The sequence below is a fragment of the Pseudomonas cerasi genome (assembly GCF_900074915.1).
Taxonomy (GTDB): Bacteria; Pseudomonadota; Gammaproteobacteria; order Pseudomonadales; family Pseudomonadaceae; genus Aquipseudomonas; species Aquipseudomonas cerasi.
Map to the genome: position 1 here is coordinate 3,010,873 of NZ_LT222319.1, position 115,343 is coordinate 3,126,215.

The 115,343-nt window shown below is 59.2% G+C and carries 87 protein-coding genes and 2 pseudogenes (2 of these 89 only partly in view); 41 read left to right on the plus strand and 48 right to left on the minus strand.

The genetic code is table 11. The features are described from left to right. Positions 1 to 636 carry the 3' portion of an ABC transporter ATP-binding protein gene (locus PCPL58_RS15895; protein ID WP_065349879.1) on the plus strand. The gene continues 78 nt to the left of window position 1, outside the view, so 636 of the gene's 714 nt are visible here — the last part of the coding sequence; the start codon falls outside the window, past its left edge; it ends in the stop codon at positions 634 to 636. 6 nt (positions 637 to 642) lie between these two features. Here PCPL58_RS15895 and PCPL58_RS15900 read toward each other — a convergent pair whose 3' ends face one another. Continuing rightward, positions 643 to 1,722 (minus strand): polyamine ABC transporter substrate-binding protein, encoded by a 1,080-nt coding sequence (locus tag PCPL58_RS15900; protein WP_065349880.1) that lies wholly within the window; start codon positions 1,720 to 1,722, stop codon positions 643 to 645. Between the two features lie 389 nt (positions 1,723 to 2,111). Between PCPL58_RS15900 and PCPL58_RS15905 the strand changes: the two genes are divergently transcribed. Next, positions 2,112 to 2,378 carry a DUF1652 domain-containing protein gene (locus PCPL58_RS15905; RefSeq protein WP_003420677.1) on the plus strand — a complete coding sequence of 89 codons (267 nt, stop codon included), beginning with the start codon at positions 2,112 to 2,114 and terminating at the stop codon, positions 2,376 to 2,378. A gap of 10 nt (positions 2,379 to 2,388) precedes the next feature. Here PCPL58_RS15905 and PCPL58_RS15910 read toward each other — a convergent pair whose 3' ends face one another. The 15 genes from PCPL58_RS15910 to PCPL58_RS15980 form a co-directional block, all read right to left on the minus strand. After that, positions 2,389 to 4,881 (minus strand): UvrD-helicase domain-containing protein, encoded by a 2,493-nt coding sequence (locus PCPL58_RS15910; protein ID WP_065349881.1) that lies wholly within the window; start codon positions 4,879 to 4,881, stop codon positions 2,389 to 2,391. Between the two features lie 129 nt (positions 4,882 to 5,010). Beyond that, positions 5,011 to 5,934: a 2-dehydro-3-deoxygluconokinase gene (gene kdgK / locus PCPL58_RS15915; protein WP_054081459.1), complete on the minus strand. Its 924-nt coding sequence runs from the start codon at positions 5,932 to 5,934 to the stop codon at positions 5,011 to 5,013. Between the two features lie 27 nt (positions 5,935 to 5,961). After that, a complete protein-coding gene (locus PCPL58_RS15920) occupies positions 5,962 to 7,164 on the minus strand; it encodes an amino acid deaminase (protein ID WP_065349882.1) in 1,203 nt (400 codons plus the stop codon). 16 nt (positions 7,165 to 7,180) lie between these two features. Next, positions 7,181 to 7,945 (minus strand): IclR family transcriptional regulator, encoded by a 765-nt coding sequence (locus PCPL58_RS15925; RefSeq protein ID WP_044308177.1) that lies wholly within the window; start codon positions 7,943 to 7,945, stop codon positions 7,181 to 7,183. Between the two features lie 82 nt (positions 7,946 to 8,027). Beyond that, positions 8,028 to 8,414 (minus strand): RidA family protein, encoded by a 387-nt coding sequence (locus tag PCPL58_RS15930; RefSeq protein WP_003369497.1) that lies wholly within the window; start codon positions 8,412 to 8,414, stop codon positions 8,028 to 8,030. Between the two features lie 40 nt (positions 8,415 to 8,454). After that, positions 8,455 to 9,240, minus strand: a complete 786-nt coding sequence (locus tag PCPL58_RS15935) for an amino acid ABC transporter ATP-binding protein (RefSeq protein ID WP_003345505.1) — start codon at positions 9,238 to 9,240, stop codon at positions 8,455 to 8,457. Beyond that, positions 9,237 to 9,899 (minus strand): amino acid ABC transporter permease, encoded by a 663-nt coding sequence (locus tag PCPL58_RS15940; protein WP_003434088.1) that lies wholly within the window; start codon positions 9,897 to 9,899, stop codon positions 9,237 to 9,239. Before PCPL58_RS15940 ends, PCPL58_RS15935 begins: the two co-directional genes overlap by 4 nt. A 9-nt stretch (positions 9,900 to 9,908) precedes the next feature. After that, a complete protein-coding gene (locus PCPL58_RS15945) occupies positions 9,909 to 10,571 on the minus strand; it encodes an amino acid ABC transporter permease (RefSeq protein ID WP_065349883.1) in 663 nt (220 codons plus the stop codon). Positions 10,572 to 10,634: 63 nt separating this feature from the next. After that, positions 10,635 to 11,486: a transporter substrate-binding domain-containing protein gene (locus PCPL58_RS15950; RefSeq protein ID WP_065349884.1), complete on the minus strand. Its 852-nt coding sequence runs from the start codon at positions 11,484 to 11,486 to the stop codon at positions 10,635 to 10,637. Between the two features lie 359 nt (positions 11,487 to 11,845). Further along, a complete protein-coding gene (locus PCPL58_RS32105; protein ID WP_065349885.1) occupies positions 11,846 to 12,205 on the minus strand; it encodes a 2-oxoacid ferredoxin oxidoreductase in 360 nt (119 codons plus the stop codon). A 48-nt stretch (positions 12,206 to 12,253) separates the two neighbouring features. After that, positions 12,254 to 12,697: a hemerythrin domain-containing protein gene (locus PCPL58_RS15960; protein ID WP_003369485.1), complete on the minus strand. Its 444-nt coding sequence runs from the start codon at positions 12,695 to 12,697 to the stop codon at positions 12,254 to 12,256. 115 nt (positions 12,698 to 12,812) lie between these two features. Then, the gene (locus tag PCPL58_RS15965) at positions 12,813 to 13,238 is read right to left on the minus strand and encodes a DUF3830 family protein (RefSeq protein WP_044308181.1); all 426 of its coding nucleotides are present in this window, start codon (positions 13,236 to 13,238) and stop codon (positions 12,813 to 12,815) included. Positions 13,239 to 13,308: 70 nt separating this feature from the next. Next, positions 13,309 to 13,932 (minus strand): glutathione S-transferase family protein, encoded by a 624-nt coding sequence (locus PCPL58_RS15970; protein WP_003369480.1) that lies wholly within the window; start codon positions 13,930 to 13,932, stop codon positions 13,309 to 13,311. 30 nt (positions 13,933 to 13,962) lie between these two features. Further along, a complete protein-coding gene (locus tag PCPL58_RS15975; protein ID WP_065351065.1) occupies positions 13,963 to 14,508 on the minus strand; it encodes a GNAT family N-acetyltransferase in 546 nt (181 codons plus the stop codon). Between the two features lie 109 nt (positions 14,509 to 14,617). After that, a complete protein-coding gene (locus tag PCPL58_RS15980) occupies positions 14,618 to 15,319 on the minus strand; it encodes a DUF3053 domain-containing protein (RefSeq protein ID WP_065349886.1) in 702 nt (233 codons plus the stop codon). A gap of 458 nt (positions 15,320 to 15,777) precedes the next feature. Here PCPL58_RS15980 and PCPL58_RS31535 point away from each other — a divergent pair, with 458 nt between their 5' ends. The 3 genes from PCPL58_RS31535 (at position 15,778) to PCPL58_RS15995 (ending at position 19,129) form a co-directional block, all read left to right on the plus strand. Next, complete coding sequence (locus PCPL58_RS31535) at positions 15,778 to 15,915, plus strand: hypothetical protein (RefSeq protein WP_003369471.1); 138 nt, start codon at positions 15,778 to 15,780, stop codon at positions 15,913 to 15,915. Between the two features lie 413 nt (positions 15,916 to 16,328). After that, positions 16,329 to 17,165, plus strand: coding sequence for a lipopolysaccharide biosynthesis protein (locus PCPL58_RS15990; protein WP_065349887.1), 837 nt, complete (start codon positions 16,329 to 16,331; stop codon positions 17,163 to 17,165). A 374-nt stretch (positions 17,166 to 17,539) separates the two neighbouring features. Then, positions 17,540 to 19,129 carry an ABC-F family ATPase gene (locus tag PCPL58_RS15995; RefSeq protein ID WP_003434092.1) on the plus strand — a complete coding sequence of 530 codons (1,590 nt, stop codon included), beginning with the start codon at positions 17,540 to 17,542 and terminating at the stop codon, positions 19,127 to 19,129. 63 nt (positions 19,130 to 19,192) lie between these two features. Here PCPL58_RS15995 and PCPL58_RS16000 read toward each other — a convergent pair whose 3' ends face one another. After that, entirely contained in the window at positions 19,193 to 20,326 is a 1,134-nt protein-coding gene (locus PCPL58_RS16000) for a lactonase family protein (protein ID WP_065349888.1), read from the minus strand. A gap of 163 nt (positions 20,327 to 20,489) precedes the next feature. Here PCPL58_RS16000 and PCPL58_RS16005 point away from each other — a divergent pair. Together PCPL58_RS16005 and PCPL58_RS16010 are read left to right on the plus strand one after the other, a co-directional pair. Continuing rightward, positions 20,490 to 21,691: pseudogene (locus PCPL58_RS16005) on the plus strand (MFS transporter). A 267-nt stretch (positions 21,692 to 21,958) separates the two neighbouring features. After that, positions 21,959 to 24,630 (plus strand): annotated as a pseudogene (locus tag PCPL58_RS16010) (autotransporter family protein). A gap of 30 nt (positions 24,631 to 24,660) precedes the next feature. Here the strand turns inward: PCPL58_RS16010 and glgB are convergent. Genes glgB through PCPL58_RS16025 form a run of 3 tightly spaced genes read right to left on the minus strand, consistent with a single transcriptional unit; the run spans position 24,661 to position 32,247 of the window. Continuing rightward, a complete protein-coding gene (gene glgB, locus PCPL58_RS16015; protein WP_065349889.1) occupies positions 24,661 to 26,886 on the minus strand; it encodes a 1,4-alpha-glucan branching protein GlgB in 2,226 nt (741 codons plus the stop codon). Continuing rightward, positions 26,883 to 30,209: a maltose alpha-D-glucosyltransferase gene (gene treS / locus PCPL58_RS16020; protein ID WP_065349890.1), complete on the minus strand. Its 3,327-nt coding sequence runs from the start codon at positions 30,207 to 30,209 to the stop codon at positions 26,883 to 26,885. Before treS ends, glgB begins: the two co-directional genes overlap by 4 nt. A 19-nt stretch (positions 30,210 to 30,228) precedes the next feature. Next, positions 30,229 to 32,247, minus strand: a complete 2,019-nt coding sequence (locus PCPL58_RS16025; RefSeq protein ID WP_065349891.1) for an alpha-1,4-glucan--maltose-1-phosphate maltosyltransferase — start codon at positions 32,245 to 32,247, stop codon at positions 30,229 to 30,231. Positions 32,248 to 32,529: 282 nt separating this feature from the next. On the opposite strand from PCPL58_RS16025, the gene PCPL58_RS31540 reads away from it, so the two are divergent. Beyond that, positions 32,530 to 32,688, plus strand: coding sequence for a hypothetical protein (locus PCPL58_RS31540; protein WP_072366551.1), 159 nt, complete (start codon positions 32,530 to 32,532; stop codon positions 32,686 to 32,688). Between the two features lie 48 nt (positions 32,689 to 32,736). Here the strand turns inward: PCPL58_RS31540 and PCPL58_RS16030 are convergent, their stop codons facing one another. From PCPL58_RS16030 to PCPL58_RS16080, 11 genes are all read right to left on the minus strand, one after another. Beyond that, complete coding sequence (locus tag PCPL58_RS16030; RefSeq protein ID WP_058417127.1) at positions 32,737 to 33,483, minus strand: SDR family oxidoreductase; 747 nt, start codon at positions 33,481 to 33,483, stop codon at positions 32,737 to 32,739. A gap of 112 nt (positions 33,484 to 33,595) precedes the next feature. Continuing rightward, the gene (locus PCPL58_RS16035; RefSeq protein WP_065349892.1) at positions 33,596 to 35,707 is read right to left on the minus strand and encodes a putative bifunctional diguanylate cyclase/phosphodiesterase; all 2,112 of its coding nucleotides are present in this window, start codon (positions 35,705 to 35,707) and stop codon (positions 33,596 to 33,598) included. 167 nt (positions 35,708 to 35,874) lie between these two features. Further along, entirely contained in the window at positions 35,875 to 37,338 is a 1,464-nt protein-coding gene (locus tag PCPL58_RS16040) for an efflux transporter outer membrane subunit (RefSeq protein ID WP_003369448.1), read from the minus strand. Then, entirely contained in the window at positions 37,335 to 40,442 is a 3,108-nt protein-coding gene (locus tag PCPL58_RS16045) for an efflux RND transporter permease subunit (RefSeq protein WP_065349893.1), read from the minus strand. Before PCPL58_RS16045 ends, PCPL58_RS16040 begins: the two co-directional genes overlap by 4 nt. Beyond that, a complete protein-coding gene (locus tag PCPL58_RS16050; protein ID WP_065349894.1) occupies positions 40,439 to 43,549 on the minus strand; it encodes an MdtB/MuxB family multidrug efflux RND transporter permease subunit in 3,111 nt (1,036 codons plus the stop codon). The genes PCPL58_RS16045 and PCPL58_RS16050 overlap by 4 nt, the downstream gene beginning before the upstream one ends. Further along, positions 43,546 to 44,850, minus strand: a complete 1,305-nt coding sequence (locus PCPL58_RS16055; protein ID WP_054081468.1) for an MdtA/MuxA family multidrug efflux RND transporter periplasmic adaptor subunit — start codon at positions 44,848 to 44,850, stop codon at positions 43,546 to 43,548. The genes PCPL58_RS16050 and PCPL58_RS16055 overlap by 4 nt, the downstream gene beginning before the upstream one ends. Before the next feature lie 153 nt (positions 44,851 to 45,003). Beyond that, positions 45,004 to 45,504, minus strand: coding sequence for a thiol peroxidase (gene tpx / locus PCPL58_RS16060; protein WP_003369437.1), 501 nt, complete (start codon positions 45,502 to 45,504; stop codon positions 45,004 to 45,006). Positions 45,505 to 45,593: 89 nt separating this feature from the next. Beyond that, positions 45,594 to 46,511 (minus strand): LysR family transcriptional regulator, encoded by a 918-nt coding sequence (locus tag PCPL58_RS16065; RefSeq protein ID WP_003434111.1) that lies wholly within the window; start codon positions 46,509 to 46,511, stop codon positions 45,594 to 45,596. A 119-nt stretch (positions 46,512 to 46,630) separates the two neighbouring features. Beyond that, positions 46,631 to 50,320 (minus strand): translocation/assembly module TamB domain-containing protein, encoded by a 3,690-nt coding sequence (locus PCPL58_RS16070; RefSeq protein ID WP_065349895.1) that lies wholly within the window; start codon positions 50,318 to 50,320, stop codon positions 46,631 to 46,633. Beyond that, positions 50,317 to 52,041, minus strand: a complete 1,725-nt coding sequence (locus tag PCPL58_RS16075) for an autotransporter assembly complex protein TamA (RefSeq protein WP_065349896.1) — start codon at positions 52,039 to 52,041, stop codon at positions 50,317 to 50,319. The genes PCPL58_RS16070 and PCPL58_RS16075 overlap by 4 nt, the downstream gene beginning before the upstream one ends. Positions 52,042 to 52,100: 59 nt before the next feature. Further along, positions 52,101 to 52,772, minus strand: coding sequence for a GNAT family N-acetyltransferase (locus tag PCPL58_RS16080; RefSeq protein ID WP_003345438.1), 672 nt, complete (start codon positions 52,770 to 52,772; stop codon positions 52,101 to 52,103). A gap of 192 nt (positions 52,773 to 52,964) precedes the next feature. On the opposite strand from PCPL58_RS16080, the gene xthA reads away from it, so the two are divergent. Both xthA and PCPL58_RS16090 read left to right on the plus strand, forming a co-directional pair. Next, entirely contained in the window at positions 52,965 to 53,777 is an 813-nt protein-coding gene (gene xthA, locus PCPL58_RS16085) for an exodeoxyribonuclease III (RefSeq protein ID WP_065349897.1), read from the plus strand. A gap of 154 nt (positions 53,778 to 53,931) precedes the next feature. Next, entirely contained in the window at positions 53,932 to 55,275 is a 1,344-nt protein-coding gene (locus PCPL58_RS16090) for a substrate-binding domain-containing protein (RefSeq protein ID WP_065349898.1), read from the plus strand. Between the two features lie 11 nt (positions 55,276 to 55,286). On the opposite strand, the gene PCPL58_RS16095 is transcribed toward PCPL58_RS16090, so the two are convergent. Continuing rightward, positions 55,287 to 56,516 carry an acyl-CoA dehydrogenase gene (locus PCPL58_RS16095; RefSeq protein WP_065349899.1) on the minus strand — a complete coding sequence of 410 codons (1,230 nt, stop codon included), beginning with the start codon at positions 56,514 to 56,516 and terminating at the stop codon, positions 55,287 to 55,289. A 184-nt stretch (positions 56,517 to 56,700) separates the two neighbouring features. Between PCPL58_RS16095 and PCPL58_RS16100 the strand changes: the two genes are divergently transcribed. From PCPL58_RS16100 to PCPL58_RS16110, 3 genes are all read left to right on the plus strand, one after another. Continuing rightward, the gene (locus tag PCPL58_RS16100; protein WP_065349900.1) at positions 56,701 to 57,630 is read left to right on the plus strand and encodes a LysR family transcriptional regulator; all 930 of its coding nucleotides are present in this window, start codon (positions 56,701 to 56,703) and stop codon (positions 57,628 to 57,630) included. A gap of 164 nt (positions 57,631 to 57,794) precedes the next feature. Next, entirely contained in the window at positions 57,795 to 58,187 is a 393-nt protein-coding gene (locus tag PCPL58_RS16105) for a MerR family transcriptional regulator (RefSeq protein ID WP_042930746.1), read from the plus strand. A 29-nt stretch (positions 58,188 to 58,216) separates the two neighbouring features. Next, positions 58,217 to 59,116 (plus strand): hydroxymethylglutaryl-CoA lyase, encoded by a 900-nt coding sequence (locus PCPL58_RS16110; protein WP_065349901.1) that lies wholly within the window; start codon positions 58,217 to 58,219, stop codon positions 59,114 to 59,116. A 285-nt stretch (positions 59,117 to 59,401) separates the two neighbouring features. On the opposite strand, the gene PCPL58_RS16115 is transcribed toward PCPL58_RS16110, so the two are convergent. Further along, the gene (locus tag PCPL58_RS16115; protein WP_065349902.1) at positions 59,402 to 59,659 is read right to left on the minus strand and encodes a hypothetical protein; all 258 of its coding nucleotides are present in this window, start codon (positions 59,657 to 59,659) and stop codon (positions 59,402 to 59,404) included. Positions 59,660 to 59,875: 216 nt separating this feature from the next. Here PCPL58_RS16115 and PCPL58_RS16120 point away from each other — a divergent pair, with 216 nt between their 5' ends. The 4 genes from PCPL58_RS16120 to PCPL58_RS16135 are packed head-to-tail and all read left to right on the plus strand — an operon-like array spanning position 59,876 to position 65,496. Next, entirely contained in the window at positions 59,876 to 61,039 is a 1,164-nt protein-coding gene (locus PCPL58_RS16120; protein ID WP_065349903.1) for an isovaleryl-CoA dehydrogenase, read from the plus strand. A gap of 13 nt (positions 61,040 to 61,052) precedes the next feature. Continuing rightward, positions 61,053 to 62,660, plus strand: a complete 1,608-nt coding sequence (locus PCPL58_RS16125) for a carboxyl transferase domain-containing protein (RefSeq protein ID WP_054081473.1) — start codon at positions 61,053 to 61,055, stop codon at positions 62,658 to 62,660. Positions 62,661 to 62,674: 14 nt separating this feature from the next. Continuing rightward, positions 62,675 to 63,550 (plus strand): gamma-carboxygeranoyl-CoA hydratase, encoded by an 876-nt coding sequence (locus PCPL58_RS16130; RefSeq protein ID WP_065351066.1) that lies wholly within the window; start codon positions 62,675 to 62,677, stop codon positions 63,548 to 63,550. After that, a complete protein-coding gene (locus PCPL58_RS16135; protein WP_065349904.1) occupies positions 63,547 to 65,496 on the plus strand; it encodes an acetyl-CoA carboxylase biotin carboxylase subunit in 1,950 nt (649 codons plus the stop codon). Before PCPL58_RS16130 ends, PCPL58_RS16135 begins: the two co-directional genes overlap by 4 nt. A 96-nt stretch (positions 65,497 to 65,592) precedes the next feature. Here PCPL58_RS16135 and nfuA read toward each other — a convergent pair whose 3' ends face one another. The 3 genes from nfuA to PCPL58_RS16150 form a co-directional block, all read right to left on the minus strand. After that, a complete protein-coding gene (gene nfuA / locus PCPL58_RS16140; RefSeq protein WP_002553665.1) occupies positions 65,593 to 66,186 on the minus strand; it encodes a Fe-S biogenesis protein NfuA in 594 nt (197 codons plus the stop codon). A gap of 70 nt (positions 66,187 to 66,256) precedes the next feature. Continuing rightward, on the minus strand, positions 66,257 to 67,279 hold the full coding sequence (locus tag PCPL58_RS16145) for an acyltransferase family protein (RefSeq protein ID WP_003369396.1): 1,023 nt from the start codon (positions 67,277 to 67,279) through the stop codon (positions 66,257 to 66,259). A 180-nt stretch (positions 67,280 to 67,459) separates the two neighbouring features. After that, positions 67,460 to 69,772 (minus strand): fatty acid cis/trans isomerase, encoded by a 2,313-nt coding sequence (locus PCPL58_RS16150; protein ID WP_065349905.1) that lies wholly within the window; start codon positions 69,770 to 69,772, stop codon positions 67,460 to 67,462. A 157-nt stretch (positions 69,773 to 69,929) separates the two neighbouring features. Here PCPL58_RS16150 and metH point away from each other — a divergent pair, with 157 nt between their 5' ends. Continuing rightward, complete coding sequence (gene metH, locus PCPL58_RS16155) at positions 69,930 to 73,649, plus strand: methionine synthase (RefSeq protein WP_065349906.1); 3,720 nt, start codon at positions 69,930 to 69,932, stop codon at positions 73,647 to 73,649. A gap of 11 nt (positions 73,650 to 73,660) precedes the next feature. On the opposite strand, the gene PCPL58_RS16160 is transcribed toward metH, so the two are convergent. After that, a complete protein-coding gene (locus PCPL58_RS16160) occupies positions 73,661 to 74,761 on the minus strand; it encodes an ABC transporter substrate-binding protein (RefSeq protein ID WP_065349907.1) in 1,101 nt (366 codons plus the stop codon). Positions 74,762 to 75,342: 581 nt separating this feature from the next. Between PCPL58_RS16160 and PCPL58_RS16165 the strand changes: the two genes are divergently transcribed. Beyond that, the gene (locus PCPL58_RS16165; protein ID WP_003369389.1) at positions 75,343 to 77,001 is read left to right on the plus strand and encodes a nitrite/sulfite reductase; all 1,659 of its coding nucleotides are present in this window, start codon (positions 75,343 to 75,345) and stop codon (positions 76,999 to 77,001) included. Next, positions 76,985 to 77,479: a DUF934 domain-containing protein gene (locus PCPL58_RS16170; protein WP_003369387.1), complete on the plus strand. Its 495-nt coding sequence runs from the start codon at positions 76,985 to 76,987 to the stop codon at positions 77,477 to 77,479. Before PCPL58_RS16165 ends, PCPL58_RS16170 begins: the two co-directional genes overlap by 17 nt. Before the next feature lie 539 nt (positions 77,480 to 78,018). On the opposite strand, the gene sohB is transcribed toward PCPL58_RS16170, so the two are convergent. Then, positions 78,019 to 79,041 (minus strand): protease SohB, encoded by a 1,023-nt coding sequence (gene sohB, locus PCPL58_RS16175; protein ID WP_065349908.1) that lies wholly within the window; start codon positions 79,039 to 79,041, stop codon positions 78,019 to 78,021. 205 nt (positions 79,042 to 79,246) lie between these two features. Here sohB and PCPL58_RS16180 point away from each other — a divergent pair, with 205 nt between their 5' ends. The 6 genes from PCPL58_RS16180 (at position 79,247) to PCPL58_RS16205 (ending at position 84,531) form a co-directional block, all read left to right on the plus strand. After that, a complete protein-coding gene (locus PCPL58_RS16180) occupies positions 79,247 to 79,957 on the plus strand; it encodes a histidine phosphatase family protein (RefSeq protein ID WP_003369383.1) in 711 nt (236 codons plus the stop codon). A 55-nt stretch (positions 79,958 to 80,012) separates the two neighbouring features. Further along, the gene (locus PCPL58_RS16185; protein WP_003369381.1) at positions 80,013 to 80,330 is read left to right on the plus strand and encodes an SCP2 sterol-binding domain-containing protein; all 318 of its coding nucleotides are present in this window, start codon (positions 80,013 to 80,015) and stop codon (positions 80,328 to 80,330) included. Positions 80,331 to 80,544: 214 nt separating this feature from the next. Beyond that, positions 80,545 to 81,612: a phosphotransferase family protein gene (locus tag PCPL58_RS16190; RefSeq protein WP_065349909.1), complete on the plus strand. Its 1,068-nt coding sequence runs from the start codon at positions 80,545 to 80,547 to the stop codon at positions 81,610 to 81,612. Between the two features lie 27 nt (positions 81,613 to 81,639). Continuing rightward, positions 81,640 to 82,407, plus strand: a complete 768-nt coding sequence (locus PCPL58_RS16195) for an SDR family oxidoreductase (protein WP_065349910.1) — start codon at positions 81,640 to 81,642, stop codon at positions 82,405 to 82,407. Between the two features lie 104 nt (positions 82,408 to 82,511). Continuing rightward, positions 82,512 to 83,660 (plus strand): Gfo/Idh/MocA family protein, encoded by a 1,149-nt coding sequence (locus PCPL58_RS16200; protein WP_065349911.1) that lies wholly within the window; start codon positions 82,512 to 82,514, stop codon positions 83,658 to 83,660. A 91-nt stretch (positions 83,661 to 83,751) separates the two neighbouring features. Further along, positions 83,752 to 84,531, plus strand: coding sequence for a TSUP family transporter (locus PCPL58_RS16205; RefSeq protein ID WP_003434141.1), 780 nt, complete (start codon positions 83,752 to 83,754; stop codon positions 84,529 to 84,531). Here the strand turns inward: PCPL58_RS16205 and nudC are convergent. Both nudC and PCPL58_RS16215 read right to left on the minus strand, forming a co-directional pair. Continuing rightward, a complete protein-coding gene (gene nudC / locus PCPL58_RS16210; protein WP_065349912.1) occupies positions 84,499 to 85,335 on the minus strand; it encodes an NAD(+) diphosphatase in 837 nt (278 codons plus the stop codon). The two genes, PCPL58_RS16205 and nudC, sit on opposite strands and share 33 nt — an antisense overlap. A 38-nt stretch (positions 85,336 to 85,373) precedes the next feature. Beyond that, the gene (locus PCPL58_RS16215; protein WP_003369367.1) at positions 85,374 to 86,186 is read right to left on the minus strand and encodes a crotonase/enoyl-CoA hydratase family protein; all 813 of its coding nucleotides are present in this window, start codon (positions 86,184 to 86,186) and stop codon (positions 85,374 to 85,376) included. A 220-nt stretch (positions 86,187 to 86,406) separates the two neighbouring features. Here PCPL58_RS16215 and PCPL58_RS16220 point away from each other — a divergent pair, with 220 nt between their 5' ends. Beyond that, positions 86,407 to 87,891 (plus strand): ATPase domain-containing protein, encoded by a 1,485-nt coding sequence (locus tag PCPL58_RS16220; protein WP_032609592.1) that lies wholly within the window; start codon positions 86,407 to 86,409, stop codon positions 87,889 to 87,891. Continuing rightward, positions 87,888 to 89,912 (plus strand): response regulator, encoded by a 2,025-nt coding sequence (locus PCPL58_RS16225; protein WP_065349913.1) that lies wholly within the window; start codon positions 87,888 to 87,890, stop codon positions 89,910 to 89,912. The genes PCPL58_RS16220 and PCPL58_RS16225 overlap by 4 nt, the downstream gene beginning before the upstream one ends. Positions 89,913 to 89,981: 69 nt before the next feature. Here PCPL58_RS16225 and PCPL58_RS16230 read toward each other — a convergent pair whose 3' ends face one another. From PCPL58_RS16230 to PCPL58_RS16250, 5 genes are all read right to left on the minus strand, one after another. Further along, the gene (locus PCPL58_RS16230) at positions 89,982 to 90,359 is read right to left on the minus strand and encodes a response regulator (RefSeq protein ID WP_003318062.1); all 378 of its coding nucleotides are present in this window, start codon (positions 90,357 to 90,359) and stop codon (positions 89,982 to 89,984) included. A gap of 101 nt (positions 90,360 to 90,460) precedes the next feature. Continuing rightward, positions 90,461 to 91,642 (minus strand): hybrid sensor histidine kinase/response regulator, encoded by a 1,182-nt coding sequence (locus PCPL58_RS16235; protein WP_003434146.1) that lies wholly within the window; start codon positions 91,640 to 91,642, stop codon positions 90,461 to 90,463. Beyond that, on the minus strand, positions 91,636 to 92,250 hold the full coding sequence (locus tag PCPL58_RS16240; protein ID WP_003369357.1) for a chemotaxis protein CheB: 615 nt from the start codon (positions 92,248 to 92,250) through the stop codon (positions 91,636 to 91,638). Before PCPL58_RS16240 ends, PCPL58_RS16235 begins: the two co-directional genes overlap by 7 nt. Continuing rightward, on the minus strand, positions 92,247 to 93,068 hold the full coding sequence (locus PCPL58_RS16245; protein ID WP_003369355.1) for a CheR family methyltransferase: 822 nt from the start codon (positions 93,066 to 93,068) through the stop codon (positions 92,247 to 92,249). Before PCPL58_RS16245 ends, PCPL58_RS16240 begins: the two co-directional genes overlap by 4 nt. A 49-nt stretch (positions 93,069 to 93,117) precedes the next feature. After that, entirely contained in the window at positions 93,118 to 96,636 is a 3,519-nt protein-coding gene (locus PCPL58_RS16250) for a response regulator (protein WP_065349914.1), read from the minus strand. 332 nt (positions 96,637 to 96,968) lie between these two features. Between PCPL58_RS16250 and PCPL58_RS16255 the strand changes: the two genes are divergently transcribed. Together PCPL58_RS16255 and PCPL58_RS16260 are read left to right on the plus strand one after the other, a co-directional pair. Continuing rightward, positions 96,969 to 97,340, plus strand: a complete 372-nt coding sequence (locus tag PCPL58_RS16255) for a response regulator (protein WP_003369350.1) — start codon at positions 96,969 to 96,971, stop codon at positions 97,338 to 97,340. Beyond that, entirely contained in the window at positions 97,333 to 98,667 is a 1,335-nt protein-coding gene (locus tag PCPL58_RS16260) for a glycosyltransferase (protein ID WP_065349915.1), read from the plus strand. Before PCPL58_RS16255 ends, PCPL58_RS16260 begins: the two co-directional genes overlap by 8 nt. On the opposite strand, the gene cobF is transcribed toward PCPL58_RS16260, so the two are convergent. Beyond that, positions 98,664 to 99,422 carry a precorrin-6A synthase (deacetylating) gene (gene cobF / locus PCPL58_RS16265; RefSeq protein ID WP_065351067.1) on the minus strand — a complete coding sequence of 253 codons (759 nt, stop codon included), beginning with the start codon at positions 99,420 to 99,422 and terminating at the stop codon, positions 98,664 to 98,666. The genes PCPL58_RS16260 and cobF overlap by 4 nt on opposite strands. Positions 99,423 to 99,541: 119 nt before the next feature. Between cobF and PCPL58_RS16270 the strand changes: the two genes are divergently transcribed. The 8 genes from PCPL58_RS16270 (at position 99,542) to PCPL58_RS16305 (ending at position 108,964) form a co-directional block, all read left to right on the plus strand. Continuing rightward, positions 99,542 to 100,447 (plus strand): AraC family transcriptional regulator, encoded by a 906-nt coding sequence (locus PCPL58_RS16270; protein ID WP_003434154.1) that lies wholly within the window; start codon positions 99,542 to 99,544, stop codon positions 100,445 to 100,447. A gap of 241 nt (positions 100,448 to 100,688) precedes the next feature. Next, positions 100,689 to 102,011, plus strand: a complete 1,323-nt coding sequence (locus tag PCPL58_RS16275; protein ID WP_003434156.1) for an ABC transporter substrate-binding protein — start codon at positions 100,689 to 100,691, stop codon at positions 102,009 to 102,011. Positions 102,012 to 102,098: 87 nt separating this feature from the next. Further along, entirely contained in the window at positions 102,099 to 103,031 is a 933-nt protein-coding gene (locus PCPL58_RS16280; protein WP_003369337.1) for a carbohydrate ABC transporter permease, read from the plus strand. Positions 103,032 to 103,041: 10 nt separating this feature from the next. Then, positions 103,042 to 103,875, plus strand: coding sequence for a carbohydrate ABC transporter permease (locus PCPL58_RS16285; RefSeq protein WP_003369336.1), 834 nt, complete (start codon positions 103,042 to 103,044; stop codon positions 103,873 to 103,875). Between the two features lie 30 nt (positions 103,876 to 103,905). Continuing rightward, positions 103,906 to 105,012, plus strand: a complete 1,107-nt coding sequence (locus tag PCPL58_RS16290; protein WP_003434157.1) for an ABC transporter ATP-binding protein — start codon at positions 103,906 to 103,908, stop codon at positions 105,010 to 105,012. 17 nt (positions 105,013 to 105,029) lie between these two features. After that, positions 105,030 to 106,511, plus strand: coding sequence for a mannitol dehydrogenase family protein (locus tag PCPL58_RS16295; protein WP_065349916.1), 1,482 nt, complete (start codon positions 105,030 to 105,032; stop codon positions 106,509 to 106,511). Between the two features lie 10 nt (positions 106,512 to 106,521). Further along, on the plus strand, positions 106,522 to 108,003 hold the full coding sequence (xylB, locus tag PCPL58_RS16300) for a xylulokinase (RefSeq protein ID WP_065349917.1): 1,482 nt from the start codon (positions 106,522 to 106,524) through the stop codon (positions 108,001 to 108,003). 22 nt (positions 108,004 to 108,025) lie between these two features. Next, positions 108,026 to 108,964, plus strand: coding sequence for a carbohydrate kinase family protein (locus tag PCPL58_RS16305; RefSeq protein ID WP_065349918.1), 939 nt, complete (start codon positions 108,026 to 108,028; stop codon positions 108,962 to 108,964). Between the two features lie 210 nt (positions 108,965 to 109,174). Here PCPL58_RS16305 and PCPL58_RS16310 read toward each other — a convergent pair whose 3' ends face one another. Next, the gene (locus PCPL58_RS16310) at positions 109,175 to 109,729 is read right to left on the minus strand and encodes a hypothetical protein (protein ID WP_003369324.1); all 555 of its coding nucleotides are present in this window, start codon (positions 109,727 to 109,729) and stop codon (positions 109,175 to 109,177) included. 168 nt (positions 109,730 to 109,897) lie between these two features. Next, complete coding sequence (locus PCPL58_RS16315) at positions 109,898 to 112,807, minus strand: bifunctional diguanylate cyclase/phosphodiesterase (protein WP_065349919.1); 2,910 nt, start codon at positions 112,805 to 112,807, stop codon at positions 109,898 to 109,900. 230 nt (positions 112,808 to 113,037) lie between these two features. Here PCPL58_RS16315 and PCPL58_RS16320 point away from each other — a divergent pair, with 230 nt between their 5' ends. The 3 genes from PCPL58_RS16320 to PCPL58_RS16330 form a co-directional block, all read left to right on the plus strand. Continuing rightward, on the plus strand, positions 113,038 to 114,069 hold the full coding sequence (locus PCPL58_RS16320; protein ID WP_065349920.1) for an NAD(P)-dependent alcohol dehydrogenase: 1,032 nt from the start codon (positions 113,038 to 113,040) through the stop codon (positions 114,067 to 114,069). Positions 114,070 to 114,373: 304 nt separating this feature from the next. After that, positions 114,374 to 114,772, plus strand: a complete 399-nt coding sequence (locus PCPL58_RS16325) for an NUDIX hydrolase (protein WP_003369317.1) — start codon at positions 114,374 to 114,376, stop codon at positions 114,770 to 114,772. A gap of 89 nt (positions 114,773 to 114,861) precedes the next feature. After that, positions 114,862 to 115,343, plus strand: partial view of an SDR family oxidoreductase gene (locus PCPL58_RS16330; RefSeq protein WP_065349921.1) — the 5' end (the start) only. The gene runs 580 nt beyond the window's last position; only the first 482 of its 1,062 coding nucleotides appear in the window; it begins with the start codon at positions 114,862 to 114,864; its stop codon lies off the right edge, out of view.

A 115,343-nucleotide genomic window follows, 5' to 3' on the forward strand; every position in this document is an offset into this window, starting at 1 on the left:
TCGCTGCAGTCGGGGGAAATCGTCAGCCTGCTGGGCCCCAGCGGCTGCGGCAAAAGCACGCTGCTGAGAATTGTCGCCGGACTGGAGCAGGATTTTCGTGGCTCGGTGCGGCGCATTCAGGGCGAAGTGGCGTTCGTGTTTCAAGAGCCGCGCCTGATGCCCTGGCTGACCGTCGCACAGAATATCGGTTTCAGTGATGATGACCGCTACGACCGCCGCTGGGTCGGTCAATTGATCGAAGAAGTGGGCCTTTCCGGTTTTGCCGACGCCTTGCCCAAAGCGCTGTCAGGTGGCATGGCGCAGCGTGTGGCGATCGCGCGCGGCCTGTATTCGCACCCGGCGGTGTTGCTGCTGGATGAACCGTTCAGCGCAGTCGATGCGTTTACCCGGATGAAGCTTCAGGACCTGCTGCTGCAACTGGCTGCGCGCCATGCCATCACCCTGTTGCTGGTGACCCATGATGTCGACGAGGCGTTGTACCTGAGTGACCGTGTGCTGGTGATGGGCAGCCGTCCCGGCACAATCACCCACGATTTGCCGGTCGAGCTGCAGACGCCGAGGGATCGTCGCGATCCGCTGCTGGCGCGATTGAAGGCTCAGGCGCTGACCGAGCTGCAGCAGGCCCATGTCATCTGAACAGCGTTACCTGCCGGCCCTGAATGTCTCCCAGAGCTTCTCGCGCAACGTATTGATAGTGTCCGAGACCTGAGACATCACGAACAGGCGGCTCAACATGTCGGCGTCCGGGTACACCGTGGTATCGGTCCACAGGCCGGGACCGATCAGCGCGTCGGCCTTTTCATTGCCATTGGCGTAATGCACCGTATTGGTGATGTTGGCGATCACTTCGGGGCGCAACAGGTAATTCAGAAACGCGTAGGCGCCCTTGGTATCGGTGGCGTCAGCCGGTATGGCGACCATGTCGAACCACATGGGTGCTCCCTCCTTCGGAACGACATAATCGATGGTAAAGCCATTGCCTTCTTTCTGCGCCTGCTCCTGAGCCTGGGAAATATCCCCGGAATAGCCCACTGCGACACAAATACTGCCCTTCGCGAGGTCGGCGATGTAATCGGCAGAGCTGAAATTGCGTATGTACGGCCGTACGCTGTCCAGTACCGCCTTTGCCTGACGGTAGTCGTCAGGCACTTCACTGTGCGGCGGCAAGCCAAGGTAATTCAGGGTGATCGGCAGAAGAGCCGGTGCGCTGTCGAGAAATACGACACCGCATTGGGCGAGTTTTTTCATGTTTTCCGGCTTGAGCACCAGATCCCATGAATCGAGCGGTACATCCTTGCCGAGGATGGCCTTGACCTTGGCTACGTCATAGCCGATGCCGGTACTGCCCCACAGATAGGGGAAACCATGCTGATTACCGGGGTCACTGCCCTCCAGCGCCTTGAGCAGGACCGGGTTGAGGTTTTTCCAGTTGGGCAATTGACGCTTGTCGAGGGTTTTGAGCAGCCCGCTCTGGATTTGTCTTCCCATGAAATGAATGGACGGAAAAACCACATCGTAGCCGGAGTGGCCGGCCAGCAGTTTTGCGTTCAGCGCCTCATTGGTTTCAAAGGTTTGGTAAGTGGTCTTGAAGCCGGTGGCGGCTTCGAAATTCTTCAGGGTGTCCGGCGCTATATAGTCCGTCCAGTTGTAGATATTGACCGTCTCCGCCGCGTGACTGGTGGAGGCCAGCAACACCAGTGCGGCAAGGGATTTTCTCAGCATGTGCAGTTCCTCGGGTCAATAGCGACAGCTTGCCCCAGACCCGGCACGAAAACCATCCTCGTCACGGCAAATTCAGTCCGTTGAAGGACTTGCGGCAGCGGCTCGGCAGATGCATGGAGCGTGCCCATTAATACCTTCGAATGACACCGGTCATATAATTGATTTTTTTATGCTGCGTCATAAAAAATTTTTCCAGAACGGCACTGGCAAATGCTATTTTCAGTATTCGTCAGACCGCTCAGCGATCCTGCTGGAAAGCAACTTGACCGACCGATGATGCGTACTGCTGGTCATCGTCTCGTCATCATGGCTTTACCGGACGCATTCTGGCTGTCTGCCTACCCATTGGAGCAAGGGAAGTGCTCGATTGATTCAGGTGGGCCATCGTCATGACTAAAGTCACATTCCCCAATGCATGCCAACTGATGCGCTGGCACTTCCATCCCGTGGGCTTTGAAGCCTCGATGGATGCGCCAGGGAGCATGATTGCGCGACTTTTCGACCGTGCCAGCGGTGAGACCGTGGTCGCCATTGCCGGCCTGCCCTGTTCTACCGTGATGAATGCCGCAGACGTGGAGCGCATCATCGAAGCGATCGAGGACGAGCTGGAGTTATTCGGCACTCAGACGCAACGACAGATCGCCGGTTTCATCTGACATGAACGCCTCAGCCAGCACGAACCCTGTTACGCAGGTCTTCGAAGAAAGGCTTGTCGCGGGCAATCCTGTCTGACGCTTTGGGCATCTGAACTGCTTCTCCCGAACTGGCGCTTTCATCGATATACCAATAACAGTGCCGCGCCGAGCGAGTAATGGCGACATAGGCCAGACGCAAGACTTCATCCTTCTGTGCTGTATCGAATGGCTGAAGATCACTCGCATCACCCAGCCCTGCCAACCGGTAAACCTGATTCTTGTATGGCGAGACGGTCAGATGCTGACAATCGCCCAGCAGAAATACGGCATCCGCCTGCAAGCCCTTGGAACTGTGGTAGGTCAGCGTTCGGATGCGGCGATTCTGCGCGCCATTTGCCGAATCAGCGTCGATCAATACCTGCAGGCGTGTCGAGAAACGTGTCTTCTCGCTGCCCTTGCGGTACAGCAGCAGGATCGAGTCGCCATCGTGATAGTGCTCGGCGACCCGCTCGGCAAGCTCGTCCTCATCACGATCCAGTACCTTGACCGGCAGCAGCTCCTGGAGCGTGCCACTGGCGCGGGCCTTCTTGCCAGGGATAGCCGGGGCCGCACGGACGATGTGCTCGGCGGCGTCGATGATGTGCTGATGACTGCGAAAATTGTCGCTGAGCATGACCCTGGTGGTCGCTGGGGAGGAAAACTCCTTTGCGAACTCCATGAAGTATTTCGGTGAACTGCCGCGCCAGCCGTAGATCGACTGCCAATCGTCACCGACACACAGCAACGATGAGTGCTGAGCGATGCGGCCGGTGTGCAATGCCGGACCACGACGCCTGATTTCGCGCAGGCTGGCGCGTAGCCATGAAACGATCTGCGGCGAGACGTCCTGGAACTCGTCGATCATCAAATGCGCCAAGGGTCTGAGCATCGGGTCACTGACGTGCTTGAGGTTCTCGGGAGACGTTTCGCCGAACAAGGCAAACATGCGGTTGTAGGTCATGATCGGCGGCGATTGAGCCAGCAGGTGCGTTTCGAAGGCTTTCCAGAACAGGCTGAGCGCTTCGAAGAAGAAACGGTCCGGGTCATCGCTGGCAAAACTCATCTCGGATACAGCGCTCGGCACATCCAGCCCGAGGTTCTCGATGAAGCTGGCAGCCGTGACAAAACAGTCCAGCAAGGGTGCCGCACCGAGCTCGCCCTTGACCCGGTAATCGAATCCAGGCCCCGCGACGGCATCGCCTGCCAGGGATTGCAAAACCTGATTGGCTGACTGGTAATTATCCATCCATATCAAAGGCTTATTGCAGAAAGCTTGAAACAGGGTGCGCTTTATGACGCCCTCTGCCCACACCGGTAGCTTGGCGCCAGGGCGGTTGAGTTGCTGGTCCTCACTGGCGTCCAGACCCAGCACAACCCAAGCATCCAGCTCAGCGATATAGCCGTGAAACGAAAATGAAAAACCATTTATTTCAACAGGTTGGCGCATGGGCTCAATGCCCTTTATAGGCCAGGCCCCGGCGCGGATCCACAAGTCTTCAACGGTGTCACACCACTCTTCATCGCGTTTCGAGGACAATTCGGTCACGGCGACCCGTTTCTGCACATCAGGGTGATCGCGGTCCAGTTCCTTGAGCTGCAGGGCATGGCGATACAGCGGCGCCATGACTTCGCGAAAACGCTCATTGCCAGCGTACAGATCGCGATAGCAGAGATTGAGTTGCTGGCGCTGCGTATCGTTGATCCGCAAGTCGAAGGGGTTGCTGTCCGCCTCTTCCAGACCGGAAGACTGGCTGCTCAGGTTCTCGAACGCGCGCATCTGCTCAAACCCCGGCAGACTGCGCACCAGCGGCAGAATGCGTGAATGGAAGGTGCGCACTACTTCGCGCGCCTGCTTTTGCTCCAGCGCATGCCCCCAGAGGGCCATGACGTCGATCAGTTTGCTGATGAAGTCCTTGCGCGACTCGCGGGTGAAGGTCACCACCGTCATGGCGTTCAGTTCGAAGCCCAGGTAGTGATGCAGCAGCAGAATCCGCAGTACCAGCGACGTGGACTTGCCCGCGCCCGCCCCGGCAATCACGTAGGTAGACGGCGTGTCGCTGAAAATCATCTTCCACTGTGCCGTGCTGGGCTGGGCATGTGCGGGGAGCTTTTCGGCGACATCGGCCTTGATGCGCTTTTTCAGTTCAGGTGTGAGTGCCAGTCGCCAGTCATCGAACAGATGATCATCGACCTTGGGGCCACGATGCCGTGCTGGCCGGGTATCGCTGATGACCAGCACCTGACGGCCCGACTCCTGGCCATCCAGATAACCCTCTTCATAGCCTTCACGCACGCCTTCGATGTGGCCGTTCAGATAACCGTCGGCATGCCCCTGCGACCATGAGGGCGCGTGCTGCGAGCGCAGTCCGGTAAGACCACGCCCCATCAGCCGCGCCAACAGGCGTCGAAAAAACGGCAATTGCCGGGGCGGTACAAGGTCGACATCCAGGTCATGAGGAAGCGCAGAAGGCAGGTCGTCAGGCACGCAGACTCCGGTGGTGGGCTCGCAGGCGAAAAGGTCGCCTATGGTGGCCGGATTTTCGTGCGGGTTCCAGCGAAATGCTTGTCTGTCAGTGTGTTAGCCGATCAACTGCATGTTCTGTGGCAAGTGCTATCAGACTGGCATGACCGACTTGGGCACCAGCGCGCCTGGGTGCTGGATCACGATACTGGCCAGACGATGCCCTGCTTCCGCCGCCTGCAGCGGGTGGTCACCCGTGAGCCGGGCCGCGAGATAGCCGGCACTGAAGGAATCACCCGCAGCCGTGGTATCGACCACACGCTCGACCTTCTGCGCTGCGATGTCGAAACGTTCGCCGCCGGCTTCGACGAGGCAACTCTGCGCGCCACGCTTGACGACGATTTCACCGATGCCGCGCCCGCGATAGGCGGCCAGCAGCTGTTCGCTGTCGGCATAGCCATACAGTGCCTGCTCGTCGTCTTCGGTCAGCAAGGCCAGATCCACATGCTGCAGACACGCACGGTAGGCTTCGCGGGCCTGCTCGACACTGGCCCACAGCCGCGGACGATAGTTGTTGTCGAAGGCGACCCTGACTCCGCGCTGACGCGCACGCGCCAATGCCTCCAGCAGTTTGGCACGCCCCTGCTCGCCAAGAACTGCCAGGGTAATGCCGCTGAAATACAGCACGTCATAGCTGGCCAGCGCTGCCAGGATCGGCTCGGCCGCCGGGGTCATGAAGCAGTCCCGCACGGCAGCTTCGTTGCGCCAGTAGAGAAAGCGCCGCTCACCATTGGCGTCGGTCTGGATGCAGTAGAGCCCCGGCAAGCGTCCGGGCAGGCGCTGCACCTTGCCCAGACCGATGCCCTCGTCCGCCCAGATCCGGCACATCGCGTCGCTGAAGCTGTCGTCACCCAGTGCCGTAACGTAGTCGACCTTGGCCCGCTCACCCAGCAATCGGGAAAGGTAGACCGCCGTATTGAGTGTGTCGCCGCCGAAGCTCTGGCGCAGACTGCCATCGGCATGTTGTTGCAGTTCGATCATGCATTCGCCGATCAGGGCGACCCGTGGAAGGCTCATGTGACGATACTCCTGCAAATACTTTGACTAGAAATATGTACTGAAAGACTCGATCACGCGCAGGTCATTATCCACCAGGCAACCTGAACGCCACTTGTCGAACGTCAGACACGGGTGCGAGGTGCCGAAGGAAATGATATCGCCGACCTTCAACTCGCATCCGGGTGCGACCGTCATGAACGCGTGCTGGTCCATAACCGCCGTCACCTTGCAGGCGCTCACATCATCGCCAGCCGATTGCACGCCTGGCTTGTAACGCAGCAGCGGGTTGGGCAACCCGGCGTCGTAGGCAACATCGCGCTTGCCCATGGCAATCACTGCAAAACCCGGTTCCGGCAGGGATTGCACATGCGCCCAGACCTCCAGGGCCGGGCGCAGTGCTTCGCTCAATTCGGCGCGCCGATCCAGCACGCAGCACTGCGCGTCCTTGTAGATGCCGTGGTCATGCACCACATAGCTGCCGGGCCGCAGCACGCTGAGGAAGCGCTCGCGAACAGACTGGGCATCGAAGGCTTCGGCGATCAGGTCATACCAGGCCGAGCCGGAGGCTGTGACGATCGGGCGATCCAGGGCGAAGGCGCCCTTGTCCTGCAGGTCGACAGCCAGGCGCACCAGCGATGCGGCAAAGGCCTTGATGCCTTGGATGGCGTGGTCGCCGTGGATGACGCCCTCGTACCCTTCAATGCCGGTCAATGCCAGCGCCGGCTGTGCCAGAACAGCGTCGGCCAGTGCCAGCACCTGCTCTTCGCTACGGCAGCCGCAACGCCCGCCAGGTACGCCGTATTCGATCATCACGTTCAAACGCAGGCCACGCGCAGCGAAAAACTCGCCCAACGCAGCGACATTGTCCGGATGGTCGACCATGCAGTGAAACTCGAACATGGGATCAGCCAGCATGTCGGCAACGACTGCCATGTTCGGCGCACCGACCAACTGGTTGGCCATCAGCACCCGGCGCACGCCATGCGCATAAGCGGCCTGCGTCTGGACCGCCGTGGCGAGGGTCATGCCCCATGCGCCTGCGTCCAGTTGCCGGCGAAACAGCGCGGGCACCATACTGGTCTTGCCGTGCGGTGCCAGCTCTGCACCGCTGTCGCTGACAAACTGCTGCATCCAGCGAATATTGTGTTGCAGCGCCTGATTATGAATTACCAGTGCGGGCAGGCTGACATCACTGACCAGGCTGTCACCCGGCTGCGCAGTACCCTTGTCCATTACGGCGGTGCTCATCGGTAATCTCCTGCGGTTATTCATTGATACGGCGAGCCAGGCCATTGGCGCTTTCGATCAGCACCCGCCGATAGTCGTCGTAGTGGGTCTTGGCGTCGGCACGCGGCGCGACGATGCACAGCGTGGCGATGCACTGACCGTGTTCGTTGTTCACCGGAGCGGCGAAGCAGTGGGTGAAGGTGTCAGCCACGCTATTGAAGGAAAAGAAGCCCTCCTCGCCGGCCTTGCGGATTTCCCGAAGAAAGGTCTCCAGCGGCAGACGTTCGCCCCCCGGCAGAATGAAGTCGTCGGGGTCGATCAGGTCGATGATCTGCTGATCGCTCAGGTGACTGAGCAACAGACGTCCGGACGCCGTCCATGGGATGGGCGCGTTCTCGCCGATGTCCGAAGAAATCCTGAAATGACGCTCCCCCTCCTTCATCAGCGCCACGGTGTATTTGCGACCATTGAGCAGGCACATCTGCGCAGTTTCCCGCGTCTGGCTGACGATCTCGCACAGGCAGGCCTCGGCCTCGCGAGTGAAATCGAAGTGCCGCAAGTGTGCCTGCCCCAGAAAATACAATTGACGGCCCAGATAGACATGCCCGTCCTTGCCCACCGTCTCCAGAATCCGCCGCTCCAGCAACGATGCCACCAGCTCGTAAACCGTCGATTTGGGGCTGCCGATCCCGCTGGCAATCTCATTGGGGCGCATGGGCCTGGCCTTTTCCTTGAGAAAATCCAGGATATCGAACGCCCGGTCCAGTCCACGTGCCCGGCGCTTGATAGTGTCTTCGGTCATGAGATTCGTTCCTTGGGAAAGCGGCAAGCCAAAAGCCTCAGGTGATCGGGCTTCCGGCTTGCAACGTGTGGCTGCACGTGTGCTATTTGCGCTTGTAGGCAATACAGTCGATTTCGACCTTGCAGTCGACCATCATGCTGGCCTGAACGCAAGCGCGTGCCGGCGCATGCTCGGGTGTGAAGTACTCACCGAATACCTTGTTGAAACTCCAGAAGTCCCGCGGGTCCTCCAGCCATACACCGACCCGGATCACATCCTTGAGCGCATAACCGGCCTCTTCAAGAATTGCGATCAGGTTGCGCATGGTCTGGTGCGTCTGCTCGACGATGCCGCCGACGATGATCTCGCCATCCAGCGCAGGTACCTGGCCGGAAACGTGCAACCAGCCGTCAGCCTCGACGGCGCGAGCGAATGGGCGTGGCTGGCCGCCTCCTGCTGTGCTGCCTGCGCCATAACGGGTAATAGTCATGAGTTTTTCCTTGTCTTGAAGCATTGGACGTAGTGAACGTTTAAAAACGGATGTTCTTGAGAAACTCGCTCAAGCGCGCCGACTTCGGCTGCTCGAACAAGGCCTTGGGTGGCCCCTGCTCTTCGATGCGGCCCTGATTCATGAACACGATCTGGTCCGACACTTCGTAGGCGAAACGCATTTCGTGCGTCACCAGCAGCATGGTCATGCCCTCCTCGGCCAGGTCCTTGATGACGCTCAGCACTTCGCCCACCAGCTCCGGATCGAGTGCCGAAGTGACTTCGTCAAACAACATCAGGCTGGGGTTCATGGCAATGGCGCGTGCAATCGCCACACGCTGCTGCTGCCCGCCGGACAACTGACCGGGGAAGTGATTGCGCCGCTCCAGCAGGCCGACCCGGTCCAGCCACTTTTCGGCCAGCGCAACGGCTTGATCCTTGGGCATCTTCTTGACCTTGAGCAAGCCCAGGGTGACGTTCTGCAAGGCGCTGAGGTGCGGAAACAGGTTGAATTGCTGGAAGGCCATGCCGGTCATTGCCCGGTGTTGCGCGATCAGACGCTCCGGATGGCGGGTGCGCTTGCCGTCTACGTTGCTGTAGCCGATGTCCTGCCCCTCAAGACGGATATGCCCGCCCTGAAACTCTTCCAGCAGGTTGACGCAGCGCAGCAAGGTGGTCTTGCCCGAGCCGCTGGAACCGATCAGGGTCACGACATTGCCTTTCTGCATGCGCAGATCGACACCCTTTAGCACCTCCACTGCGCCGTAGGATTTATGCAGGCCCTCGATGCTGAGCAGCGCCGGGCCGGGGTTATGAGTCTGTGTCATGGCAATGCCACCCGTTTTTCGATTTGCCGCCCAAGAAGCTCGATGGCGTAGTTGATGAGAAAGAACAGGAAACCTGCAAACAGGTAGAACTCCAGGGTCATGAACGTGCGCGCAATCACCTGCTGGGTGCTGAGCAGCAGTTCAGCCACACCGATCACCGAAAGCAGCGTCGACGCCTTGACGATCTCGGTCGAGGAGTTGACCCAGGTCGGCAGGATCTGGCGCATGGCCTGAGGCAGCAACACATAGCGCAGCGACTGGCCGAAGCGCAGACCGATGGCCTTGCCGGCTTCCAGTTGGCCACGGGGAATGGCCTGCAGGGCGCCGCGCACGATTTCCGAAACGTGAGAGCCGCAGAACAGCGTCAGGCCTATTGCGCCGGCCTGAAACGCGCTGATCTGCCAACCCAGCGCCGGCACCATGTAAAAGACCGCCAGCACCAGCACGAACACCGGGGTACCGCGAATCAGATCCACATAGAGCCGGATCGGCAAGCGGGCGAAAAAACCGCCGTAGGTCAGCACCAGACCGGCCAGCATGCCGATCAGCGTACCTGCGGCAATCGCCAGCGCCGAGCACTGGATACTGGTCAGAAAACCGGACCAGAGCACTTCCCGCGCATTCCACAATTCCTGCAACCAGCCAGGGGGTTGATACATGACAGCCTCCTAGCGGCGAATCGCCAGACGTTGTTCGAGGGTGCGCAGAAACAAAGCGATCACGTAGCAGGCCACCACATAGAGCGCTGTGGTCACCAGCCAGGTTTCGATCACCCGGTAGCTTTCGACGTTGATCTTGCGCGCGTAGTAGGTCAGCTCCGGCACGGCAATGGCGGCCGCCAGCGAGGTGTCCTTGAACAGCGAAATGAAGTTGTTGGAGAGCGCCGGCAATACATTGCGCAACATCACCGGCACGATGATATAGGCCCGCACCTGCCATTCACCCAGGCCGATCGCCAGCCCCGCTTCACGCTGCCCTTTATGGATGCTCAGCAGCCCGGCACGGAACACTTCGGTCAGATAGGCACCGGCGTACAGCGACAGCGTGACGATGAATGACGCCAGCTTGTCGAGTCGAATGCCCAGCCCGGGCAACGCGAAGTAGATCAGCAGGATCAACACCAGGATCGGCGTATTGCGTACCACCGTTACATAGATCGACGCGACGATACGCAACGCCTTGTAACGTGACAGCAGCGCAAATGCATTCGCCAGCCCGATCACACAACCAATCGCGATCGAGATCAGGGCCAGTTCCAGGCCAAGGCCCAAACCCGCCAGAAGGCTGGGGAAGTCGCGCCACACGGCATCAAAATTCAATTGGTAATTCATGCTTGCCCGTACCTGGCAGGGAAAGCCCGAGGGCCTGCCCTGCCGCTGAAGGTCAGAGTGGACTTATTTGTATTCCATCGGAAAGCCGATTGCAGGCACCGGCAGATCGACACCGAACCACTGCTTGAAAGACGCCGCGTAAGCCGGAAACTCGACACCGGTCATGGCTTCATGCAACGCGGTGTTGACGAAGTTCAGCCAGTCCTGATCGCCACGCTTGACCGCGCAGGCATAGGTTTGCGGGCTCCAGGCAAAGGCAGGCGAACGGTAGCGACCAGGGTTCTGCACCATCAGGTACTTGACCGAAGACTGATCGGTGGCCGCTGTATCGGCACGCCCGGAGTTGATCGCCTGATACATCAGGTCGACGCTGTCGTACTGATCGACCTTGGCCTTGGGCAGTGCCTGATGCACCAGTTCCTCGGCGTACACGTTTTGCAGGACGGCCACGGTCACATCGTCACCTGCTGCCTTCAGGTCATCGATTTCCTTGTACTTGCTATTGGCAGGCAACAGCAGCGCCACACCCTCGCGGTAGTAGGGCAAGGTGAATGCCACCTGCTGTGCGCGACTGGCGGTAATGGTGATGAACTGGCAGCTGATGTCGACCTTGTCGGTCAGCAGGTTGGGGATACGTGCATCCGAGGACTGCACGACAAATTCCACCTTGCTCGGGTCATTGAACAGGCCTTTGGCGATAATTCTGCCAATGTCGATATCGAAGCCCTGCAACTTGCCGTCCGCGCCCTGAAAGTGCCACGGGGCATTGGTACTGCCCGTGCCTACCACTAGATTGCCACGTTTCAATACTGCATCCAGCTTGCTGCCTTCGGCTGCCTGCACCGTATTGGCCAGCATGAATGAAGCTGAAAGAACAAAGGCACAAGCTTTCACAAAGGAAGGTCCGCGATGCATGACTTAAACTCCGCCGAAGTATTCGTTATTCCGCTATAGCGTATACAGGTATGTAACAACGGAATAGACAGCAGAAAGTGTGCCACAGAGGACGCGCGGAGAACACCGCATGAAAAAGTCGAGATAAATCAACAGACTGGGATTTTGGCTTGAAGCGGAGACGCGGGGGCGCATTGCGCAGGTAACGCTACCGATTGCCATATCTGAGTGCTAGGGCCCCACTCTTGTGCATATGCGCTGTTATCGGGCGTGGAGTATCGACCCGGTCAAGCCCGAAGCATGAGTGGGCGCACGCAACGCGTCCAGAACGGCATTCCCACGCGGGCGCATGGGAATGAGAGGTGTCAGTGTGAAAAGACTTAAAGGCAGGTAGCAATGGCCGCAGAGCGCAATGCGGCCTGAGCATCGCCTTGCGGGGCATAGAACTCAACGGCAGTGGTCGGGCCCTTGCCGCGCACGTCAGCGAAGTAGGTCGACTCAGTGGTAAACACGGTAAAACCGCCGCCGGAGAGGTCATGAAGGAACACGTCAGAGGACGTGCCGAACATGGCTTCGTTCTGCCAGGTCACCTGAATGCACTGGGCAACGGCGGCATCATGCTTGGCGCTCGACAGGACCTTGTAGGGTCCTGCGGCACGTGCAGAACTGGAAGGCGCTGCACACCCGGTCAATAAGGTTGCCGCAATCACCGTCGCGCTTGTCAGAAACAGAAACTTCATGTCATGCCTTCGCTGATAAAAAGCCGATTCTAGCACTGCACAGCGCTATCAACCCTCAGCCAATTGCTCTTCGTATTCCTTCACGTATTCGCCGGCCAGACTCTGTTTCTGCTTTTCGTCGAGCAATTTGCCCGCCATCTGGAAGAACTTCTGCTCTTCTTCTTTCAGGTGGTGGTGCACTTTTTCCGACAATTTTTTCGCAGTGGCCAGCCAGGCCGGGCTCGACATTTCAGTTTCATCGAGCTCTTCCATCATCTCGTCCATCTCATGATGCTCGGAAATGGCGTGACGGCTCAGGTCCACGCCATTGTCGTGGGCCATCAGAGGAATGTAGAAAAACCGTTCTTCGGCCGTTTCGTGGGCCTGCAGTTCTTCCTTGAGCTGTTTGTAGGCCTTCTCGCGCTCGGCGCTGTCGCCACTGGTCTGGATCAGGGCATCAGCGTAGCTGCGTTGACGGTCATGGCTTTCGCGCAGGGCTTCGAAAATATTCAAGGGCGTGTCTCCAGGTCGGCTTCCGGGAGCTGGAAGCATCGTGGACTAGACCCCTGGCGAAGATCAGCAGTTCCACCAAATACTGGCAAATGCCTATCGCGCAATAACGGCAGACTCAAGCAAGCTCGAAAACCACATCCTGAGCGCCCTCCCAAAGCGTCTTCACGCCCAGCTTGCGCAGGTTTTCCTTGCCCTGAGTGATGGTCAGAAAATGGTTGCCCGCCAACTGCCCCATCTTGCTGGCGAAACAGCACGAACCGTAGGCAAGGATAATCTCGGTTTCGCTGTAACCGCCCGGGTAGAAAAGAATGTCGCCCACCGAAGGATGGCTGGTTGCGTTCTCGAAACCGATCAATGCGTCATCCAGCTTGAGCTGATAATCATCCAGCGGCACCCAGCAGCCCTCGCCGCTCCAGCGTACATGGATGAATTTCTGCCGATAAGGCAGCAGCTTGAGAAACGCTTCCACCGTTTGCGGCGCGTCCGGATGGGTTTCGGCGAGAAACTCGTATCCGCCCGCGGTGATTTTGATGGTGGTCACTTCAACGACTCCTTAACAGACAACAAGGCTCAGAATGGTGCCCAAGGATAAAAGCGAGCCCGACAAGCCGTCACGGAGTTCCGTTACGCCCATACAGAAGGTAGCCGGAGCGATGGCTCAGGCGTTCGTAATACGCATTGACGGCGGGCAGGTCGGGATGCTCGAGAGGCGTCTCGAACCAGCGATTGACTGAAAGACCGATGGGGATGTCAGCCAGGGTAAAACGCTCGCCGCAGACATAGGCGCCAGTCTTTTCCAGTTGCCTGTCGAGTATTTGCATATGCCTGGCCCACTGGGCACAGGAAGCGGCTATGGCGACAGGGTCCTGGTGCTCGCTCGAGCGTCGCACCAGTGACATGAAGGCATAGCTCCATGATCTGTTCAGATCCGAGCCTTGCCAGTCGATCCACTGATCGGCCTGCGCTCTGGCACGTGGATCCAGCGGATAAACAGCGTCGCCAGCATAACGGTTGGCCAGATAGCGAACGATGCTGTTGGACTCCCAAAGCACGAAGTCATCATCCACGATAACCGGCACCATGGCATTCGGGTTGAGCGCGACAAACTCGTCCGTGTTGGCAGGTTTGAAGCCTGACCCCCAGTCTTCCTGAGTGAAGGGTATCTTCAGTTCCTCGCAGGTCCAGAGTACTTTTCGTACGTTGATCGAGGAGGTCTTGCCCAGTATGCGCAGCATTCAGCGTCCTTGTTGCACAGCAACGTCGTGTCAGTCAGTGGTCATCAGCGATTTGGCAAACAAGTGATTCTCATGTGTCTCGCCCTGAAACACATAGTGCGGAGCACCTTTCAATTCATAGCCTTGACGAGGGTAAAACGCCAGCGCGCGCGGGTTGCCAACCCAGACCGTCGCCCATAATAGCGAGGCGTGACGGCTTGTTGCACGCCGCTCGGCGGCTTCGAGTAACAGCCGCCCTGCTCCACGCCCTGTAAAACGTTCCTGCACATAGAGCCGTTGCAACTCGGCAGCGGTCGATACGCCCAGCATTGCATGATCGGTGCGCAACGCGACCTGAGCAAAGCCAATCAAATGCCCTTGCGACTCCGCAACGATGATCAATGTCGTCGGCTCGATGAGCAGTTGTGCGAAGTTCGCAGGCGAGAAAGCTTCCAGCGCTTCGCGGGCGATGGATTGTCGAATGCCCTGCGTTGCGTAGGTGTCGAGAAAAACCTGCATGCCGAGCGCCGCAAGGCACGACGCGTCCGCAGAGGCAGCATCACGCAGGGTAATGGTCATTGAAGAGGGAGTGATCATCAGACGGTGGATTCCCGGCGTCAGGTAGACAGATGGCGGAATCATACCTGACACAAGGATCGGCCCGGCAGCAGGACCGGGCCGTCACTTCAGACGCAGCAGCTCGTTATCAGCGGCCGGTCATGAGCGATTGCAGTTTGGACTGGGCTTGTTGCGCGTTCTTGCCCTGCTCATTCAGCTCTTGCAGCAGTTTGTTGAGCTCGGTTTGTACCACCGGGTCCTTGACGGTGATCGTCGAACCCGAGATATCGATCTGCGATTTGTGCGCGTCCACATAATCGGCAACCTTCAGGCCACTGGAAAAGGTGCCCTTTATCTGCGGCAGCACTTCACGGAAGGTGTTGGCGGGTACGCTGACAGTTCGGTCGTAGGCCCTGTCGTAAACCACCTTCAGGTCTTCTGGCTGCTTGAGTTTCGCACGTGCCGCGTCTGCCTTGCCCTGCTCGATGGTCAGCTTTTCGCCCACTTCATCGAGTCCCGTCTGCACGGCGGCCAGGTCTGCACGGCGTTGAATGACATCGCTGACCGAATGAAAGGAGCCTTTCTGCATCAAGCCGGCGAGTGGCTGCACCGCAGTGTCCATGCCCGCGCCGAAGTCGGAGATGACCGCGTAGTGCGAGGTGTAGTCACCAAAGGCTTTCTTTTCTTCATCCGTCAGCTTGGGCACATGCACGCCCGGCTTGTCGACAATTCGGGTTTGCAGGAACTGAGTGAACGCAGTGCGCTGCTCGGGCTCCTTGTCTCCGCAGCCAGCCAGGAACAGGGGTAAAGCGACAGCCAGCAGCAAAGCTGGACGGAAAAGGGACTTCATGTCAGTAACCTCCGGGATCATAAGAATGCACGTTCACAGGCCACGCCTGCTGAACGCGAGCGTGCTTATAGTCTCGTCATCGCCTCATCTAGTTCCACGACGGCATTGAAGATACTTGTCGGAATGCCAGCTGACCGTTGAGGGTTTCGGGTGATGGGCGGTGCAAACGTCACGCGGTGCGAGCCCTTCGAAGAGCAGCAGGATGCCTGTCGAACCCGGTTTCAGATAAATATCGCGCGTAGCTTCAGCGCGTCATCCTGGCAAAGTCGGCGCGCGACCGGACTGGTTCGGCGGAAGGAAACCGGGCATCTGCGCCCGGATCGTGCGTACGTCTGCGTGGCGCCGGGTCCTCTCTTGAAGCCATTGCGGGAAAGTTCCTTAACATTTCTTCATGAGGTGAAACGTTTCAGCGACTAGTCTTCAACGGACCGACAAAGTGACAACAGGAGTCAATCACTATGTTTGCACACGAAGGGCTGGGTCTGATCCTTGTCTCCATCGTCTTTCTGCTCGGAGCGATTGCGATGTTCATTCACCCTTTCCATGCGCTGGGAAGCTGGTTCAGGAGGAAAAAGCAGGAAAGGAAATCCGACTAACCGTCAACACGCACCAGAAATGGCGGGCCCGGTGATCACCGGGCCTTGCAGAAAAAACCTTTTGTGACCGACTTCGTCCAACTTACCCTCTGCAAATGTATCGTCCTGATACATATTTCGATCTTCTCGCTGCGCATCTAAAGTACAGAATATTTTGCCAGAAACAGAAGCCGATACAGTCGCCATCAAGTAGTGGCTAATCAATATTAAATCAATATCACCGACCTGACCTTACATCCGAAAACCATCTAGTGAATAATGCGTTTCGTGAATCGGCGCCCGTGCTATGTAGCCAGTTGTTTCCAGTGTGATACTCTTTTTAGACCCTTTGATGTTGAATTACTGGCCACCAGCCAATAACATCCTGCGCAATATGTCCCAACTAATTTGCCACTAGTGCCTACAGGGTAGTCATGACTAGTCAATCAATTAATTCGACGCGCTACCTACGCAATGCTGTTGACGAGCACATGCCTGAGCCGACGCGCGTGCTTGATTTCAGTACATGCAGGGGCACTAAAAAAGGGCCGGTCTTCCTGATTGGCTCTGGGAAGTCAGCGAAGGATTTCCCGATCGAAGAGTTCTCGCACATCCCCATGATCACCATGAACGGCGCGTTCTCGATGTTCGCAGGCACGAACATCAAACCGTTGTTCTACGTCTGCTCCGACAGGGATTTCCCCAACCAGCAGCCTGAGCTGTTCGCCGCTGCAATGCGCTCCAGCGAGAATGTAGGCCTTTGGGAAGATCAGTTTCGCGGCGACATTCCCAGACCTTCCGGACGCGCTTATGCACTGAAGAAATCGCCCAGATTGTCGACGGTTGCAGCGCTGTGCTCCCGGGAAAATGCACTGGTCAGAAAACTTTCGTTATGGAGTAGCAGAAGCCGGGATATCGGCTTCAGCAAGAATCTGGAACTTGGTTTTTTCGACGCCCGAACGGTCATGTATCTGGCGCTGCAACTGTCCTATCACCTTGGTTTCGACGACGTCTTTCTGGTCGGTTTCGACATGAATCAGTCCGTGGGCCGGTTCTATGAATCATCCAGCGACAATTGCTCACCCTGCGGTCTGGATCAGCATTACGAATCAAGAATTCTTCCTTCGCTGGAGCTGATGTCGAAACAAGTCGTCGGGAGCGACTTCCAGGTATTCAATGTTTCCGAGAGCTCGCGAGTACCGCATGAGGTCATTCCCAAGTTGAGCCTTGATGAAGTTCGCCATAAAGTCAGTTGCGCACTTCAAGGATAGCACTTCGCCACTACAGAGAGCGTCGCCTGCAATGCACCTGTTTATCTTGAGGCATCCGCAGTTGCCCGCGGCGAAGGGTGCTGAAACGGGCGCCAGCCCTGCCCCGAACCGTTAAACTCGGCAATCCTCTGCCGTCCACCATGTCACTGCCGCCCGACCTATGCGACAATGCGCGCCAATGTCTGGCGTGAACCCCCACATTCATATCCCGGCAACGCAGTCGTGGCAGGCTGCCGTTGCGGTAGACGTATGCCCGTTGGGTCAGCTCATGCTCGGACGGAGCGGACTGAACAGCTTGGGTGGGGTCCTGAACACCACACCCCTGACGCCAGCGCTCCCCCGGTTATTGCCCACGTTATTGATAGGTAAAGTAATTGATCTCCACAGCTAACATCACCATGCAGTTCGGCCCCAAACCCTTGTTCGAGAATGTCTCGGTCAAGTTTGGCGCCGGTAACCGTTACGGCCTGATTGGCGCGAACGGCTGCGGCAAGTCCACGTTCATGAAAATCCTCGGTGGCGACCTCGAGCCTTCGGGTGGGCAGGTGATGCTGGAGCCGAACGTGCGTCTGGGTAAGCTGCGCCAGGATCAGTTCGCCTATGAAGAGTTCACGGTGCTCGACACCGTGATCATGGGTCACGAAGAGCTGTGGAAGGTCAAGGCCGAGCGCGACCGCATCTATTCTCTGCCGGAAATGAGTGAAGATGACGGCATGGCCGTTGCCGAGCTGGAAACCGAGTTTGCGGAAATGGACGGTTACACCGCCGAGTCCCGCGCCGGTGAACTGCTGCTGGGTCTGGGTATCGGCATCGAACAGCACAATGGTCCGATGAGCGAAGTATCGCCGGGCTGGAAGCTGCGCGTTCTGCTCGCTCAGGCACTGTTCTCCGATCCGGAAGTACTGCTGCTCGACGAACCGACCAACCACCTGGACATCAACACCATTCGCTGGCTGGAAAACATCCTGACCCAACGTAACAGCCTGATGATCATCATCTCCCACGACCGTCACTTCCTGAACAGCGTGTGCACGCACATGGCCGACCTGGATTACGGCGAGCTGCGTCTGTTCCCGGGCAACTATGACGAGTACATGACCGTGGCGACCCAGTCCCGCGAGCAGTTGCTGTCCGACAACGCCAAGAAGAAAGCGCAGATTTCCGAACTGCAATCGTTCGTCAGCCGCTTCTCGGCCAACGCCTCGAAAGCCAAGCAGGCCACCTCCCGGGCCAAGGCGATCGACAAGATCCAGCTGGCCGAGGTCAAGCCCTCCAGCCGTGTTAGCCCGTTCATTCGTTTCGAACAGACCAAGAAGCTGCACCGCCAGGCGGTCATCGTTGATCGCATGGCCAAAGGCTTCGACGGCAAGACCCTGTTCAAGGACTTCAGCTTCCAGGTCGAAGCCGGCGAACGCGTGGCAATCATCGGTCCGAACGGCATCGGCAAGACCACCCTGCTGCGCACGCTGGTCAACGAGCTGCAAGCGGATGCCGGCACGGTCAAGTGGACCGATGCGGCGGAAATCGGCTATTACGCTCAGGATCATGCTCACGATTTCGAGGATGACTCCACCCTGTTCGACTGGATGGGTCAGTGGACCCAGGGCGGCGAGCAACTGGTACGTGGCACCCTGGGCCGCATGCTGTTCTCCAACGACGAGATCCTCAAGTCGGTGAAGGTGATTTCCGGTGGTGAACAGGGCCGCATGCTGTTCGGCAAACTGATCCTGCAAAAGCCCAACGTGCTGGTGATGGACGAACCGACCAACCACCTGGACATGGAATCCATCGAGTCGCTGAACCTGGCGCTGGAAAACTATCCAGGCACACTGATTTTCGTCAGTCACGACCGCGAGTTCGTGTCCTCGCTGGCTACCCGCATCATCGAACTCAGCCCAAGCGGCGTGGTCGATTTCAGCGGCACCTATGACGACTACCTGCGCAGCCAGGGCGTTTCGTTCTAAGCCTGTCAGCCTGCAATAGCAAAAAGCCCTGTCTTGTGACAGGGCTTTTTGGTTTCAGAGCGCTTATTCGCTCGGCTGGCTGAGCATTTCAATCCACAGCGCACCCTTGCCCGAAGGCGCTTCGCCGACCCGTTGCAAGGCACCCTTCTCGTCGATGGCGTAGCTGCCGACCTTGTCGCTTTTCTCGCCACTCACCAGCAACCAACGTCCATTGGGCGACACCGCGATGTTGCGCGGCTGCTTTTCCTGAACGGGATAATTTTCAACGAACGTCACTTTGCCGCTGGTGGGATCAACGTTGAACACCGACACGCTGCTGCTGGTGCGCTCGCTGATGAACAGCCATTTGCCGTTCGGCGCGAGGCGAATATCCGCAGCCCAGATACGCGGCGTCGGGTCATCCTTGAGATCGTTGTTGCGCGCATCACGGGCCTGCCCCGGTGCCAGGTTCAAGCGTTTGGGAATACCGTCTGCCTGACTGGTCTGCTTCAACGCACCGGTTTTCTGATTGATCGCGAAGGCCGTGACGGTGCCACTCATTTCACCGACGACATACAGAAACTTGCCATCGGACGAAAAGGTCAGGTGGCGTGGGCCGGTGTTGTCGGGAACGACGACGTAGCCCTCGCCGATGGGCACAAGCTTGCCGTCCTTGGGCTCCAGGCGGTATTGCAGCACACGATCGACGCCCAGGTTACCGGCGTACACAAACCGGTTGCTCGGATCGGTGCGCACCGAATGCGCGTGCATGCCGGTCTTGTAAGTCTGAATGCTGTCGCTCGGGCGGTGCTGCGCGTCGATGGGCTGGACGCTGAGCAAGTCGGCGCCATAGGACGCACCAAACAGGAAGCGTCCGCTGCGATCGGTAGACAGGTAGGCCAGACTCTCGGCCAGCGGCGCCTGACTGAGGGGTTTGAGGTGCCCGGTGCCAGGCTCGATGCTGAAACTCAGCACCTGATAGGGTTTGGCGCGCAGCGCGGCGAATAACGCTTTGCCATCCGGCGTGATGGCCATCGGATTGACCTGATCACCTGCCTTGGTCTGCTCGACCAGGCTGAGCGCCCCGCTCTGCTCATCGAGACGGTATTGAGAGATCAGCCCATCGATGGGGCTGGAAATGTAGGCGAAGGTGGCTGCCTGGGCGCTCAGGCCGAATGAACAAACAACCGCAGCGGCCAGCAACAGAATATTTTTCATGACAAACCTTTTTATTATTGTGATGTGATCAGTCATCCTATGAGTATCTCCTCACAACGGCAACTGTCTGATAAGCAGCCGCATAATACCGTTAGCCTGCTTTCATTTATCCACGACGCACGCCATGATGGGGCACTCCCACCGCCTGCCAGCGAAGAGTCCAATGCCTGCCGCACAACCCGGTTCCATGACGATTACGCTGCAGATCGTCTCTATCGTCTTTTACACGTTCATCGCCTTCCTGTGCATCGGCCTGCCTATTGCGGTGTTGCCCGGCTATGTTCATGACCAGCTCGGTTTCAGCCCGCTGATTGCCGGCCTGACCATCGCCTCGCAGTACCTCGCCACCCTGCTCAGCCGGCCTTTCGCCGGCCGTGCGACAGATACGCTGGGCAGCAAGCGCTCCATCGTATTCGGGCTCTGGGGCATCGTCATCAGTGGCAGCATGACCTTGCTGGCCACACTGCTGCACGAGTTTGCCACGCTGAGCCTGTCAATTCTCATCGTCGCGCGGCTGTTCCTCGGCGTCTCTCAAGGGCTTATCGGGGTCGGCACCATCAGTTGGTGCATCGGCAAGGTCGGCCCGGAGCACACTGCCCGCTCAATCTCGTGGAACGGTATCGCGTCCTATGGGGCGATTGCCATCGGTGCACCGCTGGGCGTAGTGGTCATCGATAGCATTGGTTTCAACAGCCTGGGTATTGCCCTGATGGTGATGGCAGGTCTGGCGCTGAGGCTGATTCGCGACAAGCCTTCGGTGCCCATTATTGTCGGTGAGCGCCTGCCCTACTGGTCGGTATTCGGCCGGATCGCACCCTATGGTCTGGGCCTGACGCTATCGTCGATCGGCTATGGCACGCTGACCACCTTCATCACCCTGTTCTATCTGAATCGTGGCTGGGAAGGCGCGGCCTATTGCCTGAGCATGTTTGGTGTGTGCTTTATCCTCGCCCGCCTGCTGTTCATCGGTGCCATCAACCGGCTGGGCGGCTACAACGCGGCCATTGTGTGCATGGCGGTAGAGATCTGCGGGCTGTTGATGCTCTGGCTTTCGTCGAGCAGCGGCTTTCGTCGAGCAGCGGCGTTGCCCTTGCAGGGGCCGGATTGACCGGCATGGGGCTGTCGCTGGTCTACCCGGCGCTCGGCGTAGAAGCCATCAAGCGCGTACCCACCCCTAGCCGCGGCGCAGGCCTGAGCGCCTACGCAGTGTTCTTTGACCTGGCATTGGCAATCGCAGATCCGGTGATGGGCGCGATTGCCTTGGGCCAGGGTTATGACTGGATATTTTTTTACGCTGCCCTGCTATCGGTTTGCGCGCTGGCCCTGACAATCTGGTTGTCGCGGCGCACCGCTCGACTTGAGTAAATCGCCCTCGACAGTGGCTTTGCCGCATAAGCTTTTCGGTTGTAGTTCCAATAGTTAGTAGATAAAGCTTAAATTCTGCCATCGGTCGGTCAACTTCTTGACGCACTCAGCAACGACTTCTTGACTTGATACTGCGAGCCTCGAAACAGGCTTGCAAAGCGATTGTCAGCCGCCTTGGCGTGACGCCGCTTTGCGTAGCAGTCAGGCACCTCGATCCCTCTCGATTGCCTCCGCCTCCCTGCTGCCAGCCTGGACGGGAGTGCTGTCATGAAAATCCGTTGTGTCCATCTTTACCAGCCCTACAACGTGCTACCGGTAGTGATACTGGCAATCATCCCTTCCTGGGCCGAAGGTGCCTGCAGCCTTTCCTCCTTGTCTGCGACAGCGGCAGCAGCGGGCCGTTTAGCGCGCTGAGCGGTGACCACGTGCTGATATTTCCGGCCGGCGGAACGGGCACCGTGTCCGGCAATATCCTGTTCGGTCCAGGAATGGACAGCGTGGACATGCAGTCGGGGCGCATTCTGGGCAACGTCACCCAAGCGGCCGGAATCGACCGTTTCACACTCTCCGCAGGTGAGGTCAGCGGCGATCTGAACCAGGGCGATGATCCCGACGATTTTGTCATGAGCGGCGGCACGCTGAGCGCTCTGGCCCAGGGGGATGGGCGGGATACCTTTCTGATGACGGACGGCACCATCACCCGCGCGTTCGAGGATGGTGACGTGGCGGTGATGACCGGTGGCAGCATCGGTCGCGTGGACATGAAGCTGGACAACAATGTATTCGAGATGTCCGGTGGCACCATCATCAACAACCTGGTCACCGGCTTTGGCCGGGACACGATCACCTTGTCGGGCGGCATTGTTGGCGGCAACGTCAGCGTCAGTGGCGGCGACGACCAGATCACCCTCAGCGGCGGCGAGATTCGCGGCGAAGTTCGCACCAGCGTTGGCAATGACAACTTCAACTGGCTGAACGGCGGTTACGCACGCAGCAACGTGTTGATGGCCGACGGCAACGATACGGCACGCCTGTACAACCTGAGCGAATACTACCTGAGCGCCAACCCGCTGCTCGACGGCGGCCCGGGCAACGACGTGTTGACCTTCGATAACACTGTATCGTCGCAGCCGGGTCGTTATGCTAACTGGGAAACGATCAATGTGAGCAACGGCTCGCAGTTGAATCTGGCCGGCAAGCTGGTCCTTGGTGACAACGTGAGTAACACAGGCGTTCTGAACATCGATTCCACCAGCACATTGATCTCGACTTCGGGCAGTATTCTCCCCTTCAACGCCGGATCCCTTGCGTCACTGGAGAATGCGGGAACGCTGGACGTCAGCGATGCAGGCCGTTCGCTCACTGGCACATTGACGGTGACCGGTAATTACACCGGCCAGAACGGACGGCTGCTGTTACTCTCGGCACTGGGCGATGATGCATCCGCCAGCGACCGACTGGTGGTTGCACAGGGTCGTATCAGTGGGTTTACGCGCATGATCGTCAGCAACTCGGGTGGGCTGGGCGCCCTGACCCGTGGCAACGGCATTGAAGTGGTACAAACCATCAACGGTGCAACCAGCGATAGCGGCGCCTTTTCGTTGCAAAATCCGCTGTCTGCAGGCGCTTATCAGTATTACCTGTTCAAGGGCGGCGCCACTGCCGGCTCGGAGAACAGCTGGTTCCTGCGCTCTGCGGTGATTGCTCCGCCAACGCCAGCGCCTGTCGAGCCCACCCCAGAACCGGCACAGCCAACGCCACTGCCAACACCTGTTCCTGTTCCCGAGCCGACACCTACACCGCAGCCTGAACCTGCTCCCGAACCTGCACCCACGCCACAACCTGTACCTGCCCCTCCCCCAAACCCTGAGCCTGAGCCTGAGCCGAACAGCCCACCCCCTGTCCTGCCAGCAGCCACACTGCCGGTGCCTGCCATTGGAACCCCGCCACTACCTGAACCCGTTCGTGGAGCCGCGCCCATCGCGCTGTACCGACCCGAGGTCGCCAATTACTCCGTCCTGGCGCCAACTGCTGCGGTACTCGCGGTGAGTTCACTGGGCACCTTTCATGAGCGTCAGGGTGATCAAGCCCTGCTGACACAAAACGGCGCGACGTCGGCAGGCTGGGCACGCGTGTTCGGCAGTGACTTCAGGCAACGCTGGTCCGGAGACGTGAGGCCTGGCCTGGACGCTTCATTCAAGGGTTATCAGATTGGCCATGACCTGTATGCCTGGCAACAGGACAGCGGACAGACTCAGCGCGTCGGCCTGTTCGTCGCGCATAACCGTCTGGACGGCAAGGTGAAGGGGTTTGCAGACGGTTTCAGCGACTACGAAACAGGGCGTCTGAAACTGCAGGGAGAAAGCCTGGGCGCTTACTGGACGCTGACCACACCGAGTGGCGGATACGTCGACGCAGTAGCGATGGGCACACGCCTGGATGGCCGCAGCCGCTCTGTCAGGGGCATCGGTGTCGACACTGAAGGCCACGTCATGAGCCTGTCCGTCGAGACAGGTTATCCGCTGCCGCTTTCACAGCGCTGGGTTGCAGAGCCGCAGTTACAGATCATCTACCAACGCGTAGACCTGCAGGATCAGGATGACGGCATTGCCCATCTCGGGTTCGACAGTCAGGCCTACACTACAGGGCGCATCGGCGTGCGTTTCAAGGGACGCTATCAATTGAGCAGCGTACCGATAGAGCCCTATCTGCGGGCCAACCTTTGGCACACCAAAGACGGCCATGACACGCTGACCTTCGATCACGCAGAGCAGATAAAAACCGCGCATCGATCAACGACGGGCAGTATTGGCGCAGGGATGATAGCGACATTGAGCAGCAACGCCAGTCTGCACTGGAGCGCTGATTACCTTGGCGATCTGAACGAGCGTGGAGCGGAGGGAGTGAACACCAGCCTGGGGCTCAGGCTGGTGTGGTAACGCGACCATCAACGCGGGGACGCGCCTTGGTCAGTCTTTCTTCGGTTTGAGGATCAACACCGCAAGTGGTGGCAGATTCAGCACCAGCGAATCTTCCATCCCATGCGCCGGCTCGGCTTCAGTCATGACCTCGCCACCATTGCCAAAGTTGGAGCCTGCGTAGGTTTCCGCATCACTGTTCAATAGCTCCGTCCAGGCACCTCGCATCGGCGCGCCGAGACGGTAGTCCAGGCGCGGCACCGGGGTCATGTTGGCGACCACCAGCAGCGGTTCACCCTCGTTGCTCCAGCGCAGGTAGGCAAACACGCTGTTGGCACTGTCATCGCCGACCAGCCACTGGAAGCCGGCAGGGTCTGCATCGCGCTCGTGCAGCGCCTTTTCGTCTCGATAGAGGCGGTTCAGATCGCCGACCAGATTCTTCACGCCCACGTGTTCGGCGTATTGCATCAAGTACCAGTCCAGTTCCCTGTCGTGATTCCACTCGCGCCATTGGCCGAATTCGCAGCCCATGAACAGCAGCTTCTTGCCGGGGTGCGTCCACATGAAAGACAGATACGCGCGCAGGTTGGCGAATTTCTGCCAGCGGTCACCCGGCATCTTGTCTATCAGCGAATGTTTGCCGTGCACCACTTCGTCGTGGGAAATAGGCAGTACAAAACGCTCGGACCACGCATACACAAGGCTGAAGCTCAGCTTGCCATGGTGATGCCCGCGGTTGATCGGGTCCTCTTCCATGTACTGCAGCGAGTCATGCATCCAGCCCATGTTCCACTTGTAATTGAAGCCAAGCCCACCCTGCTGAGTCGGCTCGCTGACGCCCGGCCACGCCGTCGACTCTTCGGCAATCACCATGGTCCCGGGGGCTTCCAGCGCAACCACGTCGTTCAAATGACGCAGAAAGTCGATGGCTTCGAGGTTTTCGCGGCCGCCGAAGCGATTCGGCACCCATTCGCCCGCATTACGCGAATAGTCGCGGTACAGCATCGACGCCACTGCATCCACGCGCAGACCGTCGATGTGGTAATGCTTGAGCCAGTGCAGTGCCGAGGCCAGCATGAAGCCGTGAACCTCAGTGCGCCCCAAGTTGTAGATCAGGGTGTTCCAGTCCTGATGGAAGCCCTCCTTGGGGTCCGCGTACTCATACAGGCAAGTGCCGTCGAACTGCGCCAGACCGTGGGTATCGGTCGGAAAATGCGCGGGAACCCAGTCAAGAATGACGCCGATCTCAGCCCGGTGGCAGGCATCGACGAAGAAGGCGAAATCTTCCGGCGAACCGTAGCGGGCAGTTGGCGCGAACTGGGCCAGCAACTGATAGCCCCACGAACCACCGAACGGGTGCTCCATAATCGGCATCAGCTCGATGTGCGTGAAGCCAAGTTCCTTGACGTAAGGAATCAGGCGATCAGCCAGTTCACGCCAGTTGTACTGCCGCCATTGATTGTCGTCGACCTGCTCCATCTGCCAGGAGCCTGCGTGCAACTCGTAGATCGACAAGGGTGCAGTCACTTGGTGACGGCCTGCCCTTGATTGCAGCCACTCTTGGTCATTCCACTCGAATTGCAGCGGCGCAGAGATCTTCGACGAGGTGTCAGGCGGCAACGTGGTGGCCAGAGCCATCGGGTCGCTTTTCAGCGGCAGAATGCCGTGAGCGCCGAGAATCTCGTACTTGTAGAGCTCACCTGGCTGCAGACGCGGGACGAAAATTTCCCATACGCCGGTCGGGTGGCGCATGCGCATCGGATGGCGACGGCCATCCCAACTGTTGAAGCTGCCAACGACAGAAACACGACGCGCATTGGGCGCCCAGACCGCAAAACGCACACCGTCCACGCCATCGACGCGGGTGACTTGTGCACCCAGACAGCTGCTCAGGTCGCGATGATTACCCTCGGCAAACAGGTAAAGGTCCATCTCGCCCAGCAGCGGGCCAAAACTGTAAGGGTCTTCGGTGATTTGTTCACCACCGGCCCAGTTGATTTTCAGCAAGTAAGGCTTAGGGTGCTCAAGGTGGCCGACGAAAAACCCCGGCACTTCGCTCATTTCCATCTCGCCCAGTTCACGACCGTCATCCTTGGCCAGCAAGCGCACACTCAAGGCTGCGGGCAGATAGGCGCGAACGAACTGCCCGCTGCCGCCATCGCCATGCGGGCCGAGGACAGAGAACGGATCACGATGTTCAGCACGGATCAGCGCGTCGAGGTCCACAGCAGCGGGAATCGCGCGGCGGCGCGTGCCGGTTTTGTCAGGCGCATTCATATTGACTCTCCATCAGACGGTTGCAGCAGTCCACGCAAGCCTTGCAAGGGAACGGCCAGCCACGCTGGACGGTTCTCGGCTTCGTAGATCACTTCATAAGCAGCTTTTTCAAGGGTGAACAGCTCGAGTGCAGCGTCCTCCCCTTTCGCATCTTTCCAGGCATGGGCAATGCCGGTGGTCGCCGAGCGATAACCTTCGATGAAGGTTTCTCGCGCCTGCGCCAGGTAGGTATCGGCAACACGTTTGCGCGCGCCGGCAGCCTCGGGAGACGTGTCTACGCTCTGCGCACTGCGTACAGCCATCGCCGCAGCGTAGTCGAAGGAGCGCAGGACACCACTGACATCCTTGAACGGGCTGTGCTTGGCACGGCGCTCTTCGAGTGCGCGGGCCGGCTCGCCCTCGAAATCGATCAGGTAGGCATCGCCCTTGACCACCAGTACCTGCCCCAGATGCAGATCGCCATGCACACGTATGCGCAGGCCACCGGCCGAGCGCTTGGCCAGGCCTTCGACGCGCTGACGGATCTGCTTGCGCTGCGCGAGCAAATCTTTGACCAGTTGCTGATCGTCCTGCTCCAGCTCGCCCATGCGCTGTTCCAGCAACTGCAAGGCGCGCTCGAGCTGAGCGTTGACGCTGGCCCCGGAAGCCTTGCTGTCCTGGCTGCTGGTGACCTCAACGGCAAAGTCGGCATTGTCGGTGGGCGATGCCAGAATCTGATGCATCTCACCCAGGCGCTGGCCAAGACTGCGCGAGAAGTCCGCGAGTTCGAGCAACGCGTTGTAGTGCTGTTCCTGGCCGGAAACACCATGTGCCAGCTCGTCGCGTACCGCACGCTCGAGATTGTTCTGGGTCCATTCCCACGCATCGCCCTGATTGCTCAGGTAGCCTTGGGCGATCATCAGCAGGTTGGGCTGACCGTCCTTGCCGACGCGTACCAGAGAACCCAGTAGCGGTGAAATGTTCTTGAAGCCGGCATGAGTCAGGAATGCGCCCATTTCCAGCTCGGGGTGCGTCCCGGCACTGACTTTGCGAATCAGCTTGAGCACCAGGCTGCTGCCCACCACCACTGAACTGTTCGATTGCTCGGCAGACAGGTAGCGCACTTCCGACTCGGCGTTCAGGCCGAGGGGCGCCAGCTGCGAGCTTTGCTCAAAACGCAACTCGCCGTCGGCACAGGGTATGACGGTATCCGACTGCATGCCCTGAATCACGGCGCGGATGAAGGTTTCCAGAGTGAATGCATCCGTGATCAACCCGACATCGCGGTTGCGACGTACTCGGGCGAGCGCCAGCTGCTGCGGCAATGCACTGCTGATGTCGTCTTCGGCCAGCAAGCCGAACGGCAATTGATAGCGATCGGTCTGCCCGCCTGCGGTGACTTCTATTTCACTGAGCAATACCGGATTCGCTTCGTCGCCGAAGCGCACGGCGTAGGCAATGCTGACCTGCTCGATCGCCTTGTCCTTGCCCGCGAACCAGCGTCGTTTGGGCAGGTAAACCGCCAGCGAGGTGTTTTCCATGGTGCTGCGCAGTGGCTCTTCGAGCAACTCTTCCAGACGTTTCTTGAGCACCAGGGTCGGGAAGTCCGGCATGCTCTGCGCGGGTTCAACGTGCCAACTGGGCATTTGATTCTCCGAAGCCAGTAAAAACCAGTAAAAGCCGTACGGCGGCAGCGTCAGCAGGTAGCTTAACTGGCCGATAGGCGGGAATGCGCTGCCGCCGAGCATTTCCACCGGCACCGTGCCTGCATAGGCAGACAGCTCAAGCTCTGCAGCTTGGGCAGCGCTGGAAACGTTGGCGACACACAGCACAACTTCACTGTGTCCGTCAGGCGCTGTGTATTCGCGGGTATAGGCAAGAATGCGGCGGTTCGACGGCGAGAGCATTTTCAACGTGCCACGCCCGAATGCCTTCTGCTGTTTACGCACGGCGAGCATGCGCCGGTTCCAGTTCAGCAGAGAATGCGGATCACGTTCCTGGATTTCGACGTTGACCGACTGGAATCCGTACATCGGGTCCATGATCGGTGGCAACACCAGACTGGCCGGATCGGCGCGCGAAAAGCCGCCGTTGCGGTCGATGGACCATTGCATGGGCGTGCGCACACCGTCCCGGTCGCCCAGGTAGATGTTATCGCCCATGCCGATCTCGTCGCCGTAATACAGCGTCGGTGTGCCGGGCATCGACAACAACATGCTGTTGAGCAACTCGACCCGACGGCGGTCGCGATCCACCAACGGCGCCAGGCGCCGACGGATGCCCAGGTTGATCCGTGCACGGCGGTCGGCGGCGTAGTAATTCCACAGATAATCACGCTCACGATCGGTGACCATTTCCAGGGTCAGTTCATCGTGGTTGCGCAGGAAAATTGCCCACTGGCAGTTTTCTGGAATATCCGGCGTCTGCCGCAAGATATCGGTGATCGGAAAACGATCTTCCTGAGCCAGCGCCATGTACATGCGCGGCATCAACGGAAAGTGAAAAGCCATGTGGCATTCATCGCCATCCGGGCCTTTGCTGTCGCCAAAATACAGTTGGGTGTCTTCCGGCCATTGGTTGGCCTCGGCCAGCAGCATGCGGTCAGGATAATTAGCGTCGATCTCGGCACGGATGCGCTTGAGCACCTGATGGGTTTCCGGCAGGTTCTCGTTGTTGGTGCCGTCCCGTTCGATGAGGTACGGAATGGCATCCAGACGCAAGCCGTCAATGCCCAGATCCAGCCAGAAGCGCATGACTTCCAGTACCGCATCCAGCACGTGCGGGTTGTCGAAGTTCAGGTCCGGCTGGTGCGAGTAGAAACGGTGCCAGAAGTACTGGCCGGCAACCGGGTCCCAGGTCCAGTCGGACGTCTCGGTATCGAGAAAAATGATCCGCGTGCCGTCGTACTTCTGATCAGTGTCCGACCATACATAGAAGTCCCGCGCCTTGGAGCCGGGCTTGGCATTGCGGGCTTTCTGAAACCATGGATGCTGATCGGACGTGTGGTTGATGACCAGCTCGCTGATCACTCGCAGGCCGCGCTTGTGTGCCTGGGCGATGAAACGCTTGGCGTCGGCCATGGTGCCGTAGTCGCTGTGCACATCGCGGTATTCGGAAATGTCGTAGCCATCGTCCCGGCGCGGCGACGGATAAAACGGCAACAACCAGATGGTGTTGACGCCCAGCGCGGCAATGTAGTCGAGCTTTTCGATCAGGCCCGCGAAATCGCCGATTCCGTCGTTGTTGGAATCAAAGAACGATTTCACGTGAACCTGATAAATCACCGCATCCTTGTACCAGAGCGGGTCTTTGATAAATGTCGCGTCACCGGGCTTTTTGGCCATTACTGACTCCTCGGGAGTGTTATTGCGCGGCCTGGATACGCCAGATTCCAAACGGTTGAGCTGGATCGAGACGCGTGTGCTGATACTTGCCATACCAGGTCCAGCGGTGCCCTGTCATCAGGTCTTCACCCGACGTAGCGGCGTCATCCGGCAGACCCATTTCCCACAGCGGCAACTCGAAATCCGCTTCCTGTGCGTTGTACGGGTCAAGGTTGACGGCAACCAGAATGAAGTTGCTGCCATCCGCAGAGCGCTTGCCGAAATACAGGATGTTGTCATTCCACGCGTTATACAGCTTCAGCCCCAGGTGCGTTTGCAGCGCAGGGTTCTGCCGACGAATGCGGTTGAGTTGAGCGATCTCGGCAATGATGTTGCCCAGCGCCGCGTAATCGCGAACCCGAATCTCGTACTTCTCCGAGTCCAGATACTCTTCCTTGCCAGGGATTGGTGCCGCTTCGCACAGCTCGAACCCCGAATACATACCCCACAGCCCGGAGCCCATAGTGGCCAGTGCCGCCCGGATCAGAAACCCGGGGCGACCGGACTCATGCAGGAAGCGCGGGTTGATATCGGGCGTGTTGACGAAGAAATTCGGGCGATAGCAATCACGCCACGGGACTTCATTGAGCTGGGTGAAATACTCGGAGAGTTCCGCCTTGGTGTTGCGCCAGGTAAAATAGGTGTAGCTCTGGCTGTAACCGACCTTGCCCAGGCGTGCCATCATTGCCGGCTTGGTAAAGGCTTCGGCCAGGAACATCACCTCAGGGTGCTGACTGCGCACTTCGCCGATCATCCACTGCCAGAACGGCAGCGGTTTGGTGTGCGGGTTGTCGACGCGGAAGATTTTCACCCCTTCGTTGACCCAGCCCAGAACGATGTCGCGCAACTCCGTCCACAGGCCGGGGATGGCGTCTGGTGCGTAGAAATCGACGTTGACGATGTCCTGATACTTTTTCGGCGGGTTTTCCGCATAACGGATCGTGCCGTCCGGACGCCACGAGAACCAGCCCGGATGCTGCTTGAGCCACGGGTGATCCTGGGAACACTGAATGGCGAAATCCAGCGCGATTTCCAGACCATGGTCGGCTGCAGCTTTCACCAGGTTACGGAAATCTTCACGGCTGCCCAGCTGTGGGTGAATGGCTTCATGGCCGCCATCCCCGCTGCCGATTGCATACGGGCTGCCCGGATCATCAGGTCCGGCGGTCAGGGAGTTGTTCGGCCCCTTGCGGTGGGCACGGCCGATAGGATGAATAGGCGGGAAATACAGCACGTCGAAGCCCATGTCGCGAATGATCGGCAGACGCGAATGGACGTCGTTGAATGTGCCGTGGCGCGCCGGATCGTCGGTCATCGAACGGGGAAACAGTTCGTACCAGCTGGCAAACTGTGCTAGCTCACGCTCGACATCAAGCGGGAACTCGACACTGCGGCTCAGGAAGGCCTGATTATCGGCCAGCTTCATCAGGCTGGCGGTTTCGCTGTGCAACAGTAGCGCTACTTTCTCGTCTTTGTCGCCCTGTTCAAGTTGGCCCAGCAGACTTTCGATCTGCTGGCGCTGTTCGTTCTGGCTGCGCTCGGCGGCGTGGACCAGATGAATGCGGCCCTCTTCCAGCTCCAGATCGACAGGAACGCCAGCGCCGAACTTCTTTTCCAGTTCATAGCGGTAGCTGCCGAACTGATCGATCCAGGCTTCGAGGCGAAACACATGACGGCTTACGGAGGTCGGGGTGAATTCACCAACCCAGCTGTCATTGCCCAGCTCGCGCATTGGCGCGCTGTGCCAGTGTTCTTCATCGGCAGCACGCCAGCGGATATTCACCGCCATTTTGTCGTGCCCATCGGCATAGACCTTGCTGGTCACGGTAACCGGTTGCCCGATGATCGCCTTGGCCGCAAACAGGCCACCGTCGATCACCGGCAACGTGTCTTCGATCACGATGCGGGGTAATTGCAGCGCCTGAGTCAGTGACAGCGGGAGGGTTGCTTGCGGGACATCGGTGGCCAGGGAATCCGGACCGTATGGCTGTTCATTCATCGAGCATCACTCCTCACGCCCCAGGGACGCTCCTGTGCATTCCATGCAATGGAAAAATTGACGGTATGGCAGCGTACGATCGCACTGTGCTGGCGACTCGTCTATTTCCGCTGCCTAGGTTCCGAGCGGTCAACGAGGGTAAAGTTCAAAGTTTGGTGGTCGTGCGCAGAGATGAAGCAGCCATCGAGCGGATCAACGAGGCGACTGTAGCGGGAAGCAAATCAATTGAATCATCGGCCCTGCCAGGCGGTCGTAAACAGGGTCGACAAGGAGGCTGCAACCATGACCCTACCCAATCCGGTAGAAGTACCCGATCCAAACATCGATGACCCCGCCCTGCCCGAGCCAATCCCCGAACAGGAGCCGCCGCCATCCACGCCACCACCCAATGAAACACCAGTCGGCGACCCGCCTGCCAATGCGCCACCGGTTACGGTGTGACGAGTCAGTAAACGGGATCTGAAGGCGTCTGTCCGAGCATGGACGCCTTCAGCGCCCTCCCGCTACATCGATGAACGTTCCCGTCGTATACGACGCATTGTCCGACAGTAACCAGAGAATGGCCTCGGCCACTTCCTCCGCGGTACCGCCACGGCCCATGGGCAATGCACCCTCAAGCTTGCTGACGCGGAACGGATCGCCGCTCAGGGCGTGAAAGTCGGTGAAGATGAAACCCGGACGTACTGCGTTGACGCGCACGTTTTCCGCCGCGACCTCTTTGGAAAGTCCGATAGTGAAGGTGTCCAGTGCCCCTTTGGATGCCGCATAGTCGACATACTCGCCTGCCGAGCCGAGGCGCGCCGCGAGCGAGGATACGTTGACGATGCTGCCGCCGTGCCCCCCGTGAGCCGGCAACATGCGCAACAAGGCGTGTTTGCTGCACAGCATCGGGCCGACGACGTTGTTCATCATCATCTTCAACATGCGAAATTCCGACATGTCCTCGACTCTGGAAGCCTGCGCCAGGGTGCCCGCATTGTTGACCAGATGAGTGACTCGACCGAGTTCGGCGTCGACCCGGGCAAACAGCCGCATGATCTCATCTTCGTTGCTGACGTCGGCTTGCACGGTGATCGCTCTGGCGCCCATCGCCCTTACCTGGACTGCGGTCTTTTCGGCGGCGGCATGATCCGACAGGTAATTGATGCAGATCCGATAACCCTGTGAGGCGGCCAGACGCGCCGTGGCAGCGCCGATCCCGCGCGAACCACCGGTGATAATGAGGACTTTTTCCATGGAGTGTCTCGTGTTTTTTTAAAGGCCGACATCAGGATCCAGCCAACCCTCGCAGGTTAACCAGCCGGTTCAGATCGTGCCAGCCTTTACCGTCCAGCGCCATCTGTGCCTTTCAGAAATCGGATTGCCCGGTATCGGACTCATCCACCGCAGCTTTTGCCTCAGCAGCATGGATTTCTTCGAGAAACTGCTGGGCCGGCAACGGATAACCCAGCAGGAAGCCCTGCAGCGAGTGGCATCCCAAATGAGTCAGGAAACGCTGCTGAACGGCGGTTTCGACGCCCTCGGCGACTATCCGCAGATTCAGCGCCTGCCCTACCGCCACGATGGCCGAAACAATGGCGGCGTCGTCGGTGTCATGCTCCAGATCGCGGACGAAGCCTCGATCAATCTTGATTTCATTGGCAGGCAATCGCTTCAGGTACATCAGGCTGGAGTAACCGGTGCCAAAATCATCGATCGACAGGTCCACACCCATTTCCGAAAGCCTTCTCAACACCGCCAGGCTGGCATCCGCATCATGCATGGCAGTGGTTTCGGTGATTTCCAGGGTCAGGCAGTTGGCCGGTAACTGATGCCGCGCCAGTGTGTCCGCCACTGCCGTGACCAGCCCGGAATGACAGAACTGCAAGGCTGACAGGTTGACTGCAATGCGCCAGTGCGAGTAACCCTGCGCGTACCACTCACGCATTTGCCGACAGGCTTCATCCAGGACCCACTCGCCGATCTGAATGATCAGACCGGTTTTCTCTGCCATGGCGATGAACAGGTCGGGAGCGAGGATCCCCTGTTCCGGATGGTTCCAGCGCAACAACGCCTCTGCCCCTACGGGCAGTCCGGTCATGGCATCGAACTTGGGCTGGTAATAGATACAGAACTGTCGATGCTTGATCGCCTTGTGCAAATCCTGCGACATTTGCAGCTGATTGCGGGCGTTACTGTTCATCGACGCATCGAAAAAGCTGTAGCCGTTCTTGCCGGCAGCCTTGGTGTGGTACATAGCGGCGTCGGCATTGATCAGAAGCTCATGCTGGGTGCTGCCATTGCCCGGGTAGATGCAGATGCCGATGCTCAGTGAAATCTGCAACTGATGTTCACCAATGGTGAACGGGTTGCCGACTTCGTTGACCTGTCGTCTGGCAACGGCCAATGCATCCTCAGGGTGTTGAAGCTCCACCAGCAGGACGAACTCATCGCCGCCGACTCTTGCCAGCGTGTCACGCCGCTGCAGGCTGTTGCGAAGACGCAAGGCGACCTGCCGCAACAGCAGGTCGCCGGTGTGGTGGCCGAATGCATCGTTGACCGGTTTGAAGCCATCGAGGTCCATGAACATCAATGCAAAGCACCCACCCGTCTCATTGGCCCTCTTCATTGCCCGATCAATGCGCTCCGTCAACAACGCACGGTTTGGCAAACCGGTCAGGTTGTCATGCAGGGCCAGGTGGGTCAGTTCCAGATTGGCTTCAGTCAGGGAATCGGCCAGAACCGCGGTACGTGTTTCCAGATGAGAATCGAGAATGCAGCTGAACAGCGCAATCCCCAGAATCGACAGGCTGGCGACCAGCACGAATCTGTCCAGCCCGTTGCTGCTCAGCCCCTGCGGCAGCGCCCCGCAAAAGCTGCCATCAGCAAAATTCGCAGCGGACATACCGGTGTAATGCATGCCAATGACAGCCAGCCCAAGCAACAGCGCCGCCGAGGCGCGTAGCAGGTAGACCCTGGGGCGTCGCTGGCGAAGATGGAAGGCTATTCGCAGTGCTGCCGCGGACGCAGCGACAGCGATCACCAACGAAAGTACCAACAGCCACGGCGTGTATTGAATCCCCGGCTGCATGCGCTTGGCCGCCATGCCGGTGTAGTGCATGGCGCTGATGCCAAGCCCCAGCAACAACGACCCCAGGCTCAGTTGCAGGGCGGGCAATCGCGGCTGGGTGGCGAGCCACAGGGCGAAACCTGAAAAGCCGATGGCGATCAACAGCGAAAGCAGCACCAGTGGCACGTCATAGCCAAGGTTGATGGGCAATACGAACGCCAGCATACCGATGAAATGCGTTGACCAGGTACCGACGCCCATCGCGATCGCGCCTCCCGCGATCCATACGTGAACGGCACGGCCCCTGGCCGAGACGATGCGGCCAACCAGATCGAGGGCCGTGTACGCAGCAAGAATGGCGACGAGAATCGAGATTACGACGAGTGAAGGGATGTAACTGCCAATCAACATAAACGCACCTGGAAACCAATGAGCGCGTCCATGCCGATCTTGTGCGGGTGATTGTACGCATTCGCGGCAGAATGTCGCGGCACTTGGTCGCAAAGATGGCGAATAGCTATTATTTTTCCGGTTACTGCGAACAGTTCACTGAAAAAGTGTGTTTGAACCCGAAATATTTACTCCCGGAGCGTCAGGCCTGTCTCGGCATTCCAGCCCCCGCCCAGTGCGGCGATCAATTGAACGCTGGCAATCAAACGGCTTTGCAGCACGCTGAGCACACTGCGCTCGTTGCTCAATGCGGTGGCCTGGACATTGACGACGTCCAGGTAACCGATCAACCCGGCCTTGTATTGATTGTTGGTCAGGCGCAGCGAGTCACGAGCCGAGACCAGCGCTTCCTGGCGTACGGCCGCTTCCTGCTCGTATACCTTGAGCTGAACCAGATAGTTTTCGACCTCCTGGAAGCCGTTCAGCACGGTCTGCCGGTACTGGGCGACAGTCTGGTCATACACCGCTTCGGTGCGATCGACCTCGGCCGAACGTTTTCCGCCGTCGAACAGGGTCAGCGCCAACTGCGGGCCCACCGACCAGAAGCGGTTGGGCAGGCTGATCCAGTTGGCAAAGGTACTGCTGCTGTAACCGCCGCTCATGCTCAGCGTGAAGTCCGGATAATAAGCCGCCTTGGCCACGCCGATGTTGGCATTGGCGCCCATTACCGATCGCTCGGCTGCGGCAATGTCAGGGCGGCGTTCGAGTAACTGCGAAGGCAGGCCTGGCGGGATTTGCGGCAACTGCGGAATCGAAGTGGTGACGGGCAGATTGAAGTCTGCCGGCGCCATGCCCATCAGTACGGCGATGGCATTCTCGTATTGCGCCCGTTGCCAGGCCAGGTCGATCAGGTCGGCCTGGGTACTTTTCAGTTGCGTCTGTGCCTGCGCAACAGCATCACTTCCGGAAATACCGGCGCGGTACTGGTTCTGCGTCAGGGTCAGGGAGCGCTGGTAGGCATCCACTGTGGACTCCAGCAGGCGTTTCTGTTCATCGATCACGCGCAATTGCAGGTAATTCTGCACCAGTTCCGATTGCAGGCTCAGGCGCATCGCCGCCAGGTCGGCAAGACTTGCCTGCGCATTGGCGGTGTCGGCTTCCAGCCCGCGACGCAGCTTGCCCCAGACGTCGGCCTCCCAACTGACGCCCAACTGCGCGTTGTAACTGTTGCGAATCCCCGAAGCACTGGTGCCGGTGTTCGAGGTGCCAGTGCCCTGCCCCGAGCGCGTCTTGCCGGTCGTCAGGTCGAGGGTCGGCAGGAAGGCAGCCCTGGAGCTGCGCACCAGTGTCTGTGCCTGTCGATACTGCGCGTCGTACTGGGCGACCGTCTGGTTGGAGGTGTTGAGGCGCTCGACCAGAGCGTTCAACTGCGGGTCCTTGTACACCTCCCACCATGCACCTTTGGCCATCCCGTCACTTGGCGTGGCCGCACGCCAGCCCTGCGCAGCCTTGAACTGCGCGGGCGCGGCCATCGACGGCTTCTGGTAATCCGGACCCACAGCGCAGGCGCTGAGCAGCACGACGCAAAGCCCCAGCGCGAATGGACGAATCAGCCCTGTCGGGCGGGAGGTGAATGCCAGGCGTTCGGTCATAGCGGAGTTTCCAGAGCAGCATCGGTGCGCACGCCACGCCATTTGTTGTAACGATGGCGCAGACGGTCGAGATAAAGGTAAACCACCGGGGTGGTATAGAGGGTCAGGACCTGGCTGAAGACCAGGCCACCAATGATGGTCAAACCCAGCGGCTTGCGCATTTCGGCACCTTCGGCGGTACTCAGCAGCAGCGGCAAGGCACCCAGGATGGCGGCCATCGTGGTCATCAGAATGGGCCGCAGGCGCTGCAGGCAGGCGCTGCGAATCGACTCTTGCGGCGTCATTCCCTGTTCGCGCTCCAGATGCAGGGCAAGGTCGATCATCATGATCGCGTTTTTCTTCACCACGCCAATCAGCAGGAACAGCCCCAACAGGGAAATCAGGCTGAATTCGCTGCCCAGCACATAGATCGTCAGCAATGCGCCAACGCCTGCGGACGGGAGCGTCGAGAGGATCGTCAGCGGATGAATGTAGCTCTCATAGAGGATACCCAGCACCAGGTACACCGCCAGCAACGCACCGAGGATCATCCACGGCTGACTCTTCTGCGTGGAAGCGAAGGCGTTGGCGGTCCCGGCCATCTTGGAAATGATGTCGGACGGCAGCCCGATGGCGGCAATCGCCCGTTCTATCGCCACGGTGGCCTTGTCGAGGCTGGCCCCCTCGGCCAGATCGAAGGATATGTTCTCGGCCGCGAACTGACCGTCATGCGATACCCGGTCATTGGCCAGGCTGCGCTCGTAATGGGCGATGCTCGATAGCGGTACACGCTGCCCGTCTGCGGTAATGACCTGAACCTGCTCCAGCGTCACCGGGTCCTGGGCGTATTTTGGATTGACCTCCATCACCACCTTGTACTGGTTGAGGCTGTCATAGATGGTCGATACCTGGCGCTGGCTGTAAGCGTTGTTGAGCACCGCCGTGACCATATTCATATCGATACCCAGTCGCTTGGCCGTGTCACGGTTGACCACCAGGGTCACCTGTTGTGCCCCGCGCCCTTCCCGTGCGTCGATGGCGGTCAGCTCGGGCACCGACTTGAGCGCTGCGACAATCTTGGGGTACCACAGACGCAGACTGCCCAGATCAGCGCTCTGCACGATGTATTGATACTGTGAACTGGTCTGCTCGCGACCGCCGCCCAGTTGCAGGTCCTGATCCGGGGCCAGGAACAACCTGCCGCCCGGCACATGCGGCATGTTCTTGCGCAGGCGCTCGACCACTTTCTCGGCAGACAGCTTGCGCTCGGCAATCGGCTTGAGGCGCACGATCATGAAGGCGTTATTGGTGCCACCGCTGCCACCGATAAAACCGGCAACGCTTTCCACCGCAGGGTCAGCGAGAATCGACAGGCGGAAGGTCTCCATTTTCGGCTGCATGACCGAAAACGAAAGACCGTCGTCACCGCGAACAAAACCCATCAATTGCCCGGTGTCCTGCTGCGGCAGAAAGGTCTTGGGCACCACCACATACAGCGCGATATTGACCACCACGGTAACCAGCAGGCTGAGCAGCGTCAGCCGTCGATGCCGCATCACCCAGCCCAGCGAGCGGTCGTAGCCTGCCACCATTCGATCGTTGACCCGCTCGCTCCAGCGCTGAAAGGCATTTTCCCCATGGGCTTCGCGTGGCTTCAACCAGCGCGCGCACAACATCGGCGTCAGGGTCAGGGACACAATCAGCGAGACGATGATCGCTACCGACAAGGTGATGGAAAACTCGCGAAACAGACTTTCGACCAGACCGCCCATGAACAGGATGGAAATGAACACCGCGACCAGCGAGACGTTCATCGACAGCAAGGTGAACCCCACCTCCTTGGCGCCCAGAAAAGCCGCTTTCATGGGGTCGAGGCCGTTGTGAATATGCCGGGATATGTTTTCCAGCACAACGATGGCATCGTCCACCACCAGACCGGTCGCGAGGATCAACGCCATCAGTGACAGGTTGTTCAGGGAGAAGCCGAACAGGTGCATGATCGCGAAGGTGCCGACCAGCGATACCGGAACCGCCAGGGTGGGGATCAGCGAGGCGCGAAAACTGCCGAGGAACAGGAACACCACCATCACCACCAGCACCACGGCAATCAGTAGGGTCATTTCGGCTTCGTGCAGCGTCGCCTTGATCACCGGCGAGCGGTCCATCGCGATATTGAGACTGACACTGGCCGGCAGCACCGCTCGCAGCGCCGGCAACTGCGCCTTGATCTGCGCCACGGTTTCAATAATGTTGGCGCCCGCCTGGCGGTTGACGACCAGCAGCACGGCACGGTCATTGTTGTAGAACCCGCTGTTGTAACGGTCTTCCACGGCATCGCTGACTTTCGCCACGTCCTTCAGGCGCAAGGTCGCTCCGTCCTTGTAGCGAATGATCAGCGGCGCATAATCCTCGGCGGTTTCCAGCTGGTCGTTGGCCTGCACCTGCCAGTTATGTTGGTCGTCCTCCACAAACCCCTTCGGCCGTCGTACGTTGGTGCCAGTGATGGCAGTGCGTACGTCGTCCAGCGATACACCGTACTGGGAGAGCATCTGCGGCTCCAGCTCGATACGCACAGCAGGCAGCGAGCTGCCGCCGATTTGCACTTCGCCGACCCCGGAAACCTGTGACAGGCTCTGTGACAGGATGGTGGACGCCAGGTCGTAAAGCTGGCCCTTTTCCAGCACCGTCGACGTCATCGACAAGACCATGATCGGCGCCTGGGACGGGTTGACCTTCTTGTAGGTCGGCATACTGCGCATACCGCTGGGCAGCAGATTGCGTGAGGCATTGATCGCCGCCTGCACTTCCCGCGCGGCGCCGTTGATGTCGCGATTCAGATCGAACTGCAGAATGATCAGCGTAGTGCCCTGGCTTGAATTGCTGGTCATGGTGTTGACACCGGCAATACTGCCCAGCGATCGCTCCAGCGGCGTTGCCACCGTGGACGCCATCACTTCCGGACTGGCACCGGCGAGGCTGGCCGAGACCACAATCACCGGGAAATCCATGTTCGGCAACGGTGCCACCGGCAACAAGCGAAAGCTCACCGCGCCCAGCAGCATGATCGCCAGGCTTAGCAGAACGGTCGCAACGGGGCGACTGATGAACGGCGCTGAAAGGTTCATGCGTCAGCCCGTTCCAGTCGGTCCGGGTCAGCCGGTTTGCGGCTCCAGCGACGGCCAAGGCGGTCGAAATACAGGTAGATGACCGGCGTTGTGAACAGTGTCAGCACCTGACTGAGCAACAGTCCGCCGACCATCACCAGCCCCAGTGGTTGCCGCAATTCGGCGCCGGAGCCACTGGCGAGCATTAGCGGAATGGCGCCGAACAATGCGGCCAGGGTGGTCATGAGAATCGGCCGGAAGCGCAACAGTGCCGCGTCGTAGATCGCCTGCTCGGGCGCAACACCGCGGTTGCGCTCCGCGTCGAGCGCGAAGTCGATCATCATGATCGCGTTCTTCTTGACGATGCCGATCAATAGAATGATGCCGATGATCGCGATCATCCCCAGATCGTTGCCGCTGATCAGCAGAGCCAACAAGGCCCCCACTGCTGCCGACGGCAGGGTCGAGAGGATGGTGATCGGGTGAATGTAGCTCTCGTAGAGCACGCCCAGCACGATGTACATGGTGACCACCGCCGCCAGAATCAGCAGCAACGTGCTGGACAACGAAGCCTGAAACGCTTCGGCAGCGCCCTGGAACTGAGTCTGCACGCCGATCGGCATGCCGATCTCCTGCTCGACCTCCTCGATCACCTTCACTGCCTTGCCCAAGGCAATATCGGGCGCCAGGTTGAACGACATCATCACCGCCGGAAACTGCCCGAGGTGGGCGATGGCCAACTGTGCCTGGCGCTGCTCGACACTTGCCAGGCTGGATAGCTTCACCTGCGCGCCATCGGTGGTCTTGACGTGGATCTGCTCGAGCGCCGCCGGGCCGAGTTCACTGCCCGACGCAGCCTGCAGCACCACGCGGTACTGGCTGGCCTGCGTGTAGATGGTGGATATCTGGCGCTGACCGAATGCGTCGTACAGTGCATCGGTAATGTTCGCAACCGTGACCCCGACCCGGCTGGCCGCATCACGATCGATGTTCAGGTACACCTGCAAACCTTTATCCTGCAGGTCGCTGGCCACATCCGTCAGCTCGGGCCGCTTGCCGAGCGCGTCTACCAGTTTTTCGCTCCACAGCGTCAGCAGCTCGGCGTCGGGCGACGACATGCTGAATTGATACTGGGTGCGACTGACGCGGTCTTCAATGGTCAGGTCCTGCACCGGCTGCATGAACAGGCGGATATCCGACAGCTTGTCGACCTCGGGTTGCAGGCGCTGGATCACCTCGGACGCGGTCAGGTCGCGCGCTCCGTGAGGCTTGAGGTTGATCAACAGGCGCCCACTGTTGAGCGTGGCGTTGTCACCGTCGACACCGATGTAGGACGACAGACTGACCACTGCCGGGTCCTTGAGAATGATATCGGCAAGTGCCTGCTGACGCTGGCTCATCGCTGCGAACGACACCGACTGCGGCGCTTCCGAAATACCCTGAATCACTCCGGTGTCCTGCACCGGAAAAAAGCCTTTGGGTACGACAATGTACAGCAACACGGTCAAGGCCAGGGTGGCCAGGGCAACCAGCAGGGTCAGTGGCTGATGCTTGAGTACCCAGCGCAGTCTGCCCGCGTAGATGTCGATCAGCCAGTCGATCCAGGCACCGCTGGCCCGGTAAAAACGGCTCTGCTCTTCTTCCCTGGGCTCGCGCTTGAGCAAGCGCGCACACATCATGGGCGTCAGGGTCAGCGAGACCACCAGCGATATCAATATCGCGACCGCCAGAGTAATCGCGAACTCGCGGAACAGCCGCCCGACCACGTCGGCCATGAACAACAGCGGGATCAATACCGCAATCAGCGACAGGGTCAGGGAAATCAGGGTGAAACCGATCTGTTTCGCGCCCTTGAGTGCGGCCTGCAAGGGCGTCTCGCCCTCTTCGATGTGTCGGGAGATGTTTTCCAGCATGACGATGGCGTCATCGACGACGAAACCGGTCGCAATGGTCATGGCCATCAGCGTCAGGTTGTTGACCGAAAAACCGGCCAGGTACATCACGCCGAACGTGCCTACCAGCGACAGCGGAACGGCAATCGAGGGAATGATCGTCGCGCTGAAACGACGCAGGAACAGGAAGGTGACCAGCACCACCAGGACGATCGCGATCAGCAGTTCGTGCTGAACATCGGTCACCGACGCACGGATGGTCTGCGTACGGTCCGTCAGGACCACGACGTCGAGTCCTGCCGGAAGGTTTTCGGTGATCGACGGCAGCAACGCCTTGATCCGGTCGACCACCTCGATGACGTTGGCGCCCGGCTGACGCTGAATGTTGAGCAGCACCGCCTGGCTCCGATTGGCCCAGGCCGCGAGCCGCTCGTTTTCGGCACCATTGACGATTTCGGCCACATCCTTCAGACGCAAGGGTGCGCCATCCTTGTAAGCCAGAATCAGGTTGGCGTACTCCTCCGGAGACTTCAGCTGATCGTTGGCATCCAGCATCGAAACCCGGGTCGGCCCGTCGAAATTGCCCTTCGGCTGGTTGACGTTGGAGGCGCTGATCAGGGCACGTACATCGGACAGGTTGAGACTGTTGGCGGCCAGCGCCTCCGGGTTGACCTTGATCCGTACCGCCTGCCGCTGCCCGCCGGCAATGCTGACCATGCCCACACCGCTGATCTGCGAGATCTTCTGCGCCATGCGCGTATCGACCAGATCATTGAGCTTGGGCAACAACATGGTTTTCGAGGTGATCGCCAGGGTCAGAACCGGTGTGTCGGCCGGGTTGACCTTGTTGTAGACCGGAGGCGCCGGCAGATCGGTCGGCAGCAGGTTGGTGGCCGCATTGATCGCCGCCTGCACCTGCTGCTCGGCGACATCCATATTGATTTCAAGGCTGAAGCGCAACGTAATGACCGACGCACCGCCCGAGCTGGTCGAGGCCATCTGGGTCAGGCCGGGCATCTGTCCGAATTGACGTTCCAGAGGCGCAGTCACGGAGCTGGTCATCACCTGCGCGCTGGCGCCCGGGTACAGGGTCATCACCCGGATGGTCGGATAGTCGACCTGGGGCAACGCCGAAACAGGCAGCAAGGTATAGGCGATCAGACCCGCCAGGACGATTGCCAACATACTCAGCGTGGTGGCAACCGGACGCAGGATGAACAGGCGTGACATGTTCATACGCTTGGTTTTTCCACCTTGCCGAGCGCCGCCGACTTGTCGGTCTTGCTGTCAGGCTTGCCTTGCAGCTTCTGAGCCGGGCCGGCCGGCACTTCCTTGCTGTCGTTGACGACTTCGACTTCGGCACCGTCGCGCAGGCGGTCGGTACCTTCAAGCACCACCCGCTCGCCGGCTGCCAGACCTTCGGTAATCACCGTGGATGTCTCGTCGCTCGGGCCGGTCTTCAGCAGCTTGAGTTTGACCTTCTTATCACCGTCCAGCACATAGACAAAGGTCCCGTCGGTGCCGAACTGCACCGCCGCAGTCGGTACGAGCGTGACTTTTTTCAGCGTGTCGGCGCGCAGCCGCACATTGACGAACTGATTGGGGAACAGGACCTCGTCACTGTTATCGAAACGCGCCTTGAACTTCAGTGTGCCGGTGGCCACGTCGATCTGGTTGTCGAGGCTGGCCAGTACGCCGCTGGCCTGCATCTTCGTATCGCCACGGTCCCAGGCTTCAACGGGCAGCTTGTCGCCGGTGCGGTAGCGGGAAATGACTTTCGACAGATCCTTTTCAGGCAGCGTGAACGCCACGGATATGGGCTGGGTCTGGGTAATCACCACCAGTGCAGTGGTGTCGTTGGCGGCAACCAGATTGCCCACGTCCAGCTGTTTGAGGCCGACACGCCCGGCAATCGGGGCACGGATGCGAGTGAAGTCCAGGCTCAGTTTTGCGTCAGCCACAGCAGCCTGATTGGTCTTGATCGTGCCCTTGTATTGATTGACCAGCGACTCGGCAGTGTCGAGGGTCTGCTTGGCGATGCTGTCCTCGGCAAACAAGCCTCGGTAACGCTGCACATCCAGCTGAGCATTCTTGAGCAGCGCCTGGTTAGTGGCCAGCGTACCTTCGGCCTGCTGCAACGCCACCTGATAGCTGCGCGGATCGATTTCAGCCAGCAGATCACCGGCCTTGACCATCTGCCCTTCCTGGAAATAAAGCTTGACCAGCTCCCCCGCCACGCGGCTGCGCACATTGATGGTGTTCATTGCCGTCACGGTGCCAAGCGCCTTGTAGTAGATCGGAAAATCACCTTCGGTAGCCGGGGCCACACGCACCGGGACCGCGACAGCCGATCCGCCGAAGCCGGGTCGTGCCATGCCGCTTGCAGCCGGCTTCTTGTTGCTCTCGGCCCCCTTGCCGGCAGTGGACGCAGGCCAGAACCACCAGCACAAGGCAACAATGACCAACAGGACCAACAAACTGATCAACCAGCGACGGGATTTACGGGAGCCAGACAATTGCATGAATAAATCAACCATTACAGGTGGGGGTTTGTTCAGAACGCTGAACAATAAGCACAGTTACGTTACAAGCAAAGCGGCTTTACCAAGCGCTTACTTTGGATAAACGTATGACGCACAAACAAAAAAAACGGCCTGAGCGGATTCAGGCCGTCGACAGGTTGCGGAAAGTTACTTCAGCACAGCCAATGCAGCGTCATAGTTGGGCTCGCTGCCAATCTCGGCAACCAGTTCGCTGTGCAGTACCTTATCGTTCTCGTCCAGAACGACCACGGCGCGTGCTGTCAGACCCGTGAGCGGGCCGTCTGCAATGGCAACACCATAATTTTGAGCAAAATCGGCGCTGCGGAACGAGGACAGGTTCTGGACATTTTCCAGACCTTCGGAGCCGCAGAACCGGGCCTGGGCAAACGGCAGGTCAGCCGAGATGCACAGAACAACGGCGTTGCTCAGGTCATTGGCCTGGGTGTTGAATTTACGTACCGAGGTGGCACAGGTCGGCGTATCGACGCTCGGGAAGATGTTCAATACCTTGCGCTTGCCGGCGAAGGACGCCAGGGTCTTATCGGCAAGACCTGCGCCAACCAGCGTGAAATCGTGTGCCTTGCTACCGACTTCAGGCAGGTTGCCACTGACCTGAACGGGGCTGCCTTTGAGGGTCACTTGAGCCATGAAACACGTTCCTTTTCAAAATGGATGAAAGAGCCGGAAGTTAAACACGAAAGTGTGCCGCGGCCTATATGGGATAATTCTGAATTTTTTCAGGAAACCAGTCTGTCCCTGATATCTGTGTGGGCACACAATTCCACCAGCCAATCAACGAATACCCTCACTCGTCGTGACAACTGTCGATGCGGGGGGTAAAGGGCCGTCAGTGGCAGTGGCGGCGGACGATGCAATCGCAGCACTTCCACCAGCACACCGCTGCGCAATTGCGCGGCGACATGGTAGCGCGGCACCTGAATCAGGCCGAATCCCGCTTCGCACGCCGCGACATAGCCGTCGGCACTGTTGACAGCGATCGAGCAGGCCGAGGCGTGCTCAACGTCCATGCCATCGGCCATGAACTCCAGACCATAGCGCTTGCCGGTACTGGTCGAAAAATATTCGATTACCTGATGTTGCGCGAGCTCATTCAGGTTCCGTGGCGTGCCGTATTGCTCCAGGTATTCACGACTGGCGCAGGTGATCTGGGTCAGACTGCCCAGCGGCCTGGCAACCAGCGTTTCATCCAGTGCGGCGCCGGCACGCAGCACGCAGTCCACGCCTTCGCGGATCAGATCGACCGGCCTGTCGCTCATGCCGATTTCCAGGCGGATCTGCGGATAGCGCCGGCTGAATTCAGGCAACGCCGGGATGATGATCATGCGCCCCAGACTGACGGGCAGATCGACACGCAGCAACCCCTTGGGCTCGGCCCCCGTCGCCGAAAACGATGCTTCGGCATCGTCCAGATCGGCCAGCAGGCTGACGCAGCGCTGGTAATAGGCCTTGCCGTCAGGGGTGGCGCTGACCTGACGCGTCGTACGCTGCAAAAGCTGTACGCCCAGGTGCGCTTCCAGCTGCTTGATCAGGATCGTTACCGAAGCACGAGGCATGTGCAGACTCTCGGCCGCCCTGGCGAAACCGCCGAGTTCGACGATACGGGTGAACACGCGCATGGCGTTGAATCGATCCATGATGACCGGCAACCTGAAGGTAAATGACGTGTGAAGGGACTTGCAGTTGCAAGAGGGACGCTCGAGAAAGGCCAGGCGGTTCGGCACAGGGCCGCGCCGTTACCGCCACCAGCCCTCGCCTAGAAGTCCCTTTTATAGAAAATATCCAGCGAGCTGGCAACACCACTCGCGGCCTCGAGGTACACGCGCTTACTGAGCAGGTAGCGCAAGGCAATGGTATTGGCCGGTTCAAACACGCCTACGCCATAACGCAGGCTGAGCTTGTCGGTGATCTTGCCGCTGGCAACCACATTGGTCTTGTCGCCGGTTCCCGAAGTGTCCAGCTCGAAATCCTTGATACCCAGATTGTCTGCGAGCTTGCCGGTGGTCGACGAGCTGCCCGCAACACCCATTGCCAGCGCAGCCTGAGCGACCATGTTGTTGTCTTCGCCGGAAGTGCTGAGCGGTCTGCCCATGACCAGATAGGAAAGCGCCTGCTCCTGGCTCATCGCAGGCTCGGAAAACACCTCGGTGGTGGGCTGCTCGGCGCTGCCGGTCAGGCGGATACCGGCAATCACGTCGTCGGTCTGGCGAATCGCCTCGATGTCCAGATAAGGCTGGTCGACCGGGCCGGCAAACAGCAGACGCGCCTTGCGTATGGTCAGCCGTTGACCGTAGGCACGATAACGACCGTCGTTCAGGTTGAGCTCGCCACGAGTGTCCAGATTGTCACCAATGTGTACATGCCCGACCAGATTGGCGGTGAGCCCGAACCCGCTGAAACTGAGCTTTTCCTGGCCGACTTCCACATCGATATCCATCGCCACGGCCAGCGGCGGAGCGCCCTCCTCGGTCTGCTGTCCGACGATCACTGTGTCACCGGAGAGCTTCACAGTGGACGGCGGCAACTCGCGTACGGTAATCGCGCCCTTGGGCACCAGCACCTTGCCGGAGATCGCCAGTCGCTCGCCCTGCATGGAGATTTTCAGGTCAGGCGCCGCCTCTACCGCCGCATAGGGTTCGACATTGATCGGCAGGCGCGAGCCCTTGAGGCTCACATCGACATTCAGGCTTTGCCCCCAAGCCACCTGACCGCCTATGCTGCCCTGCCCGGTGCTGCCACTTTTCCAGCCGCCGTTGAGCTGTACGCTTTCTCCGGCAATCAACGCCTGGACCTTGAGGTCATGCAGTTCCATAGGCAGCTCTGCCCCCGCCACTTCACCCCCTTCAAGCGTCACGTTGCCGTTGACCAGTGGCGCCAGCAACGTGCCTGACAACCGGCCATTGCCATTCAGACGCCCATTGAGTTTCTGCACCATCGGCGCGAAAGGACGTGCCACCGAGATATCCAGCCCCGAGAGATTGAAGTCGCCCGCCAGGGTCTTGTCCTTGGCCAGCGGGTCAATCTGTGCGTTGAGCAACAGCCTTCCCAGCTTGCCGCCCTCAAAGTCGAGACGCGTGTCGATGCGTTTGGGCGCCAGCGTGGTGGCCAGTTTCAGCGTCTGATAAGGGAAGTCCAGCCACTGGTTGTTGTTGCGTACCCGCAGCGTGCCGCCTCCGGCGTCAATCGTGACCTTGCCGCTGGGGCCAGCTGCCGGAATGTCGAGTTGCACGTCTGCATTCAACGCGCCCTTCCAGGCAAAATCCTTGGGCATCCATTGCGCCAGGCTGTCCAGGGGGAAATTCTTGAGCTGATAACGCAGATGAGGCTCCGGCATCAGGCGCTGATCGCCGCCACACAGGCTGGCGCCCCCGGACAACCAGCAATGGGCACCAAAGTTGAGCCGGCCATCGGCCAGACGCTCGATCTTCGCCGGCTGCTGCAAACGCCAGTTCTGCCCGCCGCTCTGCACCGTACCGCTGGCCAGTCGGCCTCGCCAATCACCCTTGTCCAGGCCACCGTCAAGGCCGATGGCCAGCTTGAGCAGCGGTCCTTGCAGATCCAGCTTCAGCTGCTGGCTCTTGAGTGTGCCCTGACCGTCTACCAGCAAGGTGCCCAGCTGGGTATCGCCAGCCTGAATACCGGCACCTTTCAGGTTGATGATCGCGCGCTGCGCCTGATCCAGTCTGGCGTTGAGCGTGAGAGTCTGCAGACGATTGTCCTGCAAGGCGAGCTGGCTGCCCTGCAAGGCCAATTGCCCCTGGGGCGCCTGTAGCGTTCCGGCCAAGTCCAGCCGGCCTTTGACTTGCCCCTGCAAGCGTGGCCAAAGCTGGGCCAGACGCGGCAGATCCAGGTCCAGCTGCCCCTTGAGACGCTCCTGCAGGCTACCCGCACCTTGAATACGGTTGTCGCCGAGGCGGATGCTCAGGCTGCTGACATTCCATTGCTGATCATGGCCGTCAGCCTTGGCTTGCAGCAGCGCCGGCTGACCACGCAAACGCCCTTTCAAATCGAGGTCTGCGCTGAGTTCAAGCTGCGCGTTGCGCATCTGACCTTTGCTGCGCAACGGGCCTGCCAGTGTGCCGGGCAGTTCGGCAACCCAGAATGAAGGGTCCAACGCACTCAGGTCCAGAGCCGTATCCCAGCCGATGCCGTCAGCGAATTGCAGGTTCAGGAAACCGCTGGCCTTGCCCTGCCCTGCGACCAGTTCCAGTTGCGGCAGATGGATCTCTTGCAGATTGCCGCTGAACGGGCTGACCAGGGTGAATGCACCGGCAGGCCCTTTGAGGCTGGCGTTGAAATTGCCGAGGTATTTGCCATCGGTATAGGAAATATCGCCCTTGAAGGCATGCAATGCCACTTGAGGCTCTGACGCCAATGGATACAGGCGCTGCCAGGGGAAATCCAGCCAGTCGATGCTCGCATCTGCAGAAAAACCGCGCTGCCAGTTCATCTTGCCGTTGATAGCCAGACGCTGCTGATCATCGGCGGCCAGATCGAGTCCGGCGATGGTTGCGCCGTTGGCATCCACGTTTCCTTTCAATGACAACGCGACAGGACCTTTCTCTGCGGGAAGGTTGGCGCTGCCATCTATCAGATAGCCCGAGTCAAGATTGCCTTCGGCGGTCAGCAGCAACTGGTCCAGCTGCAACGTATCAGGCAATGCAGCACTGGGTTTGAAGTGCTCGGCCGTCAGCTTGATGCGTGCAGGAAGGTGTTCGGCCAGGGGTTGCAACTCGCCGGTCAGCAAACCCGGCAGGTAGCCGCTGCTGTCCGCCTTGAGTTGCAGCGTTTTCAGCAGGTCGCCCTGAATATCCAGCGCCAGCGCCCAGGGCTGGCCATCCTGTGGTGGAAGTTGCAGTTGACCTTGCACACTGAGTGGCCAGTCGCCCTCGGGTTTCAGCAGGCCATTGAGGTCCAGCACAAGCGCATCACGTTGCAGGTGCGCACTGTCGATCTTCAAGCCTTCGGCTGTCCAGTGCGCTGCCAGCTTGAGATCGCGCAATTGTTCGACGCCATCCAGTTGCAGACCACCCAGCTGTATATCACCCAGTTGCAGCGCCAGCGGTAACCTGAGCGTCGGTAACTGGATCGGGCCGTCGCTGGCGGGCGTATCGCTCGGCGGGAAGTGCATCAGCACCTGCTGCGCATGCAGACGGTCGATGCACAGCGTCATCTTCAACAGGCAGGCAGGCGTCCAGGCGAAATCGACGGATTGAACCTCGACATGGTCTGCGCCCTGCTGCCATACCAGACGCTCGGCGCTCCACTGGCTACCCAGTCGCCCCTGAAAGTTTTCCAGCTGTACGCCGGGTACCCGAGCCAGGGCCCACTGGCTGCCCGTGTGGGTGCCCAGCAGCAGCGCGACAATAATGACCACAAGCAGCAGTAATGCGACAAGTCCCAGCCCGACGACCTTGGCTCCGCGGGTGATGTTCGACGTGTTCAAAGCTCCGGCCCCATCGAAAAGTGCAGACGGATTCCGCCATCATCGTCCAGCGCGTGGGCCAGATCGAGACGCAGCGGGCCCACTGGAGATACCCAGCGCACGCCGAAACCCACCCCGGTTTTCAGGTCTGGCTTGTCCAGGCTGTTGAACGAGTTGCCCTGATCGATGAAGGTCGCCAGGCGCCATTTGTCAGCAATGGAATATTGGTATTCGACGCTACCGGCAAACATATACCGGCCGCCGATACGGTCGCCGTCAGAATTGGTCGGTGACAGCTTCTGATAGTCATAGCCGCGCACGCTTTGATCGCCGCCGGCAAAAAAGCGCAGCGATGGCGGTATCGAGGTGTAACCGTCCGTAAGGTTGCCGCCAAACTGCACGCGACCGAGAAAGCGGTGATTTTGCGCGACGGTGGTCAGCCCTTTGAGCAGCACATTGGCATGCACCAGGTTAGCGTCAGACAACATGCCCTCCTTGGCCACCTGCGTATCGAATTGCAGGCGATAACCCTGGTGCGGGTCGATGCGATTGTCACTGCGCAGATACGAGTAACTGATACCGGGCATCAGCAGCGTACTGAGGCCGGCGTCATCACCCAGGCGATATTCTTCACGCTGCCATTTCAGGGATATGACCCGTTCCCAACCGCTGGGCAGCTTGCTGTGCCATTCCTGCCCGGCAGTCAGCAACTTGCTGAGGCTGTCGGTTCCGGCAATCTCTTCGTACTGATACCCGCCGGCGTAGCGCAATTTGTCGGTCAGCGGCGGATCAAGTGGCACGTCGTACCACAGGCCGATATTCTGCCGTGGCGCGGATATCTCGGATTCGAAACCGTAACTGTGGCCCTGCGGGTTGGCCCAGTGCCGGGTCCAGTTGGCTTTGCCGCGCGGGCCGACGTCGGTCGAATAGCCCAGACCCAGGCCCATGGTACGAGGTTTACGGGTTTCGAGCTGGACGGTCACCGGAATGACCTGGTTTTGCGCTGCGGTGGGCGCCGCATCGACCCGTACGCCCTCGAAATAGCCGCTGCCCTGCATCGCCTGGGTCAGTTCGGCAATCAGTTGGGAGTCGTAGGGCGTGTTCTCCTTGAACGGCACCATGCGCTTGAGCAGATCGTCATCAAATGGCGCGTCGCCGCTGAACATGACCTTGCCGAGCGTGTAGCGCGGTCCGCTTTCATAAACCAGTTCGATATCGGCCACACCGGCCCGCGGATCGATGGCCAGACGCTGACTGGTGAAATGGCCACTGAAAAATCCGTAGCGCGAGGCCTGATTCTGGATCAGGCGCTTGGCGTCTTCATAGTTGCCGTGGTTCAACACCGCGCCGCTTTTCAGCGCGTCGCTGCTCGGCACACGAAAGGCCTTCATTGCTGCCGTCGGCCCTTCGACCCGGATCACCACGTTACGCAGGTGAATGGGCTCGCCCGGCTGGATGTTGATCACCAGGCTGGGTTGATCTCCGTCCTTGATCTCACTGTCGATCTGCGCCTGGTAATAACCCAGCGCCTGAGCGGCTTTTTCCGCCTGTTGCTCAGCGCCGAGGCTGAAATTACGCAGCGCCTGGACGTCACGCTCGCCCAAATCACCGACATACCCTTCGACGCTGGCCTTGAGTTGCGGATTGGCAGGCTTGATCCTGACGTCGAGGCGGGCCTGGGCAAGCGCCGCCGCACTCATGGTCATCAGGAACACGCTGCTGAATAGTCTGAAAAGCTTCATGGGCGTAGATGCTACCACGATCGACAGGCTGCACTGGAAGCCCACGAATTGTCGGATATTCAGGCCATTACGTCAGGGACCGGCAGTGAAACCTGAGGGTTCGGATGAAAAAACACATGCTCTCGGACAGGGCCTACAGCAATTTCACCGATCTCTTCGTAGCCCTGTCGCTTATAGAATTCCAGATAACGCGGATTGCCGGTATCGACCACGATGCCCTGGGAGTGTTCATCCACTGCGCACCAGTCATGCAACGCTGCCAGCAGTTGCTCGCTCAGGTCCTGGCCGAGCTTCTGCCCCTGGAACTCCGGATCAAGGCCTATCAACGGCAGCACATGCACGGTTTCCGACGGCACACAGGCGAGCACTGCGTTGTAATAGGCCAGATAGCGTTGAGTGCAGCCCAGACCGGTGTCCATCACCATGCGCAGACGCCAGGCCCAGCTTTCGGTGACACCCAGACGACGCTGCGGCGGTGCGATCAGCGCTACGCCGACCAAACGGTCCTGCAGGAACAGGCCCAGCGCAGGCTGGTTTTGTAGAAAGTGTTGTTTGACCAGCTGGCGAATGGTCGCCAACACACGTTGCTCATATCCCTCACGCTCGGCGTTGAACAGATAGGCAAATGTCGGATCGTGCCGGTAGGCCCTGAACAGCAAGGAGCGGGTTTCACGGGAATAACCACTGTCGAGTTGGCGAATTTCACCCGTGATGGCAGCAGGTAGGGACATAAAAGGCCTCGTGTTAACGGAACTGCGTCTGGCGCAGCGGTTTTGGCAAGCAGGCTTTCGAGTGATGGCCATTGATAACAGTTCCAACGAATTATCCAGACACCCCCTGGCCTGCGCTTCCGACACGGCACTGGTCCTGAAACCACAGGTCGGCTAGCATCGCTGTTTGTTTTTGCTCAGGACCGCTGCTTTATGAAAATCGTCTCGTTCAACATCAATGGTCTGCGCGCTCGACCGCATCAGCTGGCGGCGCTGATCGACAAACATCAACCTGACGTGATCGGTCTTCAGGAAACCAAGGTTTCGGACGAGCAATTCCCCCAGGCGGAAGTCGAAGCGCTGGGCTATCACGTTCACTTCCACGGCCAGAAAGGCCATTACGGTGTCGCTCTGCTGTCTCGCAACGCGCCACTGGCCCTGCACAAGGGTTTCGAAGGCGACGACGAGGAATCCCAGAAGCGTTTCATCTGGGGGACTTACGCCGACAGCAACGGCCAGCCGGTAACCATCATGAATGGCTACTTTCCACAGGGCGAGAGCTGCGACCACCCGACCAAATTCCCCGCCAAACAGCGCTTTTACGAGAACCTGCAAACACTGCTCGAAGGCCACTTCAGTAACGATCAGCCGCTGATCGTCATGGGCGACGTGAATATCTCTCCGCAGGATTGCGATATCGGCATTGGCGCCGACAACGCCAAACGCTGGCTGAAAACCGGCAAGTGCAGCTTTCTGCCTGAAGAGCGGGAGTGGATGGAGCGCCTGAAAAACTGGGGGCTGGTGGACAGCTTTCGGCACCTGTATCCGGAAGTCGTCGACCGCTTCAGCTGGTTCGACTATCGCAGCCGTGGCTTTGAAGACGAGCCCAAACGCGGCCTGCGCATCGATCTGATCATGACCTCTACCTGTCTGCAGCCACGCATCAAGGAAGCGGGTGTGGATTACGATTTGCGCGGAATGGAAAAACCGTCCGATCACGCGCCCATCTGGCTGGAACTCAGCTGACTGATCCCCTCCCAGGCTCCTCCTGCGCGATCCTTCCTTATAAGGGGTGGGTCGCGCTGAAAGCTGAAACACGCACAGACCCTGAAATTGTCATATTCCGGCAATCTCTCTGACTTATTCTCCCGGCACCCTCCCGTGATTCATGGTGACGCCGATGCTGCGCGCTTTGCTTACGGCGCTCATTCTGTCGAGCGCCACCCTGCCCGCTTTCGCGCAAGCCGCACTGCCGCTGCCTGCTGGCGATATACCGGCGTTGCGCATTCAAGGCTCCAACACCATCAATGCCCAACTCGGACCTGCGCTGGTCGAAGGATTGATGCGCCAGCAAGGTCTGCAATCGGTACAGACCCTTCCCGGCAACACCCTCAATGAACAGCGCGTCATCGGAACCACGGCCGCCGGTCAACCCGTCAGTGTCGAAGTCGCCGCCCATGGCTCAGGCACCGGTTTCACTGCGCTGAAAGCCGGCAGTGCGGATGTCGCGGCCTCCTCTCGACCGATCAAGGATCAGGAGGCCAAAGATCTGGCCAGCCTCGGTGACCTGAAAAGCGCAGCCAGCGAGCAAACCATTGCCATCGACGGCGTTGCAGTGATCCTGCATCCCGCCAATCCGCTGAGACAACTGGATACCCTTCAACTGGCGCGCATTTTCAGTGGCGAAGTCAGAAACTGGAGTGAGATCGGTGGCAATCCAGGCGCCATCCATCTCTATGTTCGCGATGAAAAGTCCGGCACCTACGAGACGTTCAAGGACCTTGTACTGAGCAAATACGGTAAGACCCTGCTCGGCAGCGCCGCGCGATTCGAATCCAGCGAACAGCTCTCCGACGAAGTCAGCAAGGACATCAATGGCATCGGCTTCATCGGCCTGCCTTCCATCCGCCGCGCCAAGGCGGTGGCCATAGCCGACGGCGATTCCAGGCCCATGCTGCCGACCGTCAGCCTGATTGCCACCGAAGACTATCCGTTGTCGCGACGACTGTACTTTTATGTGCCCACCTCGGCCCATCAGCGCTGGGCGCAGGCGCTGGTCCGTTTCGCGCAGAGCGCCGACGGCCAGGCCATCGTCGCGCAGAGCGGTTTTGTCGCGCAGACCGTGCAGGTGCTCAAGGTGCAGCCTACCGCGCAGATGCCCCCCGATTACCAGGCGCTGGCACGCAAGGCCGAACGCCTGTCCGTCAACTTCCGCTTTGCCCAAGGCAGCGCACGCCTGGACAACAAGGCGCAGCAGGACCTCAAGCGGGTCGCGGATTACCTGAAATCCAGCGACAAACTGGACCGGCATGTAACGCTGGTCGGCTTCGGCGACGCCAAGAGCGACCCGGAGCGTGCCGCCCTGCTTTCCAGGCTGCGTGCCATGGCCGTGCGCCGGGAACTGCTGAAAAGTGGCGTGACGTTCCGCGATATCGTTGGCCTGGGTGACGAGATGCCGGTGGCCACCAATGATATCGACGACGGCCGGATCAAGAACCGTCGCGTCGAAGTCTGGGTGCAGTAATTGGCTGACAGCTAGAGTTGGCTGCGCGCCAGATCTGCCGGCATATATTTGCCCAGTTCATACTTGCCGACGGCAGCGCGATGCACTTCATCCGGGCCGTCAGCCAGACGCAGGGTACGCTGCATGGCGTACATGTAGGCCAGCGGGAAATCATTGGAAACCCCGGCGCCACCGTGCATCTGAATCGCTCGGTCTATGACCTTCAGCGCCACGTTGGGGGCAACCACCTTGATCTGCGCGATTTCGCTTCTGGCAACCTTGTTGCCGACGGTGTCCATCATGTACGCCGCTTTCAGGGTCAGCAGGCGTGCCATGTCAATCTCCATGCGCGAGTCGGCGATCAGGTCGATATTGCCGCCCAGCTTGGCCAACGGTTTGCCGAACGCAACGCGGTCAATGGAACGCCTGCACATCAGCTCCAGCGCCCGCTCCGCCATGCCGATCGAGCGCATGCAGTGGTGAATGCGCCCTGGTCCTAGCCTTCCCTGAGCGATTTCAAACCCTCGCCCTTCACCAAGCAGCACGTTTTCGAACGGGACCTTGACGTTTTCGAACAGCACTTCGGCATGGCCATGGGGCGCATCGTCATAGCCGAACACCGGCAGTGGCCTCACGATCTTTACGCCGGGCGTATCGACCGGCACCAGAATCATCGAATGCTGCTGATGGCGCGGCCCCTCAGGATTGCTCAGGCCCATGAATATCAGGATTTTGCAGCGCGGGTCGCAGGCACCGGAGGTCCACCACTTGCGTCCGTTGATGACCCATTGGTCACCGTCACGCTCAGCGCGCGCGGCCATATTGGTGGCGTCCGATGAGGCCACGTCGGGCTCGGTCATGGCAAAGGCAGAGCGAATCTCACCGCGCAGCAGCGGTTCGAGCCAGCGGGTTTTCTGGTCCTCACTGGCATAGCGGACCAGTACCTCCATGTTGCCGGTGTCGGGCGCCGAGCAATTGAAGGGCTCGGGACCGAGCAGTGAGCGACCCATGATTTCCGCCAGCGGCGCGTACTCCAGATTACTCAGGCCGGCGCCAAACCCGGAGTCTGGCAGGAACAGATTCCACAAGCCTTCCGACTTGGCACGGGCCTTGAGCTCTTCCATGATTGCCGTGGGCTGCCAGCGATCCCCTTCGGCCACTTGCCGCTCGAAAACCGGCTCGGCCGGATAGACGTATGCATCCATGAACGCCGTGACGCGCTCACGCAGGGCCTGCACCTTCGGGGAATACGCAAAATCCATGGGGTCGCCACCGTGTCGATCGGGTTGTCGAAGTCATGAACGCGATGCTAGAGAACCGCTGCACATTTATCTAATCTATTCTCAGCGTGTATAAACATTCATAACCGATATATGATCCATCACCATTGCGGCATTACGCCCCTCTAAACAGTCAATCACAATAACGGCACGAGGCGCCCCATCAATGAACCTGAACAAGGTCGATCTCAACCTCTTCATTGTCTTCGACGCCATTTATACCGAAGCCAATCTGACCCGCGCCGGACAGATTGTCGGCATCACCCAGCCTGCGGTCTCCAACGCACTGGCGCGGTTGCGCGAGACCTTCAATGACCCGCTGTTCGTGCGCACGGCACAAGGCAGGGTGCCGACACCGATGGCGCAGAACATCATTGGCCCGGTGCGCAATGCGCTTTCGTTGCTCAGGGTATCGGTGCAGGAAAGCCGCATCTTCAACCCGTTACAGGCCAACAAGAACTACCGCATCAGCATGACCGACCTGACCGAAGCGGTGATCCTGCCCGCGCTGTTCCAGCGCCTGCGACGCCTGGCACCTGCGGTGACCATCGAAAGCTTTCTGTCCAAGCGCCGGGAAACCACCAAGGAACTGGCTGCCGGGCGCCTCGACTTCGCCGTGGACGCGCCGCTCAACACTGACCCGCAAGTGCGGCATGTGAAGCTGATGGAGGACCGTTATGTGTGTGGCATGCGCAAGGGCCATCCATTGGCGAACAAGGCCATTCTGACCCTCGACGATTACCTGAGCCAGGCGCATATCCATATTTCCAGCCGCCGCAGCGGGCTGGGTCATGTGGATCTGGCGCTCGGCAAGATGGGCATCCAGCGCAGGATCGCATTGCGCTCGCAGCACTACATGATGGCAACTCAGGTGCTGCAGCAGACCGACATGGTCATGACCGTACCCGAGCGCTTCGCCCGTCGTAACGACTTGCACTATGTCTACCTGCCAGTAGCTGATGTTCCCTCGGTCGAAACCCACCTGTACTGGCATGAAAGCACCGATCAGGACCCGGCCAATCGCTGGATGCGAGAACAGATCATCGAGCTCTCGCAGCGGGTTGTGTCGCAGGAGCAGAGCCTCGAAAAGACATGAAATAGAAAATACAAGCCAATGATTTATAAGCATTTAAATCGATTAGTTAATGTGATTTCTAAGTGCCGGAGTGTGACCTCTCGACCTTTGGCACCGCCACACAGCTTGACGTATACGTAAAGCAACCCTTAGCTTTGCGGCTGTATACCTTTCCGAGCCACGCCATGAGCAGTCAGACCTACAGTATTTCCGAGCTCGCCCGCGAGCTGGACATCACCACCCGCGCCATACGCTTTTACGAAGAGCAAGGCATGCTCAGCCCTGAACGCAAGGGCCTGGAGCGTATCTATACGGCGCGTGACAAGGTCACCCTGAAACTGATCCTGCGTGGCAAACGCATCGGTTTTTCCCTGGCCGAGTGCAAGGAACTGATCTCGTTATACGACCCTGCCGGCGGTAACCAGAAGCAGTTGCAGACCATGCTGGACAAGATCGCCGAACGCCGTGATCAGCTGGAACAGCAGTTGCTGGACATCCACCAGATGCAGCTGGAGCTGGATACCGCCGAAGAGCGCTGCCGAGCCGCACTCGATAAAACCGCTGCCGCCCCACTCTGACCATTCGCACTGACTACAAAGGCGCTGCCATGTCCCTTCCGCAAAAGGTGAATCTCGTTGAAGTCGGCCCGCGTGACGGCCTGCAGAATGAAGCACAACCCATCAGTGTCGACGACAAGGTGCGCCTGGTGGATGACCTGACGGCAGCCGGGCTGGGCCATATCGAGGTCGGCAGTTTTGTCTCGGCCAAATGGGTTCCGCAGATGGCGGGCTCTGCACAGGTGCTCGAACGCATCCAGCGTCGTGAGGGCGTCATCTACTCGGCGCTGGCGCCAAATCTGCGTGGCTTTGAAGATGCCTTGGCGGCCGGCGTCAGGGAGGTCGCGGTGTTCGCGGCGGCGACCGAAGGGTTCTCGCAACGCAACCTCAACTGCTCGATCAGCGAAAGCCTGGAGCGCTTCGCGCCTGTCATGGAAGCAGCACGCATGCATGGTGTGCAGGTTCGAGGGTATGTGTCATGCGTGCTGGGCTGCCCTTACGAGGGCAGTGTTTCGCCCGAACAGGTCGCGACGGTCGCCAACGAACTGCACGCGATGGGCTGCTATGAAATTTCCTTGGGCGACACCATCGGAACCGGCACGCCGGGCGCTACACGGGCATTGTTCAACGCCGTGGCTGCGCAGATACCGCGCGGCAAGCTGGCTGGCCACTTCCATGACACCTATGGCCAGGCATTGGTGAATATCTACGCAAGCCTGGAGGAAGGCATCCAGGTGTTCGACAGCTCCGTGGCCGGCCTCGGTGGCTGCCCTTACGCCAAGGGCGCCAGCGGCAATGTGGCCACTGAAGACGTGCTGTATATGTTGCAGGGGCTGGGTATCGAAACCGGCGTCGATCTGGACCAGGTCATCGCGGCGGGCCAGCGCATCTGCGACGTGCTGCACCGTAGCAATGGCTCTCGTGTAGCAAAGGCCAGATTGTCTGCGTAACGCTGTCGTCGTCTGTCGGTAACAGGGTGCGACAACTTGCCACAGAGTGTTACTCTGCCCCGCGTCGAGTCGAGACAAACGGGTAACACGGAAACACTCGACCGCAGAATCAAACGGTCCGATGCCGGAAAAACAAGGTCATCCCCCGGTATTACAGGGGTTTTGAAAAACTGGCACGGGTCCTGCTATATCCTTCGTACAACAAAAATAAAAACACGCAGTAACCCAATAAAAACAACACGTACCGGCTCTGACATAACAAGAACAACACGGACAGAGACGTAGCTAACAGATTTTTTTGAAGTGGATAGCTTTTCCGAACCGCTTGCCTGGCAAGTCGTTCGCAGCCAGACAGAGAACAATAAAACTGCCCCAAGGCAGCTGCCGAACTGGTTGGATCACTACGATGAAAGTGTCATCAGCGCTCAAAAAAATACGTTTGCTCTTGGTCCCGCATGCGGATCGCTCAAAAAAGATGTGAAGGGCCAGGTCGCCAAAAACAACAACAGGCCTCCCGAAAAACAAAAAAGAGCATAGCAACATACCTTGAAGGGGAGCCCAGGCTCCCCTTCGTGCTTTCCGGCGTTCCGCCCTCTTCTCTCATGATTGAACACTACAGTCCGATCACGCTTTGTTCACATCGGCATCGGCGTTGACAGCACAATCCTACAGGTTTACGTTAACGTAAAGGTCATAGCTGGTACACGCCACAACCGACCCACGAACAAAGCGTCATTCAAGAACAAAAAGGAACGCCCCATGAGTTACCCCAGCCTGAATTTCGCCTTGGGCGAAACCATCGACATGCTGCGTGATCAGCTGCAGTCTTTCGTCGCCGCAGAGCTTGCCCCGCGCGCCGCGCAGATCGACAAGGACAACCTGTTCCCCGCCGACATGTGGCGCAAGTTCGGTGAAATGGGCGTACTGGGGATTACTGTCAGCGAGGAATATGGTGGCGCGGGCCTGGGTTATCTGGCGCACGTCGTGGCGATGGAAGAAATAAGCCGTGGCTCGGCATCCGTGGCGCTGTCCTATGGCGCCCATTCCAACCTGTGCGTTAACCAGATCAATCGCAATGGCAGCCCGGCACAAAAGGCCCGTTACCTGCCCAAGCTGATCAGCGGCGAACACGTTGGCGCACTGGCCATGAGCGAACCCAATGCTGGCTCGGACGTGGTGTCGATGAAACTGCGCGCCGACAAGCGCGGTGATCGTTATGTGCTCAACGGCAGCAAGACCTGGATCACCAACGGGCCGGATGCCAACACCTACGTGATCTACGCCAAGACCGACCTGGAAAAGGCAGCCCACGGCATCAGTGCGTTTATCGTCGAACCCGACTGGAAAGGCTTCTCGCGCGGCAGCAAGTTCGACAAGCTGGGCATGCGCGGCTCCAACACCTGCGAACTGTTTTTCGATGATGTCGAGGTGCCCGAAGAGAACCTGCTGGGCGTGCTTGATGGTGGCGTCAGGGTGCTGATGAGCGGCCTCGATTACGAGCGCGTCGTGCTCTCCGGCGGTCCCACCGGGATCATGCAGGCGTGCATGGACGTGGTGGTGCCCTACATTCACGACCGCAAGCAGTTCGGCCAGAGTATCGGCGAGTTTCAGCTGATTCAGGGCAAGGTCGCAGACATGTACACCCAGCTCAATGCCAGCCGGGCCTACCTGTACGCGGTGGCCCAGGCCTGCGACCGCGGCGAGACCACTCGCAAGGACGCTGCCGGGGTGATCCTGTACAGCGCCGAGCGCGCCACGCAGATGGCGCTGGAAGCCATCCAGATTCTGGGCGGCAATGGCTACATCAACGAGTTCCCGGCGGGCCGACTGTTGCGCGACGCCAAACTCTACGAGATCGGCGCAGGCACCAGTGAAATCCGGCGCATGCTCATCGGTCGCGAACTGTTCAACGAAACCCGTTGATTGCGGAGCCACCATGACCATCCTGCAGACCCGAATCAACACCCGCTCGCCGGAATTCATCCTCAATCGCGACGCCCTGCTCAAGCAGGTCGAAGCACTGCGCTCGCTGTTGAGCAACGTCCAGCAAGGGGGCGGCCGCAAAGCACAGGAGCGTCACACTTCACGCGGCAAGTTGCTGCCGCGCGAGCGTATCAACCGCTTGCTGGACACCGGCTCGCCGTTTCTGGAAATCGGCCAACTGGCTGCGCATGAGGTGTACGGCGAAGAGGTGCCGGCCGCTGGCGTGATCGCCGGAATCGGCCGGGTCGAGGGCGTCGAATGCATGATCATCGCCAACGATGCCACGGTCAAAGGCGGCTCCTATTACCCGCTGACCGTCAAAAAGCATTTGCGCGCGCAAACGATCGCCCAGCAGAACCGCCTGCCATGCATCTATCTGGTGGACTCAGGCGGCGCCAACCTGCCACGTCAGGATGAGGTATTTCCGGATCGCGAACATTTCGGACGGATATTCTTCAATCAAGCCAACATGAGTGCACAAGGAATTGCCCAGATCGCGGTGGTCATGGGCTCCTGCACCGCCGGTGGCGCATACGTACCGGCTATGGCCGACGAGGCGATCATGGTCCGCCAGCAGGCCACGATCTTCCTGGCCGGCCCGCCACTGGTCAAGGCAGCGACCGGCGAAGTGGTCAGCGCCGAAGAGCTGGGTGGTGCCGATGTGCACTGCCGCACGTCCGGTGTGGCCGACCACTACGCGGACAACGACGATCACGCACTTGCATTGGCGCGACGCAGCATCGCCAATCTGAACTGGCGCAAGCAGGGTCAACTGAACACGGTCGCGCCCATTGCACCGCTGTACCCCGGCAATGACCTGTACGGCATCATCCCCGTCGACACAAAACAGCCCTTCGATGTACGGGAAGTCATCGCACGCCTGGTGGACGGCTCGGTACTCGACGAATTCAAGGCCCTGTTCGGCACCACGCTGGTGTGTGGCTTCGCGCGCCTGCACGGCTACCCGATCGCGATTCTCGCCAACAATGGCATCCTGTTCGCAGAAGCAGCCCAGAAAGGCGCGCACTTCATCGAGCTCGCTTGCCAGAGAGGCATCCCCCTGCTGTTCCTGCAGAACATCACCGGCTTCATGGTCGGCCAGAAGTATGAAGCCGGCGGCATCGCCAAGCATGGCGCCAAGCTGGTGACCGCCGTGGCCTGCGCCAGGGTGCCGAAATTCACGGTGATCATTGGCGGCAGTTTCGGCGCAGGAAACTACGGCATGTGTGGCCGCGCTTACGACCCGCGCTTTCTATGGATGTGGCCCAACGCTCGGATCGGCGTGATGGGCGGCGAACAGGCTGCCGGCGTGCTGGTGCAGGTCAAGTGCGAACAGGCGGAACGGGCTGGCCAGGCGTTCAGCGCCGAACAGCAGGCCGAACTGAAGCAGCCGATTCTCGATCAGTACGAGCATCAGGGTCATCCTTACTATTCCAGCGCCCGCCTGTGGGACGACGGGGTCATCGACCCGGCACAAACCCGCGATATTCTCGCGCTTGCCCTCTCCGCCTCGCTCAACGCGCCCATCGAACCTACCACTTTCGGCCTGTTCCGAATGTGAGCCGGGAAATGACCATGACTTCGACCTCCTTCGCAACCATAGAGCTGATCAACGACCCACGTGGCTTTGCCACGCTGTGGCTGAATCGACCAGACAAGAACAACGCCTTCAACGCGCAGATGATCCGCGAGCTGATTATCGCGCTGGAGCAGGTGCAAGGCGATGCCAGCCTGCGTTTCCTGCTGTTGCGCGGCCGTGGCCGGCATTTCAGTGCCGGTGCCGACCTGGCGTGGATGCAGCAGGCAGCAGACCTGGACTACAACACCAACCTGGATGACGCCCGCGAACTGGCAGAGCTGATGTACGGCCTCGCCAAGCTGAAAATCCCGACGCTCGCCGTGGTACAGGGCGCAGCATTCGGCGGTGCGCTGGGCCTGATCGGTTGCTGTGACATGGCCATTGCAGCGGTGGATGCGCAGTTCTGCCTGTCCGAAGTGCGCATCGGCCTGGCGCCAGCGGTCATCAGTTCTTTCGTGGTACAGGCCATCGGCGAACGCGCCACGCGACGCTACACCCTCACGGCCGAGCGCTTTGACGGCCAGCGGGCGCAGCAGATCGGCCTGATCGCCGAGTGCTACCCGGCTGCAGAGCTGCAAGACCAAACGCAGCAATGGGTCGACAACCTGTTGCTCAACAGCCCGCAGGCCATGCGCGTCAGCAAGGAGCTGCTGCGCGAAGTCGGCAACGGTGAGCTGACCCCCGCGCTGCGTCGCTACTGTGAAAGCGCCATTGCGCGCATCCGTACCAGTGCCGAAGGACAGGAAGGCCTGCGCGCCTTCCTGCAAAAACGTACGCCCGGCTGGCAGCCAGTCATCCATCAGCCACCTGGCGATCCCGTTGCCGTAGCCTCGGCAGCCCGGCACGACCCACACAAGGACTCGCAGTCATGAGCACGCCCGAGCTGACCACGCTGCTGATTGCCAACCGCGGCGAGATTGCCTGCCGCATCATGCGCACGGCGAAAAACATGGGCCTCACCACGGTCGCCGTGCACAGCGCCATTGATCGTAACGCACGGCATAGCCGCGAGGCCGATATCTGCGTCGACCTTGGCGGCAGCAAGGCTGCAGAGAGTTATCTGGCTATAGACAAGCTTGTCGAAGCCGCCAGGGCGAGTGGCGCGCACGCGATCCATCCCGGCTACGGTTTTCTGTCTGAAAATGCCGATTTTGCGCGCGCCATCGAAAACGCCGGGCTGATTTTCCTCGGTCCACCCGCCTCGGCCATCGATGCCATGGGCAGCAAATCCGCCGCCAAGGCATTGATGGAAAAGGCAGGCGTGCCTCTGGTGCCTGGCTACCACGGTGAAGCACAGGACATCGAAACATTCCGCGCTGCGGCCGAGCGCATCGGCTATCCGGTGCTGTTGAAAGCCACCGCAGGTGGCGGCGGCAAAGGCATGAAAGTGGTCGAGCAGATTGGCGAACTGGCCGAAGCGCTGGCTTCCGCGCAACGCGAGGCGCTGTCCTCGTTCGGTGACGCGAGAATGCTGGTGGAGAAATACGTGCTCACCCCGCGCCACGTCGAGATACAGGTATTTGCCGACCGGCATGGCCACTGCCTGTACCTCAATGAGCGCGATTGCTCCATTCAACGCCGACACCAGAAGGTCGTCGAGGAAGCACCAGCGCCCGGCCTGACAGCTACATTGCGCAAAGCCATGGGCGAAACCGCAGTGAAAGCCGCGCAAGCCATTGGCTACGTGGGTGCAGGTACAGTCGAGTTCCTTCTGGACGCACGCGGCGAGTTTTTCTTCATGGAAATGAATACCCGCCTGCAGGTGGAACACCCGGTCACCGAGTACATCACGGGGCTGGACCTGGTGGAATGGCAGATCCGCGTCGCCAGAGGCGAATCGCTGCCCATCACCCAGGAGCAGGTGCCCCTGACCGGCCACGCCATCGAAGTCCGTCTATACGCCGAAGACCCGGCCAACGACTTTCTCCCGGCAACCGGCACCCTGGAGCTCTACAGAGAGCCTGCCCCCGGCCCCGGCAGGCGTGTGGACAGCGGCGTTGCCGAGGGCGATAACATTTCGCCCTTCTACGACCCGATGCTCGGCAAGCTGATTGCCTGGGGTGAAGACCGCGAGCAAGCCCGTCTGCGCCTGCTGGCCATGCTCGATGAGTTTGCCGTGGGCGGAGTCCGGACCAACCTGGCGTTTCTGCGCAGAATCATCGCGCATCCAGCGTTCGCCGCCGCGCAGCTTGATACCGGCTTCATTCCCCGTTATCAGACGCAACTGTTGCCGCAAACCGATGAGCCGGACGAGACATTCTGGCAGGCCGCCGCCGAGGCCTTCAGCCAGAGCGAACCGGCACGCATCGATCAAGCCGATCCGTATTCGCCCTGGTCAGTCGGCAGTGGCTTTCGCGCCGGCCTGCCCGCGCAGACGGATCTGCGACTGAGCTGCAACGGTCAGACCCGCAACACCTGCCTGCACAACAGCAGCCCGTCGTTATTCACTCTGAGTGGCGAGCATCTGCAGGTCGAGCACAACGGTATGCGCCAACGACACTTGGCGATACGGCGCGGCAATACGCTGTACCTCGAATGGCAAGACGAGCTGCACAGCGTCATCCGGCTGGACACCATCGCTCAGGCAGACGTCGGTGACGGTCAGCATGCAGGCCTGACGGCACCGATGAATGGCAGCATCGTACGGGTATTGGTTGAAGTGGGTCAGGCTGTCGAATCTGGTGCGCAACTGGTGGTGCTGGAAGCCATGAAGATGGAACACAGCATCCGCGCCGCCAGCGCCGGGGTGATTACCGCGCTCTACTGTCATGAGGGCGAGATGGTCAACGAAGGCGCGATACTGGTGGAGCTGGACTGACGCTCGTCAACCGCCGCACATGAAAACGCCCTGAACAGTCAGGGCGTTTTCGTGCAGCAACTTTCGTTTAGCAACTTCCTTGCCAAAAAGAGCCGCTTAGTAGTAGGCGTTTTCTTTCTGCGTATGGTCGGTAACATCGCGAACGCCCGACAGCTCGGGAATACGCTCAAGCAGTGTGCGCTCGATACCTTCCTTCAGCGTGACATCGGCCTGACCACAGCCCTGGCAACCGCCACCGAACTGCAGCACGGCGATATTCTTCGCCTCTTCCTCGACCACGTCGATCAGCGTGACCTGACCGCCATGACTGGCGAGGCCCGGATTGATCTCGGTTTGCAGGTAGTAATTGATACGCTCGTTGATCGGGCTGTCGGCATTGACCATTGGCACTTTGGCGTTCGGCGCCTTGATGGTCAGCTGGCCGCCCATCCGGTCGGTGGCGTAGTCGACCACTGCATCGTCCAGAAAGGCCTCGCTGAAGCCGTCGATCCAGGCCGTGAAGCTCTTAAGGCCGATGGCCTTGTCTTCCGGTTTTTCTTCACCCGGCTTGCAGTAGGCAATGCAGGTTTCGGCGTACTGAGTGCCGGGCTGGGTGATAAATACGCGGATGCCAATGCCCGGGGTATTCTGCTTTTCCAGCAGATCGGCCAGATAATCGTGGGCGGCATCGGTAATAGTGATAGCGGTCATGAAAATTCCTCGCAGACGTGCGTGCAGTTTACGCCAATCGGCCGCTTCACACAAAGTCCTAGTATTTTTGTCAGGTTAATGCCTGCGCCTGACCGAGCGCCCGGCGTCCATCCAGCCAGGCTTTCATCCGGCGGTAGAGGCCCTTCTCGATCCACTCATAACTGACCCAGGCACCGATGGCGATGATCGGCACGCAGAACGCGAAAACCACATAGGGGCTGAGGCCAAAGCGCTGCGCCATCAGCAAGCCGCCGTACAGCACCAAAACGTGCAGCAGGTACACCGAATAAGAGCAGTCACCCAACACCTTGAGCAGGCGATTGCCCTGGAAATACGGTTCCAGCGAGATGCACGACAGCACGATCAAGGCACTCGGCAGGCCCCAATTGAGCAGGCGCTGCTCGTTGGTCAGGTTATTGATCGCATACAGCCCGACCGCAATGCCTGCCATCGGCAGCCACAGCGCCGGTTTGATCCAGCCACGGCGATAGAGGATGCCGATGCCGATACCCAGCAGGAATTCGTAAATGATGTCGTTGCCGTAGAAGCGGCTGATCAGCCCGGCGCGAGCCAGAACCTCACTGACCGCAAACAGCGCTGCGGCAATGATCAGCGGCCGGTGACGCTGTTGGAAGAGGAACACCATCGAGAACAGCAGGTAGAAAAACATCTCATAGTTGAGCGTCCAGCCAACGTTGAGCGTCGGGTAGAGACCATAACCACCGGGGTTTTCGGAAGGAATGAAGACCAGTGACAAGAGGAAGTTCTGCCACCCGATGACCTGATGCGGGAGCATCGGCGCTGCAATCAGCAGCAGCAACGCCATGGCGGCGGTGTACAGCCAATAGGCCGGAACGATGCGAATCAGACGATGCAGAATAAAGCGCCGTGCTGGCATGTCGCTGTTCTGCGTCGACAAGAAGATCACCAGACCACTGATGACGAAGAAGATATCGACGCCGACCGCACCCTTTGACACAAAGAACTGCCCTACCGGACCACTGGCCTTGAAATCGAAAAAAATCTGCATGAAGTGATGACACACCACGACCCACGCTGCGAACGCCCGTAGGGCCTGAACTGAAATCAACATCACTAAAAACCTCTACTTCCTGACTTTCAATCATGAGCCGCTGAATAAACCGGCCTATGACGCGCACCATTTCGGACCACCTTTTTGAAAAAAAGGTCGCGCAAGATACATTTCGTTCAGGAAGTAAAGATGGCCGCAGGCCATGTTGCACAAGGGCCTGCGGCGTGAAGCCCCGGTTTTTCAGAGGTTCTCGTAGCGATTCATGTCCAGCACGCCCGCTTCGCGTGGTTCAGTTTCCTGAACGTAGCGATTCAGATCGTGGAAGTAACTCCAGAACAGTGGATGAGTACGACGGATGCCCCAACGCTGGACGATTTGTTCGAAACTCGCCTGATCCTTGCTCTGCTGCATGGCATCGACAAAGGCCGGCACCTGTGCGACCGGAATATTGAAGATGAAATTCGGATAACTGCTGAGCACGCCCGGGTAGACAGTCAGTGTGTCCAGGCCCGGAATATAGCGGTACGACTCGCCCAGCAGAAACGCGACATTACTGTGCGCGCGGTTGCGCAACATACTGTAGATCACGCGCTTGCCATTGCCGCCCTCGATGCGCAGCATGCTCGCTTCCGGCAACTGATCGATGACCTTCAGACCCGCAGCAGGACGCGACGTCAATCGGCTCAGCGCCTGTTCTGCCTGGGCAAAGCTGCTGTCGAGGCCAGGCCGCGAGCAATACGCCCCGATGCAGCGGTTGATCGGGTCAGGTGCGGCATTCAAAGTGCCGAAGCGCTCGATCAGCCTGGACGCAAAGTCACGCTTTGCGGCCTTTTCATCGAGCTTGATGCCAGTCGGCGTATCGTCGTCGATCTTCTGGTAATCCAGCCACATCTTGATTTTGCCGCCCTCCTGATAAAGATCACTGAGCATGTCTTCACGCAGGTCGGCAGGCATCAGGCGCAGGAAATTGATCTCGGCACCGTTGCGGATCAAATCGAAATACAGCCGCGTCTGGGCTTGATGTGAAACATTGCCATAGACATCGAAGTTCACCGCCAACTGATAATAGGTGCGCTCCAGCAGCGGGTAGTCGAACAGCCACATGGAGTGCGGCACGTCGCCAATCAGCCCTTTATTGACCGACGCACTGTCGAAATGGCGGAAAACGGTCAGCAAGGCATTGTCATTGCCTGCCCACAGCGTGCTCCAGCCCGGCGCTGGCATTTTCGCGTAACTGTCGCGGCGCAGGTTTTCATACTCATTGCGCCGGTCGCGGTAGGACAGCCACAGGCTCAGCACGCTGCCCACGTCATCGTTCTGCCCCGGCATGGCCAGCAATGGCGTGGCCTCCCCGCGATACGTCGCATCGGTGATGTAGCGATCGTGCGACGGGTCCTGGAACAGCACCCAGAACTGATCGCGAATCACGTCTGTGGCGATCTGCCCGCGACAGACCGGCCCGCGAATGAACGTGCGAACGAAATACTCCGCGTTGTCGAGCATGAACTGATAACGCGCCACCGCAGGGATGGCTTCGAAGGTCAGAAACGGATTGGCACGATGGCCAGGGCCGTAACCCGGCAATGCGCTGACTTTCCAGTCGGCCCCATAGAACAACTGCCTGACCCGCGCCAGTTTCTGCGGGCTCATGGCGTAGGTAATGTGGGTCTTGTGAACGATCACACCTTGCACGGGGATCAACCGGTAATAGAAGTCGCTGCCCGGATCGTCGTCGGGACGACGGGTAGCGATCAGGTCCACAGGTTTGCCGCTCGGAGTTCGCGAGCGCACCCACTGGAAGAAGTGCCCCGCCTCACCGCCTTCGAAATAGATGTGCGCCAGGAACAGATGTTCGAACAGCCAGCGACCGACCAGCGCCTGATTCGCGCCAGGTTCGTTGAGCTGCGCCTCCCAGGCATTGATCTGCGCGGCCTCGGTGACACTCGGGGTAATGGTCTGCTGCTCGACCGGCGCACCGGCGGCCAGCCAGCGCTGCAGGGTCTGGTATTCGGCATCGGTCAGTCCGGCGACCGCCAGCGGCATGCCCTGTTGCGCGTGGGCAGCCGCATAGGCATTGAATTCGCCGGGCAGCGGGCAGACGTTTTCGCGATTGATCCCCAGGGCGATATCATCCGGAATCCTGCTGTTGGCTGGCAAAGGTGCGCTGCGGCCCAGATCAAGCATGCGCGTCATCAATGCCGCCTGACTGCCCTGGGCTTCCAGTACTGAATAGAAGCCCTTGCCGCGCCACGCGTCGGTATCACGTGCATCATAAAACAGACGCGTCGGCGCAACCGCCTCGCTGCGTTCGCCCTGATAGACAGGGACTTTGCTGGCGCCACGGCTCACACCTTCGCCACTGCCCAGATTCAACTGGCAGGGAGCGTCATTGCAGGCGTGGCAGGCAACGCACTTCTCGGTGAGGATCGGCTGGATGTCCTTCACATAGGAAATCGCCGGGGATGCCGGTATGACGGGGGGTGCAGGAGTCTGAGCCTTGGCAGCACAGCAGATAAAAAGCAAGGCGACGCTTGCCAACAAACGGTGCGGCATATCCCGTGGGCTCTGATATTAAAATGGCATAATTCTACAAGGGCATCACTCGCTCCAACATGAATGATTTTCATGCAAAAGGCGCAACAACACCAAAACCGTTCCGGTTTGCTATCATCCCGTTCTTTAAAGAATCGACCTTCTCAAGGTAGCCCCCATGTCTGACCGCAGCGCCCGCCATCAAGCCTTTCTCACTGCTCTGAAACAGCGGATCCTGATCCTCGATGGCGGCATGGGCACCATGATCCAGAGCTACAGGCTCGAAGAACAGGATTACCGCGGCAAGCGTTTCGCCGACTGGCCCAGCGATGTCAAAGGCAACAACGACCTGTTGATCCTGACCCGCCCTGACGTGATCGGCGCCATTGAGAAGGCTTATCTGGATGCCGGTGCCGACATCCTCGAAACCAACACATTCAACGCCACCCAGGTGTCTCAGGCCGATTACGGCATGGAATCGATCGTCTACGAGCTGAACGTCGAAGGCGCACGCCTGGCGCGCAAGGTCGCAGACGCCAAGACACTGGAAACCCCGGACAAGCCGCGTTTCGTGGCGGGCGTGCTGGGCCCTACCAGCCGCACCTGTTCGCTGTCGCCGGACGTCAACAACCCCGGCTATCGCAATGTGACCTTCGACGAACTGGTCGAGAACTACACCGAAGCGACCAAGGGGCTGATCGAGGGCGGTGCCGACCTGATCCTGATCGAGACCATTTTCGACACACTCAACGCCAAGGCGGCGATCTTTGCCGTACAGGGTGTATTCGAAGAAGTGGGCTTTGAACTGCCAATCATGATCTCCGGAACCATCACCGATGCCTCGGGGCGCACCCTGTCCGGCCAGACCACCGAAGCGTTCTGGAACTCGATCAGTCATGCCAAACCGATCTCGGTCGGCCTGAACTGCGCACTGGGCGCGAGCGAACTGCGCCCCTACCTGCAAGAGCTGGCCAATAAAGCCAACACCCATGTGTCCGCGCACCCTAACGCCGGCTTGCCGAATGCATTTGGCGAATACGACGAACTGCCGAGCCAGACGGCGAAGATCATCGAAGAGTTCGCCCAGAGCGGCTTCCTGAACATCGTCGGCGGCTGCTGCGGTACCACCCCGGCGCACATCAAGGCGATTGCCGAGGCGGTTTCGGGTTACGCGCCGCGGGAAATTCCGGACATCCCCAAGGCCTGCCGCCTGTCGGGCCTCGAACCGTTCACCATCGATCGCCAGTCGCTGTTCGTCAACGTCGGCGAGCGTACCAACATCACCGGCTCTGCCCGCTTCGCCCGCCTGATCCGTGAAGACAACTACACCGAAGCCCTGGAAGTCGCCCTGCAGCAGGTCGAAGCCGGCGCCCAGGTGATCGATATCAACATGGACGAAGGGATGCTCGACTCGAAGAAGGCCATGGTGACCTTCCTCAACCTCATCGCAGGCGAGCCGGACATCTCCCGCGTACCGATCATGATCGACTCCTCGAAGTGGGAAGTGATCGAGGCCGGCCTCAAGTGCATCCAGGGCAAGGGCATCGTCAACTCCATCAGCATGAAGGAAGGCGTCGAGCAGTTCATTCATCACGCGCGACTGTGCAAGCGATACGGCGCGGCCGTGGTGGTCATGGCTTTCGACGAACAGGGTCAGGCCGATACCGAGGCGCGCAAGAAGGAAATCTGCAAACGCTCCTACGACATTCTGGTCAACGAAGTGGGCTTCCCGCCGGAAGACATCATCTTCGACCCGAACATCTTCGCCATCGCCACCGGTATCGAAGAACACAACAACTACGCCGTGGACTTCATCAACGCCTGCGCCTACATCCGTGACGAGCTGCCGTATGCGCTGACCTCGGGTGGCGTGTCCAACGTGTCGTTCTCGTTCCGTGGCAACAACCCGGTGCGTGAAGCGATCCACTCGGTGTTCCTGCTGCATGCAATCCGCAATGGCCTGAGCATGGGCATCGTCAACGCCGGGCAGCTGGAAATCTACGACCAGATTCCCGCTGAACTGCGTGACTGCGTCGAAGATGTAGTGCTCAACCGCAATCCCGAGGGCACGGATGCGTTGCTGGCAATTGCCGACAAGTTCAAGGGTGATGGCAGCGTCAAGGAGGCCGAAACCGAGGAATGGCGCAGCTGGCCGGTCAATCAGCGTCTGGAACACGCGCTGGTCAAGGGCATCACCACGCACATCGTCCAGGACACCGAAGAGTCGCGCCTGGCATTCACCCGCCCTATCGAAGTGATCGAGGGCCCGCTGATGGCGGGCATGAACGTGGTCGGTGACCTGTTTGGCGCAGGCAAGATGTTCCTGCCTCAGGTGGTCAAGTCCGCGCGCGTGATGAAGCAGGCAGTGGCGCACCTGATTCCGTTCATCGAGCTGGAAAAGGGCGACAAGCCCGAAGCCAAGGGCAAAATCCTGATGGCGACGGTCAAGGGCGACGTACATGACATCGGCAAGAACATCGTCGGCGTAGTACTGGGCTGTAATGGCTACGACATTGTCGATCTGGGCGTGATGGTGCCTGCAGAGAAAATCCTGCAAGTGGCCCGCGACGAGAAATGCGACATCATCGGCCTGTCCGGCCTGATCACGCCGTCACTGGACGAAATGGTCCATGTCGCCAGAGAAATGCAGCGCCAGGACTTCCACCTGCCATTGATGATCGGCGGCGCGACCACGTCCAAGGCGCACACGGCGGTGAAGATCGAGCCTAAATACAGCAATGACGCAGTAATCTACGTCACCGATGCTTCCCGAGCGGTCGGCGTCGCGACCCAGTTGCTGTCGAAAGAGCTGAAGCCGGCCTTTATTGAAAAGACCCGACTCGAATACGTCGAAGTGCGTGAGCGCACCTCGGCACGCAGCGCGCGCACCGAACGCCTGAGCTACGGTGCTGCGGTGGCCAAAAAGCCGCATTTCGACTGGGAAAACTACACCCCTGCCCAACCGACGTTCACCGGCACCCGGGTGCTGCAGGATATCGATCTGAACGTGCTGGCCGAGTACATCGACTGGACGCCGTTCTTCATTTCCTGGGATCTGGCTGGCAAGTTCCCGCGCATCCTCACCGACGAAGTGGTCGGTGAAGCGGCCACTGCGCTGTATGCTGACGCCACGCAGATGCTGCGCAAGCTGATCGACGAGAAGCTGATCAGCGCCCGCGCGGTATTCGGCTTCTGGCCAGCCAATCAGGTCAATGACGATGATCTGGAAGTCTATGGCGACGACGGCAAGCCGCTGGCCAGGCTGCATCACCTGCGCCAGCAGACCATCAAGCCCGACGGCAAGCCGAACTTCTCGCTGGCCGACTTCGTTGCACCAAAGGACAGCGGCCTGACCGACTACATCGGCGGGTTCATCGCCACTGCCGGCATCGGCGCCGAGGAAGTCGCCAAGGCTTATCAGGACAAGGGCGACGATTACAACTCGATCATGGTCAAGGCGCTTGCCGATCGTCTCGCCGAAGCCTGCGCCGAGTGGCTGCACCAGCAGGTGCGCAAGGAATACTGGGGTTATGCGCAGGACGAAGCGCTGGACAACGAAGCGCTGATCAAGGAGCAATACATGGGCATCCGCCCGGCGCCGGGCTACCCGGCCTGCCCCGATCACACGGAAAAGGGCACCCTGTTCGCCCTGCTCGATCCACTGCCGGAAGGCAGCGCCGAACATACCGCAGGCAAGAGCGGCGTGTTCCTGACCGAGCACTATGCGATGTTCCCGGCTGCAGCGGTCAGCGGCTGGTATTTCGCCCACCCCCAGGCGCAGTATTTTGCAGTGGGCAAGGTCGACAAGGATCAGGTCGAAAGCTACACCGCCCGCAAGGGTCAGGACCTGAGCGTCACCGAACGCTGGCTGGCACCCAACCTGGGCTACGACGAGTAACGCCTGACCGGTTATCTGCCGCCTGAGTGGTCAGGCGGCAACATGCCTTTCAGCGAAAATGGCGACGCTTCGCCAGAAGTTTCCATATTGAATGCCTGGATATCGAGCCGGTAATGCTCGTCCCGGGCGGCATCCAGAAAGCGCTGCGCATCCTGTGGCTCGACCACATGAATCACATCAATGATTCGTGTACCGATCTGTTGCCGGGCCTGCCATTGAGCAGTGTCATAGTGGTGCAAGAGAATGATGGCCCACCCGCCCAGGGTGAAATGCCCTGAAGCCACGACACTCAGACTGCCATTGAGCTGAGCCCGCAGTGAAAGCGACGTGCCGTTGATCGCACTGAACAGCACGTCCTGCCCCGGCTTGCCGCCGCTCTCGCGCAATGCATCCATCGCACCGAACGCCATTTGCTCGTTGGCAGCCCACACCAGGCGTGTCTGCGGATAGCGCTTGAACAGCACGCGCGCCTGCTCGAGCGCGCGATCACGGCGCCAGCCACCCAGCGCAATCTGCCGTAGATGCACCTCTGGGTGCTCTGACAAGGCACGCAGCATGCCTTTTTCACGCAGCAGGGAAACGGGCGTGGTGTTGGTCCCGGAAAACGCGAGCATGTCGATGACCTGACCGTCTGCGCCAGGCGCCGCGAGACTGATAAGCCGCTTTGCCGTCAGATAGCCGCCCTGTTCATCGTTGCCCACCAGGCTGCCGATGAAGTCCGGATAACGCGATGGCAGATCACCGAGAATCCGAATCTGGTCCTCGGTCAGCGTATTGTTGACGGCAAACAGCTTGACCCCGATGCCCACGGACATACGCAGGACTTCAGGGGCTATATTCAACTCATTGGAAAACAACAGGTAATCCGGGCGCTCATCACCTTGCAGCGCCGCTCGCGCCAGATCGAGCAACTTGCGGGTGTCGCGCTCGGTATAGAGTATTTTCAGTGACATGCCGGTGGTGTCGGCAGCCGTCTGCATGACCCGGGAGTAACTCTGCCAATAGCCATCGGATGGTGCGCCGGGGTTCAGAAATACCACCGAGGCGGCATGTGTCGCCCCGCCCCAGAGACAACTGCACAGTAACAGCCAGCCAGCATGTAACGCCTTCATATCAACGAACCTTGAAGCAGCAGGGATTTAGCACTACGAGCGTGTTATCGGCTGCGGCAGCAAGGTTCTGGAGACTCCGGCAGATTCTTTATCAGCCCTTCACTGGCTGCTGGCCCAGAACATCGCTGCGCCTACCGCCAGAATGACAATGAATAAAATGGCCCAGGTGTCCACGGATCTGCCTAGCTTGGCTACTTTCGGGTGCTTGCTCATCGCATCGCCTCTTGTCGGTCTTGTGGGTGATTGCACATGAATAGGAGTGTCACGACACCTGCTCGGCATCGGTCAACGTTCAACGTTCAACGTTCAACGTTCAACGTTCAGTTAAGTCGAGTCTTGCCCACACGGCAAGCAGGGATATGCACGGACGCGGTTTTGCTTATCGCTTTTAGTGATTTGCATATATATAAACATCACTTTTATCGATAACTGCAAACTGCTATCGTCGCCTTCGCTCCCCAGGGAGTGCGCGGCCGTGCGCGCAGAATTGACCAGATGAAGCAGGAAACAACGAGCAGCGGGCTTTTTCCAGACTGACGCCACTGCCCTGCTTCATGACGAAGCCTGAGAACAGGACCTATATGTACGTATACGACGATTACGATCAGAAGATCATCGAGGACCGCGTCAAGCAGTTCCGGGATCAGACCCGACGCTACCTCGCCGGGGAACTGAGCGAAGAAGAGTTTCGACCGTTGCGCCTGCAAAACGGTCTTTATGTTCAGCGCTTCGCGCCCATGCTGCGCGTGGCCGTTCCATACGGTCAGCTGACCTCGCGCCAAGCGCGCATGATGGCGAAAATCGCGCGCGACTATGATAAAGGCTACGCGCACATCAGTACCCGCCAGAACGTACAGTTCAACTGGCCTGCGCTTGAAGATGTTCCCGATATTCTCGCTGAACTGGCGACCGTGCAGATGCACGCTATTCAGACCAGTGGTAACTGCCTGCGCAACGTCACCACCGACCAGTTTGCCGGTGTGGCAGCAGACGAACTGGTAGACCCGCGCCCATGGTGCGAGATCGTCCGTCAGTGGACCACCTTCCACCCCGAATTCGCTTACCTGCCGCGCAAGTTCAAGATCGCGATCAACGGCTCGACCAGTGACCGTGCAGCCATCGAAGTGCATGACATCGGCCTCGAGCCATTGCGCAACGAAGCGGGCGAACTGGGCTTCCGTGTTCTGGTGGGTGGCGGCCTTGGCCGTACTCCTGTCGTCGGTGCCTTCATCAATGAGTTCCTGCCGTGGCAGGACCTGCTGAGCTATCTCGACGCCATCCTGCGGGTCTACAACCGCTATGGCCGTCGCGACAACAAGTACAAGGCGCGAATCAAGATTCTGGTCAAGGCGCTGACCCCTGAAGTGTTCGCCGCCAAGGTCGACGCTGAAATGGCGCACCTGCGTGGCGGTCAGACCACCCTGACCGAAGCCGAAGTGCAGCGCGTTTCCCGCCACTTCGTCGACCCGCAATACAAGACCCTCAGCGATCAGCACGCCGAACTGGCAGCGCTGGATGCTCAGCACCCCGGCTTCGCTCGCTGGCGTCAACGCAATGTGCTGGCGCACAAGAAGCCCGGCTACATTGCCGTGACCCTGTCGCTCAAGCCAACCGGCGTCGCCCCGGGCGATGTGACCGACAAGCAACTGGACGCCATTGCCGACCTGGCCGATCGCTACAGCTTCGGTCAACTGCGCACTTCTCACGAGCAGAACATCATTCTTGCCGATGTCGAGCAGAGTGAGCTGTTCACGCTGTGGAACGAGCTGCGCGACAATGGTTTCGCCACGCCGAACATTGGCCTTCTGACCGACATCATCTGCTGCCCGGGCGGTGATTTCTGCTCGCTGGCCAATGCCAAGTCGATCCCGATCGCCGAATCCATCCAGCGTCGTTTCGACGATCTGGACTACCTGTTCGATATCGGCGAGCTGGACCTGAATATCTCCGGCTGCATGAACGCCTGCGGCCACCACCATGTCGGCCATATCGGCGTGCTGGGCGTGGATAAGAAAGGTGAAGAGTTTTATCAGGTCTCGCTCGGCGGCAGTGCCAGCCGTGATGCGAGCCTGGGCAAGATTCTCGGCCCTTCCTTTGCCCAGGAGGCGATGCCGGACGTGATCGAGAAGCTGATCGACGTCTACGTTGAAAAACGGACTGAAGACGAGCGTTTCATCGACACCTACCAACGTATTGGCATTGACCCTTTCAAGGAGCGCGTCTATGCAGCGAATCATTAAGAACAACGAAGTCATCGATGAAACCTGGCATCTGCTGCCCAAGGATACTGCCTTTGACAGCCTGTCGAACTGCGACGACCTGATCGTGCCGCTGGCGCTGTGGCGCGAACACGCGCATTCGCTGAAGGCACGTGACGGCGGTCTGGGTGTGTGGCTGGACAGCGATGAGGAAGCCGAGGAGATCGGCGAGGACGTCGACCAGTTTCAGGTCATCGCCTTGAATTTCCCGGCGTTCACTGACGGCCGCAGCTTTTCGAATGCGCGCCTGCTGCGTGATCGTTTTGGCTACAAGGGTGAATTGCGCGCCATCGGCGACGTGTTGCGTGATCAGTTGTTTTACATGCGCCGCTGTGGCTTCGATGCGTTTGCGGTGCGTGCCGACAAGGATCCATACGAGGCGCTGGAAGGCCTGAAGGACTTCTCGGTCACCTATCAGGCCGCGACCGACGAGCCGCTGCCGCTGTTCCGGCGCCGCTGATTCAGGCGACGTTGAGTCATCGCCCCGGTGTTCACCTAAGATGACTATCGTTCCCACGCTCCAGCGTGGGAGCGCAGTTCTGGACGCTTTGCGTCCTCGTTTGTGGCGCTGCGCGCCACAAACGGGTTCTTCGATGCCAGGTAGATTCAGATAAGACTCAAGCCCCCTTTTCGCCTCTCGGCGCCCTACTTTGAGGGACCAAAGTAGGCAAAGTCCTCGCTCCTGTTTCCGGCCCGGCTTCGTCGGGTTCCTTCGCCCTGTCACTGATCCATGGCCCGGTGCGGCTAGCCTGGCGTCCTGCCAGGCTACCCCCGGATCAGCGCCAGAACTCAGCCGTCACTAACGTCGCACTCTGCGTCGTCAGTGCCATCGTGGTTGAAAAGCACTTTAAAGCAAGTGGCTAAAGCACGGCTTAGATACTAATGACGATCGTGCCGACGCTCCGCGTCGGCATGCAGTTCGTGACGCTCTGCGTCACACAGCGGCTCTGTGATATCGGGTAACTTGAGGCTCGACTCAGGCCACCTTGCCATCCACACCTACCAGAACCGCTGCTGAGTCAAACGTCCCCACCACTTGGTAGCCAGTTGGTCTGCTGAGGTGGCTGCCGCCATGCCCATGCGCTCTTGCAGGCTCTTGCGTTGCACGTAGTGCAGGTGGAACACGTCGGCATCCTTGGCGCGCTCGGCCAGGTATTCATCGCTGGTGTTGAGTTCATCGACCAGCAGCTTGTCGACCGCCGCCATGCCCAGCCATACCTCGCCAGTCGCCACTTCGTCGATGGACAATTGCGGGCGGTAGCTGGCAACGAAGTTCTTGAACAGGTCGTGGGTGATGTCCAGGTCCTGCTGGAATTTCTCGCGGCCCTTCTCGGTGTTTTCGCCAAACACGGTCAGGGTGCGCTTGTATTCACCCGCGGTCAGCACTTCGAAATCGATGTCGTGCTTCTTCAACAGGCGATTGACGTTGGGCAGTTGTGCCACCACACCAATTGACCCGAGGATGGCAAACGGTGCGCTGATGATCTTGTTGCCTATGCACGCCATCATGTAGCCGCCGCTGGCCGCGACCTTGTCGATGCACACGGTCAGCGGGATGCCCGCCTGACGAATGCGTGCCAGTTGCGAGGACGCCAGGCCGTAGCTGTGGACCATGCCGCCGCCGCTTTCCAGGCGCAGGACCACTTCATCCTTGTCGGTGGCCAGGGTCAGCAACGCGGTGATTTCATGACGCATGCTTTCAGTGGCCGATGCCTTGATGTCACCGTCGAAATCCAGCACGTAGACGCGGGCCTTGGGCTCGGCCTGCTTTTTCTCTTTCTTCAGCGTCTTGCCCTGCTCCTTGCGCAGCGTCTTGAGGCGCTCCTTGTCGAGCAATGATTGCTCAAGCCGTTCGCGCAGGCCCTTGTAGAAATCATTGAGCCGGGTGACCTGCAATTGACCGGAAGACTTGCGACGGCCTTTGCCACGCATGGACGCAATGGCAACCAGTACCACAACGATGGCGATCACCAGCGTCACGGTCTTGGCCAGAAAACTTGCGTAATCGACAACGAAATCCACGAATATCCCTCATTAGTGTCAGGCCCTTACCAATCAAGGGCTGTGATGAATGCAGCATACCGACGCCCTGTGCAGTGCACCAGCCAATGACCCGTTACAAACCATTAAAACGATGATTTCAAACGAGCGTATGTTTTTTCATTGACAGTCCCCCGGCATCCCTCATAACCTCGGCGAACCTTCAACGTACCGAGAAGAAACGGACGTGGGCAGCATCTACCTGATACGACATGGCCAGGCCTCATTTGGTGCAGACAATTACGACGTGCTGTCGCCCGTGGGTATTCGTCAGTCTCAGGTATTGGGTGCCTACCTTGCCGAGCAGGGCCTGAGCTTCGATCGCTGCGTGTCCGGTGAACTCATGCGCCAGAAAGACACCGCCCAGCATGTGCTGGGCCAGTACACTGAAGCAGGCCTCGATACGCCTGCCGTGCAGCTGGACAGCGCGTTCGATGAATTCGATGCCGAAGGCGTGATCAAGGCGTTGATACCGGCGATGCTCGAAGACGAACCACAGGCGCTGGATATTCTGCGCGACGTTGCCGCAAACCCTGCAGGGTTCCAGCGCCTGTTCAACCTGATTACCGGGCGCTGGCTGAGTGGCAATCACGACACACCGGGCCTGCAAAGCTGGCAGGCGTTCGTGGCCCGCGTCGAAGCAGGCCTGAAGCGGATTCTCCAGGCTGCCGGCCCGCATGAGCGTATCGCGGTATTCACCTCCGGCGGCACCATTACTGCCCTGCTGCATCTTATTACCGGAATGCCTGCATTGAAGGCACTGGAGCTTCACTGGCACATCGTCAATACGTCGTTGCATCAGCTTAAATTCAAAGGCAACGACGTGACCCTGGCTTCCTTCAACGGTTACACACATTTGCAACTGCTGAAGGCGCCGGAGCTCATCACCTATCGCTGAGCCCGGCCAATCGCGTCCTGTCGGACGCTGGCACTCACTCTAAAAGGATCACCTCATGACCTCAGTAGCAGACGCCGTACAGACAATGAAAGACAAGTTCAACCCAGCTGCTGCTGCCGGTCTGGACCTGGTCTTCGGCTTCAACATCACCGACGAAGACAAACACTACGCGCTGATCGTCAAGGACAGCACCTGCCAACTGGAGGAAGGCGAAAACCCTGACGCCAACGTGACCCTGGTCATGGACAGCCAGACCCTCAAGGGCATCGTCAGCGGCGAGACCGATGGCATGCAGGCGTTCATGGGTGGCAAACTGCGTGCCGAAGGCGACATGATGCTGGCCATGAAGCTCAGCGAACTGTTCCCGGTATAAACCTGCCGCACACGGCAGACTGGACTATCTGAGACCGAAGCCCCGCCGGCTTCGGTTTTTTTATGCACGCACCTTTCTGTAGAACAGCGATCAGAGCTACTGATTGCCCGGCAACACGCTAGCCTATAAAGCGCCCATGCGCTTGATCGCGGATTGAACGATCATTAGATTAGTCAATAGTTTGCGCTGACCATAATAAACACAAGGGATACGTATGGCACTGACTGACCAGTCCACCGAGGTTCGCAGCGGCGAAGAACTGGACGCCTTCCGAATCGACGCGTATTTGAAGGCGCACATGGCGGATCTTCACGGCACGCCGGCGATCAGTCAGTTTCCGGGCGGTGCATCGAACCTGACCTATCTGCTTCAGTACCCTGAGCGGGAACTGGTACTGCGTCGTCCACCCTTCGGACACAAGGCGCGTTCGGCCCATGACATGGGCCGCGAGTACCGTATTCTCAATCAGCTCAAGGAAGCCTTTCCCTACTGTCCCGAGGCTTATCTGCACTGTACGGACGAGTCACTGATCGGCTCGGAGTTCTACGTCATGCAGCGCGTCAAAGGGGTTATCCTGCGCTCCGACCTGCCGCCGGAACTGGCGCTGGATGCCCGACAGACCGAACAGCTGTGCAAAAACTTCATCGACAAACTGGTAGACCTGCATCGCGTCGATTATCAGGCCTGTGGCCTGGGTGACCTCGGCAAGCCGCAAGGCTATGTGCAACGGCAGATTTCCGGCTGGTGCGAGCGCTATGAGAAAGCACTGACCCCGGACGCTCCGGCATGGGAGCAGGTCAAGCGCTGGCTGGTCGCCAAAATGCCTGCCGACTCCCCCACCTCGAGCATCGTGCACAACGACTACCGTTTCGACAATGTGATCCTCGACCCCGCCAACCCGATGCACATCATCGGCGTGCTGGACTGGGAGCTGACCACGCTCGGCGATCCGCTCATGGACCTGGGCAACACCCTCGCCTACTGGATACAGGCCGACGATCCGGCTCCGGTGCAACTGATGCGCCGCCAGCCGAGCAATGCGCCGGGGATGCTGACCCGCCAGGCTTTTGTCGACTATTACGCCGAGCGCGTCGGCGTGCGCATCGACAATTTCGATTTCTACTACACCTACGGCCTGTTCCGTCTGGCCGGTATCGTGCAGCAGATCTATTACCGCTTTTTCCATGGCCAGACCCAGGACAAGCGCTTTGCCCAATTCATTCACATGAACAGGCTGCTGGAGCAGATGAGCCTGGGCGTGATCGAAAAATCCAGCCTCTGACCGCCAGCGCCAAGACAAGGAAATGACATGTCCAGAACCCAGCTCTTCGACCTTGATGGCAAGGTTGCCTTCGTTTCAGGTGCCAGCCGAGGAATCGGTGAAGCCATTGCCCGGCTACTGGCCCAGCACGGCGCGCACGTTATCGTCTCGAGTCGCCGAATCGAGGGTTGCCAGGCGGTAGCGGACGCCATCGTCAGCGAGGGTGGCAAGGCAACAGCCATTGCCTGCCACATCGGTGAGCTGGAACAGATAACCCATGCATTTACGCAGATTCGTCAGCAGTTCGGGCGCTTGGATGTATTGGTCAACAACGCCGCCACCAATCCGCAGTTCTGCAACGTGCTGGATACGGATCCCGGGGCCTTCCAGAAGACCGTCGACGTCAATATTCGCGGTTACTTTTTCATGTCCGTGGAAGCTGGCAAGCTGATGCGCGAAAACGGCGGCGGCAGCATCATCAACGTGGCGTCCATCAACGCGGTATCGCCGGGCGCCTATCAAGGCGTCTATTCGATGACCAAGGCAGCCGTGGTCAACATGACCAAGGTGTTTGCCAAGGAGTGCGCTGAGTTCGGCATCCGTTGCAACGCCCTGCTTCCCGGTTTGACCGACACCAAGTTCGCATCGGCACTGGTCAAGAATGACGCGATCCTCAACATGGCACTGTCGCAGATCCCGCTGAAACGCGTTGCCGCTCCCAGCGAGATGGCCGGCGCGGTGCTTTACCTTGCCAGCGAGGCCTCCAGCTATACCACTGGCGTCGCACTGAACGTCGACGGCGGCTTTTTATCCTGAAGCCCCACCTGGCCTGCAGAAAAAAAGAAAATGAATTAATTTTCCAAAACTAAAATAATTGGAATATATTTTCCGCATAACAACAATCCTTTTTGGAGAATGTCATGCGGGAATCCCTTTCCACATCGCCTGCGCAACTGGGTATCGGACTGATCGGCACCGGCTTCAAGGGCCGCGCTCATGCGCTGGCGTTTGGCAACGCCAACGCTGCGCTTGACCTGCCTGCACGTATACGACTCTCCGCGCTGGCGGACGCCGACAGTGCACGCGCCGAGCGATGCGCAAGCGCCTGGGGCTTCGACCGCAGCCACGCTGACTGGCAGCAATTGATCAATGATCCGCACGTACAGATCGTGGCGATTACTACCCCCAATCACCTGCACTTCCCCATGGCCATGGCCGCCATCGCCGCAGGCAAGGCGGTGTATTGCGAAAAACCGCTGGCCGTGAATCTCACCCAGGCCGATGAAATGCGCCGCAGTGCCAAGGCTGCGGGTGTCGTCACCCAGGTTGGCTACAACTACCAGCACAACCCGATGATCGGACTCGCCAGGGAAATGATCGAAGCCGGCGAACTGGGCGAGATCGTCAGCTTTCAGGGTGAGTTCAGCGAGGATTTCATGGGCGATCCGGCGTCCCCCTGGTCGTGGCGCTGTGAAGCGGCGCACGCGGGCGGTGCGCTGGCAGATCTGGGCAGCCACTTGCTGGCGATGGCGCGTCATTTGCTGGGCGACGTCGAATCAGTCTGCGCCGACTCCAGCACCGTGCACCGTGAACGCCCGGCGAACAGCGGCAGCCAACAGATGCGCGCCATTGCAGTGGACGATCAGACCCACGCGCTACTGCGCTTTGCCAGTGGTGCGCGCGGGACGTTCAGCAGCAGCTGGCTCAAACACGGCTACAAAAACCACCTGAGTTTCGAGATCAGCGGCACCAAGGGCACGCTGGCGTTCGATCAAGAGCGGCTCAACGAGCTGCACCTCTACCGCACAGGCACAGCCGGACGCGATGGTTTTCAGCGACTGCTGGCCGGCCCTGCACAACCGGGTTACGCCGCGTTCTGCCCGGCCCCTGGTCACCAGTTGGGTTACAACGAGCTCAAGGCGCTCGAAGTACAAGCGCTCATCCAGGCCGTATGCGGTCAGCGCAGGCGTGGCCCGGACTTCGAGGAAGCGTGGCAGATCGAGCGCCTGGCGACGGCCATTCGCGTGGCCGCAGCCGAGCAGCGCTGGGTCGCGCTCGCCGACATCTGACTTCCTGCAAGCGTTGCACAAGGGGTAGAATGCGCCACGTTCGGGCAGCCATTCTGCCCCCTTGCCGTCCTCGCCATAAGCCCCTGCCACCATGCCCTTTGAACTCAGCGTCGACCTGACCACCCTCGCCATTCTTGCCGTGGTTGCTTTCATAGCGGGATTCATAGACGCCATCGCCGGTGGCGGCGGACTGCTGACCACCCCGGCGCTGATGACCGCCGGCCTGCCGCCGCATCTGGTGCTGGGCACCAACAAGCTCAGTTCGACCTTTGGTTCAGCGACGGCCAGCTTCACCTTCTACCGTCGCAAACTGTTCGATCCGCGCCAATGGCTGCATGCCGTGGTCGGCACTGCGATCGGTGCCGCGCTAGGCGCTGTGATTGCCCATTACCTGCCAGCCGAATGGCTGAACCAGATGTTGCCGGTGATCGTGTTCGGTTGCGGACTGTATTTGTTGTTTGGCGGCACGCCCAAGGCCCCTCTGGACAGCAACGCACCGATCAAAAGGAAATGGCAGCTTCCCCAGGGAGTGAGCCTGGGTTTCTACGACGGTGTTGCCGGACCGGGTACCGGCGCGTTCTGGACAGTCAGCACCCTGCTGCTCTACCCGGTTGATCTGGTCAAGGCCAGCGGCGTGGCGCGCAGCATGAACTTCGTCAGCAATGCCGTGGCGCTCTCGGTATTCATGTTTTCCGGCCAGGTGGATTACATCATCGGCCTGAGCATGGGCCTTGCGGTGATGCTCGGTGCCTACTTCGGTGCAGGCACCGCGATCAAGGGCGGTGCCAAATTCATCCGCCCGGTGTTCATCACCGTGGTTCTGGGCCTGACCGTGCGCCTAGCCTGGCAACACTGGTTCGGGGGCGCCTGAGCGCTCGGCCAGATACGCCTCGATCAGGTAGCGGGCAATCGACCGATTGGCCGGCAACGGCGGCAGGTCATCGACATGAAACCAGCATGCGTCTTCAATCTCTTCTGCCTGGGGCACGATTTCACCGCTTTCGTATTCGGCATGGAACCCGAGCATCATCGAGTGCGGGAACGGCCAGCACTGGCTGCCGCGGTACTTCAGGTTCTTGATGCGCACCTGCACCTCTTCCATCACCTCGCGATGCACGCAGTCTTCGGCAGATTCACCCGGCTCCACGAACCCGGCCAGTGCGCTGTACATACCGGTGACGAACCGCGGTGAGCGCGCCAGCAGGATTTCATCGCCGCGGGTGACCAGCACAATCATGCTGGGCGAAATACGCGGGTACAGCCGCAGGTTGTCATGCTCGCAGAACATCGCACGTTCGCCGCGAATCTGCACCGTCGCACGACCGCAGGCACCGCAGAAACGGTGTTCCCTGGCCCATGTGCTGACTTGCGCGGCGTAGCCGAGCATCTGGAAAACAGCGAAGTCGCCTTCCAGCATGAATTGACGCAAGCCTTGCCAGGCGCAGCCCTCGACGGCAACCGAGCGTTCGAGCACCAGAAGGTAGACAGGCTCACCCTCGAAATAGCCTATGCCGTGCTCGCTCTGCACCGGCAGGTCCAGCCCGTTCAGCCAGCCTCTGGGGAACATCACCCCATTGGCATCCAGCAAAAAACCCTGATCACCCTGAACCACAGCCAAACCGCCAGGGGCCTCGACATCCAGAACTGCAGTTGTCCAACGCTCCGGGCGCGACATTAGAAACTCCTTCGCTCAGAATCGAGCCTTGTCATGTATCAATTATCGAAGACCGGCTTCTGCTTGCTCATCTGCGCAGCCATCGCCAGCTTCAGGTCAGGTGATTGCAGCATGGCTGCGTTCCAGATGGCAACGTGTTCGAGGCCGTCTTCCACTCTGTGATCGCGCATGTAGCTGATCATTTGCTTGGTGCCTTCGATGGCGATGGGCGATTTGCCGGCTATTTCCCGAGCCACCGCCAGAACACCCTGCAAAAGACCTTCAGTGTCCTCGAAGGTGCGATTGACCAACCCGATCCGTTGCGCCTCTTCAGCGCCGACGCTACGCCCGGTGTAGGCCAGTTCGCGCAGCACACCATCACCGATGATCCTCGGCAGGCGTTGCAGCGTGCCGACATCGGCGGCCATGCCCATGTCGATCTCGCGAATGGCGAACTGCGCGTCAGCCGCCGCATATCGCATGTCACACGCAGAAATCAGGTCGATGGCACCGCCCAGGCAGTAGCCTTGAATGGCGGCGAGAACCGGTTTGCGGCAATTGTCCACGGCCGTGAACGAGGCTTGCATGTCGCGGATCTTGCGCCGCAACAGACGTGCATTGCGCCCTGCGTCCTTACCCAACTGGCTGGCGACCGAAGCCAGCAATGCCAGGTCGATGCCGGACGAAAAGTGCTTGCCTGCACCGCTGAGCACCACAACGCGCACCTCGTCGGTACGCTCTATCCAGTCGAAGATGTCGATTATCTCCGTCCAGAACGACTCGTTCATCGCGTTGAGTTTTTCAGGCCGGTTGATTTGTACGTGAGCAACGCTGTCGCCCAGCTCGACCCGGAAACTTTGATAATCGGTCACGACGTGATCCCTCAAGCAGGTGGGTGTTCAGGCGCAGGACTATAACAACTGCAACAGACACATCGTAACCGGACTGAAGTGACATTTGCAGGACCCGAAAACTACCCGCCCGGCTATATTGGATATGGACGTTCCCCTCAAATAGGGGGAACGGTCGCAGTACCTGACGGTCCAGTAATGAGGCATTAACAAAACCTGTACGGTTATCAGAGGGCGATACTTGAATACGTCAAAAGCGGCAACCGGCATTGAAGGCCTGGATGACATCCTTGCAGGAGGTCTTTCACGCAGTCATGTGTTTCTCCTTGAGGGAGAACCCGGAACCGGCAAGACAACCGTGGCGCTGCATTTTCTGCAGGCCGGGGCGGCAGCGGGCGAAATCTCGTTGTATATCACTTTGTCCGAGACTGAAAGCGAGTTGCGCTCGGGTGCAGCCTCGCACGGATGGCAGCTCGACGAACATATCAATATCTTTGAACTGACACCGCCTGAAAGCCTGCTCGATGCGGATCATCATCAAAGCCTGCTCTACTCCTCTGACCTGGAGCTGGGTGAGGCGACGCGGCAGATATTCGAGGTGGTCGAGCGTGTCAAACCTACTCGCGTCGTCATCGACAGCCTCTCGGAAATCCGTCTTCTGGCGCAGAGTTCGTTGCGCTACAGGCGCCAGATTCTGGCCATCAAGCATTACTTCACCCGCTACAACGCGACAGTGCTGCTGCTCGATGACCTGACCACCGAGGCACTCGACAAGACCGTGCACAGCGTTGCCCACGGGGTGATTCGCCTTGAGGCACTGACACCTACTTACGGTGCCGAGCGCAGGCGTCTCAAAATCGTCAAGTACCGCGGCCAGAAGTATCGCGGTGGTTTTCACGACTTCACCATTGCCGAGAATGGCATACACGTCTTTCCTCGCCTGGTAGCCGCCGAACACCGTTCCAACTACTCGCGCACTCAATTGAGCAGCGGAATCCAGGAGCTGGATAACCTGCTCGGAGGCGGCATCGAAGGTGGCTCCAGCACCCTGATTCTTGGCCCGGCCGGGACCGGGAAATCGCTCATCTCGCTGGTTTTCGCCGTGCAGGCGGTCGCACGCGGCGAGCGCGTCGGTCTGTTCATATTCGATGAGGAAATGGGCCTGCTGTTCGAGCGCATGCTCAAGCTGGGGATCGACCTGCGTGCACTGCAGGAAACCGGCAATCTGGTGGTCGAGCAGATCGACGCCGCAGAGCTGTCCCCTGGCGAGTTCGCACACCGTGTGCGGCGTGCAGTCGATAAAAAGCAGATAAAGACCGTTGTCATCGACAGTATCAACGGTTACCAGGCTGCAATGCCTGAAGAAAGCGCGCTGGTTCTGCACATGCACGAGCTGCTGCTCTACCTCAATCGCCAGGGCGCCTCGACCTTCATGACCGTTGCGCAGCACGGACTGGTCGGCGATATGCGCTCGCCAGTAGACATCACCTACCTTGCCGACAGTGTGATTCTGTTGCGTTACTTTGAAGCATTGGGTCAGGTACGCCGTGCGATATCGGTCATCAAGAAACGCACCGGCACTCACGAGTCCACAATCCGTGAGTACCGCATCAGTTCCAGCGGATTGAAAATAGGCGAACCGCTGGAGGCCTTTCAGGGTGTACTGCGCGGTGTGCCGTCGTACATGGGCGACAAGAAACCGCTGCTTGAGGATGACGACCTGTGAGTACCCCAGGTCTGTTATCAGAGCGCGCGATCATTCTCGCCCCACGCGGGCGGGATAGTCAGATCGCCATGCGTATTCTCGACGAAGCAGGTTACCCCGCTACGATCGCCTGTGGCGTGCCCGAACTGGTCAGAGAGCTGGGGGCCGGTGCCGGTCTGGCGATCATCGCCGACGAGGCACTGCGCAACACTGATATGACCCCATTGCTGGAGCTGCTTGGCCGTCAGCCGCCCTGGTCGGACTTGCCTATCGTCTTGCTGACCCACGGACCTGATCACAACCCCTCTGCGCGCATGGGTAATCTATTGGGCAACGTGACCTTTCTCGAACGCCCTTTCCATCCGGTGACGTTGGTGAGTCTTGTGATGACAGCGGTGCGCGGCCGTAGACGCCAGTATGAAGCTCGCGCGCGCATGGAGGATCTGCACGAAAGTGAAGGCCGCCTGCAGAATGCCCTGAAGGCCGGCAGGCTGGGCTCATGGGTTCTGGAAGCCGAATATCTCAAACTGACCTGTTCGGACATCACCAAAAGTCACTACGGCCGCGACGAGCAGAACACCTTCGGTTACGACGACTGGCTGGCCGCCGTTTATTTCGAAGACCAGCCCCGAATGCAATCGGCGTTGCAGCGCAGCCTGGACACCGGTGTCGATCTGATCATCGAATACCGGAATATCTGGCCGGACGGCTCACTCAACTGGGTGGATGTGCGCGCCCGTGCCACGCGCGGCAAGAACGGCCTGGTCGGCTCACTGGCGGGCGTGACATCCGACATCACCGAGCGCAAGCAGGCCGAGTCGCAATTGCGCCGCCTCAATGAAACGCTCGAGCAACAGGTTGAAGAGCGAACCTCGCAGCTACGTCACAAAGAGGAAATTCTGCGCCAGTCACAGAAAATGGAGGCAGTCGGCCAGTTGACCGGCGGGATTGCCCATGACTTCAACAACATGCTGACAGGGATCATCGGCAGCCTCGAGTTGATAAGACGCCGGCTGGCGCGCGGGCGTGTCGAGGACCTGAACGGCCTGATCGATCTGGGGGTCACCTCGGCAAACCGCGCCGCCGCCCTGACCCATCGTCTGCTGGCCTTCTCACGGCGTCAGTCGCTGGACTCCAAGCCGGTCGAAATGAATCATCTGGTCAACGCCATGGATGAACTGCTACAACGCAGCGTTAACGAGAGCATTCATTTGCAGTTGCGCCTGGCACACGATCTGTGGACCGCAGAGGCCGACCCCAATCAGTTGGAGAGTGCCCTGCTCAATCTGGTACTCAACGCCCGCGATGCCATGCCTGACGGCGGCACGCTGGTGGTCGAGACGTTCAACCAGCAACTGGACAGATCCTTCACCAATGCCCATGAGAACCTGCTGCCGGGTGACTATGTCGTACTGAGCGTCAGCGACAATGGCTGTGGCATGCCAGAAACCGTCATCAGTCGAGCGTTCGACCCGTTCTTCACCACCAAACCCATCGGCCAGGGCACGGGGCTGGGTCTTTCGATGATCTACGGCTTCAGCAAGCAATCGCATGGCCACGTCCTGATCAAGAGCGAAGTCGGCGTCGGCACTACCGTACAACTGTTTCTGCCGCGCTTTCAGGGGCTGGCGGATGAGGCCGAGCAAAGCTTCCAGAGCAATGCCGTTTACGCCGAGAACGGCGAGACGGTACTGATCGTTGAGGACGACCCTGCCGTGCGCGCGCTGGTCAGTGAAGTGCTTGGCGAGCTGGGCTACACCTTTATCGAGACTGGCGAGGCAGCGGACGCAGTACCTATACTGGAATCCGGACGGCGTATCGATCTATTGATCAGCGATGTAGGCCTGCCAGGCATGAACGGCAGGCAACTGGCGGAAATCGCGAGGCAACTGCGGCCGGAACTCAAGGTGTTGTTCATCACCGGTTATGCAGAACATGCGGCGGTGCGCGGGGGCTTTCTGGACACAGGAATGCAATTGATCACCAAACCCTTTGCGTTCGATCACCTGACGTCAAAAGTACGGGAAATGATAGAAGCCTGAGCAAGACTCAGGCTTCAGGCAGCGCAGATTTATCAGATTGCCCGCTCACTCGTCGGGCAGGCAGGCCGCTCAAGCCAGTAGTTTCTGGATCTGGGTGTGCAGGGTGTCCATGGTGAAGGGCTTGGCGAGAATAGGCGCCTTCAGCGCGATGGGGCTGCCCGAATCGAGTATCTCTGCCGGGTAGCCGCTGATGAAAATCACCTTCAACTCGGGCCGCAGCATGATCGCAGGCTCGGCAATCTGTACGCCCGAGACGCCGCCCGGCAGCCGATAATCGGTGATCATCAGGTCGAGATGGGGTTTGGTCGCCAGAATCTCGAAAGCCTGCTCGCCGTTCTCGGCTTTCAGGACACGATAACCCTCACCCGACAGATAATCGGCCAGAAGCATCAGGATCAGGGGCTCGTCTTCGACGATTAGTACGACGTTTTCTGCATCAGCGCTCATTGAACTGCCTTTGATCTTATAAATAGCTGCCATTACGACCACGGCACGCGTGGGAGGTTGCGCCAACGTGTGATTAAACTTTATCGCCGGAGGCGGCGACCTTACAGAGGCAGACAGATACGAAACACCGAACCCTTGCCCTCTTCACTCTCCACTTCGATGCGACCGCCGTGAGCCATGACGATCTGATCGGAAATGAACAGCCCAAGACCCAGCCCGGCAACAGCGTGATTAGTCGACACCCGCTCGAACTGCTGAAAGATGCGCTTCTGGTTTTCGGCCGTAATGCCAATACCTTGATCCCTCACTTCAATGAAGGCCTCGCTGTCCTTGCTGTACACATGCACTTCTATCGGCTTTCGCGCGCCGTAGCGCAGCGCGTTGGTCAACAGGTTGGCAACCACCTGCTCAATGCGGAACTCATCCCAGACGCCTATTACCGGCTGCTCGGCGAACCGGGTGATCGTAGAATTGGCGGCGGCGATCTGCGCGGCAAAACTTTCCAGCAGTTGAGTGACCAGCTCGCTCAGGTCGAACGGACTCGGCCTGATCGACAGCTTGCCGGTACGAATCCTCGATACATCAAGCATGTCTTCGATCAGGCGGATAAGGCTCTGAATCTGCCGCTCATCGCGATCGACCATGGCGCGTAGCTTTTCCATGGTAAACGCCGCTGCGTTGTCCTTGGCCAGGTGCAGCTTGCGCAGCTGGGTCTCCAGAATCAGGCCGTTGAGCGGCGTGCGTACCTCGTGAGAGACGATGGACATGAAGTCATCACGCATACGAATCGCATGCTCCAGCTCGCTCTGGGTCGACTGCAGACGCTTGAGCAAGGCCTCCTGCTCCTGGCGACTGCGCTCAAGTTCCTCGACCTGTATCTTCATGGCCTTGCGCTGCCGGTAAAGATCGACGAACACATTGACCTTGCTCTTCACCGCGTGAATATCCAGCGGCTTGTGCAGGAAGTCCACGGCACCGCTTTCATAACCCTTGAAGGCGTAATTCAGCTCTCGCCCGGCGGCACTGACGAAGACGATTGGAATGCTTTTGGTCTTTTCCGTGCTGCGCATCATCTCGGCCAGTTCGAAGCCGTTCATCCCGGGCATCTGCACGTCGAGGATGGCCATGGCGAATTCGTGCTGCAGCAGCAGTGACAGCGCCTCATCGGCAGACAGCGCCTTGTAGACGATTCGATCACCGCGCTTGATCAACGCTTCGAGCGCCAGCAGGTTTTCCGGCAAATCATCGACGATAAGCAGTTTTGCCTGAATTTCACTTAACATGCGGTTCGTTCCAGCTCGACCAGCAAGCGGCCAATATCGTTCAGGGAAAGGAGGTAATCGGGCGAGTGCAGCGCCAGGCCAGCTTCAGGCATGGTAGAAGCCTGGGCCTGCGAGGGGTCCTGAATCACCGTGAAACCACCGTACGTCTTGATCTGCAGCAACCCGTTCGCACCGTCATTATTGGCACCGGTCAACAGCACCCCGGCCAGTCGCGACCCATAGGCATCAGCAGCCGAACCGAACAGAATGTCGATACTGGGCCTTGAATAAAACACTTTGTCCTCCTGACTCAACGACAGGGAAAAGTCGGACTCCACCGAGACGTGATAGCCCGCTGGCGCAACATACAAAGTGCCGGGCACTATGCTCTCCTTGTCGTCGGCTTCCTTGACCGGAATCGCCAGACGGTTCTGAAACACATTGGCCAACTGGCTATGCCGGTCATCAGGCAAATGCAGAACCATCAGGATAGGCAACGCAAAACCCTTGCGCAGGCCGCTGAATATTTTCAGCAAGGCTTCCACGCCGCCGGCCGATGCGCCCACCACAATGGCATCGACCACGGGCAACGAGTGACTCAAGGCGTCATCGCCAAACGTGGTTTTCATGATTTCCGGTAAATCCGCTCGGGTTTCACCAGCGCCTCGAAAGCGCCCCCGTACGCTGAGAATTCCAGCGTCTCCTTGCTGCCCAACGCCAGAAAACCACGATGACACAGCGAGTCATGAAACAGCCCGAACGCTCGATCCTGAAGCTTTTTGTTGAAATAAATCAGTACGTTACGACACGAAATAAACTGCGTTTCGGAGAATACACTATCTGTGGCCAGACTGTGATCGGCAAACGTGACGTTCTCGCACAGCGTCTTGTCGAAGATCGCGTAGTCATAGGCGGACGTGTAGTACTCGGCAAAATCGCGCTGCCCTCCCGCCTTTCGATAGTTCTCGGCGTAGGCCCGCACACTGTCCATGGAAAAGATGCCCTGCTTGGCCTTCTCCAGCGAGCTGGGATTGATATCGGTCGCGTAAATGATGGTTCGCTCCAGCAGCCCCTCTTCACGCAACAGAATAGCCGTGGAATAGACCTCCTCGCCCGTGCTGCAGCCGGCAATCCATACCTTGAGTGACGGGTAGGTACGCAGCACCGGTACGACCTCATTACGGATTGCCAGGAAGTGCGAGGGATCACGGAACATCTCACTGACCGGGATAGTGAGAATCTGCAGCAATTGCATGAACGCCGCAGGGTCGTGGATCACACGTTCCTGCAGCGCGGAGATGGTTGCACAATCGAACTGGCGCAACGCATGGATCACGCGGCGCTTGACCGAAGCGCCGGAGTAGTCACGAAAGTCGTAGCTGTACTGAAGGTAAATCGCCTCGATCAGCAGGCGCAACTCGATGTCCATGCTTCGATCAAGCTGCATGGTGCCGCCCGGGCTTGCCATTGCAGACGCCCCTCCACTGAAGCCTCATTCAGATACGCTCCATCTTCGGCAGCCAGACGCGAATCAGCGAAAACAGACGATCCAGATCAATGGGCTTGGCCAGGTAATCGTTGGAACCCGCCTGCAGACAACGCTCCTGATCATCCTTCATGGCCTTGGCCGTGACGGCGATGATCGGCAGCTTGCGCCAGCGCGGGTCCTTGCGGATCTCGATGGTCGCTTCAAAACCATCCATTTCAGGCATCATCACGTCCATCAGGACCAGATCGATGTCTTCCACCTCATTGAGCCTGGCAATCGCCTCCAGACCATTGCGGGCGATTTCCACGACCGCACCCTTATGTTCAAGGGCGCTGGTCAGCGCAAAGATATTGCGCACATCGTCGTCGACCACGAGGATCTTGCGCGCCTCGAAGACCTTGTCACGGCTACGTGCGGTCTTGAGCATCTTTTGCCGTTCGTTGGACAGTTGCGACTCGACCTTGTGCAGGAACAGCGTGACCTCATCGAGCAGCCTTTCAGGCGAGCGCGCACCCTTGATAATGATCGAGCGCGAATACTTCATCAGCTCGGCTTCTTCATCGCGGGTCATGTTGCGGCCGGTATAGACAATCACCGGCGGGAAGGCGCAGATGTCCTCCATCGACATGCGCTTGAGCAATTCATTGCCGAGCATGTCCGGAAGCTTGAGATCAATGATCATGCAGTCATAGACATGATCGCGCAGCAGGTCCAGCGCCTCCTGGGCAAAGCCTACCGCAGTGATTTCAATATCGTCATCACCGATCAGGCGCGCGATGCTGTCACGCTGCAACGCATCGTCTTCGACCAAAAGGATACGTTTGACCTTTTGCGTCAGCTTGGCTTCCAGCTTGGCGAACACGTCCTTGAGCTCTTCACGCGTGGTCGGCTTGACCGCGTAGCCAATCGCGCCCATGTGCAAGGCGGCTTCCTGGCGATCCTCGACCGAGATCACGTGTACGGGAATGTGCCGGGTGGGCGCCAGTTCCTTGAGACGCTGCAGCACGGTCAGGCCCGAATGATCCGGCAGGCGCATGTCCAGCAGAATGGCATCGGGCGTGTAGCGGGACGCCAGGTTGAAGCCATCGTCAGCAGCATGCGCGACCAGACAGTCGTAGCCCAGCTCGTGGGCCAGGTCGTAGAGAATCTGGGCGAATCGCACTTCGTCTTCGATCACCAGGATGCAACGACGCTCGAAGGGCGCCTTGTCCCGGTCGTCGGCAAATACCGGCACCGGCGTATCCATCGGCACGGGTGCCGGTACCGGCTGCGGGATGACCGGAAGCGCAGCCACAGACAGCGGCAGCGCAGCAGGCGCTGGTGAGATGAGCAGATCGCTGTCCGGCTCGCGGCCGTCCTGTTCGACGTATTGCTCCGGCAGCACGAGGCTGAAAATACTGCCCTGCCCCGGTGCGCTAGTCACACTGATCGATCCGCCCAGCAATGCCGCCAGATCACGCGAAATCGACAGCCCCAATCCGGTACCGCCATAACGCCGGTTGGTGGTGCCGTCTGCCTGACGGAACGCTTCAAAAATGCCCTGCTGGTGCTCCTCGGCGATGCCGATGCCCGAATCACGCACGATGAACGCGATACCCGCGCCCGGATGACGCGAAACCACCATGCTGACCGAGCCTGCTTCAGTGAACTTGATCGCGTTGGACAGCAGGTTCTTGAGGATCTGCTCAAGACGCTGGCGATCCGTGAACAGCATAGTAGGCGCACCGGCCTGGATGTCGACGGTAAACGCGAGCTTCTTTTCGGCGGCCAGCGGCTGGAAGAGCGTCCGCAGACCTTCGACCAGTCGGGGTACGCTGCTGTTTTCCGGGCGCACTTCCAGCTTGCCGGCCTCGACCTTGGAAATATCCAGAATGTCGTTGATCAGATTCAGCAGGTCATTGCCCGCCGAATAGATCGACTCGGCAAACTTGACCTGTTCGGCGGTCAGGTTCTCGCCCGGGTTCTCCGCCAGCAGTTTGGCGAGGATCAGTGAGCTGTTGAGCGGCGTGCGCAGCTCGTGGGACATATTGGCGAGGAACTCGGACTTGTACTTGCTGGCGCGCTGCAGTTCGTCTGCCCGCGCCTGCAACTCGGCCTGAGCAATATTCAGTTCTTCATTGTTGCGATCCAGCGCATCGCGCTGCTCGGCCAGTGCCTGACTCTGGTCGGCGAGTTGCTCGTTGGTCTGCTCCAGCTCAGCCTGCTGGGTCTCCAGATGGACCTGGGACTCCTTGAGGATGCGCGATTGCTCCTCCAGCTCTTCGTTGGCCGTACGCAGTTCTTCCTGCTGCACCTGCAGTTCTTCGTTGAGCTGCTGGGTCTCGGCCAGCACCTCCTGCAGACGCTGGCGATAACGAGCGGCTTCGATGGACGTACCGATATTGTCCGCCACCAGCTCAAGAAACTCGATATCGCGCTCGGTCAGGGTGCGCAGAAAGCCCAGTTCGATCACGCCGTTGACCTGATCGTCATTGCTGGTCGGCACCACCACCACGCTGCGCGGCGAGCCGTCGCCCAGGCCGGAGGCGACCTTGAAGTAGTTATCCGGCAGTTCATCCAGCGTAATGATGCGGTCCTGCTGGGCTGCCTGCCCCACAATGCCTTCGTCACTGTGAATGGTCTGATCCTGCTGCTCCTGTTCGCGGGAGAAACCATACGAGGCAACTCGCGTGAGGCCGCCGTGGTCCTGGCGGATGTAGACAGCGGCCACCGACGCGCCCAGGTGTTGGGTCAGAAACTGGAGGATATTCCGGCCCAGCATGTTCAGCGTCAATTGCCCCAGGACCTGCTCGGCCAGCTCGCTCTGACCATTGCGCAGCCAGGCCACCTTCTGCAGGCGCTCGGCATTGACTTCCTGCAGTCTGAGGTTTTCGCTGTAAGTGTTCGACAGCGACATCAGATCCCGGCGACCGATATAGGCCAGAATTGCGCTGACAATCACCACGAATATCAGATAAAGGGTGACGGAAAGAATGGTACTGCGCGTGACTTCCGCATTGCGGGTCAGGCGCAGTTGCTGCTCCATTTCCACGGCCTGATCGTATTCGGTGCGGATCTGATCGGTAATTCGCTTGCCACGTCCGGCCAGCACCGGCGTCTGATAATCGGCGTTGGTGCGCCGCAACGTAATCATCTCCTGGGCGAACGCATTCCACTCCTGTTGCAACGTGGCCAGACGCCTGAACCGATCCAGTTGCGTGGGGTTGTCTTCTACCAGTTCCTCCAGCCCCTGCAACTCGGCGAGCAACAGCGGCTTGGCGACTTCATAGGGATCGAGAAAATGCTGATCACCGGTGAGCAGGAAACCGCGCATGCCGGTTTCCATGTCTATCGACAGTTTCATTGAGCGGTTGGTGTTGTTGATCACCCGGTCAGTGTGCTCGACCCACTGTATTGCAGTGAGCAGATAACTGATCAGCAGAATGAAGAAAACTGCGCTCAATACACCGACGCCCAGTGGCAAGCCAACGTTACGCCCCAGCAATTTTCGAAAGCGTTGTTCATCGACAACAGACGTCCGATTCATGAAATATCCCTGACGAGTGGATCAAAACCGTAGAGTTTGCCGTAAACCTACGAAAAACACTCTTATTTCTGACATAGAGGATTGAAATTTCACACATAAATGCGCGATAAGCTCACGCCTGTATTCATTAATGACGCCAACCCGTGAGCCGCCCTGTCGATTTACGGTATTTGTGCCTCGATTGAACTTCCACCCGGTTTTTATTTACTGATACAGGGACTGTATCAACCGCGGACAGGCCCTCGCTCGGTTACCCTGAGTTGACGGGAAAGGATGCGTAAAATTCCACACTGTCTGCACCATCGCCATTATTCAGGTTTAAGGAGTCAACCATGCCCGACACAGCCCGCACCATTCTCGTGGTCGAAGACGACGCCATTGTGCGCATGCTGATTGTCGACGTGCTCGAGGAGCTGGAATACAAGGTACTGGAAGCCGAGGACGCTACGTCGGCACTGACCTTTGTTGCAGACGATTCCAATCACATCGACTTGTTGATGACTGACCAGGGGCTGCCTGACATGAAGGGCACCGCACTGGCCAAAAAGGTCATCGAACTTCGGCCGCAATTGCCGGTGCTGTTCGCCAGCGGTTACTCCGAAAATATCGACGTGCCGCCAGGCATGCACTCGATCGGCAAGCCGTTCTCCATCGACCAGTTGCGTGACAAGGTAAAAAGCATTCTCGGGAACAGCCTTGACTGACATCGACGCAGTCTTCAACCGTACCGACAAGCCTGTCAGCACCCGCCTATTGATCATCGGCTACGTGTGGCCAGAACCGCGCTCCTCGGCCGCGAGCGGGCACATGATGCAATTGATTCAATGCTTTCTGGAGCAGGATTGGCAGATCACCTTTGCCAGCCCTGCCACTGAAGGCGAGCACCGCGCCGATCTGCTCGGCCTGGGCATCCACGAAGTGCACATTGCGCTCAACGACAGCAGTTTTGACGTGTTTGTCAGCGAATTGCAGCCTGACGTGGTGCTCTTCGATCAGTTCATGATCGAAGAGCAGTTCGGCTGGCGTGTCGAGCAGCAGTGTCCTGACGCGCTGCGAATTCTGGAGACTTCGGATTTCCAGAGCCTGCGCCACGCCCGCCATCAGTTGTTGAAGGACGCGCTGAACAGCGATTGCCCCGAGGCTGCGCCGGGCTGTGTGGACATTTCAGCGCCGCAGCTTTTCCGGCAGATAGCGTCCAGTGATCTGGCGCAGCGCGAAATCGCTTCGTTGTATCGCTGCGACCTCAACCTGATGACGTCCGATGTCGAAATTGCGCTGCTGAGCGGCCCTTTCGGCCTGCCCGAGACGCTGCTGCACTGGTGTCCGCTGATGATCGACGGCGCGCCCGACAGCTTCCGGCCTTTTGCACAGCGTGCACACTTCCTCAGTATCGGCAACTTCCGTCATGCGCCCAACTGGGATGCGGTGCTGTGGATGAAAACCACTATCTGGCCGCTGATCCGTCAACAACTGCCCGAAGCCCAGCTGCACATCTACGGTGCCTATACGCCACCCAAGGCCGCGGCGCTGCACAACGCCGCTCAGGGCTTTCATGTGAAGCACTGGGCCGAGGATGCGCTGGAGGTCATGTCCAATGCGCGAGTGTGCCTCGCGCCATTGCGTTTCGGGGCTGGCATCAAAGGCAAGCTGATGGACGCGATGCTCTGCGGAACGCCATCAGTCACCACCCCGGTGGGTGCGGAAGCCATGAGCGGCGGGCTGCCGTGGCCCGGCATCATTGCCGATAAGCCAGCCGACATCGCTGACGCTGCGGTCAGGCTGTATCAGGAGCAGAACCTCTGGCTTGAAGCGCAACATGCGGGTCAGGCGTTACTGCAAGCGCGCTTCCAGCATCGGCAACACTGTGCGACCCTGATCGAGCGCATCGAGACCCTTCGCAACGGACTCGCGGAGCATCGCTTGGCGAACTTCACCGGCGCCATGCTGCGGCATCACCACCACAAGAGCACCAAATACATGGCGCAGTGGATCGAAGCGAAGAATCGCAACAAGGATGAAAAACCGGCTTAGGCCGGTTTGCGCAGCAAATAGGTATCCATGATCCACCCCTTGCGCTCGCGTGCCTCGCTGCGCAGCCGCCTGATTTGCTCGCAGACCTCATCGAGCCGGCCAGACACCAGTATCTCGTCCGGCGTGCCCAGATACGCGCCCCAATAGATGTCCAGCCCCTGCCCCACATAACGCTCGAATGTGCAGTGCGCGTCGAGCATCACCACGACGTTGCCGAGGTGCTCCAGCGGAGCTTGCGCCATGCGTCGGCCGGTGGTGATAAGAATCGACTCGCCGATGCGATTGAGCGGGATCCGGTGCCGCGCGACCAGGCTCTGGACGCTGGTGATACCGGGAATCACCTGATACTCGAATACCTCGTTGCGCCGCGCCAGGACCTGATCAAGGATGCGCATTGTGCTGTCGTAGAGCGACGGGTCGCCCCAGACCAGAAACGCGCCGACCTGATCCACACCAAGCTCATCGGTCAACAACCGCTCGAAGAGTATTGCGCGCTGTTCGTGCCACCCCTCGATGCCGCGCTCGTAGGCCTGCGGATCATCTTCACGTCGAGGATCCTGAACTTGCACCAGACGGTAGCGTTCATGAGTGATATAGCGCTGACAGAGCTCTTTGCGCAGCCTCAGCAACTGATCGTCGACGTACCCCTTGTCGAGGATAAAGATCACCTCTGCACGGTTCAGTGCCGCGACAGCCTGCAGGGTGATCTGCTCGGGATCACCGGCCCCCATACCGATCAGCAGGATCTGTTTCATCGGGCAACGCCTCCACTGTGCAGGAGCCTGATCGTAGGTGATTTTTGCCAACGACCGGGCATTGAACTGAAAAATCAGGCACATTACTCTTTTGGCAACGGATGAACATGACATCGCCAATGAATAAAACAACAAGAATCGCCGACCCTTCCTACGAATTGATGGACGACCACAACGGTCTGTCGATCATCTACCGCGAGCACGGTTTTCCCTGCCCGCTGGTGCGCTGGCACTTCCACAAGGAATATGAGCTGCACCTGATTGTCGCCAGCTCTGGCAAGGTGTTTGTCGGCGACTACATCGGCAATTTCAATCCTGCCAGCCTGTTTCTCACCGGCCCCAACCTGCCGCATAACTGGATCAGCCAGATCGACGATGGCGAGGTGGTGCCCAAGCGCGACATGCTGGTCAACTTTACCGACGAGCTGCTGGAAAGCGGCAATCAGGTGTTTGCCGAACTCAAGACCCTGACGCCTTTACTGGAGCGCGCCCGCTACGGCATCGAATTTCGCTGCAAACGCACGATTCGTCAGGCCATGAAGCAAATGCAGAAGATCGCCGACTCACGAGGCATCACTCGCCTGGGCCACTTCTTCATCCTGCTCGAGCTGCTGGCCGCCAGCGACGACTACCAGCTGCTGTCAGGCACGGCGGTGGCCCACACGGCGGACGAGCACAGTGTGGATCGCACCAACCGGGCGGTGGACTATATCTTCACCCACTATGGCCGCGAGCTGCCGCTGGAGGAAGTCGCCGAGTATCTGGGCATGAAGCCGACCTATTTTTCCCGGGTGTTCAAACAGGCTACCGGGCGCTGCTTCGTGGAGTTCGTCAATCGGCTGCGCATCAGCAAATCGTGTGAACTGCTTGCCGACGGCGACAAACCGGTCACCGATGTGTGCTTCGAGTCCGGATTCAACAATATTTCCAATTTCAATCGGCGCTTTCAGCAACTCAAGGGCATGACCCCGTCGCACTACCGCCGCCTCGCCGTTCAGCGTCTGACCGAACAAAACCTGTACTGATTCGCCCCGCTCTCGCCCTCATCGTCTACGCTGAAGATGCGTCGAAGCCGTCCTATGGGCGATTCGGCGCTGTTGGCTTTTCGCACCCGAGTGCAAAAAAGTATCAGTCAGAGTGCGGCGCAGGATTTGTCTTTCAGACCGAACGCCGGTGTAATCAGTGCACATCTTCCTCACCTCCGGAAGAGAAAAAAAACAATAACCATCCTTCTACAGTCCTTTGGGCGTGGAAGAGGAGTGATCAATGAAGAACTCAGCAAAACTTCTGCTCGCCAGTTCCGTCCTCAGTACCTGTTTCGTGTTCAGTGGCAGTGCCACAGCGGGGACCGTGACCATCGCCACGGTCAACAACAGTGACATGATTCGCATGCAGCGCCTCTCCAAGACCTTCGAAGAAAAGCACCCCGACATCAAGCTCAACTGGGTCGTGCTGGAAGAGAACGTCCTGCGCCAACGACTGACCACCGACATCGCCACCAAGGGCGGCCAGTTCGACGTGCTGACCATCGGCATGTACGAAGCCTCACTCTGGGGTCAGAAAGGCTGGTTGCAGGAAATGAAAGACCTGCCCGCCAGTTACGAGCTGGACGATGTGTTCCCTTCCGTGCGTGACGGCCTGTCGGTGGACGGCAAACTGTTCGCCCTGCCGTTCTATGCTGAAGCTTCGATCACTTACTACCGCACCGACCTGTTCAAGGCGGCCGGCCTGACCATGCCAGAGCGCCCTACCTGGACGCAGATCGCCGAGTTCGCCGGCAAACTGACCGACAAATCCAAGGAACAGTACGGTCTCTGCCTGCGCGGCAAGGCTGGCTGGGGCGAGAACATGGCGCTGATCACCACGCTGGCCAACGCCTTTGGCGGACGCTGGTTCGATGAGAAGTGGACGCCACAGTTCGATCAGCCAGAGTGGAAGAATGCGCTGAACTTCTACGTCAACACCATGAAGCAGTCCGGGCCGCCGGGCGCCTCCAGCAACGGTTTCAACGAGAACCTTGCGCTGTTCAACAGCGGCAAGTGCGCCATCTGGGTCGACGCCAGCGTTGCCGGTTCGTTCGTGACCGACAAGAAGCAGAGCAAAGTGGCCGACAGCGTCGGCTTCACCTACGCCCCGCATGAGGTGACCGACAAGGGCTCGTCGTGGCTGTACTCGTGGTCGCTGGCGATCCCGACCAGCGCCAAGAACACCAAGGACGCTGCCGAGTTCACCCAGTGGGCCACCTCGAAAGAGTACGCCAAACTGGTTGCCGATACCGACGGCGTGTCCAACGTACCGCCGGGCACCCGAGCCTCGACCTACACCGACGAGTACAAAAAGGCAGCGCCGTTTGCCAACATCACGCTTGAGTCGTTGAAGAAGGTCGATCCCAAGTCGCCAACCCTCAAGCCCGTGCCTTACGTCGGCATTCAACTGGTCACCATTCCCGAGTTCCAGGCCATCGGCACCAGCGTCGGTCAGCAGTTCTCCGCAGCACTCATAGGTCAGTCCACTGTGGATCAAGCCTTGCAGAATGCGCAAACCGCTACCGCGCGCGACATGAAACGAGCGGGTTACCCGAAAAAGTAACCGTCACGCACCAGGGCGAAAGCCGATGCTTTCGCCCTGCCGCTCAACTGCGCAACAACTCTGGTGCAATTCGGTTCGGAGCTCCCCATGAATACCTCAGCCTCCCCTGAACGCACGGACTTGTCCGGCGAACAGCAACCGCTCAAAAGCCGTCGATTCAAGCCGGGCTGGTTTCTGGTCAGTCCTTCGGTGGCGCTTCTGTTGGTGTGGATGATCGTGCCGCTGGGCATGACCATTTATTTCTCGCTGATCCGCTACAACCTGCTCTCCCCTGGCGAAAACGAATTCGTCGGCCTGGAAAACTTCCAGTACTTCGTGACCGACAGCGGCTTTTTGCCGGGTGCCGGCAATACCTTACTGCTGGTCGGCAGTGTGCTGGCGATCAGCGTGATCTTCGGCGTGCTGATTTCGGCGCTGCTGGAAGCCAGTGAGTTTTTCGGTCGTGGAATCGTCCGTGTGCTGTTGATCTCGCCGTTCTTCATCATGCCCACGGTCAGTGCGCTGATCTGGAAAAACCTGATTTTCCACCCGGTGTCCGGCGTACTCGCGGCGGTCTGGAAGTTCTTCGGCGCGCAACCCATCGACTGGTTCGCCCATTACCCGATGCTGTCGATCATTATCATCGTCTCCTGGCAATGGCTGCCGTTCGCGATCCTGATCCTGATGACCGCCATGCAGTCGCTCGATCAAGAGCAGAAAGAAGCGGCGCGGCTGGACGGCGCAGGTCCCCTGGCAATCTTCTGGCACCTGACCCTGCCGCACCTGGCACGTCCGATTGCCGTGGTGGTAATGATCGAAACGATATTCCTGCTTTCGGTATTCGCTGAAATCTTCACCACGACCAATGGCGGGCCGGGCTTTGCCTCGACCAACCTGGCTTACCTGATCTACATCCAGGCGCTGCTGCAGTTCGACGTCGGCATGGCCTCGGCGGGCGGCTTGATTGCAGTGGTCATAGCCAACATCGCGGCGATCATCCTGATCCGGATGATCGGCAAAAACCTCACCGACAAGTCATGAGGACCTTGCCATGATGACCCTCAAACAATCACGCCGTCTGCAAAGCCTGTTGCTCGGGGCCCTGTCCTGGATCATCGCTGCGCTGGTGTTCTTTCCGATCTTCTGGATGGTCCTGACCAGCTTCAAGACCGAGATCGATGCGTTCGCGACACCGCCACAGCTGTTCTTCACCCCGACGCTGGAAAACTACCTGCACATTCAGGAGCGCAGCGATTACTTCCATTTTGCCTGGAACTCGGTGCTGATTTCCTTCAGCGCGACGGTACTGGCGATGCTGATCGCGATTCCTGCGGCATATTCCATGGCGTTTTTCGAGACCAAGCGCACCAAAGGCACGCTACTGTGGATGCTGTCTACCAAGATGCTGCCGCCGGTGGGCGTGCTGATGCCGATCTATCTGCTGGCCAAGACCTTTGGCCTGCTGGATTCGCGGCTGGCACTGATCATCATCTATACGCTGATCAACCTGCCGATCGTGGTCTGGATGATTTACACCTACTTCAAGGATATCCCCGGCGAGATCCTCGAGGCCTCGCGGCTGGACGGGGCCAGCACCCGCCAGGAAATCTTTCGCGTGCTGATGCCGATCTGCAAGGGCGGCCTGGCGTCCACCGCGTTGCTGTCGCTGATCCTGTGCTGGAACGAAGCGTTCTGGTCGCTGAACCTCACCTCGTCCGCCGCGGCCCCGTTGACCGCCTTGATCGCTTCCTACTCCAGCCCCGAAGGGTTGTTCTGGGCCAAGCTGTCAGCGGTCTCGACCCTGGCCTGTGCGCCCATTCTGATTTTCGGCTGGATCAGTCAGAAACAACTGGTTCGCGGCCTGTCGTTCGGCGCTGTCAAATAGCCCGGCCCAAAGAACAAGAAGGAGTCCAACATGGCTAATCTGAGCATCCGCAATCTGCAAAAAGGCTTTGACGGTCACCAGATCATCAAGGGCATCGACCTGGACGTGAAAGACCGCGAGTTCGTGGTCTTCGTCGGGCCTTCGGGCTGCGGCAAATCCACCCTGCTGCGGCTGATCGCCGGGCTCGAGGAAGTGACATCGGGAACCATCGAGCTCGATGGCAGGGACATCACTCAGGTGACCCCGGCCAAGCGTGACCTGGCCATGGTGTTCCAGACCTATGCGCTGTATCCGCACATGACCGTCGGCAAGAACCTGTCGTTTGCGCTGGACCTGGCGGGCGGTGACAAGGCCGAGATCAAGAAGAAGGTCGATGAAGCCGCACGTATTCTGGAGCTCGGACCACTGCTGGAGCGCAAGCCCAAGCAGCTGTCCGGCGGACAACGTCAGCGTGTCGCGATTGGCCGGGCCATTGTGCGCAACCCGAAGATTTTCCTGTTCGACGAGCCGCTGTCCAACCTCGACGCCGCGCTGCGCGTGCAGACCCGCCTGGAGTTGTCGCGCCTGCATAAAGAGTTGCAGGCCACCATGATCTACGTGACGCATGATCAGGTGGAAGCCATGACCCTGGCCGACAAGGTTGTCGTCCTCAATGGCGGCAAGGTCGAGCAGGTCGGCTCGCCGCTCGAGTTGTATCACCACCCGGCCAACCTGTTCGTTGCCGGCTTCCTCGGCACGCCGAAAATGGGCTTCCTCAAGGGCAGGATCAGCCGGGCGGACAGCAGCAGTTGCGAAGTCGAGCTGGATGCCGGAACGCGTATCAGCCTGCCGGTCAATGGCGCAGGACAAAGCGTTGGCGCCGCTGTGACGCTGGGCATCCGCCCGGAACACCTGAACCTTGCCCAGAGTGAGGATTGCCAGTTGCAGGTGATTGCCGATGTCAGCGAACGCCTTGGCAGCGACACGTACTGTCACGTGCGCACCCGTTCGGGCGAGGCGCTGACCATGCGTATTCGTGGTGATCTGGCCAGCCAGTACGGCGAAACGCTGAACCTGCATCTCGACAGTGCCCACTGCCACCTGTTCGACGCTCAAGGTCTGGTGATTGCCAAAGCCTTGCAGACTGCCGCCGCCTGAGTTCCGGAGAGCCCTTCATGAAACTGAATAAAAACAATCTGTCCCGACTGGACGCCGACATTGCCCTGCCCGCCTACACCGTCGACAGCACTCGCCAGGGCATTGCCCATATCGGCGTCGGCGGCTTCCATCGTGCGCACCAGGCGTTTTACACCGATGCGCTGATGAACAGCGGCGAAGGCTTCGAGTGGAGCATCTGCGGCGTGGGCCTGCGTCCTGAAGACAAGGCCGTGCGCGACGCTCTGGCACAACAGGACTACCTGTACACGCTCTATGAACTGGGTGACACACCCGATACCCAAACCCGCATCATTGCCTCGATCAGCGGCATGCTGCTGGCCGATGACAGTCCGCAGGCGCTGATCGACAAGCTTGCCAGCCCGGACATCCGCATCGTCTCGCTGACCATCACCGAAGGCGGTTACTGCATTGACGACAGCAACGGTCAGTTCATGGCCCATCTGCCGCAGATCCAGCACGACCTGGCGAATCCGGATCAGCCAAAGACGGTATTCGGCTTCCTCTGCGCCGCGCTGGCGCGGCGCCGGGCGCAAGGCACGCCGGCCTTTACCCTGATGTCCTGCGATAACCTGCCACACAACGGCGCAGTGACACGCAAGGCATTGCTGGCATTTGCCACGTTGCGCGATGCCGAGCTGCACGACTGGATCAAGGCAAACGTCAGCTTTCCCAACGCGATGGTCGACCGTATCACACCGATGACCAGCGCAGCCCACCGTCTGCAACTGGCAGACGATAAACACATCGACGACGCCTGGCCGGTGGTCTGCGAACCGTTCGTGCAGTGGGTGCTGGAAGACAAGTTCGTCAATGGTCGCCCGGCATGGGAGAAAGTCGGCGTGCAATTCACCGATGACGTGACGCCCTATGAAGAGATGAAAATCAAACTGCTCAACGGCAGTCATCTGGCACTGACCTACCTGGGCTTCCTCAAAGGTTATCGTTTTGTACACGAAACCATGAATGACCCGCTGTTCGTGAGCTATATCCGCGCCTACATGGACCTTGATGTCACCCCGCAACTGGCGTCGGTGCCAGGCATCGACCTGGAAGGTTACAAAGACACCCTGATCGAGCGCTTTTCCAACCAGGCGATTGCCGACCAGTTGGAACGGGTCTGCTCGGACGGCTCGTCGAAATTTCCCAAGTTCACCATTCCGACGATCAATCGTCTGATCGTCGATCAGGGCAATCTCGAACGTGCCTCACTGGTAGTCGCCGCATGGGCGCTGTACCTGAAGGGTGTTGACGAGAACGGCACGACCTACAGGATTCCTGACCCGCGTGCCGAGTTCTGCCAGGCGCTGGTGGCTGATGACGCGCTCATTGCCGAGCGCTTGTTGGCGGTGGAAGAAATATTTGGCTCGGCCATTCCGAAATCCGCAGCCTTCGTGGCGGCTTTCGAGCAGAACCTCAATGATCTGCGCACGCTGGGTGTGAGTGGCACACTGGAAAAACTTTTGACCGCCAGCGCCTGAGGGACTTCCCATGTTTCTTGGAATCGATTGCGGGACCCAGGGCACCAAGGTGTTGGTGCTCGATACCGAAAGCGGCAACGTGCTGGGTGAAGGCTCGGCGCCGCACAGCCTGATCAGCGACCATAACGGCCGCCGTGAACAGGACGTGCAGCAATGGCTGGACGCGCTGCAACAGGCGACCCGCGAGGCATTGGCAGCGTCGGGCGTTTCCGGCCAGCAGATCCAGGGCATCGGTGTGTCAGGCCAGCAACACGGCCTGGTGCTGCTCGATGCCCACGGCGAGGTACTGCGCCCGGCCAAGCTGTGGTGTGACACCGAGTCGGCACCGGAAAACCAGCGCCTGCTGGACGAACTGGGAGGCGCGCAGGGGTCGCTGCAACGCCTTGGCCTGGTCATCGCCCCAGGCTATACCGTGTCCAAACTGTTGTGGACCAAGGAGCAGTTCCCGCAGCTGTTCGAGCGGATCGACAAAGTGTTGCTGCCCCACGACTACCTCAACTATTGGCTGACCGGTCGCTGCTGCACCGAGTTTGGCGACGCGTCGGGCACCGGCTACTTCAACGTGCGCACTCGCGAGTGGGACCTGCCATTGCTTGCGCACATCGACCCGAGCGGCCGGTTGGGCAAGGCACTTCCGCAGCTGTTGCAAGCCCACGAACCGGTCGGCGTGCTGCGTCCTGAAGTTGCCCGATTACTGAGCCTGAACCCTGACGCTCTGGTGTCCAGTGGTGGCGGCGACAATATGATGGGCGCGATTGGCACGGGCAATATCCAGCCGGGGCTGATCACCATGAGCCTCGGCTCTTCCGGTACGGTGTATGCCTATGCCGATGAGGCACGGGTCAGCGAGCATGAATCGGTCGCGACCTTCTGCTCATCCTCCGGCGGCTGGTTGCCGCTGATCTGCACGATGAACCTGACCAACGCGACGACCGCCATTCGCGAGCTGTTCGCCCTCGACATCGCCGGCTTCAACCAAGCGGTCGCCCAGGCGCCGATCGGTGCCGAAGGCGTACTGATGCTGCCCTTTCTGAATGGCGAACGCGTGCCCGCCCTGCCCGACGCTACCGGCAGCATCGTCGGGCTGGACAGCACCAATCTGAACCAGGCCAACCTGTCCCGCGCGGTGGTCGAATGCACCACCTTCGGCCTTCGCTACGGTCTCGATCTGCTGCGCGACAGCGGTATCAAAAGCGAGAAGATCCGCCTGATCGGCGGAGGCTCGAAAAGTGCGGTATGGCGGCAGATCGTAGCCGACATTATGAACACCCCGGTGATCTGCACCGACCACTCGGAAGCCGCTGCGCTGGGCGCTGCCATTCAGGCGGCCTGGTGCTGGTCGCACGCCAACGGCAAGGTACAGGACCTGCAGCAACTGTGCGAACGCTGCGTAAGTCTCGATCAAAGCAGTGAGACGCACCCCGTGGTGCATAATGTGGCCGCCTATCAGCAGGTCTATCAGCGTTATCAGGCGCAACTGCGCAAGGTTTGAACCGTTTTTTCATGGAGCACTTATGTTTCTGGTTTGTGGCGAAGCACTGTTCGACATTTTCACCCGCGCTGATGACAGCGGTTCCCTGAACAGATTGGGGTTTGATGCGATTGCCGGTGGCTCTCCGTTCAACGTTGCGATCGGCCTGCGCCGCTTGGGTGTGGAAGCGAGCTTCCTGGCCGGGCTGTCCACCGATTACCTGGGTCGTCGGCTGCGTGCCGTGCTGGAAAAGGAAACCGTGAATACCGATCACCTGATCGAATTCGACGCACCCACTACACTGGCCATGGTCGCCGTGGGCAGCGATGGATCGCCGACTTACAGCTTTCGAGGCGATGGCTGCGCGGACCGCCAGTTGCGCTTGGAACACCTGCCGCAAGTCGACGGGCAGGTACGCGGCATTCACGTCGGCTCGTTTTCACTGGTGGTGCAGCCGATTGCCGACACGCTGCTGGCGCTGGTAGCCCGTGAAAGCAGCACCCGCCTGATCTCGCTGGACCCCAATGTGCGCCTCAACCCGGCACCGGACATTCAGCGCTGGCGCAGCCAGGTCGCAGCATTCGCCGAGCATGCGCACCTGATCAAGGTCAGCGACGAAGACCTCCACCTGTTGTACCCGGACAGCGACCCACAAAAGATTGCCGAAGGCTGGCTCGGCAAGCGTACGCAACTGGTCATCGTCACCCGCGGCACGCAAGGCGCCAGCGTCTTCACCCGTCAGCACGGCACCTGGTCGGTGCCGGCAAAAACCGTGGCCACCGCCGATACCGTCGGGGCCGGGGATACTTTTCAGGCCGCGCTGCTGACCTTCCTCAGTGAACGCCAGCTCGATACGCCGCAAGGCTTGTCAACGCTGTCACGGGAAACACTGGACGAGATGCTGAATTTTGCCGTCGGCGCGGCCGCGCTGACCTGCACAAAGGTCGGGCCGGATTTGCCGTACAGGCATCAATTGGGGTGAGAGGGCTTGAATACTACCTCCATACACCCGCATCAACTGCGGTGTATGGAGGTAGTCTTCGTGAGCAAGCTCACTCCCACCCATTAAATGCATGTCTGAAGGGAGAAAGTATCGATACTTAACTCCATCGGAAAGCATTCCCTAGGTGGGAGTGAGCCGGGCGACGCTTCGCTTGTTCACGAAAAGGTCATCAACGTCGCCGAACAAACATCAGGCCACCATACCGGCCTTGATACCTCTGATGCGGGTGTTGATGTCATCCGCAACGTCGTTCTGCTTGTCCTTGAGCGCGTCCTGAACCTTCTGGTCAATGGCCAGTTGGTCCTGAGGTGCCATGGCGTCGTAGTCTTTCTGGGTGATGCCCGTCAGCTTTTCGCGCACTTTCTCTTCGGCTGTCTGCTTCAGAGAGTCCATGAATTTCTGTTGTACCGAATCCGTCGATGCCGTGTCAGTGGTGCTGGTGGTACCAGCCACTGAACCGATGACACCATTGTCACGGTCAGCCGTCTTTTCCGACAGTGACGTATCACCGGCGGATTTCAGGTTGATCATCATCCGTGCAAAGGATTCGTTGTAACCACTGTTGTCCTGCTTGCTGTCCTGCGATGTCGAACTGCTGGTCTGCGCGGTAACCGGTGCCGAACCTGATGTCAGGCCAGCGGCAGCGACCGAGCTGAAGGCGTCCTGGGACACCTCGTCTACGGTCTTGCGCCCGACGACAGCTCGGGAAACAAGCTGCTCAAGCGCACTCGTGCCAATAATCATCTCTCACCTCCTGATGAACCTGTTGCGCAGGTTCAACAGCAAGTCCAGTGCCAACTGTTCTACAAATAATTAACCTGTTGATTTTTAAAGATTAAATAAAAACAGGGCATACAGATCGCGTCAAAAAACGGATGCATCCGGCCGCCTGCGGCAAGCATTGGCCGAGCTTCAGCCTGCCGCACGGCCGGTGTTGATATTCAACAGCTCAATCGGCAGCGGCTCGGAAAAGTAGTAGCCCTGCGCCTGTGTGGCGCCAATCTCACGCAGCAGCTCAAGGGTTTCACGGTCCTCGACCCCTTCGGCAACCACGGTCAGATCAAGGGATTCGGCCATGCGCACGATGGCACGCACAATCGCGCGGCTGCGTACACTGGAAGCCAGGCCGAAGATAAACGACTTGTCGATTTTCAATCCGCTGAAATGGTACTGGTGCACGTAGCTGAGCGAAGAGAAGCCCGCGCCGAAATCGTCGAGCATGACCGACATGCCGTGCTCGGCCAGAAGCTTCATTGACAGGCGTGCCTGCTCGGGATCGGCCACCAGTGCGCCTTCGGTGAGCTCCAGGCACAGACGCTCGGGCGCAACATTGTGTTCGGCAAGCATCGCCAGCACTTCCGCCGCGAATGCCGGACGGGTGATGCTGTAACTCGAACAGTTCACATGCACGGGTGGCCAATGACCGTTTTCGGGTTGCGCCAGAATGGCAACCACACGCTTGAGCATGTAAAAGTCCAGACGGCCAATCAGACGCAGTCCCTCTAGCGCAGGTAGAAAGCTCTCTGGCCCGACGATTCGCCCATCCGGCATGCACCAGCGGATCAGCGCCTCAAACGCCAGCAACTTTCCGCTATTGACGCAAATCACCGGCTGAAAATAGGGAATCAACTGATCCGTACGTTTCAGCGCCGTGCGCAAGGCGCCCTCCTGCTCGACCTGATCCGATACCTCGCGACGCAACGCCTGATTGAACACCGCGAAGCTGTCCCGGCCACCATTCTTGACCCGGTACATGGCGGTATCGGCATCGCGCAGCAGGTCAGCCGGCTCCTGATGGAAGCGGCTGTCGGCGCCCACCACACCGATACTGCAGGAGGAAAAAACCGTGTGATCATCGATCACGAACGGCTGCTCGAACGCCGTCAGTATTCGCTGGGCAATCTCCGTGCCGGTCTGCAACGGCGTGTCGATGCTCAACACGGCGAACTCGTCACCGCCCAGCCGCGCCAACAGGTCCTTTTCGCGCATGCAACTGCGCAAACGCTCGGCGGCCTGCACCAGAAGGATGTCGCCGCAGTGATGGCCAAGGCTGTCATTGATCATCTTGAAGCGATCCAGATCGATGAACATGACGATCAGTTGCTGGCCATCGCAGCAGAAGTCCTGCCAGGCATGCCTCAGGCGATATTGCAAATGGCTGCGATTGGGCAGCCCGGTCAGCGAGTCGTGGGAGTTTTCGTGCTGCAGTCTGGCGTTGGCCCGATCCAGCTCACGGGTCCTGTCTCGAACCCTGGCTTCAAGCAAAACATTGGCGGTATGGATCGCGTCTGCCGCGCTGCGCCGGGACAGTGCCGTATCGATGTGACGAGAAACAAAGGTGAGCAGTTCCTGATCGCGCAAGGTATAGCTGACGTCCTTGGAATAACTCTGCACCACCAGCACACCGCGAACCTGTCCGCCGTCGAACAGCGGAATGCCCAGCCATGAAGAACAACGACCGGATTGTCGCTGGACCTCGATCTCGCCAAGGCTTTCCAGCCTGCGGGCTTCATCGTAATCGATCAGGCACGGTCGCCGCTGGCCTATCACATACTCGGTAAACCCTCGCTGCCCGCGTCGTGAACGCGGCGGCGTGGGCTTGAACTCGTCAATGTAATACGGAAAGGTCACTTCGCCCGTCGCGCTGTCGTAAAGCGCGATGTAGAAATTGAGCGCCACCAGCAGCTCGCCGACGATCATGTGCAGGCTGCGGAAAAGCTCGTTCATGTCGCCGGGCTGACTGGAAAGCTCGGCAATCTGGAACAGGGCACTCTGCAGATGCTCGGCACGCTCGCGATCCCTGACTTCCTGACGCAACGCGTCATTGGCTGCAGAAAGTTGTTGCGTGCGCAGGGCTACCACCTGCTCCAGGTCAGTTCGGCGCAACTGCCGGTCCAGTGCCATCGCCACATGGCGCGACACGACGGCGAACAATGCACGATCCTGGGCACTGTAGACACGAGACACATCGTAAACCTGCATCGCGACCATGCCGAACACTTCATCCGATGCATTTTTCAAGGGCGCGCCCATCCAGAACTCGGGCAGACGTCCGACGCAGTAAAAGCGGTTTTCGGCTTTGGCCAGTTCGATGCAGGCGGCATCGAGAAACAAAGGCTGCCCGCTGCTCAAGACATACCCGGTCAGCGACATCCGGTCAGCGTCGATAAACTCGAACGTCTCGTGAGCCATCGCTTCGTCATCGAAACGGTCAATGTAATAAGGGTAAGTGATCTTGCCGCTTTGCCGGTCATACAGCGCAACGTAGAAGTTCTCGGCATCGATCAGCGCCCCCAATTGCTCATGAATGCCTTGCAGAAAAGCGCCGCGGTCCAGCGTGGAGCTCGCCAGCAGGCTGATTTCATACAGAACCCGCTGAGTGTTCTGCGCGCGGATCAACGCGGCGGTCTGCAACAGCGAGCCCAGTCTGGCGGCCAGATCCACCAGCAGGGGGTGGTCTTTGTCGGCCATCGGTGCCAACACCCAGCCCAGCACGCCCTCGCCCTGCCCTGCGACCCGGCAATGCAGCTGCAATTGAGCGCAATACGCTTCGAAGTCTTCAGCCGCGATGTGTGCTGGCCAGACAACGGTGTTGTCGCCCTGTCCGAGCAGGCATTTCAGTTCGCCAGCGGCGTATGCAGCCCAGGCAATATCCGCTATCTGCTCGCGTGCGGCGCTGATGAGTGCTTCGATAGACGCGTGACAGGAGAATCGGTCGCGGTTGGCTGCCAAGGCGCTGCCGGGAGTACGTGAGGTGCACGCTACGCTTGGGCAAAGGCCCGTGGCCAGAAGTGAGACTGTCATGGAAACACCCAGATGCATGAGCCGACGGCGGTCATCCTTAAAATAATGACCAGAGATTACAAGCGTGTCAGGCATTGTTGCAAAGTTCATACCTTTTTGGCAGACCCTTGTATTCCCCTATGACGCTTGTGTGACGCAGGGCACTACACGGCTCCCTCATGTGTCAGATTCAGGTGCATTGCCGCGCAGCGAGGCTCGGCTATGCTGTCGTACGGCGTTACATTTATTCAATTGAACAGGTGACAGTAATGGTCAAGACGTACAGCTACGCAGCGCAATCTGCCCAAGACATACTCAAACCCCATCAATTCGAACGTCGCTCGCCCGGCGCTGACGATGTTCAGATCGACATCCTTTACTGCGGCGTGTGCCACTCGGACCTGCACACTGCGCGCAATGAGTGGCACAACACACTCTATCCTTCTGTTCCGGGTCACGAAATCGTCGGCCGGGTCACGGCGGTCGGCTGCATGGTCGACAGCTGCCAGCAATGTACATCGTGCGCCGAGGGTGACGAGCAATATTGCGAGAGCGGCTTCACGGGCACCTACAATGGCCCGGTATTTGGCGGCGAGAACACATTCGGCGGCTACTCCGACAAGATCGTGGTCAAGGAAAAGTTCGTCTTGCGCATCTCTCATGATGCCAACCTGGCCGCCGTAGCGCCGCTGTTGTGCGCGGGTATCACCACCTATTCCCCCTTGCGCCACTGGAAGGTCAGCCCGGGCAAGAAAGTCGGCATTGTCGGGCTTGGCGGTCTCGGCCACATGGGCGTCAAGATTGCCCACGCCATGGGCGCACATGTTGTGCTGTTCACGACCTCCCCCAACAAGCGAGAAGATGGCTTGCGCCTGGGCGCCGACGAAGTAGTCGTATCCAAAGACGCGGCACAGATGGCCGCTCAGGCCAACAGCCTGGACTTTATCCTCAACACGGTCGCAGCGCCGCATGATCTGGACGCCTTTCTGTCTCTTCTCAAGCGCGACGGCACCATGACACTGGTCGGCGCGCCGGCAGAACCGCATCCCTCACCAGCGGTGTTCAACCTGATCTTCAAACGTCGCAGCCTGGCTGGCTCGTTGATCGGAGGCATTCAGGAAACCCAGGAAATGCTGGATTTCTGCGCCGAGCACGGCATCGTTTCCGACATCGAAATGATCAACATGCAGGACATCAACGAGGCTTATGAGCGGATGCTCAAGGGCGACGTCAAGTATCGCTTTGTCATCGACATGGACAGCCTCAAGCAGGAAGCGGCTGCCGACTCGAACGCTGCCTGACGTGCAGCCAACAGCCAGGGAAGGCTGAGCGCACGGACATGCCGTACGTCGCCCCCGGTGAACCGAACGCGGCTAACCGCCCACTGATGTCCATACTCTAATGCAGCAAACGGGTTGCAGACCTCTGCAACCCGTCTGCTGTGCGACTCGCTCTGGCTGTTTCACGCTAAGACCTGAGCGGCGCACCCGCTAAAATGAACTATTTATTACATTTTGGTGACTACCACTGACTGTCTTTGAGTCTCAAGTTCACGCAGTCCTTGCAGATACTCATGTCAACGGACGTTTAACAGGTGAACGGATTATGAAACAACGCGCGACAGTCATCTGCAAACGTGACGGCCAGGTCCTTTACGTGCGCAAACCGAAATCCCGCTGGGCATTGCCCGGCGGCAGGATTGAAGCGGGTGAAACGCCCTTCCAGGCCGCAGTGCGTGAACTGTGCGAGGAAACCGGGCTTGCCGACCTTGATCTTCTGTACCTCGATGTGTACGAGAAGGATCAAGTGGCCCACTACGTTTTTACCGCTCAGGTTCCAGCCTCCAGCGAGCCATCGCCGCAGAACGAAATTGCTGCCTGCAAATGGCTTGCGCCGCAGAAACTTGACGACCTGAAAGCCAGCAGTGCGACCAAAACCATCGTCAAGTCATATGCCAACGAGTCCGAAGACGTTTCCGGTGCACGGAGCCATGTGACGGGGTAATCGGGACAATCGGGTTGAACGGTATGGCCTGATTCTGTTCTGAGACAGCAGACGGTTCATTACTTTCTTCCCCGTCTCAGGAGACCCCTATGACTCAGACCGCCCTGGTTGTTGGCGCAAGTGGCATTGTCGGCAGCGCAATCACGCAGTTGTTACTGGAAAACGATTGGCAGGTTGCCGCCCTCTCCCGTAGCCCGTCAGCGCGGCCCGGCGTGATCCCGGTTGCTGCAGACCTGCAGAACCCGGAGTCCGTACGTGTGGCTCTGGCTGATTTAAAGCCCACCCACGTTTTCATCACGACATGGTCGCGTCAGGCCACTGAAGCAGAAAACATCCGAGTCAATGCCGCGATGGTGCGTAACGTGCTGGACGCTGTGCGGCCCGCTGGCAGTGTCAAGCATGTCGCACTGGTGACCGGCCTCAAGCATTACCTCGGCCCGTTTGAAGCGTATGGCAAAGGCACCCTGCCGCAAACGCCGTTCAGGGAATCGCAGGCGCGCCTCGATATCGAGAACTTTTACTACGCCCAGGAAGACGAAGTCTTCGCTGCCGCAGAGAAGGATGGCTTTAC

Excerpts from the sequence above, each read along its gene's own strand:
- PCPL58_RS16285 (WP_003369336.1), top strand. The coding sequence starts at position 103,042 with ATGATGACCCTCAAACAATCACGCCGTCTGCAAAGCCTGTTGCTCGGG.
- PCPL58_RS16090 (WP_065349898.1), top strand. The coding sequence starts at position 53,932 with ATGCTGCGCGCTTTGCTTACGGCGCTCATTCTGTCGAGCGCCACCCTG.
- PCPL58_RS16280 (WP_003369337.1), top strand. The coding sequence starts at position 102,099 with ATGAATACCTCAGCCTCCCCTGAACGCACGGACTTGTCCGGCGAACAG.
- PCPL58_RS16310 (WP_003369324.1), bottom strand. The coding sequence starts at position 109,729 with ATGATTATTGGCACGAGTGCGCTTGAGCAGCTTGTTTCCCGAGCTGTC.
- PCPL58_RS15950 (WP_065349884.1), bottom strand. The coding sequence starts at position 11,486 with ATGCATCGCGGACCTTCCTTTGTGAAAGCTTGTGCCTTTGTTCTTTCA.
- nfuA (WP_002553665.1), bottom strand. The coding sequence starts at position 66,186 with ATGACCGCTATCACTATTACCGATGCCGCCCACGATTATCTGGCCGAT.
- kdgK (WP_054081459.1), bottom strand. The coding sequence starts at position 5,934 with ATGAGCCTTCCACGGGTCGCCCTGATCGGCGAATGCATGATCGAACTG.
- PCPL58_RS15940 (WP_003434088.1), bottom strand. The coding sequence starts at position 9,899 with ATGTATCAACCCCCTGGCTGGTTGCAGGAATTGTGGAATGCGCGGGAA.
- tpx (WP_003369437.1), bottom strand. The coding sequence starts at position 45,504 with ATGGCTCAAGTGACCCTCAAAGGCAGCCCCGTTCAGGTCAGTGGCAAC.
- PCPL58_RS16255 (WP_003369350.1), top strand. The coding sequence starts at position 96,969 with ATGCCCGACACAGCCCGCACCATTCTCGTGGTCGAAGACGACGCCATT.
- PCPL58_RS16245 (WP_003369355.1), bottom strand. The coding sequence starts at position 93,068 with ATGCAGCTTGATCGAAGCATGGACATCGAGTTGCGCCTGCTGATCGAG.
- PCPL58_RS16040 (WP_003369448.1), bottom strand. The coding sequence starts at position 37,338 with ATGACCGAACGCCTGGCATTCACCTCCCGCCCGACAGGGCTGATTCGT.
- cobF (WP_065351067.1), bottom strand. The coding sequence starts at position 99,422 with ATGAAACAGATCCTGCTGATCGGTATGGGGGCCGGTGATCCCGAGCAG.
- PCPL58_RS16240 (WP_003369357.1), bottom strand. The coding sequence starts at position 92,250 with ATGAAAACCACGTTTGGCGATGACGCCTTGAGTCACTCGTTGCCCGTG.
- PCPL58_RS15920 (WP_065349882.1), bottom strand. The coding sequence starts at position 7,164 with ATGAGCACCGCCGTAATGGACAAGGGTACTGCGCAGCCGGGTGACAGC.
- PCPL58_RS16165 (WP_003369389.1), top strand. The coding sequence starts at position 75,343 with ATGTACGTATACGACGATTACGATCAGAAGATCATCGAGGACCGCGTC.
- PCPL58_RS16275 (WP_003434156.1), top strand. The coding sequence starts at position 100,689 with ATGAAGAACTCAGCAAAACTTCTGCTCGCCAGTTCCGTCCTCAGTACC.
- PCPL58_RS16075 (WP_065349896.1), bottom strand. The coding sequence starts at position 52,041 with ATGAAGCTTTTCAGACTATTCAGCAGCGTGTTCCTGATGACCATGAGT.
- PCPL58_RS15900 (WP_065349880.1), bottom strand. The coding sequence starts at position 1,722 with ATGCTGAGAAAATCCCTTGCCGCACTGGTGTTGCTGGCCTCCACCAGT.
- PCPL58_RS16205 (WP_003434141.1), top strand. The coding sequence starts at position 83,752 with ATGCCCTTTGAACTCAGCGTCGACCTGACCACCCTCGCCATTCTTGCC.
- PCPL58_RS16160 (WP_065349907.1), bottom strand. The coding sequence starts at position 74,761 with ATGAAGGCGTTACATGCTGGCTGGCTGTTACTGTGCAGTTGTCTCTGG.
- metH (WP_065349906.1), top strand. The coding sequence starts at position 69,930 with ATGTCTGACCGCAGCGCCCGCCATCAAGCCTTTCTCACTGCTCTGAAA.
- PCPL58_RS16320 (WP_065349920.1), top strand. The coding sequence starts at position 113,038 with ATGGTCAAGACGTACAGCTACGCAGCGCAATCTGCCCAAGACATACTC.
- PCPL58_RS31535 (WP_003369471.1), top strand. The coding sequence starts at position 15,778 with ATGTTTGCACACGAAGGGCTGGGTCTGATCCTTGTCTCCATCGTCTTT.
- PCPL58_RS16115 (WP_065349902.1), bottom strand. The coding sequence starts at position 59,659 with ATGTTGCTATGCTCTTTTTTGTTTTTCGGGAGGCCTGTTGTTGTTTTT.
- PCPL58_RS16305 (WP_065349918.1), top strand. The coding sequence starts at position 108,026 with ATGTTTCTGGTTTGTGGCGAAGCACTGTTCGACATTTTCACCCGCGCT.
- PCPL58_RS32105 (WP_065349885.1), bottom strand. The coding sequence starts at position 12,205 with ATGAAGTTTCTGTTTCTGACAAGCGCGACGGTGATTGCGGCAACCTTA.
- PCPL58_RS16200 (WP_065349911.1), top strand. The coding sequence starts at position 82,512 with ATGCGGGAATCCCTTTCCACATCGCCTGCGCAACTGGGTATCGGACTG.
- PCPL58_RS16055 (WP_054081468.1), bottom strand. The coding sequence starts at position 44,850 with ATGGTTGATTTATTCATGCAATTGTCTGGCTCCCGTAAATCCCGTCGC.
- PCPL58_RS16000 (WP_065349888.1), bottom strand. The coding sequence starts at position 20,326 with ATGAAAAATATTCTGTTGCTGGCCGCTGCGGTTGTTTGTTCATTCGGC.
- PCPL58_RS16035 (WP_065349892.1), bottom strand. The coding sequence starts at position 35,707 with ATGTTGATTGGCAGTTACATCCCTTCACTCGTCGTAATCTCGATTCTC.
- PCPL58_RS16145 (WP_003369396.1), bottom strand. The coding sequence starts at position 67,279 with ATGTTGATTTCAGTTCAGGCCCTACGGGCGTTCGCAGCGTGGGTCGTG.
- PCPL58_RS16025 (WP_065349891.1), bottom strand. The coding sequence starts at position 32,247 with ATGAATGAACAGCCATACGGTCCGGATTCCCTGGCCACCGATGTCCCG.
- PCPL58_RS16325 (WP_003369317.1), top strand. The coding sequence starts at position 114,374 with ATGAAACAACGCGCGACAGTCATCTGCAAACGTGACGGCCAGGTCCTT.
- PCPL58_RS16235 (WP_003434146.1), bottom strand. The coding sequence starts at position 91,642 with ATGTTAAGTGAAATTCAGGCAAAACTGCTTATCGTCGATGATTTGCCG.
- PCPL58_RS16065 (WP_003434111.1), bottom strand. The coding sequence starts at position 46,511 with ATGGATCGATTCAACGCCATGCGCGTGTTCACCCGTATCGTCGAACTC.
- PCPL58_RS16315 (WP_065349919.1), bottom strand. The coding sequence starts at position 112,807 with ATGCATCTGGGTGTTTCCATGACAGTCTCACTTCTGGCCACGGGCCTT.
- PCPL58_RS15980 (WP_065349886.1), bottom strand. The coding sequence starts at position 15,319 with ATGAAGTCCCTTTTCCGTCCAGCTTTGCTGCTGGCTGTCGCTTTACCC.
- xthA (WP_065349897.1), top strand. The coding sequence starts at position 52,965 with ATGAAAATCGTCTCGTTCAACATCAATGGTCTGCGCGCTCGACCGCAT.
- nudC (WP_065349912.1), bottom strand. The coding sequence starts at position 85,335 with ATGTCGCGCCCGGAGCGTTGGACAACTGCAGTTCTGGATGTCGAGGCC.
- PCPL58_RS16045 (WP_065349893.1), bottom strand. The coding sequence starts at position 40,442 with ATGAACCTTTCAGCGCCGTTCATCAGTCGCCCCGTTGCGACCGTTCTG.
- PCPL58_RS15930 (WP_003369497.1), bottom strand. The coding sequence starts at position 8,414 with ATGACTATTACCCGTTATGGCGCAGGCAGCACAGCAGGAGGCGGCCAG.
- PCPL58_RS16120 (WP_065349903.1), top strand. The coding sequence starts at position 59,876 with ATGAGTTACCCCAGCCTGAATTTCGCCTTGGGCGAAACCATCGACATG.
- glgB (WP_065349889.1), bottom strand. The coding sequence starts at position 26,886 with ATGAATGCGCCTGACAAAACCGGCACGCGCCGCCGCGCGATTCCCGCT.
- xylB (WP_065349917.1), top strand. The coding sequence starts at position 106,522 with ATGTTTCTTGGAATCGATTGCGGGACCCAGGGCACCAAGGTGTTGGTG.
- PCPL58_RS15945 (WP_065349883.1), bottom strand. The coding sequence starts at position 10,571 with ATGAATTACCAATTGAATTTTGATGCCGTGTGGCGCGACTTCCCCAGC.
- PCPL58_RS15925 (WP_044308177.1), bottom strand. The coding sequence starts at position 7,945 with ATGACCGAAGACACTATCAAGCGCCGGGCACGTGGACTGGACCGGGCG.
- PCPL58_RS15905 (WP_003420677.1), top strand. The coding sequence starts at position 2,112 with ATGACTAAAGTCACATTCCCCAATGCATGCCAACTGATGCGCTGGCAC.
- PCPL58_RS16290 (WP_003434157.1), top strand. The coding sequence starts at position 103,906 with ATGGCTAATCTGAGCATCCGCAATCTGCAAAAAGGCTTTGACGGTCAC.
- PCPL58_RS16050 (WP_065349894.1), bottom strand. The coding sequence starts at position 43,549 with ATGAACATGTCACGCCTGTTCATCCTGCGTCCGGTTGCCACCACGCTG.
- PCPL58_RS16185 (WP_003369381.1), top strand. The coding sequence starts at position 80,013 with ATGACCTCAGTAGCAGACGCCGTACAGACAATGAAAGACAAGTTCAAC.
- PCPL58_RS16100 (WP_065349900.1), top strand. The coding sequence starts at position 56,701 with ATGAACCTGAACAAGGTCGATCTCAACCTCTTCATTGTCTTCGACGCC.
- PCPL58_RS16080 (WP_003345438.1), bottom strand. The coding sequence starts at position 52,772 with ATGTCCCTACCTGCTGCCATCACGGGTGAAATTCGCCAACTCGACAGT.
- PCPL58_RS16195 (WP_065349910.1), top strand. The coding sequence starts at position 81,640 with ATGTCCAGAACCCAGCTCTTCGACCTTGATGGCAAGGTTGCCTTCGTT.
- treS (WP_065349890.1), bottom strand. The coding sequence starts at position 30,209 with ATGGCCAAAAAGCCCGGTGACGCGACATTTATCAAAGACCCGCTCTGG.
- PCPL58_RS16295 (WP_065349916.1), top strand. The coding sequence starts at position 105,030 with ATGAAACTGAATAAAAACAATCTGTCCCGACTGGACGCCGACATTGCC.
- PCPL58_RS16105 (WP_042930746.1), top strand. The coding sequence starts at position 57,795 with ATGAGCAGTCAGACCTACAGTATTTCCGAGCTCGCCCGCGAGCTGGAC.
- PCPL58_RS16030 (WP_058417127.1), bottom strand. The coding sequence starts at position 33,483 with ATGGAAAAAGTCCTCATTATCACCGGTGGTTCGCGCGGGATCGGCGCT.
- PCPL58_RS15975 (WP_065351065.1), bottom strand. The coding sequence starts at position 14,508 with ATGATCACTCCCTCTTCAATGACCATTACCCTGCGTGATGCTGCCTCT.
- PCPL58_RS16170 (WP_003369387.1), top strand. The coding sequence starts at position 76,985 with ATGCAGCGAATCATTAAGAACAACGAAGTCATCGATGAAACCTGGCAT.
- PCPL58_RS16190 (WP_065349909.1), top strand. The coding sequence starts at position 80,545 with ATGGCACTGACTGACCAGTCCACCGAGGTTCGCAGCGGCGAAGAACTG.
- PCPL58_RS16270 (WP_003434154.1), top strand. The coding sequence starts at position 99,542 with ATGAATAAAACAACAAGAATCGCCGACCCTTCCTACGAATTGATGGAC.
- PCPL58_RS16125 (WP_054081473.1), top strand. The coding sequence starts at position 61,053 with ATGACCATCCTGCAGACCCGAATCAACACCCGCTCGCCGGAATTCATC.
- PCPL58_RS16250 (WP_065349914.1), bottom strand. The coding sequence starts at position 96,636 with ATGAATCGGACGTCTGTTGTCGATGAACAACGCTTTCGAAAATTGCTG.
- PCPL58_RS15990 (WP_065349887.1), top strand. The coding sequence starts at position 16,329 with ATGACTAGTCAATCAATTAATTCGACGCGCTACCTACGCAATGCTGTT.
- PCPL58_RS16095 (WP_065349899.1), bottom strand. The coding sequence starts at position 56,516 with ATGGATTTTGCGTATTCCCCGAAGGTGCAGGCCCTGCGTGAGCGCGTC.
- PCPL58_RS31540 (WP_072366551.1), top strand. The coding sequence starts at position 32,530 with ATGACCCTACCCAATCCGGTAGAAGTACCCGATCCAAACATCGATGAC.
- PCPL58_RS16230 (WP_003318062.1), bottom strand. The coding sequence starts at position 90,359 with ATGAGCGCTGATGCAGAAAACGTCGTACTAATCGTCGAAGACGAGCCC.
- PCPL58_RS16135 (WP_065349904.1), top strand. The coding sequence starts at position 63,547 with ATGAGCACGCCCGAGCTGACCACGCTGCTGATTGCCAACCGCGGCGAG.
- PCPL58_RS16130 (WP_065351066.1), top strand. The coding sequence starts at position 62,675 with ATGACTTCGACCTCCTTCGCAACCATAGAGCTGATCAACGACCCACGT.
- PCPL58_RS15935 (WP_003345505.1), bottom strand. The coding sequence starts at position 9,240 with ATGACACAGACTCATAACCCCGGCCCGGCGCTGCTCAGCATCGAGGGC.
- PCPL58_RS16110 (WP_065349901.1), top strand. The coding sequence starts at position 58,217 with ATGTCCCTTCCGCAAAAGGTGAATCTCGTTGAAGTCGGCCCGCGTGAC.
- PCPL58_RS16150 (WP_065349905.1), bottom strand. The coding sequence starts at position 69,772 with ATGCCGCACCGTTTGTTGGCAAGCGTCGCCTTGCTTTTTATCTGCTGT.
- PCPL58_RS15970 (WP_003369480.1), bottom strand. The coding sequence starts at position 13,932 with ATGCTGCGCATACTGGGCAAGACCTCCTCGATCAACGTACGAAAAGTA.